The following is a 109,384-nucleotide window of genomic DNA, read 5'->3' as shown; positions in this document are numbered from 1 at the left end:
CGGTGTCGATCCGGCACTGGTGATCGGCCCGGCGACGGAAGTGCTGGCGGGCAACGGGAAAATCCTCACCGCCGGTGGCATCGACTGTCACGTGCATTTCGTCTGCCCGCAGCTGGTGGACACCGCGCTCGCGGCCGGACTGACCACTTTGGTCGGCGGAGGAACCGGGCCGAACGAGGGCACCAAGGCGACCACGGTGACTCCCGGTGCCTGGAATCTCGGACGGATGCTGTCCGCAATGGACGGACAGCCGGTGAACGTGTTGCTGCTGGGCAAGGGAAACACCGTCCGGCAGGAAGCTCTGCGCGAACAGCTGGCGGCCGGAGCGGGCGGGTTCAAGCTGCACGAGGATTGGGGTTCGACGCCGGCCGCGATCGACGCCTGTCTCACGGTCGCGGACGAATCCGGCGTGCAGGTCGCGATCCACACGGACACGCTCAACGAGGCCGGGTTTCTGGAGTCCACGGTGGAGGCGATCGGCGGCCGGTCGATCAACGCCTACCACACCGAGGGGGCAGGCGGCGGACACGCGCCGGACATCATCGAGGTGTCCGGAATGGCGAACTTCCTTCCCTCGTCGACGAATCCGACCCGGCCGCACACCGTCAACACTCTCGACGAGCACCTCGACATGCTGATGGTGTGCCATCACCTGAACCCGTCGGTGCCCGAGGATCTCGCGTTCGCGGAAAGCCGGATCCGGCCGAGCACGATCGCCGCCGAGGACGTGCTGCACGATCTGGGCGCGATCTCGATGATGAGTTCCGATTCGCAGGCGATGGGGCGGATCGGCGAGGTGATCATCCGGACCTGGCAGACCGCGCACGTGATGAAGGGTCGCCGCGGCGCGCTTCCCGGCGATGGTGCCGCGGACAACCTGCGTGCCCGTCGTTACGTCGCGAAGTACACGATCAACCCGGCGATCGCACACGGAATGGACGCGGAGATCGGCTCGGTGGAGGTCGGCAAGCTCGCCGACCTGGTGCTGTGGGAGCCGAAGTTCTTCGGCGTGCGCCCGCATGTGGTGTTGAAGGGCGGCTTCCCGGCGTGGGCGGCGATGGGAGACGCGAACGCTTCGATTCCCACGCCGCAACCGGTGCTCGCGCGGCCGATGTTCGGTGCCGCACCTGCGGTTGCGGCCGCGTCCAGCCTGCATTTCGTGGCTCCGGAAGCGCTGGATTCCGGTTTGGCGGAGCAATTCCGCATCGCCCGGCCGTTGGTGCCGGTCGCCAACACCCGACGCCGGACGAAGGCCGACATGGTGCTGAATGACGCGACCCCGGAGGTGCGAGTGGATCCGGACAGCTTCGCGGTCCGCGTGGACGGGGAACTGATCGAACCGCATCCGGTGGCCGAATTGCCGATGGCGCAACGGTATTTCCTGTTCTGATGGACCCGGTCGCTCTCATTCTCGCCGACTCCCGGTTCCCGGGCGGTGGGCACGTGCATTCCGGCGGCCTCGAAGAGGTGGCCGCGCGCGGTCTCGTCCGGTCCGAACGCGACCTGCCCGGATTCCTTTTTGGACGGTTGCGTACCGCGGGATTTCTCGCCGCCGCGTTCGCCGCTGCCTCAGCGCACGCCGCGGCGCGGGCTGTCGAGAGTGTCCATTGGCGACGGCTCGATCAGGAACTCGACGCCCGCACGCCCTCGCTCGCGCAACGGGAAGCGTCGCGAGCGCAAGGCCGCGGCACCGCGCGAGCCGGACGTGCGGCGTGGCCGTCGCCAGTGCTGTCCCAGCTGCTCGCCGAGACGCCGCGCCCGCACCATCCGATCGTCAGCGGCGCGCTCGTCGGAATCAGCGGCGGCAGTCCGTTCGACGCGGCCATGGCGATCGCTTACCTCGCTGTGAGCGGCCCGGCGAGTGCGGCGGTTCGCCTGCTCGGGCTGGATCCGTTCGCCGTGAACGCGGTGGTCGCGCGGCTGGCCGGACCGTTGCGCGAAGTCAGCGGCCAGGCCGCCGAGACCGCCGGTGCCGATCCGGCCGATTTGCCCGCGCCAGCGTCGCCGGCGCTGGATCTGTTCGCCGAGGAACACGCTCGGCATCACCAGGAAGAGGTGCGTCTCTTTGCCAGCTGAACACGGTCACGGGCATTTCCACGCGGTCAACTTCGACCCGACCGCCGCCGAACCGGACCACTACGCCGCGGCGCCGACCGCCGGCCGGGCGTACCGGATCGGCATCGGCGGCCCGGTCGGCAGCGGCAAGACCGCGCTCACCGCCGCACTGTGCCGCGCGCTCGGCGGAGAGCTGAATCTGGCCGTGGTCACCAACGACATCTACACGACCGAGGACGCCGACTTCCTGCGCCGGGCGGGCGTGCTGGACCCGGAGCGGATCGAAGCGGTGCAGACCGGCGCGTGCCCGCACACCGCGATCCGCGACGACATCACCGCGAACCTCGACGCAGTCGAACGGCTGGAGGAGAAGTTCCCGGGCCTGGAACTGGTCATCGTGGAAAGCGGCGGCGACAACCTCACCGCGGTGTTCAGCCGCGGCCTGGCCGACAGCCAGATCTTCGTGGTCGACGTCGCGGGCGGGGACAAGGTGCCGCGCAAGGGCGGCCCCGGCGTGACGACGGCCGACCTGCTGGTGATCAACAAAACCGACCTCGCCCCGCTGGTCGGCGCCGACCTGACCGTGATGACCTCCGACGCCCACCACATGCGCGGCGACCTCCCGGTGTTCACCCAGTCCCTAGTGGACACTCCGGACGCGCCCGCGGTGGCGGACTGGGTGCGCTCGCTGGTGCCGGTCCGGCAGGGGTGAAAGCCCACGCACGCCTGGTCGCCGCCTGCGACGACGGGCGGACGGTGCTGCGAGAACTGAAGTCGATGGCGCCGCTGACGCTCGTCCCGCGTCGCCAGCGCGGCCGCGGTGCGGTGGTGCACCTGGTCAACTCGGCCACCGCTCCGCTCGGCGGCGACGAACTGCGGCTCGAGATCCACGTCGGGGCGGGTGCGGAGCTGAAGCTGTCCGGCGTCGCGGCGACCCTCGCCCTGCCCGGTCTGCGCGACGTGCCCAGCTTGTCCACTGTGGAGGTCGTCGTCGAGCCCGGCGGTTCCTTCGCATACCTGCCGGAGCCGACCGTCGTCACCGCCCGCGCCGACCACGTCGCCGTGCTGCGCGCCGACCTGGCCTCCGACGCCCGGTTCCACACCCGCGAGGTCCTCGTCCTCGGCAGGGAAGGCGAACGTCCGGGCCGGTTGTCCTCCACAGTGCACGTGACCTGCGGCGGAGTTCCGGCACTCCGGCAGACGCAGACCGTCGGCGACGCCATTTTGGACGCGAGCCTCGCCGTGCTGGCCGGACATCGGGTGCTGGTGACGGAGATCGAGTTCGGCCGCGGATGCGGCCCGGCGGAGTCAGGCCCGTGGTGGTCGCGGACGCCGCTGGCCGCGGGCGGGATGCTGACCACTGCCCTGGCCCCCGACGTCGTGACGGCCACAGCTCTGGATCGATCCCGGACCAGCAGGTGAACAGCGGATGGCGGCCAGGCGTGGCAGGAGTCACCGTTCGGTGGGTTTCGCCGGGACCGGCGACCCAATACCGTCGCTGAATAGCCGTGATTCGACACCCTCACCAGGGGTAACGGAGGTTGGGCCGGATGACACCGGAGATCGACGAGGCGGTCGTGCGGCTGCCTGGCATGCGGGTGGCTTACGACAGCGCGCCGTTTGACGAGTCGGCGCTCGCGGCCACGTGGCATGACCAGCTGGAAAGCTGGCTGAGCCAGGCGGTGTCCGAAGCACTCGCGGAACCCAACGCGATGGTGCTCGCGACCGCCGACGCCGAGGGCAGGCCTTCTTCGCGCACGGTGCTGTGCAAGGGCTTCGACGAACGCGGAGTGGTTTTCTACACGAACTACACGTCGGCGAAGAGCCACGACCTCACGGCGACGCGCTACGCGTCGGCCACCTTCCCCTGGTACCCGCTGCACCGCCAGGTCACGGTCCGCGGCGAGGTCGAGAAGGTCAGCGCCGACGAGACGGCCGCCTACTGGGCCCAGCGCCCGCGCGGGTCGCAGCTGGGAGCGTGGGCGTCGCCGCAGTCGCGCGTGGTCGAGGGGCGGCGGGCGTTGGACAACGCGCTGCGCAATATCGAGCGCCGGTTCGGCGATGTCGAGCAGATCCCGGCTCCGCCGCATTGGGGTGGTTGGCGGATTCGGCCGGACTTTGTCGAGTTCTGGCAGGGGCGCGAGGATCGGATGCACGACCGGTTGCGGTTTCATCGGACTCATGACGGGTGGCATGTGGAGCGGTTGGCTCCTTGATCGTTGCGGCTCGTCGCCTGGCGGCGACATTGCGTCCGCCGGGTGAGGCGGGGCACCCCGATTTTTTAGTGTGACTACGGCGCTGGGGTGCTTGTCAAGGCGGGAAAGATGCCTTGACAAGCACCCCAGCGCCGTGTTTTTGGCTTCGTATCGGGGGCGGGGGAGGTGTGGGTGCCTCGCTTTGGGTGCATCGGCTGCGGTTGGGTGGTGGTGCCTCGTCCCGGGGAGGGTGAGGCGCTTCGGGCCGACTAGCGGGTCGCCGGTCCGTCCGGCAAGGGTCCGGTGGGCCCGCCTGATCAGCTGCGGGGAAAATCACCTGCGCCAGCTTCGTTAGCACAACTAAGCTGATAGCTCGTGACTTCAGAACCGGGGATACGCCCGCCCCGTACCGGGGCTCGCAAGCTCCTCGGCCGGATCGTCGTCGACACTCGTCCGCTCCGGATTCCGGCGTTTCGGCGGCTGTGGATGTCCACCGCGGTGACCGCGGTCGGGTCGCAGCTCACCGCGGTCGCGGTGCCGAAGCAGGTTTTCGATATCACCGGATCGTCCGGGTACGTCGGGCTGACCGGTGCGGTCGCGCTCGTTCCGTTGCTCGTGTTCGGGCTGTGGGGCGGGGCGATCGCGGACGCGGTCGACCGGCGGAAGCTGCTGCTCGTCACCAACGTCGGCGTCGCGATCACCTCCGCGCTGCTGTGGCTCCAAGCCTTCACCGGGATGCATTCGGTGTGGCTCGTGCTCGGGCTGCTCGCCGCGAACCAGGCGTTTTTCGCGATCAACATGCCCACGCGCGGCGCGGTCGTCGCGCGGCTGGTGCCCGCTCCGCTCCTGCCGTCGGCGAACGCGCTCAACACCACCATGGCCACGTTCGGCGCGGTGTTCGGGCCGCTGTTCGGCGGGGCGCTGATCCCGGTGATCGGACTGTCCACTTTGTACTTGGTGGACGTCTGCGCGCTGGCGATCACGCTGATCGCGGTGTGGCGGCTGCCCTCGATCCCGCCGCTCGGCGAGGGGACGCGCAGGGCGGGGATCGGCTCGGTCGTCGACGGATTCCGTTACCTGGCGCACCAGAAAGTGCTGCTGGCGTCGTTCGTCGTCGACATTATCGCGATGGTCGCGGGCATGCCGCGCGCGTTGATCCCGGAGATGGCCGAGCGGACGTTCGGCGACCCGCCCGGTGGCGGTCCGGCGCTCGGCATGCTCTACGCCGCGCTGCCCGCGGGCGCGATGCTGATCGGGTTGTTCTCCGGCTGGCTGCACCGGGTGCAGCGGCAGGGCGCGGCGGTCGTCATCGCGATCTGCTGCTGGGGTGCGGCGATGGCCGCGTTCGGGCTCGCGCATTCGCTGTGGCTGGCGGTGATCTTCATGGCGCTCGGCGGCGCGGCGGACATGGTCAGCTCCGTCTACCGGCAGGCGATCCTGCAGACCGCCACCACCGACGAGATGCGCGGACGGCTCCAGGGCGTCTTCACCGTGGTCGTCGCGGGCGGGCCGCGGATCGCCGACCTCACGCACGGCTGGTCCGCGGCGGCGTGGGGGACCAAGATCGCGGCGACCGGCGGCGGGCTGCTGGTGATCGTGCTGGTGGTGGCTTCGCTGGCCGTTCTGCCCGGGTTCTGGCGGTATCAGGCTCCAGTCGAAGAGGGCCACTGACAGTAGTGTTACTCCGTTCGGAATAGCATGCCCGATATGCGTGCATATCCGATCGCTCTGCTGATCTCCGCCGCCGCTGTTCTGACCGCCTGCTCTTCTGGTGAGCAGAAGGCCGCCGCACCGACGCCGCCGCCCGCGAGCAAGGCGCCGGCCTCCTCGTCCGCGCCCGCCGCCAAGGCCGCCGACACCTGCTCCTTGCTGCCGTCCGACGACGTCTCCAAGGCGATCAAGATCCCGAACATCGCCTCGAAGGCCGGGCCCGCCCACGACAATCCGAGCAACGGCGGCAAGGCCACGAGCTGCGAATACGTCGTCGAAGGCAAGACCGCGGGCGCGCTCGCGGTGACCCGCTACGAGGGCCGCAAGGCCAAGCCCGCCGACATGATCGCCGCGATCAAGAAGGCCAAGCCGGGCGCGGTCGACGTGCCGGGCTTCCCGGACGGCGCCGTTTTCTACACCGACGAGCAGAAGACCGCCACGCTCGCCGCGGCCAAGGTGTCCAACGGGGTTCCGGTGCTGGTCAACTACACCGGACCGGTCAAGATGACCAAGGAAATGATGACCCCGCTCGTGCACACGGCGGTCGCCAAGGCCTGACGGCCGACTTCCCGTAAGCGTCCGGACAAGGCACACTAATCGCCCATGACGGACGTGAGCGAGGGCACATCCAAGGTCGCCGAACCGGCTTTGCTGCGGGTCATGGGCCCGAAGCTGCTGTTGTTCTTCGTGGTCGGCGACATCATCGGCACCGGCGTGTACGCGCTGACCGGGCAGGTGGCCGGACGCGTCGGCGGCGCGTTGTGGCTGCCGTTCCTGCTGGCGTTCGTGGTCGCCTTCATGACCGCGTTCAGCTATCTCGAACTGGTCGGCAAGTATCCGCGCGCGGCGGGCGCGGCGCTGTACACGAACAAGGCGTTCGGGGTGCCGTTCCTGACCTTCATGGTCGCGTTCGCGGTGATGTGCTCCGGGATCACGTCCGCGTCGTCGGCCGCGGTGGCGTTCGGCGCGACCTATCTCGCGGCGTTCGTGAAACTGCCGACGGTGCTGGTCGGCATCGCGTTCGTGCTCCTGCTGGCGCTGATCAACTTCCGCGGCGTCGGCGAATCGGTGAAGGCCAACGTCGTCCTCACCTGCATCGAACTGTCCGGGCTGTTGATCATCATCGGCGTCGGCGTGTGGGCGGTGCTGAACGGGAACGGCGAACCGTCGCGGCTGGTCGAGATCGACACCGCGGACAAGACGTGGCTCGTCGCCATCTCCTCGGCGACGTCGCTCGCGTTCTTCGCGATGGTGGGCTTCGAGGACTCGGTGAACATGGCCGAGGAATGCCATGACCCGGTGCGGATTTTCCCGCGCGCGATGCTGTGGGGCATGGTCATCGCCGCGACGATCTACGTGCTCGTCTCGGTGACGTCCTCGCTGCTGGTCCCGGCCGCCGAACTGGCCGGCGCGAAGAGCGACGCGCTGCTGAGGGTGCTCGACATTGGTGCACCGGGCTTCCCGCGGGAGATCTTCTCCGCCATCGGCCTGTTCGCGGTGATCAATTCCGCCTTGATCAACATGCTGATGGCCAGCCGCCTGCTGTACGGCCTGGCGAACGAACGCGTCCTGCCGCCGGTGTTCGGCCGCGTGCACCCGACTCGCCGGACGCCGTGGGTGTCGATCATTTTCACCAGCGTCATCGCCATCGGTCTGGTGTCCTTTGTGGACATCAGTGCGCTCGGCGGGACGACCGCGTTGCTGTTGCTGGTGGTGTTCGCCATCGTCAACATCGCGCTTTTGGTGCTGCGCAAGGACAAGGTGGCGCACAAGCATTTCCGCGCGCCGACGGTGGTGCCGGTGCTGGCCGCGGTGTTCTGCCTGTACCTGGTCAGCCCGCTGTCCGGCCGCCCGGCGCAGGATTACCAGGTGGCCGGCATCCTGCTCGCCGTCGGCCTCGTGTTATGGGTGGTGAACCTCCTGGTGAAGCGGGCGCTCAGTGGTGCGTCATCGCGGCCTGGAGCCACCAGGCGCTGAACCCGGCGATCTTCGCGTCGACCACCAGTGGACGGTCGAGCCCGGCGGCGACCCGCGTCGCGACCTCGTCGAGGTCTTCCTTGGCGCGGACAGTGACCGCGTCGCAGCCGTAACCGCGCGCAATGGCGGCGAGGTCGGTGTCCGGGAAGGTGACGGTGTCGGCCGGATGTCCGCCGGGCTCGAAGAAATACACCTCGGCACCGTAGGCGTGGTCGTTGTAGACGACGATGAGCATCGGCAGCTTCAGCCGGACGACGGTTTCTAGTTCGGCGATGCTCATCAGGAACCCGCCGTCGCCGCACGCTGCGACCGGGAAGCGGTCCGGCTGGGCGAGTGCTGCGCCGATCGCGGTGGCGAGTCCGAGGCCGATCGACTGGAACGCCTGGGTGAAGCAGAAACCGTTCTCGTCCGGGACGTCCAGGTACATCGTGGGGTAGCCCATGAAGTTCCCGGAATCGACACCGACGACCCGGTTGGCCGGAATGAGTTCGTCCAGCGCGGCGGACAGCGTCCGCGGGTCGATGACCTCGGCGGTCCCGGCGTCGTCGTGTTCGTTGTCGCGCCAACGGATTTCCCGGGCGATCCGGTCCTTGAGCTCGCCGCTGCGGTATCCATTGTGGACTTCGACCTGTTCGGACACCGCCGCGGCGGTACCGGCGACATCGCCGACGATGCCGAGGTTGACCGGCCGGTTCCGGCCCAGCGCGGCGGACTCCAGATCGACCTGCACCAATGTAGTTTCCGGGGAGAGCAGCCGTCCGTGCGCGGTCGTCCAGTCATTGAGCGCGGATCCCCAGCCGACGACGACGTCCGCGCCCTGGATCAGCTCGGTCGTCAGCGGAGACGAAAACCCGCCGGACACCCCGATCGCCCACGGTTCGCCGGTGAACAGTCCTTTCGCGACCGCACCCTCGGCAAGCAACGCTCCGCAACGGTCTGCCAGCGCGACCAGTTCGGCCCGGGCTTTCCGGGAACCCCGTCCACAAAGGAATACTGGACGCTCGGCTCGCTGCAGGAGCGAAGCGAGCGCCTTCACGTCCTTCTCAGCGGCGCGTGGTTGCGGCAGCGCTTCGATCGCGGTCAGTCCATCGAGGAGGCTTTCATCGAACGGCTCGGCCTGCACTTCCAACGGGAGTCGCAAAAGGACAGTCCGCCGATCGCGCCGAGCTTGCGTGAACGCGCGCCGCACGTCGGCCAGCGCGGTTTTTGCTGACCGCACCAGAATGCTGCTCGCCCCCACGGATCGAGCGAGCGCGTCCTGGTCGATATGGAAGTTAGACAGCGGATCGGTCGCTTCGCCGGTGACGATGACCAGCGGTGTCCGGCTCTTCGCCGCTTCGCCGATCCCGGTGGTCGCGTTGCCCAGCCCGCAGCCCTGGTGCACCGATACCGCCGCGACCTCGCCGCTGCACCGCGCGTAGGCGTCGGCCATCGTGGTCGCGCCGCCCTCGTGCCGAGCGGCGACGAACTCGGCGCCGCCCTGGATCAGGCCGTTGGTGAAGTGGAAATTCCCGCTCCCCACCACGCCGAATGCCTTGCGGACGCCGAACCGCGCCAACGCGATCCCGACGGCTTGGGCAACGTTCACGATTCAACTCCCGGCGTTACCGCGAGCACGCGCGCCGGACTGCCGGTCCCGCCGACGATCGGCAGCGGACAGACCACGACGAGCGCGCCGGTCGGCGGCAGCGAGCCGAGATTCTGCAGGGAAGTGATGCCGTACTTGTCCGCGCCGAGCAAATGGTGGTGCGCGGGCATCGGCGGGTCGAGCGCGAAGCCGTTCCCGGAGTCGATGCCGACAGTTTCCACGCCGTACCCGGCGATCGGCGTTTCCTCGGCAAGCCATTTCGCGGCGGCGGCCGAGATGCCGGGCGTGTGGCTGGCTCCGTCGGAGAAGTTGAGGAACGCGTCGCGGTCCTGGGCGTATTGATCCCACCCGGAGTGCACGAGCAGCCAGCCGCCCTCGCGCAACGGTCCGTGCTCGGCCTCCCACGCCTGGATGTCGGCGATCTCCAGCAGGAAGTCCGGATTGCCGGCGACGCGCGCGGAGATGTCGAGGACGTGCGCGGGGCCGATCAGCCTGCTGACCGGCAGCTCCGAAACGTCCGCGCCGTCGCGGTTGGAGATCCAGTGCCGCGGCGCGTCGAGGTGGGTGCCGATGTGCTCGCCGGTGTGGATGTTGTTGTGCCGCCACAGTGGTCCGGAATCGTCGAACTCGCTGACGGACTCGAGGCTGAAGTCGATCAGGTTCGCGAACGGCTCGGGCAACTGCAGGGTCGGCGTGGCGGCGCTGAGCTTGTTGGTGAGGTCGACAATCCGCAGCCGGCCCTGCGCGAGCTGGGTCAGGAGCTGGTCGACCCCGGTTTCGGCGGGGGTGCTCATCGGTGCGTCCTCTCGGTCGCGGGGCGCGCTATTGCGGATCCTTGACGGTCGTTGACAGCGCGGAAGGCCATATCTACAGTACCGGTTTCAGCAGCACTGACGGAATAGCTGCCAGAGATCAGTCAGAGTGAACGCGGAGCCCCGACCAGGGCGTCTGGAGCCAGACGGAGCATCGACGCACGGTGCTCGCGCCGTTACGGTGGCGAACGGACCGGTCGCCCGCCAGTCAAGGAACGGAGTGTCGTGACCGACCAGCCCAGCCCAGCCGCTTTCCGGGCGCATTTCCCCGCCTTCGCCGACTCGGTGCACCTCGCGAGCTGCAGCCAGGGCGCGCTGTCGGGCGCGCTGACCGCGGAGCTTTTCGAGTTCCAGCACACGATCCGCGAGCACGGGGCGCCGTGGGACAAGTGGATGGCGAAGGTCGCCGAGGCGCGGGCCATGTTCGCACAGCTGATCGGCGCGGACCCGGACGACATCGCCGTGGTGCCGTCCGCGTCCGAAGGCGCGTACCAGGTCGCGTCCACCCAGGCGTGGTCGGAACGGCCGGGAATTGTCACGACCGACCTGGAATTCCCTTCGCTGGGCCATGTTTGGCTCGCTCAGCAGGGGCGCGGCGCGGACGTTCAGTTCGTCGCGCACCACGACGGGCTGGTCGACACCGAGGATTACGCCGCGCTCATCACCGAGCGGACGCGACTGGTGTCCGTCCCGTTGGTCAGCTACGCCAACGGTTTGCGGTTCCCGGTGCGCGAAGTCGCCGCACTGGCCCGGGAAAACGGCGCACGGAGCTTTGTCGACGCGTATCAGGGGCTCGGCGTCGAGCCGGTCGACGTGACCGAACTCGGCTGCGACTACCTCGTCAGCGGCAGTCTGAAATACCTGCTCGGCATCTCCGGGATCGCGTTCCTCTACGTCCGGCCAGGCTTGCGCGACGCGGTTTCCCCGCCGCTGACCGGCTGGTTCGGCCGCACGAACCCGTTCGAATTCGACCCGCGGCACCTCGACTACCCCGAGCACGCGCGCCGCTTCGAGACCGGGACGCCGTCGATCCCGTCCGCGTACGGCGCGGTCGCCGGGCTGAAGCTGGTGCACCAGGTGGACGCGCACCGGGTCCGTGACCACATTGGACTGTTGACCGGGCAGCTGCAGCAGCGGTTGCTCGACGCTGGGGAACAGCTCCGGTCCCCGCTGGACGACGCGCGGCGCGGTCCGCTCGTCGCCTTGGCCGACCGGGATCCCGACGCGCTGGCGGCGTTCCTCGCCGGGCGGCGGATCGTGTGCAGTGCCCGCGGCGACGTGCTGCGGATGTCCTTGCACTACTACAACGTCGAGTCCGATCTCGACGCCGTCGTCGCGGCGATCGCCGAGTACCGGGCGAGCCAGTAGGGAGCAGACATGGCCGAGTCCCCGTCCCCGAACCGGTTGCAGCGGAGGCTGCGCAGCAGGCAGTTGACGATGATCGGAATCGGCGGGGCCATCGGCACCGGCCTGTTCCTCGGATCGAGCCTGGCGATCTCGCACGCGGGACCGGCCGTGGTGCTCGCCTACGTCCTTTGTGGACTGGTCGCCCTGGCGATTTCCTGGGCGCTGGCGGAAATGGTGGTGGTGCACCCGGCCGCGGGCGCGTTCGGCAGCATCGCGCACAAGTATCTCGGCGCGGGCAGCGGGTTCGTGGTGCGCTGGGCGTATTGGGCGATGCAAGTGATCGCGATCGGCGGCGAGACGATCGCGGCAGGCGTGTACGTCCAGTTCTGGTGGCCGCAGATTCCGCTGTGGGTGCCGGTCGCGGTGTTCTCGCTGCTGGTGATCGTCGTCAACGGCGCGGCGGTGCACATTTTCGGGGAGTTCGAGTACTGGTTCGCGATGATCAAGGTGTGCGCGATCCTCGTGTTCGTCGCACTCGGTCTGATTCTCGTCTTCTTCGGCCTGCCGAAGGCACCCGCGCCCGGTCTCGCGAATCTCAGCGCGGGAGGCGGATTCCTGCCGAACGGCGTGTCCGGACTGTTGCTGGCCATGGTGTTCGTGCTGTTCAGCTACATCGGCACCGAGGTGGTTTCGGTGACCGCGGCCGAATCGGAAAACCCGACTCGCGACATTCCGCGCGCGGCCCGGGCCATGGTGGTGCGGCTGGCGATCTTCTACGTCGCCGCGATGCTCATCGTCGTGCTGGTGGTGCCGTGGACGGTAACCGGCGAAGGCGGATCCATTACGGCCAGCCCGTTTGTCCGCGTCTTCCAGGCTGCCGGCGTTCCGGCGGCGGCAACGATCATGAACTTCGTGGTCCTAACCGCCGCTTTGTCGAGCGCGAACACCAACCTTTATCTCACCACGCGCATGCTGCATTCCCTTGCCGAGCACCGATTCGCCCCGGCCTGGGCCGGACGGCTGACGCGTTCTGGAGTGCCGCGCAACGCGCTCGTGCTGTCCACCGCGGGCCTGCTGATCGCGACCATCCTGTCCAAGAATTCCGATTCCAACGCGTATCTCGTGCTGTTCGGCATTTCGATCTTCGCCGCGCTCGTCGTGTGGATGATCATTCTGGTGACGCACCTGGCGTTCCGGATCCGCCGTCGCCGCGCCGGGCTGCCGCCGTCGCCAGTGCGGTTGTGGGGCGCGCCGGTGGTGAACGTCGTGGTGATCGCTTTCCTTGCCACCGTACTGATTTCGACGTTCTGGATCGAAGGTCTCGACCCGGCGTGGAAGTTCGGGATCCCGTTCTTCGTCCTGCTCGTGGTGGCCTACCTGGTGTTGCGAATGACCGGTCGGACGAAACAGGCCGCGGAAGTGGAATTGGAAGATTCGACGCTGGTACGCGAGAAAGCCTGATCACGGGGTGAGGTGGGCGGCGAGTTCGTCGGCCGCCCTCCGCGCCTGTTCGGCAAAATCTGGGCCATCGGGCTGTTCGGTCCATCGCTCGAACGCGGTTTGAAAGATCGCGATACCGACCTGCGCGAGCATCTTCGCGCTCGATTCGGTCGCCCCGCGTTCCTGCAGTGCTTCGACGACCGCGGCGGTGACAGCCGCGAGTTTCGTGCGCTCGCGTTCCTGCAGCTCCGGGCTGGACGCGACGATCGCCCGGCGTTGTGCGGCATGCGAAACCAGGCCGGCGAACAAATCGCCAGCGTCGACCATCGCGGCCAATACCGCCTGGAACGGTGGCAGCGCGGGGTCGGCGCGTCGGACCGCGTCGGCCATCGCGTCCGGGAGACGCTCCGACCCGGCGAACAGCACGTCGCGCTTGTCGGCGAAGTAGCGCGAGAACGTCCGACGGGTCAGCCCGGCGCGCTCGGTGATCTGCGTGACCGTGGCGTTGTCGTAGCCGTGCTCGGCGAACAGCTCCAGCGCGGCCGCGCGGAGCCGCTCCTTGGCTTCGGGATCCCAGCGCGGCATGCAGCCATCTTAGCAGTGATGACACAGTGGGTCATCACTGCTACTGTTGATGTCTCACTGAGTCATCACGCTCCGGAAGGAACCCTCATGTCTTTGCTTGACCAGCGGGTTGTCGTCATCGGCGGCAGCTCGGGAATGGGATTGGCGACCGCTCAGGCCGCCGCGGAAGCGGGCGCGGCCGTCACGATCGCGGCGAGCGGCAAGGAACGGCTGGACGCGGCGCTCGCCGAATTGCCGGATACCTGCGAAGGATTCGTCACGGACGTACGCGACGAAGCGAACGTCGCGGCCCTGTTCGACCACGTCGGCTCGTTGGACCACCTCGTGTACACCGCGGGTGACACGCTGGATCAACGGCCTTGGACAGAGCTGCCTCTCGAGACCGTGCAGAGCCTGTTTTACGTCCGTTTCTGGGGCGTCGTCAGTGCGGTGAAGCACGCCGCGCCGCAGATCCGGCCGGGCGGATCGATCGTGCTGACGTCCGGGATCATCGGCGTCCGCCCGACGCCTGGCGCGGCGCTCGCGGCCGGTTCCGTCGGCGCGATCGAGGGGCTGGCGCACGGTCTCGCCGTCGACCTGGCCCCGGTGCGGGTCAACACCGTTCGCCCGGGGCCGGTCCACACGCCGATGTGGGACGGCCTTCCGCAACCGCAGCTGGACGCGATGGTCGCCGCGTTCACGGAACGAACGCTGACCAAATCGGTCGGCGAGGCCGAGCAGGTCGCGGCGACCAACGTGTACCTGATGGAGAACCGTTTCGTCACCGGTGCGGTGATCACCGTCGACGGAGGGTTCGTGCTTACTGGAAGCTGACCTGATCTCCTGGCTTGAGCAGATGCAGCCGCTCTTCGAGCCCGGCCTGCGCGAAAGCCGGTCGGAGAGTGTCCGGGCCCTGGGTGAAATGCGCCCAATGCTCGAAGTGCAGCGGGACGACCTGACGCGCGTTCAGGATCCGGGCCGCCTCAGCCGCGTCGTCGCTGGGCAGCGTGAGGTACGCGTCGCCGACCAGCGGAGTTTGCGCTCCGCCCGCGAACAGGACGGCGATGTCGATCCGCTCGAAACGCTCGGCGATCTGCCGCACCACGTCGAGGGAAGCGTTGTCCCCGCTGACGTAAACGGTCGGCTGGCCCTCGCTTTCGAGCACGAAACCGGTGACCTCGCCGACGAGATGCTCGCTGCCGTCGGGCCCGTGCTGCGCGGGCACTCCGGTGACGCGGACGCCGCCGAGGTTGTACGACTCCCAGTTCGCCAGCGCCCGCACGGGGTCGCCGATCCGCTCCCTCGCCGAGGCGGTGGACAGGACGAGCGGGGCGGCGAGGGCGTACTCCCGCCCCGCCGCGTCCAGGTTGTCCGGGTGGTGGTCGTGCGAAAGCAGCACCGCGGACACCTCGCCGACCTCCGCCGCGGTGACCGCGGGACCAGCGGTTTTCGCCAGCTTCCGGGCACCGATCGGGTAATCCCCGGGGCCGTCGAAGGTGGGATCGGTGAGCAGGCGGCTCCCGCCGTACTCGATGAGGGCGGTCGGGCCGCCGACGTACCGGATGCGCGTCATGCGGGTACTCAACTCGCGGAGGGTTGCGCGGTATTCCGGCGCAGTGCCTGGAATTCGACCGGGCTGTGCGCGCTGAACACCGAGACCTCGTCCTGGTGTTCGCGGGCGAGGGTCTGCAGCCGGGCGAGGTTGGCGCGGCGAGCGGAGCCGTCCATCTGGTTCATCACCTCGAACGCGCGCATGCCGGGCGGGCAATGCGGGCTGACCGGGGCGACTTCGCCGTGGAAGAAGTACGCGTCGCCGGCGTGCAGGAGCCAGCCGTCGCCGGTGTCGACCGCGACGCCGGAGTGTCCGTGCGTGTGGCCGGGAAGCGGGACGAGCAGGATTTCCGGCGGCAGACCGCGCAGCGGCCGCACCGCGTCGAAGCCGAACCAGTTTTCGCCGGCCTCGTCGTAGGTGCTCCACAGTGGACTGTGCGCGAATTGCTCGGCCCGGTACCGCGTTTTCTCCGGGAAGCTCTTCGGGTTGTCCGCCGCGCGACGTTCGGTGGTGCGGACATGCACGGTGGCGTCGGGGAAATCGGCGAGCCCGCCGGCGTGGTCGACGTCGAGGTGGGTCATCACGATGTGCCGGACGTCGGCGGGATCGTGGCCCAGCGCGCGGATCTGCGCCACCGCGGTTTCCTCCATGGTCGGCTTCGCCCCGACCATCGCCATGAACGGACCGCCGAGCCAGCGCCGCGATTCGGTGACTCCGCGAGTGCCGAACCCGGTGTCGACCAACACGAGCGCGTCGGCGGTCTCCACGAGCAGGCAGTGCGCCACGATCGTGCTGCGCCGCAGCATTCCGGGGCGGCCGTCGAGCGCCTTGCCGCCGAGCGGACGCATCGTGCCGCAGTTGAGGTGGTGCACCTTCATACTGTGCTCCTCTCGCTGAGCCGGACGAAATCGGTCAGGTCGTGCGAGGCGAACACGGTCACCTCGTCGGCGTGGTCCCGGCGCAGCTCGCGCAACCGGCGCTGGTTCTCGCGCCGGGGCCCGGGCAGCGTCTGGACCCGCCGTTCGAACATAGCCAATCCGGGCGGGCAATAGGGCTCGGCGTCGATCTCCCGGTGGAAGAAATAAGAATCACCCGCGTTGAGCACCCAGCCGGACCCGGTGTCGACGGCCACCCCGGCGTGTCCCACGGTGTGCCCGGCGAGCGGCACGAGCGCGACGCCCTCGACCCCGTCCAGCTCGCGGACCGCGTCGAGGTCGAACCAGCTGTCGCCGGCGTCCGAATAGGACTTCCACTGTGGACCGTGCCGGAACTGGACATCGCGGTACCGCGGGTTTCCGGCGCGGTAGGCGTCGAGTTCCTTGCCGTAGACGTGCACGCGCGCCTGCGGGAAGTCGACGAGCCCGCCGGCGTGGTCGAGGTCGAGGTGAGTGAGGACGATGTCGCGGACGTCGGCCGGGTCGAAGCCCAGTGCGCGGATGCGGCTCAGCGCGGTTTCGTTTTCGTCCGTCATCGGATTCGACGTGCGCAGGAAGCGCGGACCGAGCCAGCGCGCGGCGTCGGTGACGGTAGGCGAACCCATTCCGGTCTCGATGAGAGTCAGTCCGGTGCCGGTTTCGACCAGCATGCAGTGACACACGAGGGTGGCGCGGCGCAGCAGCCCGGGCTTTCCGTCGACCAGCTTGCCGCCGATCGGACGCATGGTGCCGCAGTTGAAGTGGTGTACGCGCATTAGGCGAACTCCCGTTCGACGGTGGTGTGCAGGTGGGCGGCGACGGCCTGCAGCGGCGCGGTATCCCGCCGAGTGCGCGCGAGCAGCAGCGCGCCTTCGATCGCGGACAGCACGATCGTCGCCAGCGAAGCGGCACGGTCCTCGGCGAGGCCGTGCGAGGTGAAGTAGGCGGAGATATCCCGCAGCCAGCCTTCGTAACCCTGGTCGCAGGCGGCGCGGATTGGCTCGCTGTCGGCGGCTTCCAACGCGACAGTCGCGATGGGACAGCCGCAGCGATAGTCCGATTCGGACAGTGAGGTGGCGAGTGCGGTGACGATGAGATCGATGGCGGTGGCCGGATCCGGTGCGCCAGCGGTGATTTCGCGGAACTGCCCGGCCAGCCGCTCCCCGGAAAGCTGCACCGCCTCGGCGGCCAGCTGTTCCTTGCCGCCGGGGAAATGGAAGTACAGCGAGCCCTTCGGGGCCCGGCTTTCGGACACGAGCTGGGTCATCCCGGTGGCGTGGTAGCCCTGGGTGCGAAACAGCTCAGCCGCCGATTCGAGCATCCGGCGGCGCGTGTCGGTGCGGTTGACCATGCGCCTACCGTAGCTCAAACTATGACGACCGGTCTAGTTAGTTTCGAGGCGTGCCCGCGTGGCGCGGCCGATCGGTAATCTCAGCGCCATGGCGAACCCCACCGGAGAACAGTTCGAGATCACCCGCGGCAACGCGCGCGCCGTCATCACCGAGATCGGTGCCGGACTGCGCGCGTTCGAGATCAGCGGAGTGCCGTATGTCGAGACGTTCGCCGAGGACGAGAAACCGCCGAAGGGACTCGGCCAGGTGCTGCTGCCGTGGCCGAACCGCACCAAGGGCGGCAAGTGGGAGTTCGAGGGTGAAGAGCAGCAGCTGGAGATCACCGAGGAAGCGCGCGGCAACGCCATCCACGGCCTGACCCGGCACCAGGAGTGGGAGCTGCTGGAGCACGCCGAAACGTCGATCACGCTCGCCATCGACGTCGAGGTCCAGCCCGGCTGGCCGGTGCCGCTGCGCGCGACGATCACCTACGACCTGCAGCCGCGCGAGCTCGTGATCACCCACGAAATCCGCAACGAAGGGGAGAAGCCGATCGGCGTCGGCGTCGGCACCCACCCGTACTTCCGGATCGGCGACGCGCCGACCGACGAGCTGACCCTCACGCTGCCCGCCACGCGCGTCCGGCCGTACGAGGGCGATCAGCAGATGCCGTACGCGGACGAGCAGGACGTCGAGGGCACCGAATACGACTTCCGGCAGGGCAAGCTGCTCGAAGGCGTCGACCTGGACACCGCGTTCGGCGGGCTGGAACTGGCCGAGGACGGCACCCACCACTACGTGCTGTCCCACGGCGACCGCCAGCTGGTGGTCTGGACCGGTCCGGACTTCCGCTGGGTGCAGGTGTTCACGCCGGATGACCTGGTCGGCCGCGGCCGCGCGGTCGCGATCGAGCCGATGACCTGCCCGGCGGACGCGCTCAACACCGGCACCGACCTGATCGAACTGGAACCGGCGACGTCGTGGACGGGCAGCTGGGGAATCCGGGTCCCGTGAAACTCGAACTGCTGACCGAGGCCGCCGCGGGCGAACTGCTGACCTTGCAGCAAACCGCGTACATCACCGAGGCGCGGGCGCACCAGAACTTCGACCTGCCGCCGTTGCTGGACACCCTCGACGACGTGCGGGCGGCCATCGCCGACCCGTCGATCACGGTCTGGGGATTCCGCGACGGCGGCAGGCTCGTGGCGAGCGTGCGGATGCGAGTGTCCGGCCCAGTCGGCGAGATCGGCAGGCTCGTGGTGGCGCCGGATCGTCAGGGCGAGGGACTCGGCACCGCGCTGCTGGCAGCCGCGGAGGAGTCGACCCCGGCGGAGGTGACGGTGTTCCGGCTGTTCACCGGCGAACGTTCGGCCGGGCCGCTCTATTTGTACCGAAAGCTCGGTTACCGCGAGACGCATCGGTCGCCGGAGGCGGACTATCAGTTGGTGCACCTGGAAAAACCCCGGATGCGCGAACCCGGGTGAGTTCGTTAGCGTGTCAAACTATGGCTTACAAGGCGATTGTCGGGGGCTATGTGGTCCCCGTCGGCGCCGCTCCGATCGAGGGCGGCACCGTGCTCATCGAAGACGGCCGGATCACCCACGTCGGGGCTGAGGCCGACGTCGAGGTGCCGGAGGACGCGGAACTGGTGGACGCGTCCGGCAGCTGGGTCTTGCCGGGATTCATCGACGCGCACGCGCACCTCGGCGTCCACGAGGACGGCGAGGGCTGGGCGGGCAACGACACCAACGAAATGACCGACCCGAACGGCGCCCGCTTCCGCGCGATCGACGGGATCGACCCGTACGAACCGGGCTTCGACGACGCGCTGGCGGGCGGCGTCACGAGCGTGGTGATCAAGCCGGGGTCGGGCAACCCGATCGGCGGGCAGACCATCGGCGTGAAGACGTGGGGCCGGTCCATTCTGGACATGGTGTTCGCCGAGCAGGTGAGCGTGAAGAGCGCGCTGGGCGAGAACCCGAAGCGGGTTTACGGGGAGAAGAAGGTCACGCCCTCGACCAGGCTCGGGGTGGCCGCGATTCTGCGCGAGGCGTTCACGAAGGCCCGCAACTACCAGGAAAAGCGCGAGCACACGCGGTCCGAGGGCAAACCGTTCGAAACGGACCTGACGAACGAAACGCTGGCGAAGGTCCTCGACGGCGAGCTGTACTGGGACCAGCACGTGCACCGCGCCGACGACATGGTGACCGCGATCCGGCTGGCCGACGAATTCGGCTACAAACTGGTGATCAACCACGGCACCGAAGGCCACCTGATCGCGGACCTGCTGGCCGAACGCGACGTCCCGGTGATCCTCGGCCCGCTCTTCACCACGAAGTCCAAGGTGGAACTGCGCAACCGCACCCTGCGCTCGGCCGGAATCCTCGCGCGCGCCGGGGTGAAGATCGCGATCACCACGGACCACCCGGTCATCCCGATCAACTTCCTGGTGTACCAAGCCGCACTGGCGGTGAAGGACGGCCTGGACCCGGAGACCGCGCTGAAGGCATTGACCCTGCACCCGGCGCAGATGCTCGGCCTGGACGACCGGATCGGCACCCTGACCCCCGGCCTGGACGCGGACGTGGTGCTGTGGTCCGGCGACCCGCTGGACGTGATGAACCGCGCGATGCGGGTGTTCGTGCGGGGCAAGGAGGTCTACCACTTCGACGAGACGACCGGCGAGGGCGTTTCGGCGGATCGGCGGTACCGGGAAGCTCGCTGAGGTTGGTTGAGGCGGCCTGACCGGCCGCCTCAATCGAGCAGCGCGGTGAGATCGATTTCGGCGGGGAACGGCTCTGTAGTGCGGAACGTCCCGGTGGCGGCAGGGGCGTCCTGGTAGCCGAGTTCTCCGGCCTGGTGACAGGCGACGAGGGAGACCGGGTCGTCGAGGTCGAGGATCCAGTAGAACGGGATTCCGGCGTCGGCGTACTCGTCGTGCTTGGTGGTGTAGTCGGTGCGTTTCGAACCAGGCGACACGATCTCGACGACGAGAAGAATCCCGGTCGCGCGGAGCATCCCGCCCTCCTGGCGACGGCGTGCGAGTTCTGCTTTGCTGACGATCAACAGGTCGGGACGGCGGGAAAAACCTGGTCCTCCGGCGGGCGCGAGCTCAAGATCGATATCGGTCTCCGCCGCCGTTTTGAACCCCTCGGGCACGAAGGGGCGAATTTGGTGGGCAAGCTCTAGCATCGCGAGGCCGTGATCAGGTCTCGGACTGGGCGACATCATCAAACGGCCCTCCACAAGCTCAGTGAAGCCGGAGTCGGTTTCACCGAGGGCCGCGTATTCCTCGATCGACAGCAGGTGATCCGGGATCTCCCAGGGGAATTCACCACGCGTCGGCTCGGGAAGTGCTGTCACAGCGTCTCCTCACGTCACCGGCATTGTCTCACGCCTGCCGTGAAACTGTCAGTGACCATATCGACACGGAGAGCCATGTTTCGCCACCGGGTGGATCATGCTCGGCGTGCGCTCAAGAGAAGAGGTGGTCCGCGAGGAACGCCCCCAACCCCCGCGGCGAACCCCCGGTCACCGCGGCGAAATCGTCGCTCAGCCAAGCCCCGTCCCCGGCCGCCAGCAGCTCGAAGACCTGCGCATTCGACCCCGCCTCCGGCACCCCGTTCGACTCCATCACCGCCTGGTGCTCCGCAGCCGAAATCCGCCGGTACTCCACCGGGCGGCCGGTAACCGCAGCCCACTCCCGGGCCACGTCGGCGAACGTGACCAACTCCGGCCCAGTCAGCAGATACGTCCGCCCGGCATGCTCCGCCGGGGCCGTCGCGATCGTGGCAGCCGCGGCGGCGACGTCTCGGGCGTCGATCATTCCGATCCGGCCATCGCCCACGGACGAAGAAAAGCCGCCCGTCGCCGCGATCTCCGGTGCGAGGGCGAGCAGATTCTGCATAAAGAAGTTCGGCGCCAGCAGCGTGTACTCCATCCCGGACGCCTTGAGGTGCGCGTCAATCCGCGCGTGCTCCCGCCGCCGGGCGACTGGCGAATCGTCAACAGCCTTGTGGTTGGTGACCCGCACGACGTGCCGCACTCCGTTCGCGGCCGCGCGGTCGAGCACCGTCAGCTGCGACGCCACCGCGGGCCCGATCAGCACGAGGGTGTCGACCCCGCGCAGTGCCGCGTCGGGGGTGTCCGGCCGGTCGAAATCGCCGACCACCTCATCGGCCCCGCCCGAAGGGGTGCGGACGAGCGTCCGGACAGGTCCGAGCAGGCGGACGACTTCGCTGCCGATTTTTCCGGTGGCACCGGTAACCAAGATCATGCGACCAAGACTGCTCGCCGCCAGTATCGTCTGTGAAGAAGGCACCTCAACGAACCATAGGTACCCAATGGATACCAAGTATGCGAAAGCGTGTCCCTCGCGCACCGTGATGGACGTGCTGGCGAACAAGTGGACGCTCTACGTCCTCGGTCTCCTCCGCCAGTACGAACGCCCGCTGCGGTTCACCGAACTGCGCCGCGGCGTCGAAGGCGTGACACAGAAATCGCTCACCCAGGTGCTGCGCAACCTCGAACGCGACGGAATGGTCACCCGCACGATCTACCCGACGATCCCGCCGCGCGTGGAGTACGCGCTGACCGATCTGGGCCGGGACGTCGGGGCCTTGACCAGTGCGATCGCCGACTGGTCGAAAGCCAACGCGGGCCGCGTGCAGGCCGCCCGCGTGGCTTATGACGACAGAAAAGACTAGGCGTTCTTCAGGGAACGCGCGATCACCATCCGCTGGATCTGGTTCGTCCCCTCGAAGATCTGCGGCACCTTCGCCTCCCGCATGTACCGCTCCACCGGGAAGTCCCGCGTGTACCCGGCACCGCCGAGGACCTGGACCGCGTCCGTCGTCACCTTCATCGCGCCGTCCGTCGCCACCAGCTTCGCGATCGACGACTGCCGCTGGAAGTCCAGGCCGCGGTCGCGGCGGCGAGCGGCGTCCAGGTAGGTCGCGCGGGCCGACTCGACCGTCGCCGCCATATCCGCCAGCAGGAACTCCAAGCCCTGGAAATCCGCGATCGGGCGGCCGAACTGCGTGCGGCCCTTCGCGTATTCCACGGCCTCGTCCAGGGCCGCCTGCGCCAGGCCCACCGCGCACGCGGCGATCCCGAGTCGTCCCGAACTGAGCGACGACAGTGCGATCTTCAGGCCGGCGCCCTCGCCGCCGATGAGCCGGTCGGCCGGGACCCGCGCGTCCTCGAACAGCATCTGCGCGGTCGGGGACCCGGTGAGGCCCATTTTCCGTTCGCGCGGAGCAGCCGACAGGCCGGGAGTCGACGAGTCGACCAGGAGACACGAGATGCCGTGCCCGCCGTCGTCGCTCGTGCGGACCATCGTGGTGTAGAAGTCCGCCACTCCGGCGTGGGTGATCCACGCTTTCGTGCCGTTGACGACGTACTCGTCCTCGGAAAGCCGCGCGCGGGTGGACAGCGCGGCCGCGTCCGAGCCGGCGTGCGTTTCCGACAGGGCGTACGCGCCGAGCAGCGAGCCGCCCAGCATGTCCGGCATCCAGCGGTCCTGCTGTTCTTCCGTGCCGTAGTGCGCGAGCGCGTAGCAGGACATCGTGTGCACCGACAGCCCGACGCCCACGCTCATCCACGCGGCGGCGATCTCCTCGAGCGCCTGCAGGTAGACCTCGTACGGCTGCTCGGCACCGCCCCAGCGCTCCGGGTACGGCAGGCCCAGCAGTCCGGACTTGCCCATCAGGGTGAACAGGTCGCGCGGGAACTTCTCGGCCTCCTCGTCGGCCGAAGCACGCGGTTTCAGCTCGTCACGGGCGATTTCCGTGACGAGTGCGAGCAGGTCTTCGGACTCCGGCGTCGGCAGCAGACGGTCGACCGGCATGGCTTCCTCCCAGGCGGCGGTACTGAAAACAGTACTGACGGATGATTGAGAGTACCGTATCCGGAGCGGGACTGTCCCTGATCGGTAGGAGATAGTGACGTGATGTCCACCCCTGAAGCCCGTCGCCGGCCCACCGCGCGGCAGCAGGCGCTGCTGCGCGAGCTCGAGGCGTTGTTCCTGGCGGAGGGCTTCGCCGGCTTCACGCTCGACGACCTGGCCGCCCGGCTCCGCTGCTCGAAATCGACGCTGTACGCGCTCGCGCCGAGCAAGGAGCAGCTCGCGGTCAAGGTCGTCGCGCACTTCTTCCGCGACGCCGCCGAACGCCTGGAAAAGCGGATCGCGGGCATCGACGACGCGCGCGAGCTGATCGGCGAGTACCTCTCCGGCGTCTCCGAGCACCTGAACCGGGCGTCGCCGGAGTTCATGGCCGACATCGCCGCCTTCGCGCCCGCCCGCGACACCTATCAGCTCAACAGCCGCGCCGCCGCGCGCCGGATCCGCGCGTTCATCGACAAGGGCGTCGCCGACGGAGTGTTCCGCGACGTGCACGCGCGGCTCGTGGCCGAAATGACCGGACTGATCATCGAGGGCATTCAGACCGGCGTGCTCGGCAGGCGCACCGACGTGTCCGACGCGGAAGCTTTCACCGCGCTCGGCGAACTTCTGCTCGGCGGGCTCGACAAGAACTGATTTGTCCGCATCGGGACAGGAATTGTCAGCGCCCGTTCCTCTACACTCGCCGCTTGTGATCGTGGTGGGTGGAGAGGCGCTGGTCGACCTCGTTCCTGGCGAACCGTTGGATTCCACTGTGGACGGTGGGCTGCGCGCGCTGCTGCCCCGGCTCGGCGGTGGTCCATACAACGTCGCGCTCGCCGCGGCCCGGCTCGGCGTTCCCGCGTCGTTCCTGTCCCGGATTTCCACCGACCGGTTCGGCGTCGCGTTGGCGAATCGCCTTACCGCTTCGAACGTCGACACTTCCTTGCTGCAGCGCGGCAACGAGCCGACGACGCTCGCCGTCGTCGCGCTCGACGAACGCGGCGCCGCGCAATACACCTTCTACGTCGAGGGAACCGCCGATCGGCTGGTTTCCGATCCCGGTGCGCTGCCGGAAGAAACCACCGCGCTGTCGCTCGGAACGCTCGGCATGGTGCTCGAACCCGGCGCGAGCGCGTACGAGCAGATTCTGCGCCGCGAATCCGCGCGTGGGACCCTGACCGTGCTCGACCCGAACATCCGGGAGGCGCTCATCGCCGACCCGGCGGCCTATCGCGCGCGTTTCGCCTCGTGGCTGCCCGACGTGCGGCTGTTGAAAATCTCTGACGACGACGCCGCGTGGCTCGCCGAGGGAGCCGACCCGGTGGCCGCCGCGAAAACGTGGGTGGAGTCCGGTGTGGACGCCGTCGTGCTCACCCGGGGCGCGGACGGCTTGTCTGTGATCACTTCGGCTGGTGAGCTGGCACACGTTCCGTCTCGCAAGGTCGAGGTCGCGGACACGATCGGCGCCGGCGACACCGTGCAGGGCGCGTTGCTCGCCTGGCTGCACCAGCGCACCGTGCGCGACCTGGCCGCACTCGACGCCGGCGCGTGGACCGAAGCGCTTGCTTATGCGGCGAAAGCGGCGTCGATCACGGTCTCCCGCAGCGGAGCGGAGCCGCCGACCGCCGCGGATATGGCGGCCACCGTGTGAACCTGGTCCCAATGGGGCCTTTTGGGGCAACGCAGCGAGTGCGGACTGACCCACCCTTCGACTAGCGTAGTGGTGAATTCATACCCAGCGGGGCGGTGTGCAGCGAGGCGCGTGTTTCCTCGCGTGAACACGTGGCTACTGCGGAACCTTGCAGGCGCCGCCGTCCCGTGCCCAACGTGAGAGGGACCTGCATGTCCGACGCGACGAATGCGGGGCAGTCCGGCGGCGAAACCGCGACGCTGCGCCTGCCGAGTGGCGAGCACGAGTTCAAGGTCGTCAACCCGGTCGAGGGCGCGCCGGGGATCGAGCTGGGAAAGCTGCTGGCGCAGACGGGGTACATCACCTACGACCCCGGGTTCGTCAACACCGGCGCCGCGTCGTCGGCCATCACCTACATCGACGGTGATGCGGGCATCCTGCGCTACCGCGGCTACCCGATCGAGCAGCTGGCTGAGAAGTCCACCTTCATCGAGGTGTCCTACCTGCTCATCTACGGCGAGCTGCCGACCGAGGCCCAGCTGGCCGACTTCACCGAGCGGATCCAGCGGCACACCCTGCTGCACGAGGACCTCAAGGCGTTCTTCTCCGGCTTCCCGCGCGACGCGCACCCGATGCCGGTGCTGTCCAGCGCCGTTTCCGCGCTGTCGACCTTCTACCAGGACTCGCTGAACCCGTTCGACGAGCCCAACGTCGAGCTGTCCACCATCCGCCTGCTGGCGAAGGTGCCGACGCTCGCGGCGTACGCGTACAAGAAGTCCGTCGGCCAGCCGCTGCTGTACCCGGACAACTCGCTGGGCCTGGTGGAGAACTTCCTGCGGATGACGTTCGGCTTCCCCGCCGAGCCGTACGAGGTCGACCCGGACGTCGCGAAGGCGCTCGACCTGCTGTTCATCCTGCACGCCGACCACGAGCAGAACTGCTCCACCTCCACGGTGCGGCTCGTCGGCTCGTCCGAGGCGAACCTGTTCGCCAGCATCTCGGCGGGCATCAACGCGCTGTTCGGCCCGCTGCACGGCGGTGCGAACGCGGCGGTGCTGGAGATGCTCGAGGGCATCCGCGACGACGGCGGCGATGTCGCGACGTTCGTCAACCGCGTGAAGAACAAGGAAAAAGGTGTCAAGCTCATGGGCTTCGGGCACCGGGTCTACAAGAACTACGACCCGCGCGCGAAGATCATCAAGAACACCGCGGACGAGATCCTCGGCAAGCTCAAGGGCGGCGACCAGCTGCTCGACATCGCCAAGAAGCTCGAGGAAACCGCCCTTTCCGACGACTACTTCGTCGAGCGCAAGCTGTACCCGAACGTGGACTTCTACACCGGTCTGATCTACCGCGCGCTCGGGTTCCCGACGAAGTTCTTCACCGTGCTGTTCGCGCTCGGCCGGCTCCCCGGCTGGATCGCGCACTGGCGCGAGATGATCAACGACCCGCAGACGAAGATCGGCCGCCCGCGCCAGATCTACACCGGCTACGCCTCCCGGGACTACACCCCGATGTCGGAGCGCTGAGCCGCTGCTTCGTGAAACGCCCCGCCGTGCCTTCGCGCGGCGGGGCGTTTATCGTTGTGCGGCATGACGATGGAAGCACCGGTCGTGCTGTGGTTCCGCCGGGATCTCCGGTTGCGGGACCACGCCGCGCTGTTCGAGGCGGCCAAGCACAGCAAGCACATTCTGGCGCTGTACGTGCTGGACGACCGGCTCCTCAAACCAGCCGGTTCGCCGCGGGTCGCGTTCCTGCTGAATTCCTTGCGGGAGTTGGACAAAGCATTGTCCGGCCGGCTGATGGTGCGCTACGGCGATCCGGTGCGGGAGGTCGTGGCCGCGGCACAGGAGATCCGGGCGGCGGCGGTGCACGTCTCCGCGGATACCGCACCATACGGACGCGAGCGTGACGATGCCGTGGCCGAAGCCTTGGCAGAGCATCGAATTCAGTGGGTGCCGACGGGGTCTCCGTATGCCGTGACACCGGGGCGGGTCACGAAACCGGACGGTACCCCGTATCGGGTGTTCACTCCGTTCTACCGCGCATGGGCGCAGCACGGCTGGCCTCGTCCGGCGGACACCGATGTGTCTATTGTGGACTGGGTCAAGCCTTCTTCTTCGGATCCTTTGCCGGAAACTCCGGAGGTGGAGTGCGAGCTTCCGCCAGCGGGGGAGGACGCCGCGTTGGCGGTGTGGCAGGAGTTCCTTTCCGACGGTCTCGCGGATTACGCGACCGAACGCGATCGTCCGGATCATGCTGGCACCACCAGGCTTTCGCCCTACCTGCGCTGGGGCGCGATCCATCCGCGGACGATGCTGGCCGACCTGGCCGGGAACCGCTCCGAGGGTGCGCAGGCGTTGCGGTCCGAACTGTGCTGGCGCGAGTTCCACGCCGACGTCCTGTGGAATCGCCCGGAAACCGCGCGGCAGAACTACGACCGGCGGTTCGACGGAATGCGTTACGACACCGGGAAAATCGCGCGCGAGATGTTCGCGCTGTGGTGCGAAGGCCGGACCGGCTATCCGATCGTCGACGCCGGAATGCGGCAGCTGCTGGCCGAGGGCTGGATGCACAACCGGGTCCGGATGATCGTGGCGAGTTTCCTGGTAAAGGACCTGCATCTGCCGTGGTGGTGGGGCGCGCGGCACTTCATGAAACATCTGGTGGACGGCGATCTGGCGTCGAATCAACTGAACTGGCAATGGGTCGCCGGTTCCGGGACGGACTCCGCGCCGTACTTCCGGATCTTCAATCCGACCACGCAGGGCCAGAAATTCGACCCGCAGGGCGATTACGTGCGCCGGTACGTGCCGGAATTGCGTGGGGTGGAAGGGAAAGCGGTGCACGTGCTGAAGGAGCGGCCGGCGGGGTATCCGGAGCCGATCGTGGACCACGCCGAGGAGCGGCAGGTCGCGTTGCAGCGGTATGGGGCGATTACGGGGTCTTAGTGTCGTGTGCCCGTTCGTGGCTTTCCGCCAGCGACAGGCCGCGTTGCCGTTCCTCGATGATCGTCCAGAACCGCGGGCACTTCAGCGGATCGCTGGCCGGACAGTGCCGCCCGTGTTCGAGCGCGGCGCGGGCGACCTCGATGCGGCGTTGCTGCTCGGCCAGTTCGGCGAGTTTGCCGTCGATCATTTCCTGGCGGCTCGGCTGTTCTCCGGTGAGGAAACGGCCGATTTCGGACAGCGTGAAGCCGATTTCCTGGAAGAACAGCAGCACGCCGACGTCCTTGACCGCGGACTCGGCGTAACGCCGCCGGCCCGCTTCCCGTTCCGCCGGGCGCACGAGACCGAGTTCGTCGTAGTAACGCAGCGCGCTCGTCGGCACGCCGGTGCGCTCGGCCAGTTCGCCGATGGACAGGGTGGCAGTCATTTGACTTCAAGCGTACTCGAAGTGGTTCGCTCGCCCCATGAACGTTTTGGAGCGCGCTCTGCGTTGGTGGGGTCCGCGTGGCGGGATCGCACAGTTTCACCGGCCGACCGGGGTTCCGGGACACGTCGCCGGATTGATCATGGGGCGGCGGTCGTCGAATGTGACGCGCAATCGGTGGGCGGTGCGGTTGCTAGACATCCAGCCGTCCGAACGGGTTCTCGAACTCGGCTGCGGTCCGGGCGTGGCCGTTGCCGCACTGGCGGACCGGGCGGCGCTGGTGGTCGGCGTCGACCACTCGTCGGTGATGATTCGGCAAGCATGGCACCGAAACCGGTCGGCGGTCCGGGCCGGACGGGTGCGTTTGGTGTGCGCTTCGGTCGAGAATCTGGCGTTCGGCGAGGGGTCGTTCGACGCCGCGTTGGCCGTCAACACGCTGGGCATGTGGCCGGAGCCGGTTGCCCGGCTGCGCGAACTGGCCCGGTTGTTGCGTCCTGGCGGGCGCATCGCACTGGTATCTCAACCACGGCAGCCTGGTGTCACGTCGGCCGCGGTGGTCGAGGAGTTGACCGGGGTACTCGCGGAGGCTGGCTTTTCCCGGCTCCGCACCGAAACGCTCGGCTTGGATCCGCCAGTCGTGTGCGTACTGGCAGTGTCTGACTGAGCACGTCCGCCGGATCGAACTCACCCGGGCCTCCTTGGCCCCGGGACTGTCCACCGGTCCTAACGGCGCAACGCGTCAACCAGCCGCACCCGGCTGCCCACGCGCAGTACCCCGTTCTGGTAGACCCGCGCCCCCGCCCAGGTGACCACCGCGATCAGCGCGACCGTCAGCATCAGCGACAGCGCGATTTCCCAAGCCTCGACCGTGCCGAGCGCGATCCGGGCAGGCATCAGAACCGGCGACAGCAACGGGATCAGCGACACGATGCGCGTCGCCGCCCCCTGCGGTGCTTGCGTCAGCAGGTTGATCCCCGCGACAAACCCGATGACCAGCGCGATATTCACCGGCCCGACGACGGCCTGCGTGTCCTCCTGGCGGGACACGAGAGCACCAGCCGCGCCGTACAGCATGGCGTAGAGGAGGAAGCCCAGCAGGTACCAGACGAGTCCCCAACCCAGCGTCCCCAACGCGACGCTGGAAATCGAGAACACTCCGGAAACGCCGCCGGCCACCAAACCCGTCACGGCGAGGATCGCGAGCTGGGTCAACCCGACCAAGCCGAGCCCGATGACCTTGCCCAGCAGCAAATGCACCGGCCGGACCGTCGCCAGCAGGATCTCCACCACGCGGCTGGATTTCTCCTCGACCACGCCCTGCGCGACGAACATTCCATACGTCATGATGCTGACGTACAACAGAATCGCGACCACGATCCCGGTCATGAGTTTCGTCTGGGCTTGCGGATCCGCCGGTTCGAGAGCCTGGACGTCGGCGTGGGTGGCGGACACGGCCTGGTGCACGGCGGCGGGGTCGAGGTTCGCGGAGTACAGCTGAGCGTCCAGGACCTGTTGCTGTGCGATGGCGTCCAGCGCCGTCCGCAGCTTTGAATCCAAAGTGGACTTGACGATCACCCGCGGCCGGGAGGCGCTGCCGGACACGAGCGCGTCGACGTCGCCGTCGCGGACCTGGTTGAGTCCGTCCGATTCGGACTGTGCGAGGACGATCTTGAGGTTCCGGTCGTTGTTCTCCAGTTGCGTGGCGATGCCCTGCGCTTGCCCAGCGAGCGCGACTTTCGTGGTCGACCGGTCGTGGGCGAGGAACACTTGCAGCGTGACGTAACCCAGCAGCAGCAACAGCATCACCGCGGTGCTGACCACAAAGGACCGGGTGCGCAGCCGCGCGTTGAGTTCCCGTTTGGCCACCAGCCGCACCGCGCGGGTGGGACGGATCCGGTTCATCGAGGTGCTCCCGGCGTGGCGACGGAATCGCGGAACAGCTCGGCCAGCGTGCGGCGGCGGTGGCTGAATTCCGTCACCGGGCCAGTGGCCAGCGCGGCGGCGAGCACGGCCTGGTCGTCGGCACTCGGCGACAGTTCCAGCACCGTCGTACTGCCGCGGTTTTCGACGACGCGGGCACCGGGAACCGTTGTCGCCCAACCAGGATTGGCACTGGGCGCGGTGACCACCAACCGCCGTGCGGCGTCGCGGGTCAGCTCGTCCACGGTGCCGACCGCGACCATCCGGCCGTCGCGGATGATGCCGACCCGGTCGCACAGCCGCTCCACGAGGTCGAGCTGATGGCTGGAAAACACCACCGGCACACCCGTCGCCGCCTTCTCGCGCAACACGCTGCTCAGCACGTCGACGGCGAGCGGGTCGAGACCGGAAAACGGCTCGTCGAGCACGAGCAGCGCCGGGTCGTGCACCAGCGCGGCGGCAAGCTGCACGCGTTGCTGATTGCCGAGGCTGAGCTTCTGGATGTCGTCCTTGCGCCGCGGCCCGAGCCCAAGCCGCGCGATCCACAACTCGGCCGCGCGGTGTGCGTCGTTGGTGCTGAGGCCGTGCAGTTCGGCGAGGTAGACGAGCTGGTCGATAACCTTCATTTTCGGGTACAGACCGCGCTCTTCGGGCATGTACCCGATCTGCGCGCGGGTGTCGTGCGTGACCGGCCGCCCGGCGAACCGCACCTCGCCGGAGTCGGCGGCCAGCACGCCGAGCGCGATCCGCATCGTGGTGGTCTTGCCCGCCCCGTTGCTGCCGACGAACCCGAACAGCTCGCCGGGAGCCGCGGTGAAACTCACGCCGTCCAGCGCGGTTTTCGTGCCGAACCGCTTGCTGATCCGGTCGATCTCCAGCGTCACGCGTCCCCCTCCAGCGGCGCACGGCTGAACACGGCCTCCACCGGCAGGTCGAACACCGCGCAGATGCGCAACGCCAGGTCGAGACTGGGATAATGGTCCCCGCGCTCCAGCGCCCCGATCGTCTGCGGATTGACCTCGACCGCCCCGGCGAGCTCCGCCCGGCTCATCCCGCGCTCCGCACGCAACCCCGCCAGCCGGTTGTGGATCGGCAGCACCTTGCCACGCCGCACCGGGCTCATGGACCGCACTGTTGCAAAAACCCAACGACCCGTCAAGCTGCCTTGCCGGTAGTTGTCCGGGGTTTTCAGGACAGTCCGGCCAGCGTTTTCTCCACCAGTTCCGCCACCCGCTCACGAGCGGCTTCAGCGTCGGCCGGGACGAGCGCCAACCGGGTGCGGCGTTCGAGGACATCCTCGACGGTCGTCGCGCCCTCATGGCGGACAGCCCACACCACCTCGGCCGCAGTGATTTCCGTCGACGCGCACAGTGGGGCCGCGAATTCCGGCTCCAATTCGCCGAGCGCTGCCACGCGGGGTGCTTCAGTGCCGTACTTGGCCACCAGCCGCGCTGGAGCGTCCACAAGCGACAGTCGCGCGCGCGGTGCGGCACCGAGCAGCGGCAGCTTCGAGGTCCGCGACGGGCCAGCGGGCAATCCGGCGTGCGTCAAGGCGGCGTCGACAGCGTCCTCGGCCATGCGTCGGTACGTCGTCAGCTTCCCGCCGACAACGGTGAGTACGCCGTCGGAACCGGTGACGACCGCGTGTTTCCGCGAGAGATCTGCGCTGCGTCCGGCGGAACCGGAGACCAGCGGCCGCAATCCGGCGTAGGAACCGATCACGTCGGAAGCGGTCAACGGGCGGTCCAGGACCGAAGACGCTGTCGACAGCAGGAAGTCCACATCGGACTCGGGAACCGTCGGCACGTCCGGGACTCCGCCGGATACCGGCTCGTCGGTGAGTCCTAAGTAGACCCGTCCGTCGAGCTGCGGCAGCAGGAACACGAACCGGTTGGTCTCGCCGGGAACCGGGATGTTGACCGACGTCGCTCCGACCCGGACGGTGTCCGGCGCGAGCACCAGGTGCGATCCGCGGGAAGGACGTAGCTGCACAGAGTCAGTCAGGGTGTCTGCCCAGACACCGGTCGCGTTGATGACCTGCCGCGCGCGCAGCGTGTACGACGAAGTGCCGTCACTTACCTGAGCCTCGTTGCCAGACAAGGAAACCGCCGACAAGCGCGGGAGAATCCGAGCGCCGAGCAACGCCGCGGTACGGGCGATGTTGACCACGAGGCGCGCGTCGTCAACCAATGCGCCGTCGTACGCCAGCAGGGCGCCGCGAAGGCCACCGGGGGCGAGGCCGGGGGACAGGGCCAGAGCCTCGGCAGCGGGGATCCGGCGCGGCCCGGGCAGCACGGACGACGGGGTACGCGCGGCCCGCCGCAGCCCGTCGCCTGCCCGGAGACCGGCGGCGATTAACGCCTGCTGCGCAGCGGAAGTGCCGGGATAGAGCGGAAAGAGCTGCGGCATCGCGCGCGTGAGGTGCGGCGCGGTGCGCGTCATGAGGATCCCGCGCTCCACGGCGCTCTCGTGGGCAAGCCCGAGTTCGCCCTTCGCGAGGTACCGCAATCCGCCGTGCACGAGTTTGCTGGACCAGCGTGACGTGCCGAACGCGAGGTCGTGCGCTTCCACCAGCGCGACGGAGAGCCCCCGCGCGGCCGCGTCGAGTGCGATGCCCGCGCCGGTGACCCCGCCGCCGACCACCAGGATGTCGACGCGTTCGCCGTCGACCAGCCGGGACAGTTCGCGTTCGCGGCGGCGCGCGTTGAGGGATCCGGTGCTCATGGTTTCAACCCCGATTCGACCAGATGCCGGAATTCGGCGAGCAGCGCGGCCTCGTCGACGTCGGCGGTGGCCGGGCGCAGCGAGAACGCGAACGACTGCACGACCAGCAGCACCGATCGCGCCTGCGCGGCGACCCCGGCGACGCGCACCGAGCCGTCTCGGTGCCCTTCTTCGAGCAGGCTTCGGAGCACGTGCTCGGCGAAGTGCTGAGTCGCTCCGAGCCGCTCGACGATGTACGGCAGCACCAGCTCGGCATCGACGTCCAGCAGTGTCCGGAACAGCGGATCGGCAGACAGCGCGCCGACGCTCGCCGCCGCCAGGTGCACGATGCGGTCGCGAGCGTGCGCGGTCTGGTCGCCGGTCTCGGTCACCCGTTGCAGCAGGCCGCTGAACTCGCGCGTCATCAGCGCGGCGAGGACACTGCGGACATCGGGGAACCGCCGGTACACCGTCATGCGGCTGACCTGTGCGGTTCGGGCGATTTCGGCCAGCGTGGTGCGCCGGACGCCGACCGCGAGCACGCACTGGCGCGCGGCGTCGAGGAGCTCGTCGTCGGCGACGCGAGCCGAGGTCGGGCGGCTGCGGGCGTCCGCGAGCGCGGAGGGGGCCGCTCCCGGGCGGGAGTGACGTTTGACGTCCATGTGTCACACTGTAGTCGTGAGCGATCTCATCAACCACCGCATCCGGCGTTCGTGGACCGAACAAGGCGCGGCCTCGGCCGGTCTGCCCGACCGCGCCGTCCGGTGGCTTGGCCAGCGTATCGGCCAGGTCGGCCCGGATCGAGGAGAGAAAACCAGCGCTCCGCGGCCAGTCGCGGACTCCGCGCTGACTGTGCCCGTCCGTACCGAGTTCGAGGAACTTCTCGGCGCGGACCACGTGCTGGTCGATCCTCAGGAGCGGCTCGGCCGCACCGGTGGTCTGTCCTATCTGGACCTGCTGCACGCGCGGGCAGGCGACGAGGTGCCGGTGCCGGACGCGGTGCTGCTGCCCGCGGACCCGGACCAGGTGCAGGCCGTGCTGGACATCTGCGTGCGGCACGACATCGGCGTGGTCCCGTTCGGCGGCGGCACGTCGGTGGTCGGCGGGGTCGCGGCGCTGCGCGGCGACAAGGCCGCGGTGGTGGTCCTGGACTTGGTGCGGCTAGACGAGCTGGTGTCGGTGGACCCGGTGTCGCGGATCGCGGTGCTGCAGGCCGGCGTGCGCGGCCCGGAGGCGGAGCGGCTGCTCGCGGCGCACGGGTACACGCTCGGCCACGTGCCGCAGTCGTTCGAGCGCGCGACCATCGGCGGCTTCGCGGCCACGCGTTCGGCCGGGCAGGCGTCGTCCGGTTTCGGCCGGTTCGAGGACATGGTCGCCGGGGTCCGGCTGGCCACGCCGAAGGGCGAGTGGCGGCTCGGCGTCGCGCCGGCGTCCGCGGCCGGACCGGATCTGCGGCAGCTCGCGGTCGGCAGCGAGGGCACGCTCGGCGTGATCACCGAGGTCGCGCTGCGGGTCCGGCCGTTGCCCGAGCAGCGGCATTACGAGGGCTGGATCGTCGACGGCTGGGAGGCCGGAGCGGCGGCGGTGCGGAAGCTCGCGCAGGACCACGCGCTGGCGGACGTCACCCGGCTGTCCGATGTGGACGAGACGAACGTGTCGTTCTCGCTCAACGCCGGGCTGAAGACCACGGCGCTGAAGACGTACCTGGCGGCGCGCGGGATCAAGAACCCGTGCCTGCTGATCGTCGGCTGGGAAGGCGACGTCGCTCGGCGTCGCCGCCGGACGTCAGCCATGCTGAAGTGTTCCGGTGCCGTGCGGATCGGCAAGGTGCTCGGCGAATCCTGGCGGCACGGCCGGTTCAACGGCCCTCGGCAGCGCGACGCGTTGCTCGATCTCGGCGTGTGCGTGGAAACCCTCGAGACCGCGGCGTATTGGTCCAATTTGGACGAACTGCACGACGCGGTGCGCGCGGCATTGGTGGCCTCGCTGGGCCGGGCGATCGTGATGTGCCACGTTTCGCACGCTTACGAAACCGGTGCGTCGCTGTACTTCACCGTGCTGACCTCGCGCGACGACACCGATCCGGTCGGACAGTGGCAGCGCGCGAAAGCAGCGGCGTGCGAGGCGATCACCGGCATCGGGACGATCAGCCACCACCACGCGGTCGGGGTCGACCACGCGCCGTACCTGGAGGCGGAGATCGGCCGGATCGGGCTGGACGTGCTGCGCGCGGCCAAGTCCGCGGTGGACCCGACCGGGATCCTGAACCCCGGAAAACTGCTCGGCTGAACGCGCCCGCGCGGGCAGACTGGCGCGGGTGAGCGATGCAGTGGGTTCCTTTCCGCAATACGAAGTGTTCGCCGACGAATTCCTCGACCACGCGCAGAACGGGTTCTACAACGCGCACTACGACCGTCCGGCCTGCCTCGAATTACTGGGCGACGTCGCCGGGCAGCACGTCCTCGACGCCGCGTGCGGTCCCGGTCTCTACGCCGAAGAACTGACCGCCCGCGGCGCACGAGTGACCGGCTTCGACCTCAGCCCGCGCATGGTCGAGCTGAGCCGCGAGCGCGTGCCGGCGGGCGAGTTCCGCGTTCAGGACCTGGCCGAACCGCTGAGCTGGCTGCCGGACGCGTCGGTGGACCAGGTGCTCTTCGCCCTCGCGCTGGAGTACGTGGACGACCGGGTCGGCGCGCTGCGCGAGTTCCGCCGGGTGCTGCGGCCGGGCGGCGCGCTGGTGCTGTCGAGGCAGCATCCGACCGGCGACTGGCTCCGGCACGGCGGCAACTACTTCGACGTCCGGGTGATCGAGGAGGTCTGGAGCCGCGGCTGGAAGGTGCGGTACTGGCTGGCTCCGCTGGAACGCACCTGCGAGGAATTGCGCGAGGCCGGGTTCCTGATCGAGCAGCTGCGCGAGGGACGTCCGTCCGACGAGGCTGCCTTGGTCGATCCGGAGCGCCACGCCCGGCTCGCCCGGGAACCGCTCGGCTTCCTCACCGTGCGCGCGATTCCGCGGGTCAGCTGAAGGTGCGCTCCGGCGGCAGGACGGTGCAGGCGAGACCGTGTCCGGCCGCCGGTTCGCCGATGAGCGAGGCCGCGTCCGCCTGGGCGACGTCGGCGACGCGAACTGGGGATCCGTTGACCAGCAACGGAAACCGGATCGGCGAGGCACCGACGTAAGCGTGCACACCGGAAAGCAGCACGCCGTCCAGCCGGATGTCTGCGTGGTCCAGCATCGCCAGGTCGTACCGATTGCCGCGGCCCTCGCAGACGTCCAGCACCGCCAGCTGCTCCGGCGTCGCGAACCAGACGAAGTGGTCCTCCGTCACGCCCGGCAGCGCGGTGAGCGTTGCCGGGCGCTGGCCGTCGCGTTGCCGCAGCCCGGCGGCCCACACCGCGGCGAGCCCGGTGCACTGCACGCGCGCCGCGACGACCGGTCCGGTCAGACCGAGCTGGCTGCGCAACCAGGTGATCTTCGACGGGCACGCGTTCGACCCGTACGCGAGCACCGGCGTGCGCGAACGCCACCCCGGCGGCGCGGTGTCCAGGGCGTGGCCGGCACCGTCGAGGTGCACGAACGAACAATCCGGCCGGGTTCCCGGGTACGGGTCGGCCGGATAGTCCGCGTCGGCGAAAAGGATCAGAACTCCACCACGCTGCGCAGCACGTCGCCGTGGTGCATACGCTCGAAAGCCTGCTCCACGCCGTCGACGCCGATCCGCTCCGTGACGAACTTGTCCAGCGGCAGCCTGCCCTGCAGGTACAGGTCGACCAGCATCGGGAAGTCCCGCGACGGCAGGCAGTCGCCGTACCACGACGACTTCAGCGAACCGCCGCGCGAGAAGAAGTCGATCAGCGGCAGGTCGTTGAGCTTCATGTCCGGCGTGGGCACGCCGACCAGCACGACGGTGCCGGCGAGGTCGCGGCCGTAGAACGCCTGCCGCCAGGTCTCCGGGCGGCCGACCGCGTCGATCACGACGTCCGGGCCGAACGAGTTCGTCGCGTCCTGCATCGCGGCGACCACGTCCTCCTCGCTCAGGCCGCGGCTGTTGACCGTGTGCGTGGCCCCGAAGTCCTTGGCCCACTGGAGTTTCCGGTCGTCGGTGTCGATCGCGACGATCGTGGTCGCGCCAGCCAGCTGCGCACCCGCGATGGCCGCGTCGCCGACGCCGCCGCAGCCGATCACCGCGACCGAATCGCCGCGCCCGACCGAGCCGGTGTTGATCGCCGCACCGAGGCCGGCCATCACGCCGCAGCCCAGCAACCCGGCGACGGCGGGTTCGGCCCGCTCGTCGACCTTGGTGCACTGTCCACTGTGGACGAGCGTCTTCCCGAGGAACGCGCCGACGCCCAGCGCGGGGGACAGCTTCGTGCCGTCGGTGAGGGTCATCGGCCGCTCGGCGTTGAAAGTCGAGAAGCAGTACCAGGGCTTGCCGCGTTTGCAGGCCCGGCAGGTGCCGCAGACCGCGCGCCAGTTGAGGATCACGTAGTCGCCGGGCGCGAGATCGGTGACGCCCGCGCCGACCTTGTCGACCCGCCCCGCGGCCTCGTGCCCGAGCAGGAACGGGAACTCGTCGTTGATCCCGCCCTCGCGATAGTGCAGGTCGGTGTGGCACACCCCGCACGCCTGCACCGAGACGACCGCCTCGCCCGGTCCGGGATCCGGCACCACCACTGTCTCGCGCGTGACCGGCTCACCTTTGGCCCGCGACACCACTCCCTGGACCTCGTACGGCATGCGCACAACCTTTCACCCGCGACGGCGTTCTCGAGCGCAGCTAATCACGGATCATGCGCATATCGCCATAGCCCGGATCGGTTCCGCTATTCGCCGGTCGCACCGTCGGCAAGCTCGCGGACCACATCCAACTGCCCCACATGCCGCGCGTACTCCTGCAGCACGTGGAAGAGGATCCAGCTCAATGCCGGGGGCCGCTCCGGCGAATCGAAGCGACCGCTGCCGCGGGCGATGTCCTGGAGCTGCGCACCGGACACGATCGCCCGGGAGTCCGCGCACGCGTCCAGGAAGAGCGTCCGGATCTGGTCCGCCGATTCCTCCGCGCCGACCGACCACTTCCCGGTCTCGGGGTCGTTCTCTCCCCAGACCGGATCGATGTGCTCGCCCAGGAATCCCCAGCGCAGCCACCGGCGCTCCACGAACGCGAGGTGCTTGAGCAGCTCGAGCGGGGTCCAGCCCGACGGCAGCCTGCTGGTGCGCAACTCGTCGTCGGACAGGCCGTCCAGCTTGCGCAGCAGCGTGTCGCGGTAGTAGTCGAGGTAAGCGAGCAGCAGCTCGCGGGGGTCCGACAGACTGTCCGGAGGCTCGGTCACGGACGGCACCTTAGCCCCGCGGCGGCCGGGCGAACCAGCCAATAATCACGGCGTGATGAGGTAAACCACGCCGCCCGGACCGCCGGCCACCGCGCCGCTTTCGGTGTGCCGCTTCGTGCGCTGCCAGATCTTCTCGAACTGGTCCCGCTTGTACACCGTGCGCACGCGGCCGTCCGAGCTGGACGCCGGGTCGTTCGCGATCACGTCGCCCGCCTGGGTGAAGCCGACGACGACCATCAGGTGGCCGGCCGTGCCGTAGCCCGCGCCGTCGAGTTCGCTGGCCAGGAACGACTGCGAGGTGATCACCGGGATGCCGCGCGCGATGTAGTCCTCGAGTTCGTTGAGGTCGTGCAGTCGCGTGATGTGCCCGCGCAGTCCGAGCGAAGCGGCGTACGCGGTGTTGAACGGCCAGTTGCCGGTGCCGTCGTACGCGTAGTCGTAGGTGCCGCGCGCGGCGTAGACGACCGAACGGTCCTGGTAGTCCGCCGGGATCCAGTCCATCTGCTGCTCGGTCGGCTTGCGGCCCCAGTACTCGGCGACCATCTCGGTCGAGGTCGGGCTGCACCAGGCTTCCCCGCCGCCGCCGTACTGCGGGAACTGTCCTTTGTGGATGTTCTGGGCGAACGGCGGCACCTTCAGCTCGATCCCGCGCGCCCGGCCGGGCTTGGTGGTCTGTACGTCGAACCGGTCCGGAACGTTCGAGGTCATCGCGCCGAGCGAGGACAGGGTCGGCGTGGTCGGCGAACCCTGCTCGCGGTAGAGCGTCACGCGCAGCTGGTACGAGCGCAGCGTGACGCCTGCCTTCGTGGCGAGCGTGTCGACGTCGACCGAGGCATTGTCGTCGCTCTGCCCGTCGACGCTGGTGCGGTGGATGTCCGCGTCCCCGCTGGCCCAGCGGCCCATCGTGTACCAAGTGGTCTCGGCCCCGGCGGAAGTCCGGCCGCGGGCCTGCACCTCGAGCCATGTCTTGGCCGGGGTGCGCGCGTTCCACGACGCGATCAGCTGCGTCGCGTCGAAGCCCTGGCGGTACTTCGGCGACGTCCAGGTGCCGTAGTCGTAGGTGCGCGTGGTGCCGAGCCCCGGTTCGGTGTGCGCGACGCTGCCGGCCGGATGCGTGATCCGCAGCCCGCCGTAGCCGAAGCCGAGCCCGTCGAGCCTGCCCGCGAAGAACGAGCCGGACGACCATTCGTGGTAGTCGATGGCCTCGTCGTTACGCGCGTGCCGCGGTTCCGCGGCGGCCTGTGCCGCACCAGCCGTGAGCATGACGATGGACAGTAACGTGACCAACCCGCGAACCCGCATTCCGGCTCCGTCCCCAGACCCCAGTGGTAGCCAAAGATTTTCGCCTTCCGGAGCGGGTAAGTAAAGAGCCGCCGCTACAACACTGCTTGCGTCTGGGTGATTTTCGCGGCGAGCTTGCCGTCGTCGTCGCGGATTTCGGTCTCGACGACCACGACGCGGCGTCCGGCGTGCAGTGGTCTGGACGACGCGGTGGCGTACCCCGAACGGACGCCGCGCAGGAAGTTCGTCTTGGACTCCAGCGTCGTCGTGCCCTGCGCGCCCTCGGGAAGATTGAGGAACGCGCAGACGGCGCCGGTCGAATCGGCCAGCGCCATCAGCGCCCCGCCGTGCAGCACGCCGCCGAGCGTGCACAGCGATTCGTCCCACGCGAGCCGGCTGCGGACCAGGTCCGGGCCGTGCTCCAGCACCTCGATGCCGAGCCGCTCGCTGAACGGCATCGTTTGGTGGAACAGCTGCGTGCCTTCGACGTCGGTCATGCCGAGCAGTCAACCGCAGCCGGGCGCGTGGCGTCGATTACCTCGAAGGTAATCAGCTGAGCGGGTTAGTCAGCAGCAGCTCGGTGTTGCGGTCCCCCGCGTCGCCGACGTGGCTGAGGTTCGCGTGGATGTCGTTGTAGGAGAACTCGCGGTACATCGAGGCGAGCGCGTCGGGGGTTCGGGCGGAGTAGTCCACGGCGTACGGGGCGTCGGCCTCGATGAGCGTGGTGAACACCGACAGCGTGCCGTCGTGGTTGTCGGCCAGTTCGATGATCCGCGCGTGCTGCGGGAAGTCGATGTGGCTGGCGGTGTTGATCTCCCAGAAGCTCTGCGCCCGAGTTTTGCCGACGTGCGGGGTGATCTTGTTGAGGTGGGTGTGCCCGTTGACCCACGCCACGACGTTCGGGAAGCGCTGCAGCATCGCGACGAACGTGTCGCCGCCCAGCCGCGGGTCGAGCAAGTGGCGGGCGTCGGGCAGGAGGTTGCCCATGGTGCCGCTGGTGTGGTGGCTGAAGAGGACGAACAGCTCGTCGGTGACGGAGTGGGTGACCTTGCGGCCGAAGAAGTCGTAGTACGTCGAGCTGTTGCGCTTGAGCGTCGCCTCGACCCAGTTGAACTGCGCGAGCCCGATCGAACCGTCGGCGAACCCGCCCTGCGTGGTGGTGTCGAGGCTGATCCCGGTGACGCCGGGCGCGATCCGGAAGGTGTAGTAGACGTTCCGCCCGTCGGAGTTGGCGTCGGTAAAGCCGTGCCCGACCGGCCCGGGTCCAGTGTTCTTCGCGGCCAGATGCGCCTTGACGAACTCCGAAGTGCTGAACGGACGCCGCCGCGCATCCGGCGTGACCTCGCGAATGGTGCCGCCGCCGAACAACTCGCCGAGCGGCACACTCTTGCCTTGTTGGATGGCGGTGCCGAGCTTGCGCGCGCTGCTCTCGTCCTTGCCGATGACCTTGTATTTGCCGGTGTACCAGCCCTCGATGCCCGGGATGCCCTCCGGCAACGTGCCGACGACGCTGTCGTCGTGATTGCCGAACGTGCAGTACCAGGGCAGGCTCAACCCAGGCGCGGTGAACGGCGCGATTCCGGCTTCGAGCAGCCCGGGGACCTGGGGAAAGCCCTTCTTGGTGTAGTCGTCGGCAAGCCGCGTGCCCGGATTCCAGAACTCCGGATTGCCCGACGCCTGAACCCCCTCGTAACGGTTCGGATCGCCAGAGTTGGGCGTGATCGCGCCGCCGTTGAGCGTGGTGAGGAACCAGTCGAGCTCAAGCAGCTCGTGGTTGTCGGTGTTGTCGCCGGTAGTCATGACGAAGTCGAACTGCCGCCCGGTGAACGGCCCCGCGCGAAGGCTGTTGACCCGCTTGACGAGCGCACTGGTCGCGACGGTCCCCAGCGTTTCCTGCGGCCGATGCGCGGACCCGATGAACGGGTGCAGATACTCGAACCGAGCAGGCGATTCGGTGTCGGTGATATGCAGGTCAGTGAACTGCACGAACGCCCCGAGCGCAGTCCGCCGATCGTCGCGCCCGGCCTTGCCCGCTACGAGATCCGCCCGGACCGCAACCGGCCACCCAGGCCCGGCGGACAACCGCGAGTACCCAGTGGACGCCCCGGAAGCAGCCTGGTCAAGCGTGGTCCCCACAGTCCGCACGGCCCGCTGCGCAGTCCGCCTCAACGCCCGATCCAGCGCGTTGGCCGTGGGAGTGCACAGCAACAACCCCACCCCAGCCGCCCCCGCGGTGGTGAACGCCCGCCTGGTCAGTTCCGCCATGTTTTGCACTCCCCGTCTCGCCGCCCCTCGACGCTCCCGGACGCCCATGACGGGCCGGTGAACTAAGCCGAAGCAGAACGCGAAGGTCTCTCACATTTGCCGTGACAATGCGGGAGACTCTGTCACATCCGAGAGGCATGCCACTACCGCCGAACGGAGGGCGAGATGACGGCGGCAGTCGTACGTGAGGGCCACCCTCACAGCCGCTGATTCCCCCAGGGTTCCCCTCACGACCCACGCCCGGCAGTCCGTGAGGGGCTCCTTGGGGGACTTAGATTCCCTGAAGGGGCCCTTCACGGCCCTCGGCTCGCCCCGCCGCCGCCCGGGATGCGCCCCAATGCGGCATTGGTTGCGTCCCACACACCGAACGTCACATTGGGTGCGTCAGATGCACCCAACGCCACATTGGGGCGCAAGCCCCACCACGAACGAAACCGCCGCCGATGCACCCAACTCGAAGTGCACCCACACCACCCCCGCACCCCGATACGAAGCCAAAATGCGGTCAGACCGTCATCACAATCAAGCTTCGGGGTGCCCCACGCAACCCCCCGTGCGCAATGTCGCCGCCAGGCGACGAGCCGCACCGACCGTCAGCAGTAAAACGCGCAAGTAGCCCCCACCGCGGACAACGACACAAAGAACCAAACCAAAAAGATCACCGCAGGAATAGCCGCCAAGATCCCGCACACCAGCCCGGCGATCCCCATCCCCTGCCCGGTCCACCCAGGCTTCCCGCCCTGCACCATCCCGGCCCACGACAACCCGATCGCCGTAATCGCCGCGACCACGTCGAAGAACGGAACCCAGAAGAAGATCAACGCGACGATCCCGACCACCATCCCGGCGATCGCGAGCCCGCTGGTCTTCAACGGCGTGACCCCGGGATACGGAGCCGCGTACGGCGTCCCGTACATCGGCGCCCCGTAGGGCACCGGCGCCTGACCGTATCCAGGCGTGGCCGGATACCCCGGCGCGGGCACCGGTCCGGAGGGATGCCCCTGCGCCGGGTCCTGGCCGGGGTAAGGCTGCTGCTGATACGGGTCCGTCATGGGTGCACTCCTGCTGCGACTGTCGCGACGGTGAGTCGTCGGCGGCTAACGGCGAAACGTTACGCGCGGTCGCGGGTCGATGTGACGGTTTTCAGCCTTTCAACCCGGATTCGGTGACCCCGCGTACCAGATATCGCTGGAGGAACGCGAAGAGCAGGACAATCGGCACGATCGACAGCACCGCGGCCAGGAACAGCAGGTTCAGCTGCGGGTTCTGCGCGGTCAGCAGCCCGGACAGGGCGACCTGCACCGTCCACGAGTCCGGCGACTGCGCGATGATCAGCGGCCACAGGAACGCGTTCCAGCTGCCGATCACGGTGATGACCGCGATCGCGGCGAAGAAGCCCCGCGAGTTCGGCACCACGATCTTGCGGAAGACGCCCCAGCGGGACAGGCCGTCGACGCGGCCGGCGTCTTCCAGTTCCTTCGGGAAGCCCAGGAAGTACTGCCGGAACAGGAAAACGCTGAACGCGCTGAACAGGCCAGGGATGACCAGGCCGCGGAAATCCGAGAGCCAGCCGAGCGTCGACACCACCACGAAACTCGGCACGAACGTCACCGACGTCGGGATCATCAGCGTCGCCAGCACCGCGTAGAAAACCGGCTTCGAGTACCGGTACGGCACCCGGGCCAGGCCGTAGCCGGCGAGCGAGCACACCACCAGCAGGCCCACGGTTTGCAGCACCGCGACGACGACCGAGTTCACGATGCTGCGCGCGAATGGCACGTCCTGCTGGTCGAACAGCTTCGTGAAGTTCTCCCAGTGGATCTCCTTCGGCCACAGTGTCCAACCCGGCGCGGTGAGCTCCGCGCGCGACGCGAGACCGTTGCGCAGCAACAGGTAGAACGGCAGCAGAAAGAGGATCGCGGACACTGTGAGCGCTGTCCAGCGAAGCATCGCGCGGATCATGTCGCGCTCCGATCGAACCGGAAGAGCTTGCCCTGGAGGAGGGTGACCACGGCGATCAGCAGCGCCAGGATGATCGCGCCCGCGCTGCCGCGGCCCAGATCCTGGCCCCCGGAGCCGAGCGAGGTGTAGTAGAGGTACACCAGCGGCGGCCGCGCGAACGGCGGATAACCCCGGGAATCGCCCATGATGTTGTAGAACTCGTCGAACGCCTGGTAGGCGTTGATCAGATTCAGCAGCAGCACGGCCACCGACGTCGCGCGCAGCTGCGGCAGCGTGATGTGCCGGAAAACCTGCCATCCCGGCTTCGCGCCGTCGAGCCACGCCGCCTCGTACAGATGCTGCGGAATCCGCTGCAGCGCGGCGAGGAAAAGGATCATGTAGAAGCCGAGCTGCAGCCACAGCCGGGCGGTCACCAGCACGACCCAGTACAGCGGCGGGTGCACGGTGCCGGTCCACGCGACCGGGTCGATGCCGAAGACGCCGAGCAAGGTGTTCGCGAGACCGTAGCGGACGCCGGAGAACAGCGACGTCTTCCAGATCAGCGACGCCACCACGTACGAACACGCGAACGGCAGGAAGAACACCGAACGGAAGAACGCCTTCGCGAACCGCAGCTGGTTCACGCCGACCGCCAAGGCCAGCGACAGCACGAACGTCAGCGGGACGATGAACAGGGCGAAGACGCTGAACGTGCCGAGGCTCGCGACGAACGGGCCGTCGGAGAGCATGTGCGCGTAGTTGTCCAGTCCGACGAAGACGCTGGGGGTGACCGTGTTGCGCGCGTCGAAGAACGACAGGTACAGGCTCCACCCGATCGGCACGTAGGCGAAGATCGCCAGGCCGAGCAGGAACGGACCCACGAACCCCCAGAACGCCAGCGTGTCCCGGGTTTTCCGGGACAGCTTCATCCGAACAGGCGTTTCAGCTCGGCCTGCGCGACGGTGACCGCGGCCTTCGTCTGCGCCACCGGGTCCGCGCCCTCCTTGGCGATCTTCGCGACCGCGTCCGACAACGCGGTGTTCGACGTCTGCGTCCACACCGGACCGCCGATGAGGTGGCTGTTCTCCTTGACGAACTTCACCACGTCCGCGGCCGGACCGCTTTGCAGCGTCTGCGCTTTGTCGATGAGGCTCTGCCGGGCGGGCACGTGGAAGCCGTAGCGGGTGGCGAACTCCAGCTGGCTGTCGGTCTGGTCGATCCACAGCCACTTCACGAACGCCTTGGCCTCGTTGACGTGCGCGCTCTTCGCGTTGACCATCGCGCCGTACGCGCCGACCGGGACCGACGGCTTGCCGCTGTCGTCCAGCTTCGGGAACGGCAGCACGCCGAAGTCGTCGTTGAGCGCGTCGCGGATCTTCGGGACGTTCCACAGCCCGGTCCACTGCATCGCGCAGAGCCCGTCGACGAACGCGCCCGGATCCGACCAGTCGGCGGGCGCGCCGAGCAGCAGGGAACCGTTGGCGTTCAACGTGTGCAGCTTGCTGAACGCGGCGGCCGCGCGCGGATCGTCGAAGCCGACCTCGCGGTTGTTGTTCTTCAGGTAGTCGAGCCCAGCCGACCACATGAGCGGCCCGGTGAGCGTGCCGACCCCGCCGTCATTGCCCGCGAAGAACCCCTTCACGCCGTCCTTCGACAGCTTGCTCGCGGCGTCGATCAGCTCGTCCACGGTCTGCGGCGGCTGCACGCCTGCGGCCTGCAGCATGCTCTTGCGGTAGAAGAGGACCTGCGTGTCGGTGGCCTGCGGAATGCCGTAGACCTTGCCCTCCACGGTCTGCGCGGCGAGCACGGCGGGGCTGAAGTCGTTCTTGACCGGTCCGATGATGTCGTCGAGCGCCACCACCTGGTTCTGCCGGACCCAGTCGATCTTCACCTGCGCCTCGAAAACGTCCGGCACCGGGCTGTTCTGCAGCGCGGTGACGATCTTCGAGTCGTAGTCGCCGGGGTTCCACACCACGTTGACCTTCGCGCCCGGATAGCTGGCCGCGTAGTTCTTGACGGCTTGCTGCACGCCGTCCTCGCCGTAGGCGTGGTACCACTGCTGCAGCGTGACCTTCGGGGCCTGCGACGGGGTCGAGGCTCCCGCCGACATCGCCGTGGACGGCGGCGGATCCCCCGGACGCCCGGTGTTCGACCCGCACGCGGCCGCGACCGCGCCCACCGCCGCCGTTCCCGCCAACGACAGGAACGACCTCCTGCTCCGCTGCTGCATCCCCAGTTCTCCTCCGACGTGCTGGGAAGGGCTCCTTGCCTGCAACAGATTCCCTCACGAAGCCCTTCCCAGGCCGACAACTCGCCGGAGATTTACCGCTCAGAGGTGTGAGATGTCGAGCTTTCCCTCGGAGTAGGACGCGCGCAGCCGCTTCTTGTCGAACTTGCCGACGCTCGTCTTGGGCACCTCCTCCACGAACGTCCAGTTCTCCGGCAGCTGCCACTTCGCGACCTTGTCCGACAGGTACTCGCGCAGTTCCTCGGCGGTGGCCTGCTGGCCCTCCTTGACCACGACGGCGACCAGCGGGCGTTCGTCCCACTTCTCGTCCGGGATGCCGACGACCGCCGCCTCGGCGACCGCCGGATGGCCCATCACCGCGTTCTCCAGGTCCACCGACGAGATCCACTCGCCGCCGGACTTGATCACGTCCTTGGCGCGGTCGGTGAGCGTGAGGAAGCCGTCCGGGCTGATCTTGCCGACGTCACCGGTGCGCAGCCAGCCGTCGTGGAACTTCTCCGGGTCGATGTCGGATCCGCCGTGGTAGGCGCCGGCGATCCACGGACCGGACACCTCCAGTTCGCCGACCGCCTCGTTGTCCCACGGCAGTTCCTCGCCGTCGTCGCCGATCAGCCGGGCCGCTACGGACGCCGGGAAACGGCCCTGGGTGTAGCGGTAGGCCCAGCGCTCCTCGCCGGTGGCGCTGGCCGGCGGACGCGCGACGCTGCCGAGCGGCGACGTCTCGGTCATGCCCCACGCGTGCAGGATCGGCACGTTGTAGCGCTCTTCGAAGGCGTGCATCAGCGACGGCGGCGCGGCCGATCCGCCGACGACCACCTCTCGCACGTGGCTGATGTCCTGCGGGTTCGCGTCCAGGTGCGCGAGCAGGCCCTGCCAGATCGTCGGCACCGCGGCGGCGAAGGTCGGCTTCTCCGCGGCCAGCAGCGCGGCGATCGGGGCGGGCTGCAGGAACCGGTCCGGCATCAGCAGCGAGGCACCGACCATCATCGCCGCGTACGGCAGGCCCCACGACATGGCGTGGAACATCGGCACGATAGCCAGCGCCAGGTCTTCCTGGGCGAGCCGCATGCTGTCGGTCATGCAGACCTGCATCGAGTGCAGCCAGATCGACCGGTGCGAGTAGACGACGCCCTTCGGGTCGCCCGTGGTGCCGGAGGTGTAGCACATCGCGGCGGCGGCCCGCTCGTCGATCTCCGGCCAGTCGAACTCGTCGGACTGCCCGGCCAGCAGCTCGTCGTAGGAGTGCACGGTGACGCCCTCGGGCGCGGTCAGCGCGGACGCGTCGCCGTTGGCCACGATCACGTGCTTGACCGTCTTCATCCCCGGCAGGTTGCTCGCCAGCAGCGGCACGAGCGTGCCGTCGACGATGATGACGTGGTCTTCCGCGTGGTTCGCCACGAAGACCAGCTGCTCCGGGAACAGCCGGATGTTCAGCGTGTGCAGCACCGCGCCCATGGCGGGCACTGCCAGGTAGGCGGCGAGGTGCTCGGCGTTGTTCCACATGAACGTGCCGACCCGCTGGTCGCCGGTGACGCCGAGACCGCGCAGCGCGTTCGCGAGCCGGGCGGCGTGCTTGCCGAGCTCCGCATAGGTCTCCCGGCGGGCTTCTGAACCGGTCCAGGTGACGACTTCGCTCTTCGCGTGCACCTTCGTGCCGTGGCGCAGCAGCTTCGCGAGCGACAGCTGTCCGTCCTGCATCGTGCTCAACATGGGTGACTCCCGTGGTGCTCGTTCGCCGGTGAACTGGGGTGCGCCCGACTCTAATGCGGATCCGCCGGATCGGGCACGAACAAGTTCGGTCACGGCTTGTCGGCCCTCTCCCGCCATCGGGTGGCGGCCCCGCGCTTCCATGATCCACTTCTGTCGCGATTCCCGTTGCGGGACAAGAAAATGCGTTGTGTTAACTGCGGTGAAATACACTCTCGTTCGGGTGAGGTAATGGGGGTGGAAATGAGCCCATCGAGGCCGTTTTCACAGGTCGCGAGGGGTCCCCTCGCGCAGGTCCGCCGCGCCCGTCGACGGGTGATAAGTGCGTGTCGGTTGCGCGTACTGCGGGCACGTGGCGTTTACTGGGGCCGTGGTAAGTGATGGCTGGCCAGCGCTTGCAGCTGCAAGCATCGGCTGAGACCGTCGGCCGCGAAAGCGGAGACCTGAGAGGAAAGGACATTACGTTGGCTCTGCCCACGTTGACTCCGGAGCAGCGCGCCGAGGCCCTCGCCAAGGCGGCAGAGGCTCGTAAGGCGCGTTCGGAGCTGCTCGCTTCGATCAAGTCCGGCAAGGAGAGCATCGAGTCGGTGCTCAAGCGGGCCAAGGAGAACAAGACCGTCGGCAAGACGAAGGTCACGCAGCTTCTCAAGGCGGTGCCCGGCCTGGGCGCGGTCAAGGTCGCCGCGCTGCTCGAGCAGGCGGGGATCGACCCCGACCGCCGGGCCGCTGGCCTGGGCGAACGGCAGCGCGAAGCGCTGATCGACGCGCTCAAGTAACGCTGATCCGGCGGCCGCGGGGAAGGTGGCGCGAGGTGTTGCACCGGCGACACTTTCCCCGCGGCGCTCCCGGATCCTGAGACGCTGGTGAAGTGACGACCAGTACCGCGCCGGCGACCCCGGCCGAGACCACCGTCCGCTACCAGCGTGGCGACTTCTTGTTCGCGACCGCCCGGCGCGCCCTGCTCGCCCGCGGTGCGCTCGGGACAGTCACCGATGCCGACCCACGCCGCCTCGCCCGCTCGGCTGCCGCTGAGCTGGACCGTTCCGGCGTGCCGCTCGCAGTCGGCGTGCTGCCGTTCGACACCGGACCCGGCGCTGCCTCGCCGGGGCACCTCGTGCTGCCCCGGACGGTGCACCGCGCCCAAGGCGAGGCCTCGGCCGCGCCGCCCGCCGCTGACCTGCCCGCCCCGGCGGCCACCCGGCGGCTTCCCTCCGCCGACGGCCACCGCGAGAACGTGCGGGCCGCCGTCGCCGCTCTGCGGGACCGCGACCTGCGCAAAGCCGTGCTGGCCCGCGCGCTCGAGCTGGAATTCGACGCGCCGATCCCGGTCGAGGCGATCGTGCGCAACCTCGCGCGCGGCAACCCGCGCCACTTCACTTACGCCGCCGAACTGCCCGGCGGCCGCACCCTCGTCGGGGCCACCCCCGAGCTGCTGCTTTCCCGGACGGGCGACTCGGTGTTCACGACCCCGCACGCCGGGTCGATGCCGCGTTCGGCCGACCCGGAGACCGACCGGGCCAACGGCGAAGCCCTCCTCGCGTCCGCGAAGGACCGGGAAGAGCACGACCTGGTGATCGACTACGTCGTCGAGTCGCTGCGGCCGTTCTGCCGCACACTCGACGTCCCAGCCGGCCCTGAGCTGGTCTCCACGCCCGCCATCTGGCACCTGCGGACGTCCATCACCGGCGAGCTGGCGGACCGCTCGGTGACCGCCCTCGACCTCGCTGCCGCGATGCACCCGACCCCGGCAGTCTGCGGCACCCCGACCGTCGCCGCGCGCGACCTGGTGCAGGAACTGGAGCCGTTCGACCGCGGGTACTACGCGGGCGCGGTCGGCTGGGTCGACGCGGCGGGAGACGGCGAGTGGGCCGTCGCGATCCGCTGCGCCGAGGTGGCCGACAAGTCGATGCGGCTCTTCGCGGGCGGCGGCATCGTGCCCGCGTCGGACCCGGACACCGAGTACCAGGAGACGATCGCGAAGTTCCGCACGCTGCTCGGCGCGATGGGGCTGGACGACAGCGCGTCCTGAGGCTTACGGCAGCCAGTGCTCCTCGGTGACGCTCAGGCTGTCCGAGGTCAACGCCGCGACCGCCGCCCGGTGTCCGTCGGCCGCCTTGAGGTCGGCTAGCCGGGTGCGCGCCGGGTCCAGCGCCTCGTCACCCGAGGCCATCAGCTCGGCGGGAGCGTCGTAGCGGGAGAACGTGATGCTCTGCAGCGGGATCTTCAGCCCCTTGCCGGTGGCCTTCATCACCGCTTCCTTGCGCGTCCAGTAGATGAAGAAGGCCGCCGAACGCTCCTCGTCCGACAGGTCCGCGACGGCTTCCCGCTCGGCCGGGCTCAGCGCGTACTCCACGAGCGACGCGTCCGCCTTGCGGCTGGCGGTTTCGACGTCGAGGCCTACCGGCACGCCGTCAGCGACCGCGAGGCCGATCAGATTGCCCGAATGCGAGATCGACAGCACGAGGTCCGAACCCGGCACGCGCGGACGGCCGTGCGGTTTGCCGCAGTCGTCGCAGGTCGCGTCGAAGCGCACGGACTCCGCCCCGCCGCCGAGCCGTTCCGCGACGAGGGTCTTCGCGAGCACCCGGCCGGTCAGAAAGCGGCGCTGGTCGATTTCGAGCCGGTACGCGTCGTAGCGGCCTCTCTCCAGGTCGTCCAGCAGCTTCAGGTAGCGGTCCTCCGCGGGCAGCGGTTCGGACCAGCGCACCACGATTTCGGTCACCGGCATACCCTCCCTCGTCCGCCTCCGATCTTGCCCGGGCGCGCCGAGGTTTGTCATGCCCCTATCCCGAACGCGGCGAAGGCCCCCTCGGAGTCCGAGAGGGCCTTCGCGGCGGAGATGACGAGTGCTAAGACTTGTTCTTGTCGCGCATCGCGATCGGGACCCCGGCTAGGTCCTCCTCGTTGCACAGCAATTTCACGTCGTAGTAGGGCGAACCCTGTCGCTCGTCGTAGTCTAGGTGGATCGCGAGGACGTCGAGCGGTTCTCCCAGCCACTCCTGCGCTTGGCGCAGCCAGACTGCGCAGCGCTCGAGCGCGCTGGGCAGGTCGTCGTCACGAAACTCGACTGGTCGATACGGCACGTCCTGGACCTGATCGCGCGGGTTTGAAGGCGCGGGCAGGCCAGGAGAGAGACCCGAGTCGTCCAGTTCGAGTTGGATCGTTTGCTCAGTCACCCTTCGAGCGTCCCCCACGTTCGCCGTCTGAGCAAGGCGTACGGCGCTAAAAGCCCTCTTGGACAGGCAAGTCCCACACCTGGGCGACCACTTCGAGGCATTGCCGGAGGTCGTGCGCACGCACCGCGACCGGATGTCCGAGGGCCCGCAATGCCAGCTCCGCGTAGTGCGTGGCCAGGTCTTCGAGCTTGAGCGGGCCCTTCGGGGAATACCACCGGGCCACGCCGCTGCACATTTCCAGCAATGCGAGCCGCGTCACGGCCGGTTGTGCGGTGTGGAACACGTTCGCCGCGGCGCCGTCTTCGATCGCCTTCGCCCAGAACTGCTCGTATTCGTCCCGCAGCGCGACGACCTGGGCACGCGCCGGAGCCGAAAGCGCGTCGACTTCGTTGTCCACCACCCGGGTTTCGCCCGGCTGGGCGGCGTGCGCGAGGACATGCAGCGCGACCAGCGTGCGCATCCGGGCCACCGGATCGTCGCTGCCCGCGGTGGCCTTCGCGACCGCGTCGATCAGGCGGTGCAGCGAGGTCGTCATGATCTCGACAAGAAGATCTTCCTTGGTGCCCATGTAGTGGTAGAGCGTCGCCGAAGAAAGTTCGGCTTCCTGGGCCAGATCCCGAATGCCTGTGCCGTGGAAACCCTTGGTGGCGAACAGTTTCACGGCGGCCGCCCGGACGCGTTCGGCGCTGCTCATCGCCACTCCCCGGTGCTGCGGTCCCAGGAACCGGCGCGCAGGTCGGCGACCTTCCGCAGTTCGCCCTTCGCGACGCGTTCGGACGGCGTGCGCGGCAGGTCGTCCGCGAAGGCCCAGAAGCGCGGCACCTTGAAGTACGCCAGTTGCTGCGCGCAGAACTCCGCCAGCTCCTCGGGTGACGGCCGGTTCTCGCCGCACACCACGTACGCCTTCACTTCCTCGCCGCGCAGCTCGTCCGGTACCGCGAGGACGGCCGCGAGTTGCACCTTCGGATGTTGCAGCAGCGCGCGCTCGACCTCGTCGGCGGAGATGTTCTCGCCGCTGCGCCGGATCATGTCCTTGGTGCGGCCGAGGTAGTAGACGCGGCCTTCGTCGTCCATCCGGGCGAGGTCGCCGGTGTGGAACCAGCCGCCGGCGAAGGCGCGCGCGGTCGCTTCGGGATCCTCGTGGTAGCCGTGCATCAGCCCGATGCCGCGGATCAGCAGCTCGCCGGTTTCCCCACGAGGCAATGGTTTCCCGTCCTCGCCGGCGATCATCGCTTCGCGGTCGCGGGTCGGCCGTCCGATGCAGCCGGTGCCCACCGCGGCGTCGTGGTCGGACTCGGAAACCCGGATGTCCCCGCCGGTCTCGGTCATCCCGAACGCCTCGTACCACGGCACGCCCCAGCGTTCTTCCAGCTGAGCGTGCAGGTCCGGCGGGATCGCCGACGCGCTGATCGCGCGGACGCGGTGGTTCCGGTCGTCCGGATGCGGCGGCTGGCGCAGCAGCAGCGTCGGCATCAGGCCGAGGCAGTAGAACCAGGTGACCTCGTACTCGCGGACCTTCGCCCAGAAGGTGGAGGGGTGGAAGCGGTCCAGTACGACGAGCGTCGCCCCGGCGGCCAGCGCGAGCGCGACGTTCCACTGTGGATCAATGTAGTGGAACGGTTGTGCGGTAAGCAGAATGTCGTCTTCGCCGACGGCGGGGAAGTCGGTGGCGAGCCCGATCGCGAGCGTGGTCCAGTACCGGTGCGGCAGCACGCAGCCCTTCGGCGCGCCGGTGGTGCCGGAGGTGTACTGGATGTTGACCGGCTGTTCGGCCACCACCAATTCAGGTTCGCAGCGTGTTTCCGACTTGAGCGCGTCCGGCGTGAGGACGCGTTCCACGGCCGTTTCCGGCGCGATTTTCTCCAGCAGTTCCACGAACTCTTCGGCGGCCACCGCCAAGCGCGCGCCGGAGTGGCGCAGGACGTGCGCGCCGTCGAATTCGCGGTAGTTGATGTTCACCGGAACCAGAACGGCGCCGAGTTTGGCGAGCGCGAGCCACATGAGCGGGAATTCCGGCTCGTTGCGGAGCATCACCGCGACGCGATCGCCTGCCTGGACGCCTTGTTCCTGGAGCGCTTTAGCCAGGCGTCCGCTGCGGTCGTCGACCTCGGCGAAGGTGAACCTGGTGCCGGTGCTGTCGAAGATCCACGCGGTGCGCTCCGGCCAGAGCTGCGCGGCGCGCGTGACCAGGGCGACCAGCGTGTCGACGTTCTGCAGCGGCGTCACGCCCGGCTCCGGAACGCTTCGGTCGACTCGCGGACGGCGGCCGAGTGCTCGGTGATCAGGGCGTGGGTGACCTCGAGTTCGAGCGCCGAGTCGAAGGCGTGGTCGATCCCGGCGTCCAGCGCACGCTTCGCCATCGTGGCGGCCTCCGGCGGGTGATGGGCGATCTTCTCCGCCCAGCCGAGCGCGAGGGGCATCAGCTCGTCCGCTGGCACGGCGGCGTTGACGAGGCCGAGATCGTGCGCGCGCCGGCCGTCGAACCGGTCGCCGAGCAGCAGCAGTTCCTTCGCCTTGATCGGCCCGACCAGCAGCGGGAGCAGCCTCGACGCGGCACCGGTGACGCTCAGCCCCAGCGACACCTCGGGGAACGCGAACACCGCGTCCTCGGCGGCCAGGATCAGGTCGCAGCCCAGCGCGAACTCCGCGCCCGCGCCGATCGCGTACCCGTGCACGGCGGCGATCACCGGCTGCCGCAGCGCGCGCAGCCGGCGCGTGACGTCCTGGAGCCGCTCCAGCCTCGCCCGGGAGTCACCCTCCGGGGTGGGTTCCTTCAGGTCGTGCCCGGCGCAGAAGGCGCGGCCGTTGCCGGTGAGGAGGACGACGCGGGCTTCGCTGTGCGCGACCTCCTCCAGCGCGGTGAGGAAGTCGTCCACCAGCACGGGCGCGACGGCGTTGAGCCGCTCGGGCCGGTTCAGCCGGATCTGCGCGATGCCGCCCTCGAGGGCCAGGTCAACGGTGCTCATGGAGGGGAGCCTAGACGTTCGATCGATCGATCGATAGTGTCCAGGGCATGCAGGTTGACGCGGTGTACGAGAACGCCAGGCTGGTCACCGGCGACACCGCGCTGGCGGTGCTGCACGGCCGGATCGTGGCGCTGGGCGACGACGCGCGCGAACTGTCCGCCCGCCGCCGGGTGGACCTCGGCGGGGGTTTCGTCGCACCCGGGTTCCACGACGCGCACAACCACATGGCCTGGTTCGGCATGGGCCTGGACGACGTGCCGCTCAGCGACTGCCGCAGCGTCGACGAGGTGTACGACGCGGTGGCGCGGCGCGCGGCCGAGCTGCCCGCCGGGAGCTGGGTCGTCGGCAGCGGCTACGACCAGAACAAACTCGCCGGCGGCGAGCACCCCGACCGGCACGGCCTCGACCGCGCCGCCCCCGGCATGCTCGTGCGGCTCAAGCACACGTCCGGCCACATGACGCTGGTCAACTCCGCGGTGCTGGACCAGCTGGACCTCGCGAACGTCCCCGTCGGCGGCGACGTAGTCCAGTCGGCCGACGGCTCGCCGACCGGTTTGCTGCGCGAGCAGGCGCAGTTGCTGTTGCGCCCGCTGACCTACCCGACGCCGCTCGAATCGGTGGTCCGAGGCCTCGACCGGGCGAGCCGGCAGTACCTGTCCGAGGGCATCACGAGCGTCCAGGAAGCCGGCATCGGCGGCGGCCTGGTCGGCGAGACGCCCGCGGAGCTGGCCGCGTACCAGCTCGCGCGCGAACGCGGCGTCCTGCGAGTCCGCAGCACGGTGATGGTCGCCGCGAGCGTCCTGCACGACCTGCCCGACGGCGCCGGCTTCGGCCTGGACCTAGGCCTGCGCACCGGCCTAGGCGACGAGTGGCTGCGGATCGGCCCGATGAAACTCTTCGCCGACGGTTCGCTGGTCGGCCGCACCTGCGCGATGCACGAACCGTTCGACGGCGAACCGGACAACCGCGGCTACTTCCAGGTGCCCGAGGACGAGCTGACAGCCACCATCCGCCAAGCCCACGACGCCGGCTGGCAAATCGCGACCCACGCCATCGGCGACCGAGCCATCACGGTCGTCCTGGACGCCTACGAAGCCGCCCTGGCCGCCAACCCGCGCCCGGACCACCGGCACCGCATCGAACACTGCGCCGTGCTCCCGCCCGCGGATCTGACCCGCCTGGCCGCGCTGGGCCTGATCGCGTCCCCACAAGGCCGCTTCGTGAACGAACTGGGCGACGGCATGCGCGCAGCCCTCGGCGAAGCGCGGGTGCCGTGGTGCTACCGCCTCCGCAGCGTCCTCGACGCCGGATGCGTCCTGCCAGCCAGCTCAGACCGCCCCGTCGTCGACGGCGCCCCACTGCTCGGCCTCGCCGACATGGTCCACCGCCGCACGTCCACCGGCGAACCGTTCGCGGTAGAGGAAGCGCTGACCCCGGCGGAGGCCCTGCGCGCTTACACCTACGGCTCCGCCTACGCGACCTTCGCGGAGAGCTACCTGGGCACCCTGGAGCCGGGCAAGCTCGCGGACTTCGTGGTGCTATCCGCGGACCCACTGTCCACTGTGGACGACGCCCGCGTGCTCGGCACCGCGGTGGGCGGAGAACTCCGGTACGAGGCCTCGTGATGGGGAGGCCTGTCGTGCGGTCGGCTGGTGGGCTGGGTTGCCTGCCGGTTGGGGTGGGCGGTCGCCGCGGCTCGGTGACGGCTTGGTGGGGTGCTCCGCGCCGCTCGGTGGTTGGCTTGGACGCTCGCCAACGATTGTCGGTTGGCTTGCGTGTTCGCCAACGATTGTCGGTTGGCTTGCGTGTTCGCCAACGATTGTCGGTTGGCTTGCGTGCTCGCCAACGTCCGTGGATCGGCTCGCGGGCTCCTTGCCGTCCGGCGCTCAGCGTGTGGGCTCCCAACCGCTCGGCGGTTTGGTCGGGCGCTCTTCGCTGCTCGCTGACTGGTTCGGGCGCTCGCCAACCTTCACTGGCTGGCTTGAGCACTCGACATCCTTCGTCGATTGGCTTGCGTGCCCGCCAACGTCCGCGGATCGGCTCGCGCACTCCTCGCTGCTCGGCGGTCAGCGAGTGTGCTCGCCACTGCTCGACGGCTCCCCCGGCCGAATCCTGCGCCTATTCACTTGTCGATTCACCGATCAACCGCCACCAACTCCTTCCGTCTCGTACTGCTCCACACCGGCTCCGCCGCGCCGGATTTCCATTGCCCTGCTCTGATACCTGCACCGTAGCCGCCACCACCGACAAAAAAGGGGTGCCCGATGCCCGTTCGCGACGCCGTCTTCGAGGATGTCGAGGAGATCTGCAGCCTCATCGAGGAACACGCGGTCTACGAGGACAAGCACGACCTCAAACTCGACCGCGCCGAGATGAGCAGCCACCTGTTCGGTCCGGAACCGAAGGCGTGGGTGCTGATGTGCACGCCGCCGGGGCGTCCGGACGTCGTTGCCGGGTTCGCCTTCTGCAGCTGGAATTTCTCCACGTGGGAGGGCCGCCCCGGTATTTGGCTCGATGATCTGTTCATCCGTCCGGAGCACCGCAGGCACGGGCTGGGCAGGGAACTGCTCGACGCACTGCGCGCCCGCACGACGGGGCGCGTCGAGTGGGACATGCAGGCTGGCAACGCCAAGGCGGAGGCGTTCTACGCGCAACTCGGAGCGGAACCGGTGCCGGGCTGGATCCGCTACCGCTGGCGGCCGTGACCTGACAGCCGGGCGGACGAGTACGCGACAGCTGTGACCGAACGGCTGCGGAGAACAGCGCGATCGCGAACGGCAGGCACACCGGTGGCGGATGGCCGGGTGCCTCCGCCGCGGAACGCGCACGCCGACCTGCCAGCTGCGAAGAATGAAGAGCGGCATCCGGACAGCCGCCTAGGACCTGACCGAGCACCAGCGAGCCGCCAGCACTCCTGCCGACCGGTGCCCGGCGAGCCGCCAACACTCCCGCCGACCGGAGCCCCGCGACAGAACAACACTCCCGCAGACCGGAGCCTCGCGAGCCAACCAACGCTCCCACCGACCGCAGCCCCGCGACAACAACCCCCGGCCGACCCCCACCGCCCCTGACCGGGCGACCCCGGCAGGGTCGGCCCCGTATCGTATGCGGCATGGGAGATGGTTCCGCCCGGAGGTCGTCGTCGGTCGAGGACTACGTGCGCGTGATCTACGGGCTGGTCGAACGGGGCGAGGCGGTCACCAACGCGTCGCTGGCCGGGCGGCTTGAGGTGAGTCCGTCGTCGGCGTCGGGGATGGTCACCAAGCTTTCCCAGCTCGGCCTGGTCGCGCACGTGCCCTACCGCGGCATCGAGCTGACCTCCGAGGGGCGGCAGCTCGCCCGGTCGGTGCTGCGCAGGCACCGGCTGATCGAGACGTACCTGGTCTCCGAACTCGGCTACACCTGGGACGAGGTCCACGCCGAGGCCGACGCGCTGGAGCACGCGGTCTCCGATCGGCTTGTCGACCGGATCGCGGCCAAGCTCGGCAACCCCGTTCGCGATCCGCACGGGGATCCGATCCCGGCTCCGGACGGCAGCGTCGAGGAGCTTCCGATGCGCATTCTGGACGACCTGCCGCCCGGTGCGGTTGGCGAGATCGTCCGCGTGTGGGACACCGATCCGGACCTGCTTCGCTACCTCACCGAGCACGCGATCGGGCTCGGCGAGCGCATCGAGGTCGTCGAGCGGCAGCCGTTCGGCGGGCCGATGGTGGTGAAGGTCGGCCAGCCGCCGGACGCCGCTACGCACGCTATCGGCAAGGAGATCGCGCAGGCGTTGTCGGTCACCCTGCGCTGAGGGGCGTACGCGCGAGTGTCGCTGCTGGGCGGATGTGTCCGGCAGCTAACCCGCCGACGATGGGTCGCATGACCACTACCAAGCCGTTCCGTTTCGGCATCGTCGCCGGGTTCGCCCCGGATCTGGAGTCCTGGACCGCGCAGGCTCGCCGGATCGAGGAGCTCGGGCTCGACACGATGTTCGCGACCGACCCGGTCGGCGGGCTCGACCCGTTGACGCTCGTTCCGGCCGCCGCCGCGGTCACGAGCAAGCTCACCGTCGGCACCTTCGTGCTGGCCGATCCGTTCCGCGACGCCCGGAACCTCGCGTGGCAGGCCGATTCACTGCATCAGGCGACTGGCGGCCGCTTCCTGCTGGGGCTGGGCGTCGGGCATCCCGGGGCGGGCAAGCACGCCGCGACGCTGGGCCGCGAGTTTCTTTCGCCGGGTGAACGCGTCGCCCGGTTGGCGGACACCATCGAGGTGCTTTCGGAGCGCCCCGAGCGGCCGCGGCTATTGCTCGCGGGGTCCGGGCCCAAAATGCTCGCGCTCGCCGCGCGCACCGCCGACGTCGTGACGTTTTCCTGGGGGCCGCGCACTACCGAGGACCAGGCTGACTCCATTGTGGACACTTTTCGCTCGTTCGCGGGAAGCCGGGACGTCGAACTGGCGGTGAACCTCACCGCGATCGGGGACAAGCCTTCCCCGCAGCTCGCCCGCTACACCGGGGTCGACGTGCCGCAGCTGGTCGAGGAGAAAGCGGTCACCGTGGTGCCGGAAAACCCTGACGCCGCCGGGGAAATGCTTCTCCGCTGGCGCGAGCGGTGGGGGATTTCCTGTGTCACGGTCAATTCCGGCTACGCCGAACCGTTCGCCGCGATTGCCCGGGCACTCTCCGCACAAGGGTGAAAGCCCTTCCGATCATGCGGTGTCCGGCCTACGCTCCGAGGTTTCCCAGCGACGTGGTTCGGAGCGTGTGCGATGACCGGTCAGCGAACACCGACGATCGACCGGGGGAGTATTGCGGGACGGGATCTCGGGCAATTGCTCGAAACCGGCCCGTTCGCCGAAGCGCTGCGCGCGGCCATCCGGGCCCGCGGGCTCGGCCTCGAACGCATCAGATATCGGCTGCGGGGAAGGGGAACCACGGTCAGTCTCGCGACCTTGAGCCACTGGCAATCCGGCCGCTGCCGTCCGGAACGCCCGGAATCGTTGCGGGCATTGCGAAATCTCGAGCAGATCCTCGGCGTCCCGGACGGGTCGTTGCGCAGGCTGCTCGGCCCGCCGCGTCCGCGCGGTCAGTTCCACCAGCCGGGCCAGCCGCTCTCCTGAGCGCGCCCGGCCGCGGCGGACGGCGCAGTGCGCAGGCGTATCCCGACGCTTACGCACCGTCGTCCGCCGCGTTCGCAAGATCCGCGCATGGATGAACCCGATGCGGTTTTCCCAGAAGGCCGACGGGACGTGCCGGTACGTCGGAAGTGGCGGCGAAGCCAGCCGCCCGCGAGGCGGCTTCTACGATCGGACCCATGCGTGCGGTCGTGATCGAAGAGTTCGGCGTGCTTCCCGAAGTGCGGGAGGTACCGGATCCGGTGGCCTCGGACGGCGGGGTCGTCATCGCGGTCGAAGCGACCGGGGTGTGCCGCAGCGATTGGCATACCTGGCAGGGGCACGACGAGGCGGTCCGGCTGCCGCACGTCGCCGGGCACGAGCTGGCGGGGCGGATCGTCGAGGTCGGTGCGGGTGTCGTGGGCTGGACGAAGGGCGACCGGGTCACTGTCCCGTTCGTGTGCGCGTGCGGCGTCTGTGCCCAGTGCGCCAAGGGCGACCAGCAGATCTGCGACGACGAGTTCCAGCCCGGTGCGACCCACTGGGGTTCCTTCGCCGAGAAGGTCGCCATCGAGCACGCGCAGACGAACCTGGTCGCGTTGCCGGACTCGATGTCGTCGGCGGAAGCTGCTGCGCTCGGTTGCCGCTTCGGGACGGCGTTTCGCGCAGTGTTGCGCCAGGGCGGCGTACGCGCGGGGCAGTGGGTCTCTGTGTACGGCTGTGGCGGCGTAGGCATCTCCGCGGTCCTCCTGGCGACCGCTGCGGGCGCGAAGGTGGTTGCGGTTGATATCTCGCCGAAGGCGCGTGCCGCGGCGGAGCGTGCTGGCGCAGTGTTGAGCGTCGACGCCAGTGCGTTCGACGGGCCCGAAGCGCTGGCCGCGTACGTCCGTGAGCGCACTGACGGCGGTACGCACGTGTCGCTGGACTGTCTCGGTTCACCGGCCACCTGTGCGGCTTCGGTGGGCACCTTGCGCAAGCGCGGCCGCCACGTGCAGGCCGGGTTGATGCCACCCAGTCAGGGGGTGCCGCCGATTCCGATGCATCGGGTGGTCGGCGGCGAGCTGGAAATCGTCGGGGTCCATGGGCTGCAGGCGTATGAGTACCCCGAGTTGCTGGGCGTGGTGGAGCGGTCCGGCATCGATCTGGCCGGGTTGATCGGCACGCGGATCGGGCTGGACGGGGTGCCAGCGGCGCTCGCTGCGATGAGTGACCCGGTGCCTGCCCGGGCCGGGGTGACTGTCGTCGAGTTCGGGTGACGAATGGTGACCGGCATACACCCTGGGTGGCGAGTCCGAGTTGTAGCTGATCGAGACCTGGCGGGACCCTCGGCGGTGTGGAATTCTCCGAAGCTTGGCGGCAAGTGGCGAGGGGAATCCGCCGCAGGAGCGCCCGTCCGGGTGGCTCCTGCGGCCGCCGGCCCCGGGGCGGCGTGATGGAGCTGCTCCCGCGTCCGCGCCGGGAAATCTCCCCGGGCGCGGTGCACGTCCCGGATTGGCTCACCGAGCAAGAACAACGCGACCTCGTCACGGCCTGTCGCGGCTGGCGCGGTTACCGGGCGACCCGGCTTCCCGGCGGCGGAGTGATGTCGGTGCGCACGGTCTGCTTGGGCTGGCAGTGGCGGCCGTACCGCTACGAACGGCTGCGCGAGGACGGTTCGCCGGTGGAGCCGTTCCCGGACTGGCTGGCCGAGCTCGGCCGCCGCGCGCTCGCCGACGCCTACGACCGGGCCGCCGACGACTACCAGCCCGACGTGGCACTCGTGAACTACTACGACGCCGCCGCGAAAATGGGCATGCACCAGGACAAAGACGAGCTCTCGACGGACCCGGTGGTCTCGCTGAGCCTCGGCGACACGTGCGTGTTCCGCTTCGGCAACACCGAGCATCGCAACCGGCCGTACACCGATGTCGAGCTGCGTTCGGGCGACCTGTTCGTGTTCGGCGGCCCGGCGCGGCTGGCGTTTCACGGGGTGCCGAAAACCCTCCCCGGCACGGCGGATCCGGATCTTGGCTTGACCGGGCGGCTCAACCTGACGTTGCGGGTGTCGGGGAAGTGAACCGGACCCGCTGCCCGGGCCGGAGCTGGGCGGCGAGGTCCAGATCGTCCTCGTCCACGACGGCGGCGACGGGATAGCCGCCGGTCACCGGATGGTCGGCCAGGAACAGGATCGGCACTCCGGAAGGCGGCACCTGGAGCGCCCCGGGCACGGCGGCTTCCGGGGCCAGTTCGCCGACGCGGGCGCGGGTCAGCGCGGGGCCGTCCAGCCGGACGCCGACGCGGTCGAGGTCGCTGGTCACGGTGTAGGCGGCAGTGAGCAAAGTGGACAGTGCGGACGGGGTGAACCAGTCCAGCCGCGGTCCGGGTTCCAGGCGCAGCACCGGTTCTTCCGCGAGCCGGCGCAGCGGGGCGAGATCGACACAAGGGTCGCGCTCGATCACCGAACCGATCGGCAGCGTCATTCCCGCCGCGAGGACGGGCGGGCCGAGTTTGCCCAGCGTGTCGGTGGCTCGCGCGCCGAGCACCGGCGGTACGTCCAGGCCGCCGCGTACCGCGACGTAGCTGCGCAGGCCGAGCGACGCGACACCGAGTTCGAGTTCTTCGCCAGGGCGCAGGACGATCGGCGCACCGGCGGCCGCGGCCCGTCCGCCAGCGCGGATCGGCAGCTGCGCGCCGGTGACCGCGACGACGGTGTGCTCCGAAACCCGCAGCCGCAGGCCGCCGAGGGTGACCTCGAGCGCCGCGTGCGTTTCCGGATTGCCGACGAGCCGGTTCGCCAGTTTCAGCGAACCCCGGTCGGCCGCGCCGGACCGGCCGACGCCGACTGCCGCGTATCCCGGGCGGCCGAGGTCTTGCACGGTCGCGAACGGACCGGGCGCGAGGATCTCGATCTTCCCGGTCACCGGATCGCCTCGAACCGCACTCGGGTGCCCGGGACCAGCAGGTTCGGCTGTTCGCGGCCAATGTCCCAGACCTGCGCGTCGCTGTGGCCGAGCAGGTTCCAGCCGCCGGGTGAGGGATGCGGGTAGATCGCGCTGTACTCGCCGGCGATCGCGACCGCACCCGCGGGCACGCGTGTGCGCGGCGTGCTGCGGCGCGGCAGGTGCAACACCGGGTCGAGGCCGGTCAGGTAGGCGAAACCGGGTGCGAAACCGCAGAACGCCGCGACGTAGGTGACTGCCGAATGCCGTTGTACGACCTCGGAAACCGACAGTCCGGCGGCCTCGGCGACGTCCGCCAGGTCAGCGCCGTCGTAACGCACCGGCAAGGTGACGGTGTCCGCCGAGCGGTCGGAAACATCCATTGTGGACAGTGAGGCAAGCGTACGAGCCAGTGCGGCCGAATCGGTGCGGGCCCGATCGAACCGGACCAGCAGAGTGCGTGCGGCGGGCACGAGCTCGACAACGCCCTCAGGCTGGGCGGCTTCGCAGGCCGCCTGGAACCCGAGTACGTCGTCGACCTCCACCAGCAACGCGGAGCGGCCGTAGCGCAAAACAGTGCTCACACGAACGACCTCAGCACCACGCCGGATTCGGTGAGCAGCTCGCGAATCCGCCGGGCCAGCTCGACCGCGCCGGGCGTATCTCCGTGTACGCACAGGGAATCCGCCCGTAGCGTGAGCTTGCCGCCGTCAGCGTCGACCACTTCGCCGGTGGTCGCCATGGTGAGCGCACGCGCGGCGACTTCGTCGGCGTCGTGCAGTACCGCGCCTGGAAGCTTGCGCGACACCAGTCGTCCTTCAGGCGTGTACGCGCGGTCGGCGAACGCTTCTGCGTACGCAGGCACGCCCGCCGCTTGAGCCGCGCGCAGCATTTCGGAGTCCGGAGGACACAGCAGTGCCAGATCGGTGTGATAGCGCCGTACGCCTTCGACAAGCGCAGCCGCCTGCTCCGGATCGACAGCTGCGGTGTTGTACAGCGCGCCGTGCGCCTTCACGTAACGCACGCAGCTGTGCGCCGCGCGCGCGAAGGCGTCGAGAGCGCCGATTTGGTACAGAACTTCGTCCGCGAGGTCTTCCGGCGCGATGTCGAGCGCGCGACGGCCGAAGCCGGCCAGGTCGCGGTAGCCGACGTGCGCGCCGATAGTGACGCCGCGTTCGGCCGCGCGTTCGCACACGCGGCGCATCACGCGCGCCTCGCCCGCGTGGAAGCCGCACGCGATGTTCGCGCTGGTCACGATGTCGAGCATGGCTTCGTCGTCGCCCATGGTCCAGGCGCCGAAGCCTTCGCCGAGGTCGCTGTTGAGGTCCATGTCATCCCACCTGGTAATCGCGATCGGGTTGGTCGGTCAAGAACATGTACCCGGGGGCGTGCGTGACGGCGAACGGCGGCCGTGACGCCATCAGCGCCGCCTGCGGGGTGACGCCGCAGGCCCAGAACACCGGCACGTCCCCGGGCTCGGCGTCGACCGGATCGCCGAAATCCGGCCGGGCGAGGTCGGCGATGCCCAGGTCGGCCGGGTCGCCGACGTGCACCGGAGCACCGTGCACCGCGGGCATCGCGGCGGTGATCCGCACCGCGTCCTCGACCTGGGCTTCCGGAATCTGCCGCATCGACACCACCATCGGGCCGCTCATCCGGCCAGCCGGTTCGCACTGCCGGTTCGTCACGTACATCGACACGTTGCGGCCCTGATCCACGTGCCGCAGCGGGACGCCCGCGGCGCGCAGCAGCGTCTCGAAGCTGAAGCTGCAGCCGATGGAGAACGCGACCATGTCGCTGCGCCACACCCCGGTGGCGTCGGCGATTTCGCTGGTCAGCGCGCCGTTGTGCCAGACGCGATAGCGCGGCAGGTCGGTGCGCAGGTCAGCGCCGGGCGCGAGCCGCGTGGTCGGGTCGCCGGGTTCGCTGACGTCGAGCACCGGGCACGGCCGCGGGTTGCGGGCGCAGAACTCGCGGACGTCGTCGGCCCAGTCCGCGGGGACGGCGATCAGGTTGGTCTGGGCGTAACCGTCGGCCCAGCCAGTGGTCGGGCGTTCGGTGCCAGCGCGGAAGAGCGCGCGGGCCTCGGCCGGAGTGAGCGTCGAAGGATCGTAGGAAGTCGTCATACCTCCACCAGCTCCTTGCCTCGCGTTTCCGGCAGCCCGAGCAGCGCTACCGCGGCGATCGCGTAGCCGACCGCGCCGAGCACGATCGCGCCGCCCGCACCCAAAAAGCCCACCACGGCGGGGAAAGCGGCGCCGACCGCGCGGCCGAAGTTGTAGGTGAAGCCCTGTCCGGTGGCGCGCAGGGCGGTCGGGTACAGCTCGGCGAGGTACGCGCCGAACCCGCTGAAGATCGCCGAAGTCGAGAAGCCGAGCGGGAAACTGATCAGCAGCATCAGGCCGTTCGCGCCGTAGGGCAGCTGCACGAACAGCACGATCAGCAGCGCGGACACGACGGAGAACAGCAGGAACGTCTTCTTCCGGCCGAGCAGGTCGGTGAGATAGCCGCCGCAGACGTACCCGATGAACGCGCCCGGGATCAGCAGCGCGAAGTAGCCGCCGGTGTTCACCACGGACAGGCCGCGGCTGCTCTGCAGGTACTTCGGCATCCAGGTGAACAGCGTGTAGTAGCCGCCCTGGACGCCGGTCGCGAGGAGCGCGGCGAACACCGTGGTGCGCAAGAGATTCGGGCGGAAAATCCCGGCGAGCGAGCCTTTGACCTTGGCCGAAACCCGCCGTGCCGCTGCCTCCGGCGCGTCCTCGACACTGCGCCGCACCCACAGCACGAGCAGCGCCGGGATCACGCCGACCCAGAACAGCACGCGCCAGGCGATGTCCTGATCGAGCACGCTGAACAGCACGGTGTAGACGATCACCAGCAGGCCCCAGCCGACCGCCCACGCGCTCTGCACGAACGCCACCGTGCGGCCGCGGTACTTGGCCGAGCAGTACTCGGCGACCAGCGCGGCGCCGACCGCCCATTCGCCGCCGAACCCGAGGCCCTGCAGACCGCGGAAGATCAGCAGCGTTTCGAAGTTCGGCGCGAAACCGCAGAGCACCGTGAAGATCGTGTACATCGCGATGGTGAGCTGCAGCGTGCGGACGCGGCCGATGCGGTCGGCGAGCACGCCGGCTCCGACGCCGCCGATCGCGGACACGACCAGCGTGACGGTGCTGAGCAGGCCCGCTTCTCCGGACGTGATGCCGAAGTAGGCGGTGATCGCGGCCAGGCCGAAGGGCAGGGTCTGGTAGTCGAACGAATCGAGGCCGTAGCCGCCGAACGCGCCGAGGAAGGCGCGGCGGCCCTTGTGGCCGAGCGAGCGATACCAGCCGAACGGGCGGGCCGCGTTCGCGGTGCCGTCGGCGACGTTGACGTTCATAGGGCACCTCACAGGGGGACGAACTCATGGTGGCACGAGTCACATGGCCACTACCGTACGGATCGTTCAACAATCCCACAAGTCCCTCATTTTATTGTTCATCGTCCGATGGCTACGCTGGGCGACGTGGTCACCGACGGAGAGCCGATGGGCCTGGAAGCGGATCGCGGGCTGCTCGGCCGGACGAGCACCGCGGAACGCGTCGCGGGCGTGCTGCGCACGCGCGTTTCCGAGGGGTACTTCCTGCCCGGAGTACGGCTTTCGGAGCAGGACATCGGCAGCGCGCTCGGGGTATCCCGCAACACGCTCCGTGAAGCTTTCCGGTTGCTGACTCACGAACGGCTGCTGGTGCACGAGCTGAACCGCGGCGTGTTCGTGCGCGTGCCGAGCGTCGACGACGTGCGCGACATCTACCGCGTCCGCAAGATCATCGAGTGCGCGGCGGTCCGCGACGTGACCGAGAAGCCGGCGGCGTACGAGAAGATCGCCAGCACGGTCGCGGACGGCGATCGCGCGGCGAAGCAGGCACAATGGCAGGACCTGGGTACCGCGAACATCCGCTTCCACGCGGAACTGGCGGCGCTCACCGGCAGCGAGCGCATTGTCGAGCTGATGCAGGCGCTCGCCGCGGAGCTGCGGCTGGTGTTCCACGTGATGGCCGACCCGCGCCGCTTCCATGAGCGGTATCTGCCGCGGAACCACGAAATCCTGGACGTGCTCGTGACCGGCGACGGGATCCGTACGGCGGAGATGCTCGCGGTCTACCTCGACGACGCCGAGGCGCAGCTGGTCGAGGCCTACGCGGAGCTGGCCGAGACCCGCTGAGCGGTTCGGCCGAAACCGGCCGGTTTGCCCGGGAAGGCAGCGAGCATGGCCGTTCGGCCCCTCCTGTCATCCGGAGGCTCCACGGCGCACGCGGTCTGGCTACCTTCGGCAGGAGGCCGCGTGAGCGTGCCGCCCCGGGCGTCGGGACCCCCAGCCGACGCGCGGAAGGCGGCCGGTGGCCGGGCGGCAGATCTTGGTTCCCGCCCGGCCCGCGCGGTGTCCGCGGCGGGCCGTGGCCACCGGGGGGTGGTTACGGCCCGCCGCTCACTCTTTGCCGAAGCTATCCACAGCGTCCACAGTGGACGGCTACTGGTTCACCGACCATTTCTGGTTGACGTTCCCGGTGCACGTCCACAGCTGCAGTTTCGTCCCGTTGGCCGAACTGACCCCGGCGGCGTCGAGGCATTTGTTCGCGTGCGGGTTGACGATGTCGTGCGCGGCGGTCACGACCCACTGCTGTGCGTTGCTGCCGTTGCAGTCGTACATCTGGACCGGGGTGCCGTCGGCGGTGCCGGAGTACTTGACGTCCATGCACTTGCCGAGCGCGCGAATGGTCCCGTCGCTGCCGACAGTCCAGTCCTGCGCCGCGTTGCCGTTGCAGTCGGTGATCTGCAGCTGAGTGAAGTTCGCCGGATTGGCCCAGGGCACGTCGACGCATTTGCCGCCGATGCCGATGATCCGGCCGCTCGACCCGCCGGTGCTGCTCGTGGTCACGTGCACGTAGTCGACGACCAGTTGCTGCGGGAATTGCGTGCTCCCGTCCGGATCGCCGGGCCAGTCGCCGCCGACCGCGAGGTTCAGGATCAGGTAGAAGGGATGGTCGAAGACCCAGCGGTTGCCGTTCAGATCGGCAGGGGTGCGGGTCTCGTAGGCGTTGCCGTCGACCGACCAGACGATCTTGTTCGGCGACCAGTCGACCGCGTAGGTGTGGAAAGCGTCGGCGAAGACCGGGCCGTTGTACGCCGCGCCGATGCCGCCGGCGCCGGAGTAGCCGGGGCCGTGGATGGTGCCGTGCACGGTGTTCGGCTCCTTGCCGATGTTCTCCATGATGTCGATTTCGCCGTCGTTAGGCCAGTTTCCGCCGCCGAGCATCCAGAACGCGGGCCACATGCCCTGGCCGCGCGGGATCTTCATCCGGGTTTCGACGTGCCCGTACGCCTGGCTGAATTTCCCGGCGGTGTTGAGCCGGGCGGAGGTGTACTGGCAGGTGCCGTACCAGCAGGTGTGGCCGGAGTTCTCGCGTTTCGCGGTGATCACCAGGTGGCCCTGGCCGTCGAGGGCGCCGTTCGCGGCTCCCGCGGTGTACCACTGGCGTTCGTGGTTGTTGCCGTTGTTGTCGCCGGTTTCGTAGGTCCATTTCGACGCGTCGGCGGCGGCTCCGGCGGGGCCGTTGAAATCGTCGGTGAAACTTTCGGCGGCCGCCGCGGTGGGCGGGGCGAGGACGGCGGGCGCGGCTTGGAGGCCGAGCGCCAGCAGTGCGGCCGCGGCGAGGGCGGTGGGGAGACGTCTCAGGAAACTGGACATGCTTGGTCACCTCGGTTTCGGGGAGGAACCTAGAGCGAGGGAGTGCTTTGTTGTGGCGGGCAACAAAGTAGGAGAAGTATGCCTGGTCTGGACCTCTGCGGCAATGGGCCGGGAAGGGCTCCTCGCGGGAAGCAGAGTCCGGCGAGGAGTCCTTCACGGACGGCCCGCGGGGTCACCTGGCCGAGGGTAAGGCTGCCCCCACCGCCGTGACGCCAGTCGGCACCATGGTTCGCCGGAAGGCCCCGTCCTACGTTCGGAAGTGCCAGCCGAGACCGAACACGGGAGAGAGGCCGACATGACGGCGGGGACGGATCTTCGACCACCGCGGGTGCAGCCCGCAGCGGAGCGAACCACACGGGTCGAGCCGGGAAAGCACTGGTGGCGGCGGCCGTGGATCGCGCCGCTGGGACTGGTGGTGGTCGCGTTCCTGGCGTATGCGCTGCCGCCGTACCTGGCGTTCGACCCGGCGCTCTCGCGGGTGCCGTCGACCTTCCCCGCGCACTACCTGTTCCTGGTGGGGCACGTGGTGTTCGGGTCCATCGCGATGGTGACCGCGTTGCTGCAGGTCTGGCCGTGGATCCGGCGCAAGCACCCGGTGCTGCACCGCTATTCCGGCCGCGCGTACGTGTTCGCCGGGGTGCTGCCGTCCGGGCTGCTGGCGCTGACGATCGGCGCGGCGACCCCGTTCGGGCCGGTGACCCGGGCCAGCGACGTGCTGCTCGCGGTCTTGTGGCTCGGTACGACGTGGGCGGGTTACCGCGCCGCTCGCGAACGCCGGTTCGGCGATCACCGGCGCTGGATGGTCCGCAGTTTCGCGTTGACGATGTCGATCATTCTCAACCGGCTCATCGGCCCGATCGCGGCGATCTTCCTCGGACCGCAGCTCGCCACCACGTTCGGCGGCAGCGAGATCGCGCTGGGCCAGTCGATCGCGGCGCTCGGGGCGTGGGTGAGCTGGACCGTCGCTCTGATCGCGGCGCAGCTGTGGCTCGACCGGAAGCCGAAACGCCGCGCGAGTGTTTAGCCCTGGCTGAATAGTGTGGTGTCCGCGCCGCCTGCTGGTCAGAAAACCAGCAGGCGGCGCGACGGCTCATCCGCGCCGCTGCAACGACCGCGCGATGATCGTCCGCTGGATCTCGGACGCGCCTTCGTAAATGCGCGGCGCCCGGACCTCTCGGTAGAGATGCTCCAGCAAATGCCCCCGCCGCAATGCTCGTGCGCCGTGCAATTGCACCGCTTGATCCACGACGTATTGCGCGGCCTCGGTCGCGAACAACTTCGCCATTGCCGCGCGACCGGCAAGGTTCTGCTCGCCCGCGTCGTAAGCGGCTGCCGCGGCGTACACCAGCAGACGGCCGGCTTCGGTCCGCGTCGCCATTTCGGCCAGCGTGTGCGCTACGGTCTGCTGTTTCACCAACGGGCCGCCGAATGCTTCGCGCGAAGCCGTGTACTCCACGGTCGCGTCGAGGGCGGCTTGTGCCATGCCGACCGCGAAAGCGCCGACGCTCGGACGGAACAAGTCCAACGTCCGCATGGCTACGGCGAAACCGCGGTTCTCCTCGCCGAGCAGTTCGTCGCGATTCACTCGGACGCCGTCGAATACCACCGTGCCGATGGGGTGCGGGCTCACCAAATCCAGGTGCTCACCGCTGAGTCCAGCGCGATCGCCGGGGACGACGAACGCGCTGACGCCGCGGGATCCGGCGTCGGGAGTGGTGCGGGCGAAGACTGTGTAGAAGTCGGCTTCCGGGGCGTTCGAGATCCACATTTTCGTGCCGGTGAGCCGCCAGCCGTCCCCGTCCGGTTCGGCGGCGAGCTGCAATGCAGCGGCGTCGGATCCCGCGTCCGGTTCGGTCAGCGCGAACGCGGCGACGGCGTCACCGGCTGCGACGGCGGGGAGCCAGCGCTGGACCTGTTCGTCCAAACCGGACTGGAGTACCGGGTAGCTGCCCAAGCCCTGCAACGCCAAAGCGGTTTCGGCTTCGGTGCTTTGGGTGGCGAGGGCTTCGCGCAGCAGGCACAGATCGGTGGCGGCGGCTTGCCGGGTCGGCTGTCCGCTTTCGACTCCGGGGAACAGCCGGGCGAGCAAACCGTGTGAGCCCATCGCCTTGAGCAGCGGACGGTTTACCGCGCCTTCGGCACCGGCGGCGGCCAGTTCGACGAGTTGCTCGGCGGCGATTTTCCGGACGGAAGCGGCGTACGCGGTCTGTTCCGGAGTGAAGGCGAAAGCGTTCATCGGGCGTCCTCCGGTCGCCAGCGGGCATGGGCGGTCTGGTGGCCGCCGGTGCGGACCAGGTCGAGGCGTGGTTCCGGACCGTCGGTGCGGCCGGTCTGCGGCGGGCGCTTGCCCGCTGCCCACTGTTTCGGCCACGCCACCGGATACTCCTGCGCGGCGGCCGCGTGCAGGGTCCATTGTGGATTGAACAGGTGGGTGCGGCCGAGTGCGCACAGATCGGCGCGGCCCGCCAGGATGAGCGAGTTCACGTCGTCGTAAGAGGAAATCGCGCCCACGGCGATCACCGCGGTGCCGTAGCGGCGTCCGACTTCGTTGCGGATCCGGTCGGCGTACGGAGTTTGGTAGCTGCGGCCGAACTTCGGCTTCTCCTCGCTGACCACCTGGCCGGTCGACACGTCGATGGCGGCCGCACCATGCTCGGCAAAAGCTTGCGCGATGGCCACGGCTTCGTCGGCGTCATTGCCGCCCTCGAACCAGTCGGTGGCGGAGATCCGGACGGTCAGCGGACGATCAGCCGGCCATACGGCGCGGACCGCGTCGAAGACTTCCAGCGGGAAGCGCAGCCGGTTTTCCGGGGAGCCGCCGTAGGAATCGGTGCGCTGGTTGGTGAGCGGGGAAAGGAAAGACGACAGCAGATAGCCGTGCGCGCAGTGCAGTTCCAGCAGATCGAACCCAGCGCGTGCGGCGGCTTCCGCGGCCGACACGAACTGGTCCTTGATCTCGCCCAGTTCGGCGACGGACAGCTCGCGCGGCGTCTGGTTGTTCGGCGAGTACGGCAGCGCGGACGGCGCGCAGACCTCCCAGTTGCCCTCCGGCAGCGGGTCGTCGATGCCTTCCCACATCAGTTTCGTGGAGCCCTTGCGGCCGGAATGCCCCAGCTGCAATCCGATCTTCGCCGGGGTTTCGCGGTGCACGAACTCGACGATCCGCTTCCACGCGGCTTCCTGCTCGGAGTTGTAGAGCCCGGGGCAACCCGGCGTGATCCGGCCTTCGGCGGACACGCAGATCATCTCGGTCATGACCATCCCGGCCCCGCCGAGTGCCTTGCTTCCCAGGTGCACCAAGTGGAATTCGCCGGGCACGCCGTCGACCGCAGAGTACATGTCCATCGGCGACACGACGATCCGGTTCGGCAATTCCAGCGCACCGATCCGCACCGGCTGGAACATCGGCGGCGCGACGGAGGTGCCGAGCGAATCGGCGAACCACTTATCCAGCGAGGCAGCGAATTCCCTGTCCCGCAGCTTCAGGTTGTCGTACGTGACACGGCGGCTGCGGGTAAGCAGGTTGAACGCGAACTGCTCCGGTTCCTGATGCGTGTACTGCGCCAGATTCTCGAACCACTCCAGGCTCGCCTGCGCCGCGCGCTGCGTGGAAGCGACGACCGGACGTCGCTCTTCTTCATACGCGGCAAGGGCTTCCGGAACACTCGGCTGTTCGTGCAGACAAGCGGCGAGCGCGAGCGCGTCCTCCATCGCGAGCTTCGTGCCCGATCCGATGGAGAAATGCGCGGTGTGCGCCGCATCGCCGAGCAGCACGACATTGTCGTGGACCCAGCTATCACAGCGAACCGTGCCGAAGGTGGCCCACTTGGAGTTGTTGGCCAGCAACTGATGTCCGTCGAAAATGTCGCCGCACAGTTCGCGGATCAGCTCGATCGACTTCTCGTCGCTTTCGCCAGGACCGAGTCCGGTGGCGGCGATCGGCCCGAATGCCCGCTGCCACACGTCCTCGTGCATCTCCAGGATGAACGTGCTGCCGTCGCGGCCGTACGGATAGCCGTGAACCTGCATGATGCCGTGCGGGGTTTCGAGCACGTAGAACTTGAACGCGTCGAACACGAGGTCGGTGCCGAGCCAGATGTAGCGGCACTGCCGGGTCTCGACGGTCGGCCGGAACGAATCGGCGAACGCCGTGCGCACCGCGGAGTTGACGCCGTCCGCCGCGACCACGAGATCCGACGAAGCAGCCAGTTCGGCGGGATCCGGCGCGACAGTGCGGAATCGGACATCGATGCCCATTTCGCGACACCGCTGCTGCAGGATCGCGAGCAGCCGCTTGCGGCTCATCGCGGCGAACCCGTGCCCGCCCGAGGTCGACACGGTGTCGCGGTAGTGCACGTCGATGTCGTCCCAGCGCGCGAACTCCCGGCTCATCGCCTCGTGCACGGCCGGGTCGGCGTGCTCGATGCCGCCGAGCGTCTCGTCGGAGAAGACGACGCCGAAGCCGAACGTGTCATCGGGCGCGTTGCGCTCCCAGACCGTGATCTCGTGGTCCGGGCCGAGTTGTTTCGCGAGCACGGCGAAGTAGAGGCCCGCTGGCCCGCCGCCGACTACTGAAATCCGCACGCAAGCCAGGGTATGTCGTCTGCCCTACGGTCGTCAAGAAGACGATAGATGGGTTACGCTCCCGGCATGGAGCGGATCAATCCCCCCGAACTGGGCAAGCCGTCGGGGTTCTCGCACGCGGTGGCGGCGCAGGGCAGGCTCGTGTTCCTCGCCGGGCAGACCGCGCTGGACGCGGACAACCGGATCGTCGGCGACGGCGTCGTGGAGCAGTTCGAGCGCGCGCTCGGCAATCTGCTCACCGCGTTGCGCGCGGCCGGCGGAGAGCCCGCGGACCTGTGCAGCCTGACCGTCTACATCGTCGACATGGACGATTACAAGGCGCACGCGCGCGAGATCGGCCGCGTGTGGAAGCGGCTGGTGGGCGCGGATTACCCGGCGATGGCTGGCATCGGCGTGAACCGGCTGTGGGACGTCGAGGCGCTGGTGGAAGTGCAGGGCTACGCGGTGGTCAACCGCTGAGCACCTGCCGCAGGTGCGTGCGCGCGGCCTCCTCGAGCCGGTCGTGCAGCGTGAAGAACACCTCGGCGGCGCGGATGCCGGACCAGCCCTCGGGCAGCAATTCGGCGGGCAGACACGGGTCGAGATACGGCATCCGCCGCCAGCCGGTGAGCACGCGCAGGTAGTCGGCGAACGCTTCGTCGCCGGGCGTCGTGCGGCGACGCTGCCACCGGCGCAGCGCCGGTTCGTGCTCTTCGAGGAACGCCGTGTACAGCTCGTCCAGTTGGTCCAGGTCCCACCACTCGCGCACCTTCTCGCGCGGGTCGCCGAAGGCGAGGTGTTCGGCGCGGAACACGTCGGCGTACTCGGCGAGCCCAAGTCGCTCCAGGGTGCCGACAGTGACCTCGTACAGGTGCGCCGGCGCGATCCAGACGCCCGAGGACGCGGTGCCGAAGCCGAGCCGCGACAACTGCGTCCGCAGCACGTGCCGCTTGTGCCGTTCGGCTTCCGGCACCGAAAACACCGCGAGCAGCCAGCCGTCGGCAAGCTTCGCGCGGTCCCGGCGGAAGATCCGCTCGTCGCCTTCGCGCAGCAAATCCAGTGCGGTACCGGACAATTCGTACCCGGCGGCTCCGTCGCGGCGCACCGCTTCGAGCACCCCGCGCCGTTTGAGCCGGGAAATCGACGACCGCACGGCGGGCTCGTCGACCCCGACCGCGGCGAGCAGATCGATCAGCGAGGCGACCGAAAGCCATTCGCCGCCCGCCTGGTGATGCACGCCGTAGACCGACACGATGAGGTGCCGGGGCTGGGCCGCGCGCCCGCCGTCGGCATCGGCTGCTTCCGGTACGGCCGTCACCCGCTCACCATACCGTGCCGCCCGTCGCGAATCCGACTACAGACGGGCGGGCAACCGGCGCGGGGTAGCATTTCCGGCGCGATGGCGTTTGTGAGCAATGCACCTTTGGTGAGCCGGCTGACCCGCCGCGGACGGCTGATGGCGAAGCGCACCTGCGACCGCCGTGGACACGCCTTCGCGCTCGGCCGGTTCCTTTTCCGCACCCCGACCGCGTGGGAGTACGCGGCGGCGGTCGCGGGCGGCAGCGATCCGGCCGCGCAGCGCTGGCTCGGCTGGCTGGCCGAGTCCGTGGTCGCCGAACCGATGCGCGGCGAGGCGCTGCGCGTCGTCCCCGGCACCGGGCCGGACTGGACCACGCCGGACCCGCATTCGGTGGACGTCGTCGCGATCGATCTCGTGGCGGGCCGCTGCGCCGGTCTCGTGAGCGTGCACGCGGGGGAGGACGGCGGCCCGGAAACCGGCGGCTATCTCGCGCCGGAGTACCGCGGACAAGGCTTCGGCCGCGATCTGTTCGCCGCGGGTCTGGTGCTGGCGCACGAGCATCTCGGGCTTTCGCGGGTGCGCGCGGGCGCGGAGGTCGGCAACGTCGCGAGCGGCCGTTCGCTGGAAGGGGCCGGACTGCGCCGGGTCCCGGGGCCACCGCAGTACATGCTGCCGGACGGACGGGCCTGCGAAGCCTGGTGGTACCAGCACGACGCGGCCTGGCCGCGGAAATGCGCGGGCCCGCAGGCGCAGTGGCTAGTCGCCTCGTGAGCCGTACTCCTCGTACGCCCGCAACGTGCTGATCACCAGCGCCCGTTCTCCCGGGCTCAACGGCGACAACGCCGCCTCCCAGGCCTTCGCCCCGCGCGCCAGCCACGCGTCCACGGCAGGCCGCTTGTCCGAGTGGATGCTCACGATGGTGCGCCGCCGGTCGTCCGGGTCCTCGGCGCGCTCCAGCACGCCTTGCCGGGACAGGTCGCCGATCATCAGACTCGCTGTGGTGGGCGCGATTTCGAGCCGTGCGGCGAGTTCGTTGACCGTCATCGGGCCGTCGAACAACAGATAGGCCAGCAGGGACAAATGCCGCGGCGCGAGCGCGACGTCGTCGAGTTCCGGCGGCGGCGGCGTCCGCTTCGCGCGCCCGACGAGACGGGGCATGAGAAGCAGCAGTTCGCGGACCCCGTCCTCGACGGTCGGGCCGGATTCGGTGGCCATGCGGCGACAGTACCTGCGCGTGCGTTGACAGCCCGATTCGCGCGATCCTAGGTTTGTTGTTACATCATCAATCAGGGAGTTTTCCGATGTCGGACTGGAACCAGCAGATCATCGACGAGTTCCGCGCCAACGCGGGCAAGGTCGGCGGCATGTTCGAGGGCAAGAACATGGTGCTGATCACGCACACCGGCGCGAAGAGCGGCAAGCAGCGGGTCAGCCCGCTGGTGTACACCACCGACGGCGAGCGGGTCGTGATCGTCGCGTCCAAGGGCGGCGCGGACACCAACCCGGACTGGTACCACAACCTCGTCGCGAACCCGGCCGTCACGGTCGAGATCGGCACCGACAAGTTCCCGGCGAAGGCGAAGCTTGTCACCGACCGCGCCGAGCGCGACCGGCTCTACGCCAAGATGGTCGAGCACGCGGAGGGCTTCGCGGAGTACGAGAAGAAGACCGAGCGCCTGATCCCGGTCTTCGTTCTCGAGCGCTGACTCAGCCCAGCGGCTGTCCGTAGACGAAGCTCCGCAACCGTCCAGTCGACATCGGGTCCAGCGGAGCGAACAGCTTGGCGTGCGCGGCCTGCACGGTCGCCGCGTCCGGCTCGACCATCGACAGCGCGCGCACGGTGTAGCGCGAATCGGCGGTGAAATCCGGTGCGGACGAGCGCTGGTACGCGCCGCCGAGCAGGTCGATGATCAGCACGGTCGGCACCGGGGCATCCGGGCCGGCGTGGTCGAGCACAGTGCTCAGCACGTCGTCCCGGAGCTCCGGCAGCACGCGGTTGTCGCCGAGGTACGAGTGCGGATTCGGCGGTTCCGCGGCGATCTTGCCGGAATCGGTGAACGGCATCGTGGTCAGCGTTTCCTGGAGCGGGCCGAGTGCGCGCAGGGGAGCGACGAGCTGATCGCCGTCGGCGCCGAGGTAAGCCACCCGGACGTGCGCGATGTGCTTGCCCCGCAACGGTTCCGGCACCATCGGCAGGTCCGGGTAGGGCACCATCGCGACCGAGGTGCCGACGGTGTCCGGCAGGTCTCGGGTCCAGTCGCGCCAGGTGCGCAGGACGTCCGGGATCTTGGCGGTGTCGAAGTACAGTCCGCCGCCGTACAGCGTGGTCACCGGGACGAGTTCGAACTCCAGCGCGGTCACGATCCCGGCGTCGAGCGGGCCGGTCGTGCGCGTGCCGTCGGGCCGGACGATCTCGGCGGAGCGGACGCGGTCCGAGGCGAGGCCGAAGTGCCGGCCGAGGAGGCCGAAACCGCCGCCGAGGGTGTAGCCGACCACGCCGACGCCCGGCGACGAACCACTCAACGGCGCGAGCCCGTGTTCCGCGGCGGCGGTGATGACGCTGCCCCAGGTGGTTCCGGCTTCGACGCGTGCCACGGCGCGGTCCGGGTCGATGGTCACGCCGGTCATCCGGCGCGTCGAGATCAGCACGCCCTCGGCCGGTGCGCGCAGCCCGTGGCCGGTCGCCTGCACGGAAACCGGCAGGTCGCGCTCGGCCGCGAGCCGGACCGCCGCGGCGACGTCGTCGGCGCTGGTGGCGGCGACGACCAGGTGCGGAGTAGAGGTGATGCCGGTCTGGAACCCGGCGATCTCTTCGCGGTAGCCGGGCTGGTCTGCGGTGAACGTCTGCATGCCTTAAGCGTGCTGGCTGTTCGACGATAAGTCCAAGAGATACTAGTTCCGGCAGCTAGAATTGCTGGTTATGGAACTGCACCAGCTGGAGTACTTCGTCGCGGTCGCTGAAGAAGCCAACTTCACGCGCGCGGCGGCCCGGATGCATGTCGCGCAGCCCGGGGTCAGCGCGCAGATCCGGCGGCTGGAACGCGAGCTGGGCCAGCCGTTGTTCGACCGGTCCGGGCGCACCGTACGGCTTACCGGCGTCGGCGAGGCCGCGTTGCCGCACGCCCGGGCCGCGCTCGCTGCGGTCGCGGCGGTACGCGAGACGGTCGCCGAGCACGAGGGGTTGGTGCGCGGCCAGGTGGCGATGGGGATGGTGACCTCCGCCGGGCCCGTGGCGTTGCCGGAGTTCCTGGCCGGGTTCGCGGAACGCTACCCGGGAGTGGAAATCACGCTCAGCGAAGCGAATTCCGACCTGATGGTCGACGCGCTGCGGGAAGGACGGCTGGACGTCGCGGTGATCGGCCTGGCCGACGGCGTGCCCGCTGGGCTGACCACTCAGATCGTGCTCGACGAGGAGCTGGTCGCGGTCAGCGCGCTGCGTGACGAGTTCGCTGACCGTGCCTCGCTCACCTTGGCGGAGCTGGCCGAACGGTCGCTGATCTGCCTGCCGAAGGGCACGGGCATGCGCGGTGTGCTGGATCGCGGGTTCGCTACGGCCGGGCTGCGTTCGCGGGTGACGATCGAGGCCAGCGACCCGAACGTGCTGGCCAAGCTCGCGATGCGCGGCCTCGGCGTGGCGCTGGTCCCGGAATCGCTGGCTCGCTACTACGCCGAGGAACTGCACGTCCTGCGGTTGCGGCCGGAGTTGCGCGGGCAGCTGGCGCTGGCTTGGCGGTCCGACGGGCCGGTGGGGCCCGCGGCGCGGGTGCTCATCGAGTTCGCCCGGTCAGTGCTTTAGCGAGCGGCGAAGGATACCGACGCCGCCTCGGATTCGCCAATGAATTCGGGCCGGAATTCCCGAACCGACGACCGGGAACTCCCGAACTCATCCAGCCGAGTGGGCCGTTCAGGTTATCTTGCCGCGTATTCCCGGAAATTCGTCGTACTGTCGGCAGCGGCCGCGAGTGCGGTCGAAGTTTAGGAGAAGACGGAGGAATTTCCGTGAAGCTTGTTCGTCTCGTGCGCAAGGCCCTTCCGAGCAAGAGCCTGAAGTCTTACGCCTGGTACGGCTGGATCTGACGGTCCCATTAAACGGTACCGGCCGGTTCCGGAATTTCCCGGAACCGGCCCGTGCCGCCGCTCACGAGGAGTTGCGCGGTGACCATTCCCGCTGAACGGAACAAAGTGCGCCAGGTGGTATTCGCGCCGCGCATTCAAGAACTGTTCGACCGTTATCGGGGGAAATCCTTCTTTCGGCTGGAATCGGACACCGTCGGCGTTGCCGGGCCCGAGCTGATGGACGCTTTGCTGCGCAGCCGGCCGGCGAACGCCGAGGAACGGCCGACGTTCAAACCGGTGCGCGGCCGGGTCGTCACTAGGCCGGAATCGTCGGCGCTGATGCGCGCGGTCGGCGCGGACGTGCGCGCCGCGCTCAAGAAGCCGCTCGGCGAGGCTGATCTCTCCGGGACGTGGCCCGCCGTGCCGCACAACTACCTGCGGGACCTGGTGTTCGGCCGCGAACAGTGGCGGTTCCGGGTCCTCGTCGACCGGCGGCTGGAGCTGACGCCGAAGATCACCTGGGCGGCGGTCGCCGCCGGAGCCGCGCTCTGGGGCCGGCCCGCGCCCGAGGTCGCGCTGTCCACTTTGGCGCGGATGGTGCTGGAAGCGGACACCTACGACCAGCGGCGCTTCGCGATGTACCTCTACCGGCGCGTGGCCGGGCCGGTCTGCTTCACCGTCGCCGCGCTGGTCACGAACGCTTTGTGGCTCAGTTCGCCGCTGGACGACGACGTGCCCACCGAGTACGTGCTCAACGAGGCACTGCGCCTGCTGCCGCCGTCGTGGAACATCCTGCGCGTGCGTTCGCCGGAGTTCGCCGAGGTGGACGCGCGGATCGGCCCGGGCGACGACGTCCTGCTGCTGCCGCTGCTCAGCCACCGCGACCCCGAACTGTGGGACGCGCCGGACGAGTTCCGGCCGGGCCGCTGGGCCTCGCTCGACCCGGACACCCACCCCGGTTACCTCCCGTTCGGGCACAGCAACGAACGCTGCTGGGGCCGGCACATGGTGCTGCCGCTGGCGGAACGCGTCCTCGACCTGGTCCGGCGCGACGGCCTGGTCGTCGATCCGGCGCAGACACGGGGCCGGGTGCACCTGGACGGGCTGCTGGAGGTTTCGGACGTGCGGGTCGTGCGCGCCTGAGGGCTCTTGACAACGTGTCAACGGAGGCGTTCCCCTGGACGGATGCTCCAGGACGGCGTGCTCGGGGTCAGCCTGCTCGCGGGCGGCGCGAACGTGATCATGCAGCTGGGCCGGCCCGAGGTCGGGTACGGCGTGATGGAAAGCCGCGTCGACTCGGGGAATCTGTTCAAGCATCCGCTGAAGCGCACGCGCACGACCGTCACCTACCTCGCGGTCGCCGTGCTGGGCACGGACGCGGACCGCGCGGCGTACCGGCGGGCGGTGAATTCGGTGCACGCGCAGGTGGTCTCGACTGAGTCGAGTCCGGTGCGGTACCGGGCTTTCGACCGGGAGCTGCAGCTGTGGGTCGCCGCCTGCCTGGCCCACGGCGTCGAGGACGTGCATCGCGCTTTTCTCGGCCGGCCCGCTCCGGAATCGTGGTACGCCGAGGCCGCGGTGCTGGGCACGACGCTGCAGGTGCGTCCGGAAGACTGGCCGGAGGACTTCGCCGCGTACTGGGCGGACGGACTGGCCCAAGTGGACATCGACGACCGGCTCCGCGAGTACCTCACCGCCATCGCGAATCTGGAATTCCTGCCGCGGCCGTTCTCGTTCCTGTTCGGACGGTTCCACCGCTTCGTCACGACCGGTTTCCTGCCGGAGGTGTTCCGCGAGCAGATGCGGCTGCCGTGGTCGGCCGCCGACCAGCTCCGGTTCGATCGGCTGATGCGCGCGATCGGCCGAATGGTGGAACCGCTTCCGGTGCGGGTGCGGCGCTTCCCCTACGACGCGTGCCTCGCGGACTTCCGGCGGCGGTTGCGGAAGGGGAAACCGCTCGTCTAAGCGGTTGACCGGAATGCTGCGGTCGGCAAGGGTTGGCGTATGGCCAAACCGGATGAGGTGCGTGAAGGGGTTTCCCTGACCAACCTCGACCAGGAGCTGTTCGCCGACGCCGGGGCGACGAAGCGCGACCTCGTCGACTACTTCGACGCCGTCTCGGACCGGTTGCTGCCGGTGCTGCGCGACCGTCCGCTGTCGGTGATGCGCGTGCTGCGCGGGCAGGACGCGTTCATGCAGAAGAACCTGCCGAAGTACACGCCGGAGTGGGTGCCGCGGGCGAAACTGTGGGCGGAGAGTTCACAACGGACAGTCACCTACGGCCTGTGCAACGACCGCCGGACGCTGCTGTGGTTCGGCAATCAGCGCGCGGTCGAACTGCATCCCGCGCTGACCCGGGTGGAGCCGGTCGGCCAGACTGACCTGATCATGGACCTGGACCCGCCGGAGGGCGCTGACTTCGGCGTCGCGGTGGCGGCGGCGCGGCTGGTGCGGCAGGCCTTGGCCGACGCCGGGCTCGCCGGTGCGTTGAAGACCAGCGGTTCCAAGGGTGTGCACGTGTTCGTGCCGCTGGTTCCCGGTCTGTCCTTTGAGGACGTCGCGGCGGCGACCCGGGCGGTCGGCGCGCGGGCGGAACGGATCGATCCGCAGCTGGCGACCACGGCGTTCATCCGGGAAGACCGGCACGGCAAGGTGTTTCTCGATTCGACCCGGGCGGGCGGGGCGACCGTGGCGGCGGTTTACAGCCCGCGGATCCGGCCGGGCACGCCGGTGTCGTTCCCGGTTCGCTGGGCGGACGCGGACGACGTCACACCGGCGGATTTCACGGTGAAGACCGCGGTGGGGCTGCTCGGCAGTGCCGACCCGTGGGCGGAGGAATTGCCGGAACCGCAGGAACTTCCGGCGGATCTCGTGGCCGAGGGGCACACGATCCCGGTCGCCCGGGTCGCGGCGATGCACGAGGGCAAACGCCGCGCCCGGGCGCGGCGGGAATCAGGGGAGAGCCAGTAAATCCTGGTGGTGCACGGTAACCTCGGTGATCTGCCGATCCTCGGGTACCGCCAGGTCAGGTTGCTCTTCCCGGGCCGCGGCAACGAATCCGCGGTACCAGGTGTCGATGAGTTCGCGGTGTTCCGGGCCGAGCTGCCACGGTGACGGTCTGGTGTGGACGGTCCAACCGTGCCGCTGGAACTCCGCTGCGGTGAAGGCGGCGGCTTCTGGGCCTAGCTTGCCGCCTCGGCGTTGGTGGTCGTTGAAGGCGGCGTTGAGTGCTTCGTCTGCCGCGTCCGCTGGCGTGAGGTGAGCCGATCCGGTCACGGACAACGTGAACAGCGCCGGGCTCTGCGCGTCCACACAGGACTTCACCAATCGTTGGATTTCTTCCTGGGTAAGGAGATCCAGCAGAGCGGAAGCCGTTGCCAAAGAAGTGCCGGTCAGGTTCAGCCGAGTCACGTCGGCCTGTTCGGTCTCGACGCTGATCCCCGGTGGAAGACTGCGTGCGGCGATCTCGAGCAGCCGCGGGTCCTGGTCGTGCAGAATCCACCGCTGCGGTTTCGGGAGGCGACCGGACAGCCAGCGTCCCATCGCCCCGGTGCCGCACCCGAGATCCCGGATGACTGCCGGGCTGGCCGGGAGCAAGGCGACCAGATCGGCCGCCCGCGCCGCCGTGTCGGCCGGTTCTCTGAGCCGCAGCCATTCCGGCGCGTAACCGGAAGAGTCCACTGTGGTCACAAGGAACGCTCGTATCCGGCCGAAGCGGCGTGGGATTCGTGCAGGGTCACCGAAATCTGGGCCAGCCCGCGCGCGTTCTCGCCGAGTTCCCCGGCGTGGATCCGGTTCGCGAGCCGGTCAGCGATCACCTTGGCGAGGTATTCCGTCGACGTGTTGATCCCGGCGAAATCGGGTTCGTCGTCCAGGTTCCGGTAGTTCAGGTCCGCGAGCACCGCGCCGAGCTGCTGGGTGGCGAGCCCGATGTCGACGACGATGTTGTCCGAGTCCAATTCGGACCGCCGGAACGTCGCGTCGACCACGAACGTCGCGCCGTGCAAGCGCTGCGCCGGGCCGAAAACCTCGCCGCGGAAACTGTGGGCGACCATGATGTGATCGCGCACGGTGACACTGAACAACGCGTTCTCCTTTACGGGTAGGTGATTCGGTGAGCCAGTCCGTGCAGAGTTCCATCGGCTAGCCGTGCCGCGACATCCGGCAGCTCGGCGAAAGTGGATTCGCTGGTGATCAGCGCGTCGAACGCCGGGTCCGCGAGCAGCCGCAGCGCCAGCGCCATCCGGTCGCCGTAATCGCGCCGCGCCGCGCGAGCCGGCGAAACGGTGCCGACCTGGCTGCCGCGCACGGTGAGCCGTCGCGAATGGAAGTTCTCGCCGAGTGGTATCGACACCCGACGGTCGCCGTACCAGCTCAGCTCGACCACCGTGCCCTCGCGGCCGAGCAGCGCCAGCGAACGCGCGAGCCCGGCGTCGGTCGCGCTGGCGTGCACCACGAGGTCGAGGTCGCCGCTCGCGGTTTCCGGAGTGGCGTACCGGATGCCGAACGCGTCCGCGACCTCGGCGCGGTCCGGGTCGGGGTCGACGAGCTGGACGTCCACGCCGGGAAAGCGGGACAGCAGTCGCGCGACACTGCACCCGACCATCCCCGCCCCGACCACCGCGATCCGGTCGCCGACCAGCGGGGCCGCGTCCCAGAGCGCGTTCACCGCGGTCTCGACGGTGCCGGCGAGCACCGCCCGCGCCGCCGGGACGTCGTCCGGCACCACCGTGACCGCCGACGCGGGCACGACGTACTCGGTCTGATGTGGATAGAGGCAGAACACCGTGCGGCCGGCCAGCTCCGGCGGTCCTGAAAGGACCTCGCCGACGTTCAGGTAGCCGTACTTGACCGGCCACGGAAAGTCGCCCTCCTGATACGGCGCGCGCATGATGGCGTGCTGGCTCTCCGGCACCCCGCCGCGCTGCACCAGACTTTCCGTGCCCCGGCTCAACGCCGAAAATCGCGTTCGGACCAGCACTTCGTCGGCTTGTGGAGCAGCCACCTCGGCCGATCGGAGCTCCCCGCCCTCGGCCGAAGTGAACCAGAAGGCCTGCGCCGCCCGTGTCAAGGTTGTCCTCCGTTGCTGCCGGATCGAGGAGAAATGGCTGTCTCCACCTGTACACGAACCCCGGCCGAGCTGGGTTCAACCGTCGTCCAGCAGGCCCCCGCGCTGCTGGCGCAACTCGCGCTGCTGACCCTGCTGACGGTGACGACCGGTCTCGGCCCGGCCGGCTGGGCAGTCGGCGTGGCGTACCTCCTCGGCTTGTTAGTGCTGCTCACCCAGGGCGCCTGGCGAATCAGGGTGTACCGGCTGGGCCCCGCCGACCAGGTGACCCTCGCCCGAGCGGCCCTGATCGGCACGGTGACCGCTTTGGTCGCCGACCGCCTGGGCGGGCATCCGCAGCTGACCTTGATCGTCCCCATCGCCGCGGTAGCCCTGGCCCTGGACGCACTCGACGGCTACGTCGCCCGCCGCACCGGAACCGTCTCCGCGCTCGGCGCCCGCTTCGACATGGAAGCGGACGCCTTCCTGATCCTGGTGCTGAGCGTCCTAGCCGCCACCACGGTCGGCCCATGGGTACTGGCAATCGGCCTGATGCGCTACGCATTCGTCGCCGCGGCTCGGCTGTGGCCGTGGCTCCGTGCCCCACTGCGCCCCAGCCGAGCCCGGAAGGCAGTAGCGGCTCTGCAGGGAATCGCCCTGACAGCCGCGGTGGCAGGGTTCGCGCCAGTGGTCCTGGCGGGGATTGCGGTGGCGACCTTGAGCTGGTCGTTCGGGCGCGACGTGTGGTGGCTGTACCGGAACCGCGCCGCCTAGAGAATTCCGCTGCGGCGATTCTTCTTCAGCCAAGGTTTCGGTGCCGGGAAACCGTCGTGGCGCTTGATCCGCAGTACGGCAAAAAAGGGCCAGCCGCTTGCCCTCGCAGCACCGCCCGAGCGGGACTACTGCAGGTAAACGGCTGGCCCACGGGATGAGGTATCGGCCCCCCTCAGGCTGATTGCCAACCTCCCAATGCCCACCATAGCGGGGTCCGAATAGCCCCGCTTAACCCGTCCGTGGGTCACCGGTCCGTATTTCTCTTCGCGGTATCTGTCACTGGGTCAATAGCGTCGGGAATTGCGCTCGAGCTGCAGATCCGCAGTGGTTAGCAATCGCAAAAAGAAACCGTACGCGTATCTTGCTGTCCAGGGCGGGGTCAAGGACAGCGGGGATCGGTGACCCGGTATCCGTCTCGCAGCGGTCCGCCTGTGCGGTCAAGCACCGCACGGGCGACCGCGCCGAGTCGTGGTGCGTCGGGCAAGGCGGTGGCCAATTGATCGGCCAGGCCGGGATCGTGGTCGTGCAGTTCACGCCACAGCCATTTGCCGCTGCCCTGCCAGTGTTGTCCGGCTAGCAGGGCCAATTGAGCGGACTTGGTCAGCACCCGAGCGGCGATGAAGGCGATCTCGGCCGGGTCGTCGGCTCCGGTCAGGTCGTCGAGCAGGTCGGTGAGTTCGTACCGTTGTGCGTCGAGTTCGCTTGCCGTCGCGGCGGTGGGTCCTGCGGACAGTCGTTGCCGCATTTCGGTCTGCAGCCGGGTGCCGACGCCGTCTTGGTCGGCCACGAGCGCGCCCTCGGCGATGAGCCGCGGGATTCCGGCCCAGCGGCGGGCCAGATTGTCGGTGCAGTGGGCACGCAAGGTTTCTTCGTCGTGCACCAGTGCTTCCACCGGCCAGTTTCCCCAGGTGAACGAATGCCGGTACGGGGCGTCGCGCGGGCCGGTGACCACCACGAGGTCGAGGTCGGACATCGACGTCCGCCGGTCGGTCAGCACGCTGCCGCCGACGATCACGACCCGGGCGTCCGCGAACAATCGACGCGCAATCTCGCCAGCTGCGGCAACCGGCTCCCCTTCGCGCGGATCAGCCACGCAATCCCCCTCTCGAATTGCTCAGCCCTTGGCGCTCAACTGCCAGGACACGCCCCACTGGTCGTTCACCCAGGCGAACGGGCCGAAGCCGTAATCGTCCAGCGGCATCAGGGTTCCGCCGCCCTCGCCGAGTGCCTCGTAGATCCGCTTCAGTTCGTCGGTCGAGTCCACAGTGACGAACAGCGATGTGGACGGCGTGAAGTCGAAGGCGTGCTGGACGAAGCTGTCGCTGCACCGCACCCGCTGTCCGGCGACGGTGAACTCGGCCATCACGATCGTTCCCTCCGGACCGGGTCCGTCGGCGCCGTAGCGCTCCTCGGACAGCACGGAGTCGCCCGGGAACAGCGAGGTGTAGAAGGCCATCGCCTCGGCGGCGTCGCGCTTCTGGAACATCAGGAACGGGACGAGGTCGGTCATCGGACTGCCCTTTCTCGGGGTGGGGGTCAGATCCGAACGTCGCATTGACAAGAAGTTTTGTCAAGCGCGCGCCACCACGCAGGCGAAGCCGAACGAGGCGCGGTAATCGCGGAGCCACTCGTCGCGGTGGGTGGTCGCGGCGGTGAGGGCTTCGGCTTGGTCCGGGTCTTCCGGGTGGTCCAGGGCCCATTCGGTGAGGCTGCCGGTCCACGACCATTCGTAGGCGTCCAGTTCGCCGCGGGTGCTCGTGTGGCCGTGGGTCGGCGTCCAGCCGGCGGAAATCACCTGGTCGAGGAGTTCCGGCAGGTCTGGCAGGTCGCCGAAGATCTCGAGTGCGGCGGGGGTCGGCTCGGTCTCCCAGTAGGCGTCGCCGATCAGGGCGCGGCCGCCGGGGCGGACGTGGGTGCGCAGAGCGGCGAGGGTGGCTGGCAAACCGCCGAAGGCGTGGGTGGAGCCGATGCACAGGACGGTGTCGAACTCGGCCGCGGCGGGGAATTCGGTGGCGGATTGGTGGTGGAGGGTCAGACGGTCAGCGACGCCTCGGTCGGTCGCGGCGGTGCGGGCGCGGGAGAGGGCGAATTCCGACGTGTCGACGCCGACGGCGCGGAGTTTCGGATACGCGGCGAGGGCGCGGATGAGCCATTCGGCACCGCCGCAGCCCAGGTCCAGGATGACCGCGTCTTCGTGCGGGATGCTGCGCTCGAGCAGGCGCTGGACCTCGTCGTCGCTGATCGGGGACGCGATGGGGTGCCGGGTGTGCGCGAGTGCGGAGAGTCGTTCACGGTTCACGCGCGCCACGCTGACACGCACGGCCCGAACCGCGCACCTGGTTTACGAGCGGGTGCGCATCGATGCCGACGGGGTGGTGCCGAGCACGCGAGCGGCGACCCAGGCCAGGCCGTCAGCGGTTTCGGCGGGCGTGCCCGACGGCTGCATGACGTGGCTGAGCACGGTGCGCACGACGAGGTCCATGACCACGGTGAGCTGGCCGTCGTCGAGTGGCGGCGCGTAGCCGCGGACCCGGCCGCGCAGAACGGCCTTCGCTTCGGTGAGCAGGGTGCCGGCGCGGGTGGTCAGCAGCGGCAGGAATTCGTTGTCGGTGCCGTGCGTCGCGGAGGCGATGGCGCGCAGGAGGATGTTGTCGTCGGCCAGTTCGAGCACCGCGCGGACGGCGTCGTAGATCGCCTCGACCAGGTCGTCCGGATGCCGGTCGAACGCGGTGCTCACGACGGCGAGGAACCGGCGCAGCTCGTGCGAGATCATCGCCTCGGCGAGCGCGGTTTTCGAGCCGATCTCGTTGTAGACGGTCTGCCTGCTCACCCCGACCAGATCGGCGAGCCGCGCCATGGTGACCGCTGACCAGCCGGATTTCGCGGTGAGTTCGATGGCGGCGGTGATGATGGGCTGCCGGTACTGGCCGCCCGCGGGCACCGGAAGCACGCTCATAGCCGTCATTCTAGGCGGCCGTTTCGAGGGCGAAGGCGACTGCCTCGGACCACGGCGCTCGGGCAGCGATCCGCTTGCGGTACTTCATGATGTCGCGCGGCCGGTCGACGGTGAACGCGCCGACGAGCCGGTCGCCGCGCCGGTACAGCGCGGTGAAGCCGTGTTCGGCCGGGACCGCGACGACGACCTCGTCCGCGCGCGGCGTCCCGACGAACTGGATGCGGTGCGAGTACCAATCGGACCAGAAATACGGCACGGCGCTGAACACCCGCGCGCTCGCGGGGTCCAGCGCGTGCCGCGCCGCGGCCGCACCCTGCTCGGCCGCGTTCGTCCAGTGTTCCAGCCGCATCAGCTCGCCGTCGAACAACGCGTTCGCCACGTGCGCGACGTCTCCGGCCGCATAAACGCCGTGTGCGGCGGCGAGGGTGCCGTCGCAGATGACGCCGCCGTCGCGTTCGTGCAGCAGGAGTCCGCTGTCGCGCAGCCAGCCGGTGGCCGGGGCCGCGCCGATTCCAGCGACCACGAGGTCGGCCGGGAGGACTTCGCCGGTCGACAGCTGGACGCCGGTCACCGCGCCGTCTTGCGACGTGAAGCCGGTGACCCTGGTGCCCAGCCGGAGATCGGTTCCTGCCGCGCGATGCAGATCCGCGCAGACCTCGCCGACCTCGGGACCGATCGCGCGCACCAAAGGCGTTTCCAGTGTTTCCACAATAGACACTGGCAGACCGCGTTTGCGGGCGGCTGAAGCGACTTCCGAGCCGATGAAACCAGCTCCGATCACGACAGTCCTAGCGCCACTGTCCAAAGCGGACCGAATGGCGATCGCGTCGTCCGCGGTGCGCAGCGAGTGAATGCCGGAGATCTCCTCGGTGCCGGGAAGAACCCGGGCGGCGGCTCCGGTGGCGATGACGGCGGCGTCGTAGCGGACGGTCGTGTCGCCGGTGCGGATTTCCCTGGCGATCGGGTCGAGCCCGGTCGCGGGAGTGCCCAGCCGGAGTTCGACGCCGAGTTCGCGCAGGTCGTCCGCGCTGAGAAACGGTTCCACCGCAACCGGTCCGTCCGCCGCGAGGAAGGATTTCGACAGCGGCGGCCGGTCGTACGGCAGGTGGTCCTCCGCACCGATCAGCACGATCCGGCCGTCGTATCCGGTCCGCCGCGCGGATTCGACCGCGCGCAGTCCGGCCAGCGACGCGCCCACCACGGCGAGCGTCATGACACCAGCTTCAGCGCGAGCACCGGGCAGGCGTCGACCGCCGCGGCGAGGTCGGTCCGGTGCTCCTCGCCGGGGTTCTCGTCGAGCACGACGACCGTGCCCTCGTCGCCCACCTCGAAGAAGTCCGGGGCCATCGCTTCGCACATGCCCAGGCCGTCGCACTTGTTCAAATCCGCTTCGATCCGCATCACACACTCATCCTTCCGGGAGCAACGAAGTCGACCTTTTCCCTTACGCCGCAGTCGGGACAGCACCAACTGTCCGGAATGGACGACCATGGCGTACCGGCCGGGAAGCCTTCTCGGGGGTCGCCGCGCTGCTCGTCGTAGACGTATCCGCAGCCGGGGCACATTCCGCCCTCGCTCGCGTCACCGCGCACGTCGTCCGGCACGACCACCGGATCAACAGTGGAAGTTCCGTACCGGGCAAGGATTTTCTCCCGCTTCGACGGCTGGATGTTCGCTCGGCTGATGTCGCCGTCGAAGTGGTTGAGCACCCGCTGGTCCATCACGCGCCGCCACAGCGGCGGGAACAGCGCGAGCACGATCATCCCGGCGTATCCGGTCGGCAGCACCGGGGATTCGGCGAAGTCGCGCAGGGTCTGGTAGCGGCGCGTCGGGTTGGCGTGGTGGTCGCTGTGCCGCTGCAGGTGGTACAGCAGGACGTTCGTCGCGATGTTGTTGGAATTCCAGCTGTGGCTGGGATCCACGCGCTCGTACCGACGGCGCTCCGGCGGCCCGACCTTCTGCCGCAGCATCCCGTAGTGCTCCATGTAGTTCACGACTTCCAGCAGCGAGAACCCGATCACCGCCTGGATCACCAGGTACGGCAGGATCCCGACGCCGAGCCACGCCACCATCGCCACCCACAGCACCGCGGACATCAGCCACGCGTTGAGCACGTCGTTGCCGATCCGGAACGGATGCTTGTCGCGGCGGGCGTAACGCTTGCGCTCCAGCCCCCACGCGGATTTCAGCGAGCCGAACACGGTACGCGGCCAGAACCGGTAGAAGCTCTCGCCGACGCGGCTCGACGCCGGGTCCTCCGGAGTCGCGACGCGCACGTGATGGCCGCGGTTGTGCTCGATGTAGAAGTGCCCGTAAAAGCTTTGCGCCAGCGCGATCTTCGACAGCCAGCGCTCGTGGCTTTCCTTCTTGTGGCCCAGTTCGTGCGCGGTGTTGATGCCGATCCCGCCGATGCAGCCGATCGAGATCGCCAGCCCGATCTTGTCCGCGACGGACAGATCGCCGCGCGCGATGAGCCAGAACGCGAAGACGAACCCGACGTACTGGATCGGCAGGAACAGGTAGGTGATCCACCGGTAGTAGCGGTCCTGTTCGAGCCGTTCGATGACGTCGTCCGGCGGATTGCTCCGGTCGAGGCCGGCGACCAGGTCGATCGCGGGCACGATCGCCAGGATCACGATCGGCCCGATCCAGAACCAGACGCCCCAGCCGGTCGCGGCGTGCAGGCCGATCGCGAGGAACGCGAGCGACGGCACGACCAGCCCGATCAGCCACAGGTACCGCTTCTTGTCGGTCCATCCTTCGGTCGACCCCAGCGGCACCGTGCCGGTCATCTCGCTCATCGCGCCCTCCTCCGTTGGCTGGCTTTACATGACGGTAAGACATGTACACCGCGATTGACAAGAGGAGTTGAAATGTAAAGCCGTCACGGCCGGGTGAACCCGCGGGTCGGGCATCGGCCGAGGTCAGTCGGGTACGCGGGCGTGCCGCAGCACCTCGACCACCGGGTCCAGCCGGGTGTCGGCGGTGCGCCGGATCAGGAATGTGGTGAGGGTGGCGACGAGATCGTCGATCGGCAGGACCGCGCATTCGTTCGGGTCCAGCGCCAGCGCGGTCGCGGATTCGACCGGGGCGAGGGTGAAGCTCTTGGTGCTGCGCAGGAAGATCAACAGCCCGCTGACGTCGGAGAACTGCGCCTCCGGATCGACCAGCACGCCCTTGGCGGCGAGTTGCTCGGCGCGCCGGGAGCCGAGATCCCAGTGCCGCGGCCCCTGCAGATACTGGAATCCGCGCAGGTCGGCGAGGGTGAGCGAGGTCCGGCCGGGGAACCGCGACGCGTCCACGACCGCGCCCAGCGGTTCGCGGTAAAGGACGATGGTGGACAGCCGGTCGTCCGAAGTGCCGAGATGCGACACGGCGAGGTCGAGCGAGTTGCTGAGCAGTGCCGATTCCATCCCGAGCGACGGCATCTGCCGCAGGGTGAACCGGTAGGAACCGTCCAGCGCGCGGATCGATTCGCTGAGCTGGCGGCGGTGCGCGGGATTGAGCACGTCGGGGATGGCGAGCCGGACGTCGGCGCGCTGGTCGCGGGTGCGCATGCGGACCGGAATGGCGTCGAAGCCCGAAACGACCGATTCGGCGAGCGGCAGCAGTGCCTCGCCCGCCTCGGACAGCCGGGTGTGGTGGGTGGAGCGGTCGAACAGCGGTTCTCCCAGCTCGCGTTCGAGATCGCGAATCCGCTGGCTGAGCGGCGGAACGGACATGTTCAGCGCCCGCGCCGCACGGGTGAAGTTCAGCTCGCGCGCGACCGCGAGGAAGTACCGCAGGTGGTGAATCTCCACGCCGAGCAGCGTACCCACGGTGTTATCACGGTGGTCATACCGATCTGATGCACTCGGTCATTCCCTTCTGGTGAGCAAGCGCTTAGCGTCAGTGGTGAAGCAAAGATCGTCAACGGGAGGACCGCGAAGATGGATGCCACCGGACCGCTTTCCGGGGTGAAGGTGCTCGACCTGTCGTCCGCGGTGATGGGCCCGTACGCCACGCAGATCCTCGGCGACTTCGGCGCCGACGTGATCCGGGTCGAACCGCTGCGCGACGTCGCCCGGCACTCGCCGGCCAACACCGGCCGCACGCCCGGGATGGCCCCGCTGTACATGCAGGTCAACCAGAACAAGCGCAGTATCGAACTCGACCTCAAGGACCCGGCCGGCCGCGAAGACCTCTTCGCCCTGCTCGCCGACGCCGACGTCCTCGTCACCAACATGCGCGCCGCCGCGCTCGACCGGCTCGGCCTCGGCTACGAGCAGCTGCGCGAACGCTTCCCCCGCCTGGTCTACGCCCACGCGCAGGGCTTCGCGCCCGGCTCGTCGCGCGCGAACCGGCCCGCCTACGACGAGGTCATCCAGGCCACGTCCGGCCTGGTCAGCCTCCAGGACCGGGCAGGCGGCACGCTGCAGTTCGTCCCGACCTTCATCGCCGACAAGACCGCCGCGCTGTACCTGCTCAACGGCGTGCTCGCCGCGCTCTTCGACCAGCAGCGCACCGGCAAGGGCCAGCAGGTCGAACTCGCGATGGCCGACGCGATGATCGCGGTCAACCTCGTCGAGCACCTGGCGGGCGACGTTTTCGTCCCGGCCGCCGGTGACGTCGGCAACCCGCTTTCGCTCAGCGACACGCACGCGGCCATGCGCACGGCCGACGGCGGCGCGATCGCCGCGGTGCCCTACACCAACGACGCCGTGCGGACGCTGCTGATCGGGGCCGGCCTCGACGACGCCGCGGCCGATCCGGCCTGGGACTCCCCGGTGATCGACCGGGAGATTTTCACCGCGGGGGTGGAGAAGGTGCTGGCCAACTCCGCCAGCCGCACCACCGCGGAGTGGGAGGAGTACCTGACCGCCCACGACGTTCCGTACGCGGTCGTCGTCGACATCGCCGACCTGCCGACCGACCCGTACGTTCAGGAAGTCGGGCTGATCACCGAGCGGGAACACCCGACCGAGGGCACTATCCGCGTCGTGGAGAGCCCGCTGCATTTCTCGCGGACCCCGGCCGGGTTCCGCAGGCACGCCGAACGCGCTGGCGCGAGCACCGCCGAAGTCGTCGGAGCCGTACGCACCACTGAAGGGGTTTGATCGATGGATCTCGAACTGTCTCAAGAGGACCTCGCGTTCCGGGACGAATTGCGGGAGGTGTTCCTCGGCGCGATTCCGGAGGAAGTCCGCAAGCGCAGCGCACTCGGCCTGATCACGCGTGACGACATCGTCACGAGCCAGCGGATCCTGAACGAGCACGGTCTGGCCGTGCCGCACTGGCCGGTCGAATGGGGCGGTCGCGATTGGACTCCGACTCAGTCCCACATCTACGCCTCCGAACTGCAGCGCAACGCGGTGCCGCAGCCGCTCGCCTTCAACGCGAGCATGGTCGGCCCGATCATCGCCGAGTTCGGCAGCGAGGAGCAGAAGCAGAAGTTCCTTCCCGCCACCGCGAATCTCGACATCTGGTGGTCGCAGGGCTTCTCCGAGCCGGAGGCCGGTTCCGACCTCGCCGGGCTGCGCACCACCGCGAAGCGCGACGGCGACCACTACGTCCTCAATGGACAGAAGACCTGGACCACGCTCGGCCAGTACGGCGACTGGATGTTCGTGCTCGCGCGGACCAACCCGGACGCGCCGCGCAAGCAGCAGGGGCTGTCCTTCCTGCTGCTCGACCTGAACACCCCGGGCATCGAGCGCCGTCCGATCAAGCTGGTCGACGGTTCCGCCGAGGTCAACGAGTTCTTCTTCGACAACGTGGTGATCCCGGCGGAGAACCTCGTCGGCGAGGAGAACAAGGGCTGGACGTACGCGAAGTTCCTGCTCGGCAACGAGCGCAACGGCATCGCCCAGGTCGGCACCGGTCAGCGGATCTTCGCCGACCTCGCCGCCGCGGCCGCGGATCTGCCCACTGAGGACGGTCCGCTCGCGCGGGACGCCGAGTTCCGCGCCGCGATGCACACCGCGAAGACCACGCTGCTCGCGCTGGAGGCGACCCAGATGCGGGTCACCGCCGCTTCCGAAAACGGACAGCCGAGCCCGGTGTCGTCGCTGCTCAAGATGGAGGGCACGCAGGCCCTGCAGGCGCTGACGAAGCTGCGCATGCGCGCGGCCGGTTCCGACGGAATGCTGCTGGACACCGAATCGCCGGTGCGCGCCGACGAGGCCGCGGTCGTGGCCGCGGCGCAGTACCTGAACCAGCGGAAGCTGTCGATTTTCGGCGGCTCCAACGAAATCCAGCGCGGCGTCATCGCGAAGACGATCCTCGGTCTGTAAGGGACGGCGACTCATGAACCTCGAATTCAACGAAGACCAGAAGCTGCTGTTCGAGACCGTCGACACGGCGGTCGGCCGCGGCTACCCGGCAGGCGGCCGCGCGGTCGCGACGAGCAGCGAACTCGGCTGGAACGACCAGGTCTGGAGCACCCTCGGCGAGCTGGGTCTCGCCGGTCTCCCGATCTCGGCGGACCACGACGGCGCGGGCGCGGGCCCGGTCGAGGTCTACGCGACGCTGGAAGCGATGGGCAAGCACGCGGCGGCCGAACCGCTGCTCGACGGCGTGTTCCTGCCGTCGTGGATCGTCGCCGAGCTGGGCACCGACGACCAGGTCAAGGAGCTGCTTCCGCTGCTCGCCAGCGGTGGCACCACGATCGCGGTCGCGCACGCCGAGCCGGGACGTCCGTGGGGCGTCGCGCCGTCGGTGTCGGCGGCCGGTTCCGCGCTGACCGGCGTGAAGTCGCCGGTGCGCAACGCCGACCAGGCCGACAAGTTCCTGGTCACCGCGGTCGACGAGAACGGCCGCACCGGGGTGTACCTGGTCGAAGCGACTGCCGAAGGCATCACTCGCGTCGACGGCCGGGCCGCGGACTGGGGACACACGTCGCAGGTCGAATTCGCTGGTACGCCGGCGGTTCTGCTCGGCACCTCGGACTCCGACGCGCCCGCCGGGTTGCGTCGCGCGTTCTCGCGGGCGCGGGTCGCGGTGACCGGCGAGGCGATCGGTCTCATGGAGACCGGGCTCGCGATGACCGTCGAGTACCTCAAGACCCGCAAGCAGTTCGGCGTTCCGCTGGCGGCGTTCCAGGCGCTCGTGCACCGTGCCGCTGACCTGTACGCGAAGGTCGAGCTGGCGCGTTCGCTGGCGCTGTGGGCCACCGCGACGGTCGAGGCGTACGACAACGGCGCGTCCACAGTGGACCTCGACGCCACGGCCGACGACGCGTTCGTGTTCGTGTGCGACGCGGCGACCGCGACCGCCGAGGAGATCGTCCAGCTGCACGGCGGTATCGGAATGACTTACGAATCAGAGGTCGCGCACCACGCGGCGCGCCTCATCGCCATCACGGAGAGTTACGGCGGAGTGAGCGCGGCCCGTCGCCGCGCGCTAGCGTCGGACGCGTTGCTGACGCCGCCGAGCGCGCTGCTCAACAACGCGGACGCGGTCACCGCCTGAGAAAGGAGCGCGCCATGCCGGTCGTCGCGATCGTCGGCGCTGGGGTCATCGGAGTGTCGTGGGCTCGGCTGTTCGCCGAGGCGGGCTGGACGGTGCGAGTCACCGATCCACGCCCGGACCTGCGGGAAATCGTCTCTCGCGACCTCGCCGGGCTGCCCGCCACGGCAGTCGCGGACCTCGCGGAAGCCGCTGCCGGAGCCGACTTCGTCCAGGAGTCGGGCCCGGAGCGGATCGAGCTGAAGCGGGAAATGTTCGCGACGCTCGCCGCCGCCACGCGCGACGACGTAGTACTGGCGTCCTCCTCGTCGTCGCTGTTGCCCTCGGTGATCGCCGAGGGCAACGCGGCGGCCTCGCGGATCGTCATCGGGCATCCGTTCAACCCGCCCGAACTGATGCCGCTGGTCGAGGTGGTGCCCGGGGTTTCGACCGCCGAGGAGACCGTGGCGAAGGCCGTCGAGGTCTACCGCGGGCTGGGCAAGAAGCCGATCACGCTGAAGAAGGAAGTGCCCGGCTTCGTCGGGAACCGGCTGCAGAAGGTCTTCAACGACCAGGCGATGTACCTCGTGCAGCAGGGCGTCGTGTCCGCGGCGGACCTGGACGAGCTGGTCAAGGCTTCGCTCGGGCCGCGGTGGGCGACCATCGGGCCGTTCGAAAGCATGCACCTCGGGGGCGGGCCGGACGGGATCCGGCACCTGGTGAGTCACGTCGGCTCGCAGATGAAGTTCGAGATCGGCCGTCCGGACCGGGAACACCTCGACGCGGTGATCGACGAGGTCGAGCAGACCTACGGGACCGCGGACACCTACGCCGAGCGGGTCGAAGCGCGCGACAGCCGTACTCGCGCGGTGGTGGACGCGCTGGAGAAGGCATGAGCCTCACCGAGCAACTCGAGGCCGCGCTCGCCAAACCGGCCGCCACCGACGAATACGATCTGCACCAGCCGCTCGCCGATCTCCTCGGCTCGGTCGGCCTGCAGGAATCCGACGCAGGCGGCCGGATCGAGTTCACCGGAGCCGACCCGGTACTGCCGGGCGCGCTGCGGCTGGCCGGGGCGACGTCGATCGCGCTGGCGGCGAAATCCGTTGCGGTGGCGAAGATCTGGCAGCTGCGCGGCGGACGCGGGCAGGACATTTCGATGGACCTGCGGACCGCGCCGCACCGGCTGTGCCCGTTCTACGACAAGAAATGGGAACTGCTCGACGGTTACCCGCAGGGCGACCCGGCGCGCGTCGATCCCGCCTTCGGCACCGATCGGTTTTACTCTACCGCGGACGGCCGCTGGGTCCACCCGATCAGCCCGTATCCCAAGCTGCGCAACGACGCTGCCGCGCTGCTGGGCGTTCCCGAGCGGGATGCCGTGGTGCAGCAAGCGATCGCGCAGTGGAACTCGTTCGAGCTGGAGGACGCCGCCGAAGCCGCGGGTGTCATCATGCCGGTGGTGCGCACGACCGAAGAGCTGATGGCGACCGAGCAGTACCAGTCGGTGCTGTCGACGATGCCGCCGGTGATTGTCGAGCGGATCGGCGACAGCGCGCCGGAACCGTTGCACCCCAACCCTTCCACGCCGCTCGAAGGAATCCGTGCTCTCGGTCGAGCGCACATCATCGCGGGCGCTGGCTGCGGCCGGGCGCTGGCGTTGCACGGCGCGGATGTGCTGAACGTCTGGGATCCAGGCGAGTACGAACTGCCGGTGCTGTACGCGACGTCCAATGTGGGCGTTCGCTCCACCCGGCTCGACTTCCGTCGCCCCGCCGACCAGGAGCGGATGCACTGGTTGCTCACCGGTGCCGACATCTTCTACGCCAACCGTCGCCCCGGATACCTTGCGCGGCACGGTCTCGACGCAGAAACCGCCGCTGAGATTCGTCCCGGAATCATTCACGCCGAAGTGACGCTCAACGGCGGCACCGGCCCGTGGTCCGGACGAGTCGGCTTCGACCAGACGGCTGGCTGCCTGTCCGGCGTCATGCTGCTGGAAGGCGAGGGCGGGGTCCCGTCACTGCCCGCAGTGCCGGTGGTGAACGACTACATCACTTCCTGGTTCCTGCAACTGGGAATCCTGCGCGCACTCATGCTCCGCGCCGAATGGGGCGGTTCCTACCGAGTGCAGGTTTCGCTCACGCGCGTCGCCTTGTGGTTGCTGAGCCTGGGAATCTTCGACAAGGGCTACGCCGCGGAGGTCGCCGATGTCGCGCCCGGGCACGAATACTTCGACCCCGAGACGTTCACCGCGGACACCCCGCTGGGCCGCTACCGCGGCGTCACCGAACAGATCCGGATGTCCGAGACTCCGGGCTACTACACGAATCCGCTGATCCCCATGGGGTCGCACCGTCCAGAGTGGAGGTGAAATGTTCAGCGAGCTAGTGGTGCTGGGCATTCGCACCGGGACGATTTACCGCGTCGGACTCCCCGACGGGCAGGTTACCCCGCTGTACAAAGACGCTGGTGTCTCGCCGGATGGCGTTGTCCTCGCCGATGGCACTGTTTACTGGACCACCATGGGCATGCCTTCGCGTGACCCGTCGGTGCCGGGCGAAGCGGGTCTCGACTATTCGGCACGCAATGGCGGCCTGCACGCGGTTTCCTTCGACGGCACCGGTGCCCGCGACGTTGTCCCGAATGGAACTCTGACTACCGGGAAACAGTTGGCGTACAACGGTTCCCTGTATTGGGGCGACCGGGAGGGCTACCGGATCACCCGGGTGCGTCCAGACGGCACGGGCCTCACGGACCTGATCGTGAACGAGCCGGACGACAGCGGCATGCAGGAATGCGTCGGCGTGACTGTGGACGCCACGCATCTCTACTGGACGCAGAAGGGTCCGGCGAAGGGCGGCGTCGGCCGGATTTTCCGTGCTGGACTGGAGATCCCTGCGGGCGAGACCGCGCGCGACCGGTCCGATGTGGAGACCCTGTGGGATCACCTGCCGGAACCGATCGACCTGGAGATCCATGGCGGGTACCTGTATTGGACCGACCGTGGTGCGGCCCCGAAAGGCAACACGCTGAACCGCGCGCCGATTCCCGGCCCAGGGGAGAAGGGTGCGGAGCCGGAGATCCTGGCGAGCGGCTTCACTGAGGCGATCGGCCTGGCGGTGGACGACGAGGTCGCCTACGTCTCCGATCTCGGCGGGCGGATCACCGAGGTGCCGTTGAACGGCGGCGAATCGCGGGTAGTGGTGGACATGGGCGAGCTGCTGTCCGGTATCGCCGGGGTCGTGCGCGGCTAGCTCGCCGCGATCCCGCGCAGGATCATCTCCACCAGGTTCAGCAAATGCTCCTGCAGATCGAACGGCGCGGCCTCGCTCTCGATCCATGAGCTGAGCGTCCCGAAATACCCGGTGGCGAGCAGCAAACCCGCCTGCGCCGGATCGACGTCCGCGCGGATCTCCCCGGTCTCCTGCGCCCGCGCGACGAACGCGGCGAACTCGCGCGCCAGTTCCGGATTGCCGAACACGTTGGTGGAGTGGATCGCCGCGCCCATGCAGGCGACGGTTTCCGCGCGGGAGTCGAGGCTGTTGCGCGCCAGTTCGATCAGGTATCGGCTGAGCACCTCGCGCAGCGGCCGGTCCTCGAGGTTCTCGGCGCACACCGCGGTCATCGCGCGTTCGCGGCGGCGCAGGCTCCACTCGTCGAGGAACGCCGTCTTGCGCTGGAAGTGGTTGAACACGGTGGCGCGCGCGGTGTCGGCGCGTTCGGCGATGTCCTCCATCGTGGTGTTCTCGTAGCCGCGTTCCACGAACAGCTCCACGGCCGCCTGGAACAGCCGGTCCCGGCGTTCGTGCCGCTGCCTGGTCCGCCGGTCGGTCGTCGCCTCTGCCGTCATGCCTCGCAGTCAACCATCATTTCTTCGCGGCGCCCGCTGAACGGCGCCCTTGACGGTGCCTCCGCCGCGGCCTAGCTTTATTGGACGCAAGTCCAAAATTGAACTCCAGTTCAAGGAGGCGGCGGTGCGTCTGGTCACCTATGAATCCGCGGGCGCGGTCCGGCTCGGGGTACTGCACGGCGACGCTGTGGTGGATCCGGCGCGGGTCTTGCGAGCGTCGAGAGCAGGGGAAACCGAAGTCCCGACGGAGATGGTCGCCTTCTTCGAAGGCGGGGCCGAGGCGCGGGCTAGGGCGGAGCAGGCGCTTCAGCTGGCGGACGCCGCGGCCGAAAAGGGCGACGTCCTGGTCGACGAAGGCCGTCCGGCAGTGCTTCCGCAAGCAGACGTTCGCCTGCTCGCGCCGGTGCCGAGGCCGCGCCGGATTCGCGACTATCTGACCTACACCCAGCACGCCAAGGGCTCTGGACTCGCCGTTCCGCCCGCCTTCGCTGCGATGCCGATCTGCTACCAGTGCAACGTCGAAACAGTGATCGGGCCGGACGAACCGTTGCTGTGGCCGTCCTACACCGCGCAGCTCGACTTCGAGCTTGAACTGGGCTTCTTCACGTCCGGCGGCGGAAAGAACCTCACGCCAGCCGAAGCGGCCGGACGCATCGCCGCCGTCACGATCTTCAACGACGTCAGTGCCCGCGACATCCAGATGTTCGAGATGAGCATGACCATCGGTCCGTCCAAAGGGAAACACTTCTGCACCGCGATGGGTCCGTGTGTGCTGACCATGGACGAGGTCGACGAATGGGCGGTGCAGATGACGGCCACGGTGAACGGTGAAGTCTGGGCGTCAGGGTCTACAAAGGACCGACAGTTCTCGTTCGCGGAGGTGCTCGCGTGGGCATCGCTAGACGAAGACGTTTATCCAGGCGAGTTCTTCGGACTCGGCACCGTCGGCGGCGGGTGCGGGCTGGAGCTGGACCGTTGGATCCAGCCGGGCGACGTGGTGGAACTCGCCGCGGCCGGCGTCGGGGTGCTGCGAAACCCGGTGGGGCAACGGCAGACCGCGCCGGACGGTGCGGGGCTGGCTTCGTATCAAGGCGCACCTGAAGTGCACGTCCACTAGGAGGCAGGCAATGCGCAAAGACATTCCCTACACCAAAGGACATCACCGGCTCACCGAACACTGCTCGGCCTGGCTGGTCCCGGACGGCACCTGGGGCTGGAGCAACGCCGGGCTGATCGCCGGGAAAGAAGAATCTCTCCTCGTCGACACGCTCTTCGACGTGCCGATGACCCGGGAAATGCTCGACGGGCTTCAAGACACCACAGTAGACAGTCCAATCAAGACAGTCGTGAACACGCACGCGAACGGAGACCACTGGTTCGGCAACGAGCTGGTCGCCGACGCGTCCATCATCGCGTCCGAAGCCACCGCGGAAGAGATGCGCACCAACGGCCCCGACCTCATGCGTGGCCTGGTGAATCAGGAGGGCCCGCTGGGTCGCTTCGCCCAGCACATCCTCCATCCGTTCGACTTCGACTCCATCACCGCGACCCCGGCGACCCGGACGTTCGCCGGGCAGTTGAAGCTCGACATCGGCGGCGTCACCGTGGAAATCCGCTGTCTTGGACCGGCGCACACCGAGGGCGACAGCGTCGTGCTGGTCCCCGACGAGGGTGTGCTGTACGCGGGTGACCTGTTGTTCATCGGCGGCACCCCGATCACCTGGGCGGGACCGGTGACGAACTGGATCGCCGCCTGCGACGCGATGCTCGCGATGGACGCCGAGTTCGTCGTCCCCGGCCACGGCCCGGTCACCGACGCCGACGGCATCCGTTCGGTCCGCGACTACCTGGAGTGGGTGCGAGCCGAGGCCGCCGACCGTCACCGCCGGGGGATGACGGCGGAGGAGGCGATGCGGGACATCTCGCTCGGCCGGTTCGCCGACCTCGACGAACACGGCCGCCTCGCGCAGAACGTGCTCGCGGTGTACTACGAACTCGACCCGGAGATGGAGCGCGTGGACACCCGCGAGGTGTTCCGCCGCATCGCGGAACTGGAAGGGTTCGCGTGAGCCGCTAGCCCGCCACGGTCAGGATCCCGAGCGCCAGCAGCACGAGCACTTTCACGGTTTCCGTGGCGATGTAAACGAAATGCGCCCGGGAGCGCGGCAGCTCCACGCCTTCCGGAGCGGCGAGGACGCGGTCCGTCCGCCGGTTCAACGCCGGACGGACCGCCCCCAGCTGCCCGATCAGCACCACGACCGCCACCGCCGCCAGCACCGTCACCGCGGTGCCCGGCTGCCCCACCGCGACCGTGACTACGATCCCCGCCGCGAGCAGCATCTCGGCGATGTTCAAGGCCCGGAACACGATCCGGCCGATGCCGAGGCCGATCGGGATGGTGACCCCTGGTGCGCGAAACTTCAGCGGGGCTTCCAGGAACGAGATGGCGAGCACCATCCCGAACCAGACGAACGTGAAGGCGCCAATCAGAGCAATCGCGTGCACAGCGCGGAAAACCTCGATTCCGGTGTTCGATCCGCCGCTGCCAGGCTACTCCCGCCGCCAGGCCACCGGCAGCCGCACCGGACCGTAGATCGACGCGTCGTGCGGCAGGTCCACCTCGGCGAACGGCACCGCGAGCCGCAGGTCCGGGAACCGCGCGAACAGCCGGAACAACGCGATCCGCATCTCCACCCGCGCCAGCTGCTGCCCGAGGCATTGGTGCACGCCGTGCCCGAAGCCGAGCTGCCCGGCCGCCTTGCGCGTGACGTCGAGGCGGTCCGGGTCCGGGAACTTCTCCGGATCCCGGTTGGCGACCGGAAGCGACATGACGACCGGATCGCCCGCCTTGATCCGCACGCCGCCGAGTTCGACGTCCTCGAGCGCGGTGCGGATCGGGCCGATGTGGATCACGCTGAGGTAGCGCATCAGTTCCTCGACCGTGCCCGCGGTGAGCTCCGGGTCGGCCTTGAACTTCGCCAGCTGCTCCGGGTTTTCGAGCAGTGCCAGCGTGCCGAGCGCGATCATGTTGCGGGTCGTCTCGAATCCGGCGACCAGCAGCATCATGCCGATGTTGGCGAGTTCCTCGTCGGTCAGCTCGTCGCCGCGGACGAGATCGGACAGCAGGTCGTCGCCCGGATTCGCCCGTTTCTCCTTGATCTGCCCGGCGATGAACGCGACGACGCCCTGTGTCGCGTCGATCCGCTCGGCGACGGGGATGTCCTTGGAGAACATGGTCCTGGCGTAGCCGTCGAACTCGGCGCGGCGTTCGTAGGGCGCGCCGAGCAGTTCGCAGATCACCAGCGACGGCACCGGCCGCGCAAACGCTTCCACCAGGTCGACCGCGCCGTCCGCGGCGGCCATCGCGTCGAGGTGGGCGTCGACGATCTCGGCGACGCGGTCCTCCAGCGTGCGCATCCGGTGCACGGTGAACGCCCCGGTCAGCAGCTTGCGGTAGCGGTGGTGGTCCGGGTCGTCCATCCCGGTGAACACCCCCGGGTCGGCCGGCTTCGGCGGCGGCAGCGGACCGAAGTCGAGCGGAACCTTCGCGAGTTCGGCGCGCGCGGACATCCGCTTGTCCGCGAGGACTGCCCGCACCTCCTGGTATCCCGTGACGAGCCAGCCCTGGGAGCCGTCGGGATACGTCATCGGCTCGACCGGAGCCTGCGTGCGCTGGGCCGGCACCGGATCGAACGGACACGCGCCCCTTTCGAGCGGGAGTCCTGCCTGACGGGTCATCGTCGCTCCTTCCCCTCTGAATAGTTCAGAAGGTACACAGCTTTCACAAAGTTGTGAAGTGAATGTCGGAGCTGAACGCCGGGCGGGCGGAGAATCACCGGCCCGGCCTAGTGCTAGCGCTGCTAGACAACCGAGCGACAGCAGTGCTAGCGTCGAACCAGTAGCTAGCGATGCTAGATTCAGTCGACAGCAAGGGAAGTTCCGAAATGGCCCAGTTGCAGAGCCTCGACCCGCACACGCCGATGTTCGCTCAGTTCAAGGAGAAAACCGGGCAGATCGTCCTCGCCAACACCTTCGTCGTCCCGAAGGAGCGGACCGACGCGTTCCTGGCTCTCTTCCGGAAGCAGGCCGAGTTTATGAAGGCTCAGCCTGGATTCGTCTCACTGCGCATGCACCAGGGAACGGCGGGCAGCCAGCTGCTGCTGAACGTCGCGGTCTGGGAGTCGACCGAGGCGCTCGCCGCGGCTTTGAGCAATCCGGAGTTCCAGCGCGTGGCGGCGGAGTTCCCCGACGACGTCGTGTCCTACCCGCACATCTTCGAGGAGATCGCGGCCTAGTCCGCTTCCGCCGCGTCGAGCGCCGGAACGAGTGGTTCCAGCGTTCGCCGCAACAGATCCGGCAGTGAACCGGACACCACAACCAGTCCGTTGCCCGCCGGTTGCGTCCACTGCTCCAGTGCGACCCGGACCGCCGCGGCGATCGACGCGGCCAGCACGCGCGCGGTTTGCGGATTGCCGACCCGGGCCGCGATCACCTCCTGCAGCGGGGCCGCGAGGGCGGCCGGAGCGTCGAGAAAAGCCGTGCGCAGCCCGGGATTCGTGGTGATCAGCAGGAGGGCGTCGCGGCTCTGTTCGCCGGGATCGGTGTACTGCTCCGCGATCGCGTCGAGGATCGCCTCGGCCAGCCGGGTATCCGGCGAGCGCTCGGCGACAGCGGCGGCGATCCGGTTCTCGCGGTCCGCGGTGACCGCCGCGACGATCGCTTCCTCGCGGCTGGAGAAGTAGTTGTTGTAAGTCCGCGGGGACACTCCGGCCGCTTCGGCGATGTCGTCGACGCGCACGTTCGCCGGCCCGTGCTCGATCGCCAGCCGCAGGGCCGCTTCACGCAAGGCGACGCGAGTGGCCTGCTTCTTCCGTTCGCGCAATCCGGTCACCCGGCCAGTCTCGCAGGGTTCCTGCGCCTACGCAAACTTGCGTGTACGCAAGTTTCGTGCGTAAGGTGGGCGGCGTCCCCGAGCGAGAGGAAACCGCCATGCGCGGCAAGGGAATGACGTACGACACCGGATTCGTCCGCAATGGACGGTCGTCGCGGGAGAGCTTCGAACCGGAGGTGGTGAAGCGCGAACTGGCGATCATCCGCGACGACCTGCACTGCACCGCGGTGCACGTCGTGGGCGGCGATCCGGATCGGCTGGAGCAGGCCTCGCGGTGGGCGGCCGAACTGGGGCTGGAGGTCTGGTTCTCGCCGTATCCGCTGGAGCAGACCCACGACGAGATCCTCGCCCTCTTCGCCGACTGCGCCACCCGTGCGGAACGGCTGCGCGCCACCGGGGCGAACGTCGTGTTCGTGACCGGCGTCGAGTTGAGCGTGATGAACGAAGGCTTCCTGCCCGGCGAGGACACCGCCGAACGAGTCAGCCTGCTGCTCGCCGAACCCGAGGGCCGCGCCGAGCGACTGGCCGAGGTGGGCAAGCGGCTCGACCCGTTCCTCGACACCGCGGTGAAGATCGTGCGCGAACGGTTCCACGGCCCGGTCACCTACGCGTGCATCCAGTTCGAGCAGGTGGACTGGAGCCGGTTCGACTTCGTCACGGTGGAGCTCATCCGCTCCGCCGAGGTCGCCGACCTCTTCCAAGCCGGCGTGCGAACCCTGGTGGCGCAAGGGAAACCGGTCGCGATCACCGGCTTCGGCACGGCGACCTGGCGCGGGTCCGGCGACGTCGCGCCGCGGAGCATGGAGATCGTCGAGTACGACAAGGAAACCGGCGATCCGCTCCGCATCGACGGCGAGTACGAGCGGGACGAGGCCGGACAGGCCGCGTATCTGCGCGAGCTGCTGGAAATCTTCGACGCGGAGGGCGTGGACAGCGCGTTCGTGTTCCTTTTCGCGCTCTACAACTACCCGGACGATCTTGACCTGGCCAGCTTCGGCCTGGTGAAAGTCCTGGAAGGACGGTCGGGCACGGCGTACCCGGGGCTGAACTGGGAACCGAAGGAGGCGTTCGCCGCGGTCGCCGAGCATTACGCGAAACCTTGACTCAGCGGGGTCCGGGCGGGTGAGATCCGGACATGCCGACGAAGACGAGCGCGCTGGGCAACCGGGTCATGGCCAAGGCGGCGGTGCGGATCATGCCGCTGCTGATGCTGCTGTACTTCGTCAATTACCTGGACCGGGTCAACATCGGGTTCGCCGGTCCGAACGGGATGAACAAAGAACTCGGCCTCACCGCGACCGCGTTCGGGCTCGCGTCCGGGATCTTCTTCATCGGCTACCTGATCCTCGAGGTGCCGAGCAATCTCGCGCTGCACCGGTTCGGCGCGCGCCGCTGGATCGCGCGGATCATGATCACCTGGGGCGCGGTGGCCGTCGCGATGGCGTTCGTGCCGAACACGACGACGCTGGTGGTGCTGCGGTTCGTGCTCGGCGTCGCCGAGGCGGGGTTCTTCCCCGGCATCATTTTGTATCTGACGTACTGGTTCCCGGCGGCGCAGCGGGCGAAGGCGGTCGCGCTGTTCATGTGCGCGGTGCCGGTGTCGAGCGCGATCGGCTCGACCGTTTCGAGTCTGCTGATCAGCGGCGGGCACGGCGTGTTCGGCCTGTCCGGCTGGCGGTTCATGTTCCTCGTGGAAGGCGTTCCGGCGATCCTGCTGGCGGTCGTCACATGGTTCTGCCTGAGCGACCGGCCGGAATCCGCGAAGTGGCTGACCGCCGAGGAACGCGACTGGCTCACCAGCGAACTCGACGCCGAACGCCGCGCCACCGAAGCCGAACACCACTGGCCGCTGCGGAAAGCGCTCACGCACCCGCGGATCCTCGGGCTGGCGTTCGTGTACTTCGCGGTGGTCTACGGCCTGTACGCGCTGGGCTTCTTCCTGCCGACGATCATCGCCGGGTTCGGCGAGGAGTTCGGCACCAAACTCACCGTGCTGCAAGCGGGTCTGGTGAACGCGATCCCGTACGTCGCGGGTGCGCTGGTGATGGTCCCGTGGGCGCGCCACGGCGACCGGACCGGGGAACGGACGTGGCACGTCGCGCTGCCGATGCTCGTCGGCGGCGCGGCGATCCCGGTCGCGCTGTACCTCGGAAACCCTTACGCCACCATGACCGCGGTGACCATCTGCGCGATGGGCGTGTGTGCGGCGCTGCCGACGTTCTGGGCGCTGCCCTCGAACTTCCTGTCCGGCGCGGCGGCCGCCGGCGGGATCGCGTTGATCAACGCGCTGGGCAACCTGAGCGGGTTCGTCGCGCCGTACCTGACGGGCTGGCTGCGCGACCTGACCGGTACGCAGCGGACCGGATTGTGGGTGGTCGGCGCGTGCATGGTCGCCGGAGCGGTGCTGGCAGTGGCGTTGGGGGCGAAGCCGCGCGCGTCTCGCCGGTGATTAGCCGGCGCGGCGCACCCGGTCCGTCAGCACCTGTACTTCGGTCTCGAACAACGCGTCGGCGTCGAGGCCCATCGCGGTGAAACCGCCGCCGATTTCGAGGCTGACAAAGCCATGCAGCCGCGACCACAACGCGACCGCCAGCTGGTGGTTCTCGGTGTTCGCGCGCCGGGCGTCGAGGACTTCCTCGTTGTCGTACGGCTTTCCCGCGGTTTCGGGGTCGTGCAACACCCCCAGCACCACGCCCATCAGCGCGCGGGCCGCGTCGGCGAGCGGTTTGGCGTGCGCGTCGTAGCCGGGAAACGGCGCCTTGAACAGCAATTCGTACCGGTGCGGCTCTTCCCGCGCCCAGCCCCGGTAGGCGGCGGCCAGCAGCCGGATGCGCGCTTCCGCGTCGGGTGCGTCGGCGTCGAGCGCTCGCGCCATGGCGTCGCGGAGGTCGTGGTACGCGTCGATGACCAGGACGTTCAGCAGTTCGTCGCGGCTGGAGAAGTAGCGGTACAACGCCGGTCCGCTGACCCCGAGCTGCTTGGCGATGGCGTTGATGGAGATCGCCTGCGCGCCCCCGGCCGCGAGCTGGTCGAGCGCGGCGGATTTGACCTCCTCGCGCACCTGCTCGCGGAACCGTTCGCGCATCGGTTTGCGGGTGCCTGCTGCGGGCATCCCCACCTCCTTGACGACGCCCGACGGTAACACGGCCGATCGTTCGGAAGACCTTCTAACTGTTCGTCCGGTCTTCGAAGGCTCGCTCGACGTCGTCGCGCTCGACAGCGGGACCAGGCACTTCGATCGGGCCCCCGGCCGCGAGGCCGTTGAGGAAATGCGCGATCTGCCGCCTCGCCAGGTGGGTCCAGTCCAGGACGGACGCCTTCGGCTGCGTGAGCAGGGTGCTGAACGCGAGCAGATCGGTGGCGTTGACCGGGCCGCGGATGCTGCCGTCCTCGCGGCCGGTCGCGAGGAAGAACTCGAGCCGCCCGTAGATCGACTTCCGGGCCGCGACCGCTTCCGGGGTGACGAGCGGGGGCGCGCCGTGCAGCGGAAGGACGAGCTGGTCGGCGATGTCGACGGTGCCTTCGAGATAGCGGCGGACCTGGTCGAGACCGGTGCTGTTGTCGTCGATCTGGTCGAGCAGGCTGTTGAGCAGGCCGTACGCACGGTGCTCCAGGGCTTGGAGCAACGCGTCGCGGTCGGCGTAGCTGCGATAGAGCGTGCCGATCCCGAGACCGGCCTCGGCGGCGATGGCGGCCAGCGGCACATGCCGTCCTTCGCGAAGCATCGCCGAGGCAGCCGCGGAGAGCAGCCGTTCACGGTTGGCCGCCGCGTCCTTGCGGACCTTGCGCGGGCGGGACATCGGTTCTCCTTACCCCGATCTCGGGCGACTGGCGCGAGCCCGTACGTTCGCGAGCAATTCCGCTACTGTGTCCACCCGGCCAGCGTATACGCGCGGACCTCGAGGCGAGCTTGTCAACCGTGGCCCGGAAAGCCGGTTGACCACGCTGGCAAAGTGGAGTCACGTGAGTGATGACGCGACCCACCTTCTCCGTGCTGCCAGCCTGGCGACCCCCATGGCATTGCGCGTCGCGGTGACGCTCGGCTTGCCCGACCGGCTGCGCGACCCTGGCACGGTCGACGACGTCGCCGCAGAACTGGATCTCTCGCCGATCGCGCTCGACGTCCTGCTCGGCCACCTGGTCACGCTCGGCGTGGTCGAACGCACCGACGAGGGTTACCTGACCACTGCGTACGGCGCGAATCTCTGCCAGGACAAGGAAAACGGCATAGCCAATCTGCTGCACCTGGACCGCGCCGCCGGCCGCGCCGAACTCGCGTTCGTCGAACTGGCACACAGCATCCGGACCGGCGAGGCAGCTTACTCCCGGCGTTACGGCAAGGATTTCTGGGCTGATCTCGCGAAACAGCCGCACCTGCGGAAGTCTTTCGACCAGCAGATGATCAACCGGTTCCGCGCGGAGATCCCGCAAGTGGTCGCCGGAATCGACTGGGCTTCTTTCACTACGGTAGTCGACGTCGGCGGCGGCCGAGGAGATTTGCTCGCCGCGATTCTCGAAGCCAATCCAAAATTGCGCGCCCACCTGGTCGACCTCGAACCGACCGCGAGCGAGGCCCGCGCCGCCTTCGCCGCACGCAGCCTCGCCGACCGGGTCGAGGTGCGCGGCGGGAGCTTCTTCGATCCGCTCCCGGCCGGCGCGGATGCCTATGTCCTGGTGGACATCCTGCACAACTGGGACGACGAAAACGCCCGCCGCATCCTGGAGCGGAGCGCCGAAGCGGCGGGCCGGTCCGGTCGGATTCTCGCCATCGAAGCGGTCAGCGGAATTCACGCGCGCACCGAAATGGACTTGGTCATGCTGGTCCATTTCGGCGGCCGTGAACGACGGGTGGAAGAATTCCGCGCACTCGCCGATTCCGCGGGTTTGGTCTTGGAATCGGCGGCCCCGTTGACCGACCAGCGAGGCCTCCTGGAATTCCGTGTCGCTTAACTCGGTGACCGTCCGAGCAACGCGACCAGCCGATCCAGCGGTGGCGCGTCCTCGGCAACCGGCACCGGTGGCGCGAAGGGGCTCCGTTCCGGCGGCAGGTCGGCGAGTTTCGCCGCGCTGAACGCGATTTCTCGCTCCACCAAGGCGTCCTCGAACTTCGCCTCCTGCCCGGTGGCGCGGGCGAGGTCCCAGCCGTGGACGAGTTCCTCGACGATCCGCAGATGCACTGCGACGATCCCCGGAACCGTCCCGGCCGGGACCTCGACAAACTGCTCCAGCGCCCCCGGCTGCCGGAACGCCGCGAGCAGACCGGCAACCGCGTCCCGGTAGGCCGCTACCGGGTCGTCGCCGAGCGCGTCGGCGGCATGAGGGTCCAACGACGCGCCCTTCGCACCGCTCAGGGCGGCGGTGAACAGCCGGTGCCCGAGGACCAGATGGTTCACCAGTTCGCGGACCGTCCACTCCGGGCACGGCGTCGGCGCGTCCCAGCGAGACACGCCGGCGACCAGCGCGCCGGTGGAATCGAGGACCGCGGACAGATCGTCGACAGGGTTCATCGTTTCGCCTTTCTCAGGGGTCACCAGTACAGACACCGCCCGCCCCGGAAACGGAACGATGGCAGGATGCGAAAGGTGGGCCAGGACATCCTCGATCGCGCACGCGCCGGAGACGCGCGCGCCTTCCGCGAGCTGGTCGAGCCCTACCGGCACGAGCTGCAAGTGCACTGTTACCGCATCCTCGGCTCCCTCACGGACGCCGAAGACCTCCTGCAAGAGACCCTCCTCGCTGCCTGGCGCGGGCTCGACGGCTACGCCGGTCGCGCCTCGGTGCGCTCCTGGCTGTACCGGATCGCCACCAACCGCTGCCTCAACGCCCTGCGCGACGCCGGCCGTCGCGTCCCGGCCGAGCCTTCGCCGCCGTTCACCCCGACCGAGCCCACGCGCCGCACCGAGGTGACCTGGCTGCAGCCCGCGCCCGACGACCCCGCCGCGCAGTACAGCGCCAAGGAAACGTTCGAGCTGGCGTTCGTCGCGGCCCTGCAGAAACTCCCGCCGCGCCAGGCCGCCGTCCTCCTGCTCCGCGATGTGCTCGACTATTCGACCGCCGAGGTCGCGGACATGCTGGAGACCAGCTCCACCGCGGTCAAAGGCGCTCTGCAACGCGCGCGAGCCCAGCTGCGGCAGACCGTCGAACCCGCCCCGCCAGCACCGCGGGAACGGGAGATCGCGCAACGGTTCGCGGACGCGTTCAGCGAGGGAGACGTCGACGGCGTGGTCGCCCTCCTGACCGACGACGGCTGGCTCGCCATGCCGCCCGCGCCGCACGAATACGTCGGCCGCGAAGCTGTCACGGCGTTCCTCGCGATGTTCGGGCAGTGGCGTGGCACCCGACGGTTCCGTCTTCTTCCAACGCGCGCCAACACCCACCCCGCCTTCGCCTGCTACCTCACGGAACCCGACGGAACAGTCGGGCATCCCGCCGGAATCCTCGTCCTCGCGCTGTGGGGCGACCGAATCCGCACCGTCACCTGGTTCCTCGAACCCGAGTTGTTCCCGCGCTTCGGCCTGCCCGCGGAGGTGAAGGTGTGCTGACCACCCTGGCGATCCAGAACTACCGCTCGCTGCGAGACCTGGTGCTGCCGTTGTCACAGCTGACCGTGATCGTCGGCGCGAACGGCACCGGCAAGTCCAGCCTGTACCGCGCGCTGCGGCTGCTGGCCGACGCGGGACGCAACGGCGCGGTCGCCGCTCTCGCCGGAGAAGGCGGTCTGCCGTCGACGCTGTGGGCAGGTCCGGAGAAGATCGGCCGGGCTGTCCGCGAGGGCCGGTCGCCGGTGCAGCCCTTGCAGCGCACCACCGCGGTCGGTTTGCGGCTCGGCTTCTCCGGCGACGAATTCGGCTACGCATTGGA

General features: G+C 68.8%; 117 protein-coding genes (2 of these 117 running past the window's edge). 56 read left to right on the top strand and 61 right to left on the bottom strand.

Going from position 1 to position 109,384, the window contains the following annotated elements; genetic code table 11:
- The 8 genes from EIZ44_RS16245 to EIZ44_RS16210 form a co-directional block, all read left to right on the top strand.
- Nucleotides 1–1,390: the 3' portion of an urease subunit alpha gene (locus EIZ44_RS16245; RefSeq protein ID WP_134729445.1), read on the top strand. It extends 332 nt beyond the left edge of the window; only the last 1,390 of its 1,722 coding nucleotides appear in the window; the start codon falls outside the window, past its left edge; it ends in the stop codon at nt 1,388–1,390.
- On the top strand, nt 1,390–2,076 hold the full coding sequence (locus EIZ44_RS16240; RefSeq protein ID WP_134729443.1) for an urease accessory protein UreF: 687 nt from the start codon (nt 1,390–1,392) through the stop codon (nt 2,074–2,076). The genes EIZ44_RS16245 and EIZ44_RS16240 overlap by 1 nt, the downstream gene beginning before the upstream one ends.
- Nucleotides 2,066–2,767: an urease accessory protein UreG gene (gene ureG, locus EIZ44_RS16235; RefSeq protein ID WP_037819931.1), complete on the top strand. Its 702-nt coding sequence runs from the start codon at nt 2,066–2,068 to the stop codon at nt 2,765–2,767. The genes EIZ44_RS16240 and ureG overlap by 11 nt, the downstream gene beginning before the upstream one ends.
- Nucleotides 2,764–3,477: an urease accessory protein UreD gene (locus EIZ44_RS16230; RefSeq protein WP_134729441.1), complete on the top strand. Its 714-nt coding sequence runs from the start codon at nt 2,764–2,766 to the stop codon at nt 3,475–3,477. The genes ureG and EIZ44_RS16230 overlap by 4 nt, the downstream gene beginning before the upstream one ends.
- Before the next feature lie 128 nt (nt 3,478–3,605).
- Entirely contained in the window at nt 3,606–4,271 is a 666-nt protein-coding gene (gene pdxH, locus EIZ44_RS16225; protein WP_037819929.1) for a pyridoxamine 5'-phosphate oxidase, read from the top strand.
- Between the two features lie 354 nt (nt 4,272–4,625).
- Nucleotides 4,626–5,921, top strand: coding sequence for an MFS transporter (locus EIZ44_RS16220; protein ID WP_276323729.1), 1,296 nt, complete (start codon nt 4,626–4,628; stop codon nt 5,919–5,921).
- 36 nt (nt 5,922–5,957) lie between these two features.
- Nucleotides 5,958–6,518, top strand: coding sequence for a DUF3558 family protein (locus tag EIZ44_RS16215; RefSeq protein WP_167754149.1), 561 nt, complete (start codon nt 5,958–5,960; stop codon nt 6,516–6,518).
- A 45-nt stretch (nt 6,519–6,563) separates the two neighbouring features.
- Nucleotides 6,564–7,937, top strand: a complete 1,374-nt coding sequence (locus tag EIZ44_RS16210; RefSeq protein ID WP_134665377.1) for an APC family permease — start codon at nt 6,564–6,566, stop codon at nt 7,935–7,937.
- Here EIZ44_RS16210 and EIZ44_RS16205 read toward each other — a convergent pair.
- Nucleotides 7,897–9,525 carry a thiamine pyrophosphate-binding protein gene (locus EIZ44_RS16205; RefSeq protein WP_134729437.1) on the bottom strand — a complete coding sequence of 543 codons (1,629 nt, stop codon included), beginning with the start codon at nt 9,523–9,525 and terminating at the stop codon, nt 7,897–7,899. The genes EIZ44_RS16210 and EIZ44_RS16205 overlap by 41 nt on opposite strands.
- Nucleotides 9,522–10,319, bottom strand: a complete 798-nt coding sequence (locus tag EIZ44_RS16200) for a cyclase family protein (protein ID WP_051171947.1) — start codon at nt 10,317–10,319, stop codon at nt 9,522–9,524. The genes EIZ44_RS16205 and EIZ44_RS16200 overlap by 4 nt, the downstream gene beginning before the upstream one ends.
- Nucleotides 10,320–10,562: 243 nt before the next feature.
- On the opposite strand from EIZ44_RS16200, the gene EIZ44_RS16195 reads away from it, so the two are divergent.
- Together EIZ44_RS16195 and EIZ44_RS16190 are read left to right on the top strand one after the other, a co-directional pair.
- Nucleotides 10,563–11,705: an aminotransferase class V-fold PLP-dependent enzyme gene (locus EIZ44_RS16195; RefSeq protein WP_134729435.1), complete on the top strand. Its 1,143-nt coding sequence runs from the start codon at nt 10,563–10,565 to the stop codon at nt 11,703–11,705.
- A 9-nt stretch (nt 11,706–11,714) separates the two neighbouring features.
- Nucleotides 11,715–13,145 (top strand): amino acid permease, encoded by a 1,431-nt coding sequence (locus EIZ44_RS16190; RefSeq protein ID WP_134729433.1) that lies wholly within the window; start codon nt 11,715–11,717, stop codon nt 13,143–13,145.
- Here EIZ44_RS16190 and EIZ44_RS16185 read toward each other — a convergent pair whose 3' ends face one another.
- Nucleotides 13,146–13,709, bottom strand: coding sequence for a TetR family transcriptional regulator (locus EIZ44_RS16185; protein WP_134729432.1), 564 nt, complete (start codon nt 13,707–13,709; stop codon nt 13,146–13,148).
- Between the two features lie 87 nt (nt 13,710–13,796).
- Here EIZ44_RS16185 and EIZ44_RS16180 point away from each other — a divergent pair, with 87 nt between their 5' ends.
- Complete coding sequence (locus EIZ44_RS16180) at nt 13,797–14,522, top strand: SDR family oxidoreductase (protein ID WP_134729429.1); 726 nt, start codon at nt 13,797–13,799, stop codon at nt 14,520–14,522.
- Here EIZ44_RS16180 and EIZ44_RS16175 read toward each other — a convergent pair.
- From EIZ44_RS16175 to EIZ44_RS16160, 4 genes are read right to left on the bottom strand one after another with little or no spacing between them, the layout of a single operon-like run.
- Nucleotides 14,509–15,261 carry an MBL fold metallo-hydrolase gene (locus EIZ44_RS16175; RefSeq protein WP_134729427.1) on the bottom strand — a complete coding sequence of 251 codons (753 nt, stop codon included), beginning with the start codon at nt 15,259–15,261 and terminating at the stop codon, nt 14,509–14,511. The genes EIZ44_RS16180 and EIZ44_RS16175 overlap by 14 nt on opposite strands.
- A gap of 8 nt (nt 15,262–15,269) precedes the next feature.
- Nucleotides 15,270–16,118, bottom strand: a complete 849-nt coding sequence (locus EIZ44_RS16170; protein WP_134729425.1) for an MBL fold metallo-hydrolase — start codon at nt 16,116–16,118, stop codon at nt 15,270–15,272.
- Nucleotides 16,115–16,930, bottom strand: coding sequence for an MBL fold metallo-hydrolase (locus EIZ44_RS16165; protein WP_134729423.1), 816 nt, complete (start codon nt 16,928–16,930; stop codon nt 16,115–16,117). The genes EIZ44_RS16170 and EIZ44_RS16165 overlap by 4 nt, the downstream gene beginning before the upstream one ends.
- Nucleotides 16,930–17,505, bottom strand: a complete 576-nt coding sequence (locus tag EIZ44_RS16160; protein ID WP_037819906.1) for a TetR/AcrR family transcriptional regulator — start codon at nt 17,503–17,505, stop codon at nt 16,930–16,932. Before EIZ44_RS16160 ends, EIZ44_RS16165 begins: the two co-directional genes overlap by 1 nt.
- 88 nt (nt 17,506–17,593) lie before the next feature.
- Between EIZ44_RS16160 and EIZ44_RS16155 the strand changes: the two genes are divergently transcribed.
- Genes EIZ44_RS16155 through EIZ44_RS16145 form a run of 3 tightly spaced genes read left to right on the top strand, consistent with a single transcriptional unit; the run spans nt 17,594 to nt 20,210 of the window.
- Nucleotides 17,594–18,499, top strand: a complete 906-nt coding sequence (locus tag EIZ44_RS16155; protein ID WP_134729421.1) for an aldose 1-epimerase family protein — start codon at nt 17,594–17,596, stop codon at nt 18,497–18,499.
- Nucleotides 18,466–18,969 carry a GNAT family N-acetyltransferase gene (locus EIZ44_RS16150; RefSeq protein WP_134729419.1) on the top strand — a complete coding sequence of 168 codons (504 nt, stop codon included), beginning with the start codon at nt 18,466–18,468 and terminating at the stop codon, nt 18,967–18,969. Before EIZ44_RS16155 ends, EIZ44_RS16150 begins: the two co-directional genes overlap by 34 nt.
- 20 nt (nt 18,970–18,989) lie before the next feature.
- Nucleotides 18,990–20,210, top strand: coding sequence for an amidohydrolase (locus EIZ44_RS16145; protein ID WP_037819900.1), 1,221 nt, complete (start codon nt 18,990–18,992; stop codon nt 20,208–20,210).
- A gap of 29 nt (nt 20,211–20,239) precedes the next feature.
- Here EIZ44_RS16145 and EIZ44_RS16140 read toward each other — a convergent pair whose 3' ends face one another.
- On the bottom strand, nt 20,240–20,848 hold the full coding sequence (locus tag EIZ44_RS16140) for a Uma2 family endonuclease (protein ID WP_134729417.1): 609 nt from the start codon (nt 20,846–20,848) through the stop codon (nt 20,240–20,242).
- A 112-nt stretch (nt 20,849–20,960) separates the two neighbouring features.
- Nucleotides 20,961–21,761, bottom strand: a complete 801-nt coding sequence (locus EIZ44_RS16135; RefSeq protein WP_134729415.1) for an NmrA family NAD(P)-binding protein — start codon at nt 21,759–21,761, stop codon at nt 20,961–20,963.
- A gap of 67 nt (nt 21,762–21,828) precedes the next feature.
- Here EIZ44_RS16135 and EIZ44_RS16130 point away from each other — a divergent pair, with 67 nt between their 5' ends.
- Nucleotides 21,829–22,191 carry a winged helix-turn-helix transcriptional regulator gene (locus EIZ44_RS16130; protein WP_134729413.1) on the top strand — a complete coding sequence of 121 codons (363 nt, stop codon included), beginning with the start codon at nt 21,829–21,831 and terminating at the stop codon, nt 22,189–22,191.
- Here EIZ44_RS16130 and EIZ44_RS16125 read toward each other — a convergent pair.
- A complete protein-coding gene (locus tag EIZ44_RS16125; RefSeq protein WP_134729411.1) occupies nt 22,188–23,333 on the bottom strand; it encodes an acyl-CoA dehydrogenase family protein in 1,146 nt (381 codons plus the stop codon). The two genes, EIZ44_RS16130 and EIZ44_RS16125, sit on opposite strands and share 4 nt — an antisense overlap.
- 102 nt (nt 23,334–23,435) lie before the next feature.
- On the opposite strand from EIZ44_RS16125, the gene EIZ44_RS16120 reads away from it, so the two are divergent.
- The 4 genes from EIZ44_RS16120 (at nt 23,436) to EIZ44_RS16105 (ending at nt 27,950) form a co-directional block, all read left to right on the top strand.
- The gene (locus EIZ44_RS16120) at nt 23,436–24,023 is read left to right on the top strand and encodes a TetR/AcrR family transcriptional regulator (RefSeq protein ID WP_037369544.1); all 588 of its coding nucleotides are present in this window, start codon (nt 23,436–23,438) and stop codon (nt 24,021–24,023) included.
- 55 nt (nt 24,024–24,078) lie between these two features.
- The gene (locus EIZ44_RS16115) at nt 24,079–25,020 is read left to right on the top strand and encodes a carbohydrate kinase family protein (protein WP_134729409.1); all 942 of its coding nucleotides are present in this window, start codon (nt 24,079–24,081) and stop codon (nt 25,018–25,020) included.
- Nucleotides 25,021–25,211: 191 nt separating this feature from the next.
- The gene (locus EIZ44_RS16110) at nt 25,212–26,528 is read left to right on the top strand and encodes a citrate synthase (protein ID WP_009083788.1); all 1,317 of its coding nucleotides are present in this window, start codon (nt 25,212–25,214) and stop codon (nt 26,526–26,528) included.
- A 63-nt stretch (nt 26,529–26,591) separates the two neighbouring features.
- A complete protein-coding gene (locus EIZ44_RS16105) occupies nt 26,592–27,950 on the top strand; it encodes a cryptochrome/photolyase family protein (protein WP_134729407.1) in 1,359 nt (452 codons plus the stop codon).
- On the opposite strand, the gene EIZ44_RS16100 is transcribed toward EIZ44_RS16105, so the two are convergent.
- Entirely contained in the window at nt 27,937–28,374 is a 438-nt protein-coding gene (locus EIZ44_RS16100) for a MerR family transcriptional regulator (RefSeq protein WP_037819884.1), read from the bottom strand. The two genes, EIZ44_RS16105 and EIZ44_RS16100, sit on opposite strands and share 14 nt — an antisense overlap.
- 37 nt (nt 28,375–28,411) lie before the next feature.
- Between EIZ44_RS16100 and EIZ44_RS16095 the strand changes: the two genes are divergently transcribed.
- Nucleotides 28,412–29,035 (top strand): class I SAM-dependent methyltransferase, encoded by a 624-nt coding sequence (locus tag EIZ44_RS16095; RefSeq protein WP_134729405.1) that lies wholly within the window; start codon nt 28,412–28,414, stop codon nt 29,033–29,035.
- Between the two features lie 59 nt (nt 29,036–29,094).
- Here the strand turns inward: EIZ44_RS16095 and EIZ44_RS16090 are convergent, their stop codons facing one another.
- From EIZ44_RS16090 to EIZ44_RS16070, 5 genes are all read right to left on the bottom strand, one after another.
- Complete coding sequence (locus EIZ44_RS16090) at nt 29,095–30,273, bottom strand: ABC transporter permease (protein WP_134729403.1); 1,179 nt, start codon at nt 30,271–30,273, stop codon at nt 29,095–29,097.
- Nucleotides 30,270–31,169, bottom strand: a complete 900-nt coding sequence (locus tag EIZ44_RS16085; RefSeq protein WP_205673169.1) for an ATP-binding cassette domain-containing protein — start codon at nt 31,167–31,169, stop codon at nt 30,270–30,272. Before EIZ44_RS16085 ends, EIZ44_RS16090 begins: the two co-directional genes overlap by 4 nt.
- 2 nt (nt 31,170–31,171) lie before the next feature.
- A complete protein-coding gene (locus tag EIZ44_RS16080; protein ID WP_037819875.1) occupies nt 31,172–31,414 on the bottom strand; it encodes a helix-turn-helix transcriptional regulator in 243 nt (80 codons plus the stop codon).
- Nucleotides 31,415–31,479: 65 nt separating this feature from the next.
- Complete coding sequence (locus EIZ44_RS16075; RefSeq protein WP_134729399.1) at nt 31,480–33,015, bottom strand: glycerol-3-phosphate dehydrogenase/oxidase; 1,536 nt, start codon at nt 33,013–33,015, stop codon at nt 31,480–31,482.
- Entirely contained in the window at nt 33,012–33,656 is a 645-nt protein-coding gene (locus EIZ44_RS16070; protein WP_037810967.1) for a TetR/AcrR family transcriptional regulator, read from the bottom strand. The genes EIZ44_RS16075 and EIZ44_RS16070 overlap by 4 nt, the downstream gene beginning before the upstream one ends.
- Before the next feature lie 16 nt (nt 33,657–33,672).
- Between EIZ44_RS16070 and EIZ44_RS16065 the strand changes: the two genes are divergently transcribed.
- Both EIZ44_RS16065 and EIZ44_RS16060 read left to right on the top strand, forming a co-directional pair.
- Entirely contained in the window at nt 33,673–35,283 is a 1,611-nt protein-coding gene (locus EIZ44_RS16065; RefSeq protein ID WP_205673163.1) for an FAD-binding oxidoreductase, read from the top strand.
- Nucleotides 35,284–35,311: 28 nt separating this feature from the next.
- Nucleotides 35,312–36,019, top strand: a complete 708-nt coding sequence (locus EIZ44_RS16060; protein ID WP_134665328.1) for a class I SAM-dependent methyltransferase — start codon at nt 35,312–35,314, stop codon at nt 36,017–36,019.
- Here EIZ44_RS16060 and EIZ44_RS16055 read toward each other — a convergent pair.
- The 11 genes from EIZ44_RS16055 to EIZ44_RS16000 all read right to left on the bottom strand — a co-directional run bounded on the left by EIZ44_RS16055 (nt 36,012) and on the right by EIZ44_RS16000 (nt 47,770).
- Nucleotides 36,012–36,569 (bottom strand): hypothetical protein, encoded by a 558-nt coding sequence (locus tag EIZ44_RS16055; protein WP_037810969.1) that lies wholly within the window; start codon nt 36,567–36,569, stop codon nt 36,012–36,014. The two genes, EIZ44_RS16060 and EIZ44_RS16055, sit on opposite strands and share 8 nt — an antisense overlap.
- Nucleotides 36,570–36,634: 65 nt before the next feature.
- Nucleotides 36,635–37,732: an S-(hydroxymethyl)mycothiol dehydrogenase gene (locus tag EIZ44_RS16050; RefSeq protein WP_134729397.1), complete on the bottom strand. Its 1,098-nt coding sequence runs from the start codon at nt 37,730–37,732 to the stop codon at nt 36,635–36,637.
- An 86-nt stretch (nt 37,733–37,818) separates the two neighbouring features.
- Nucleotides 37,819–38,325 carry a DinB family protein gene (locus EIZ44_RS16045; protein WP_240691317.1) on the bottom strand — a complete coding sequence of 169 codons (507 nt, stop codon included), beginning with the start codon at nt 38,323–38,325 and terminating at the stop codon, nt 37,819–37,821.
- A 45-nt stretch (nt 38,326–38,370) separates the two neighbouring features.
- The gene (locus tag EIZ44_RS16040; protein ID WP_199817516.1) at nt 38,371–39,627 is read right to left on the bottom strand and encodes a C39 family peptidase; all 1,257 of its coding nucleotides are present in this window, start codon (nt 39,625–39,627) and stop codon (nt 38,371–38,373) included.
- A gap of 74 nt (nt 39,628–39,701) precedes the next feature.
- Nucleotides 39,702–40,103 carry a PaaI family thioesterase gene (locus EIZ44_RS16035; protein WP_037810973.1) on the bottom strand — a complete coding sequence of 134 codons (402 nt, stop codon included), beginning with the start codon at nt 40,101–40,103 and terminating at the stop codon, nt 39,702–39,704.
- A 52-nt stretch (nt 40,104–40,155) separates the two neighbouring features.
- Nucleotides 40,156–41,871 (bottom strand): TIGR03767 family metallophosphoesterase, encoded by a 1,716-nt coding sequence (locus EIZ44_RS16030; protein WP_134729395.1) that lies wholly within the window; start codon nt 41,869–41,871, stop codon nt 40,156–40,158.
- Nucleotides 41,872–42,464: 593 nt separating this feature from the next.
- The gene (locus EIZ44_RS16020) at nt 42,465–42,923 is read right to left on the bottom strand and encodes a DUF4190 domain-containing protein (RefSeq protein ID WP_134729392.1); all 459 of its coding nucleotides are present in this window, start codon (nt 42,921–42,923) and stop codon (nt 42,465–42,467) included.
- Between the two features lie 91 nt (nt 42,924–43,014).
- Nucleotides 43,015–43,833: a carbohydrate ABC transporter permease gene (locus EIZ44_RS16015; RefSeq protein WP_167754148.1), complete on the bottom strand. Its 819-nt coding sequence runs from the start codon at nt 43,831–43,833 to the stop codon at nt 43,015–43,017.
- Nucleotides 43,830–44,741, bottom strand: a complete 912-nt coding sequence (locus tag EIZ44_RS16010) for a carbohydrate ABC transporter permease (protein ID WP_134729390.1) — start codon at nt 44,739–44,741, stop codon at nt 43,830–43,832. Before EIZ44_RS16010 ends, EIZ44_RS16015 begins: the two co-directional genes overlap by 4 nt.
- Nucleotides 44,738–46,042 carry an ABC transporter substrate-binding protein gene (locus EIZ44_RS16005; protein WP_134665318.1) on the bottom strand — a complete coding sequence of 435 codons (1,305 nt, stop codon included), beginning with the start codon at nt 46,040–46,042 and terminating at the stop codon, nt 44,738–44,740. The genes EIZ44_RS16010 and EIZ44_RS16005 overlap by 4 nt, the downstream gene beginning before the upstream one ends.
- A 99-nt stretch (nt 46,043–46,141) precedes the next feature.
- A complete protein-coding gene (locus EIZ44_RS16000; protein WP_134665316.1) occupies nt 46,142–47,770 on the bottom strand; it encodes a long-chain fatty acid--CoA ligase in 1,629 nt (542 codons plus the stop codon).
- A 461-nt stretch (nt 47,771–48,231) separates the two neighbouring features.
- Between EIZ44_RS16000 and mihF the strand changes: the two genes are divergently transcribed.
- Entirely contained in the window at nt 48,232–48,543 is a 312-nt protein-coding gene (gene mihF / locus EIZ44_RS15995; RefSeq protein WP_020664542.1) for an integration host factor, actinobacterial type, read from the top strand.
- A 92-nt stretch (nt 48,544–48,635) separates the two neighbouring features.
- Nucleotides 48,636–49,796 (top strand): isochorismate synthase, encoded by a 1,161-nt coding sequence (locus EIZ44_RS15990; RefSeq protein ID WP_134729388.1) that lies wholly within the window; start codon nt 48,636–48,638, stop codon nt 49,794–49,796.
- Between the two features lie 3 nt (nt 49,797–49,799).
- On the opposite strand, the gene EIZ44_RS15985 is transcribed toward EIZ44_RS15990, so the two are convergent.
- From EIZ44_RS15985 to EIZ44_RS15965, 5 genes are all read right to left on the bottom strand, one after another.
- Nucleotides 49,800–50,489: a 4'-phosphopantetheinyl transferase family protein gene (locus EIZ44_RS15985; protein ID WP_167754147.1), complete on the bottom strand. Its 690-nt coding sequence runs from the start codon at nt 50,487–50,489 to the stop codon at nt 49,800–49,802.
- Nucleotides 50,490–50,616: 127 nt separating this feature from the next.
- Nucleotides 50,617–50,943, bottom strand: a complete 327-nt coding sequence (locus EIZ44_RS15980; RefSeq protein ID WP_037810987.1) for a hypothetical protein — start codon at nt 50,941–50,943, stop codon at nt 50,617–50,619.
- A gap of 46 nt (nt 50,944–50,989) precedes the next feature.
- A complete protein-coding gene (locus tag EIZ44_RS15975) occupies nt 50,990–51,637 on the bottom strand; it encodes a TetR/AcrR family transcriptional regulator (RefSeq protein WP_037810989.1) in 648 nt (215 codons plus the stop codon).
- The gene (locus EIZ44_RS15970) at nt 51,634–53,169 is read right to left on the bottom strand and encodes an ATP-dependent acyl-CoA ligase (RefSeq protein ID WP_134729384.1); all 1,536 of its coding nucleotides are present in this window, start codon (nt 53,167–53,169) and stop codon (nt 51,634–51,636) included. The genes EIZ44_RS15975 and EIZ44_RS15970 overlap by 4 nt, the downstream gene beginning before the upstream one ends.
- Nucleotides 53,166–53,909 (bottom strand): enoyl-CoA hydratase/isomerase family protein, encoded by a 744-nt coding sequence (locus EIZ44_RS15965; protein ID WP_134665308.1) that lies wholly within the window; start codon nt 53,907–53,909, stop codon nt 53,166–53,168. The genes EIZ44_RS15970 and EIZ44_RS15965 overlap by 4 nt, the downstream gene beginning before the upstream one ends.
- Nucleotides 53,910–53,956: 47 nt before the next feature.
- On the opposite strand from EIZ44_RS15965, the gene EIZ44_RS15960 reads away from it, so the two are divergent.
- From EIZ44_RS15960 to EIZ44_RS15930, 7 genes are all read left to right on the top strand, one after another.
- Complete coding sequence (locus EIZ44_RS15960; RefSeq protein ID WP_134729382.1) at nt 53,957–55,534, top strand: amidohydrolase; 1,578 nt, start codon at nt 53,957–53,959, stop codon at nt 55,532–55,534.
- A 639-nt stretch (nt 55,535–56,173) separates the two neighbouring features.
- Entirely contained in the window at nt 56,174–56,614 is a 441-nt protein-coding gene (locus EIZ44_RS15955; protein WP_043830620.1) for a GNAT family N-acetyltransferase, read from the top strand.
- 407 nt (nt 56,615–57,021) lie between these two features.
- A complete protein-coding gene (locus tag EIZ44_RS15950) occupies nt 57,022–57,705 on the top strand; it encodes a metal-dependent transcriptional regulator (RefSeq protein ID WP_134729380.1) in 684 nt (227 codons plus the stop codon).
- 68 nt (nt 57,706–57,773) lie between these two features.
- On the top strand, nt 57,774–58,592 hold the full coding sequence (locus tag EIZ44_RS15945) for an LLM class flavin-dependent oxidoreductase (protein ID WP_167754146.1): 819 nt from the start codon (nt 57,774–57,776) through the stop codon (nt 58,590–58,592).
- A 72-nt stretch (nt 58,593–58,664) separates the two neighbouring features.
- The gene (locus EIZ44_RS15940) at nt 58,665–59,015 is read left to right on the top strand and encodes a hypothetical protein (RefSeq protein WP_037811001.1); all 351 of its coding nucleotides are present in this window, start codon (nt 58,665–58,667) and stop codon (nt 59,013–59,015) included.
- A 194-nt stretch (nt 59,016–59,209) separates the two neighbouring features.
- Nucleotides 59,210–60,265, top strand: a complete 1,056-nt coding sequence (locus EIZ44_RS15935; protein WP_134729376.1) for an alcohol dehydrogenase catalytic domain-containing protein — start codon at nt 59,210–59,212, stop codon at nt 60,263–60,265.
- A 176-nt stretch (nt 60,266–60,441) separates the two neighbouring features.
- Complete coding sequence (locus EIZ44_RS15930; RefSeq protein ID WP_134729374.1) at nt 60,442–61,065, top strand: alpha-ketoglutarate-dependent dioxygenase AlkB family protein; 624 nt, start codon at nt 60,442–60,444, stop codon at nt 61,063–61,065.
- Here EIZ44_RS15930 and EIZ44_RS15925 read toward each other — a convergent pair.
- From EIZ44_RS15925 to EIZ44_RS15905, 5 genes are read right to left on the bottom strand one after another with little or no spacing between them, the layout of a single operon-like run.
- Nucleotides 61,034–61,909, bottom strand: coding sequence for a 5-oxoprolinase subunit C family protein (locus EIZ44_RS15925; protein ID WP_134729372.1), 876 nt, complete (start codon nt 61,907–61,909; stop codon nt 61,034–61,036). The two genes, EIZ44_RS15930 and EIZ44_RS15925, sit on opposite strands and share 32 nt — an antisense overlap.
- A complete protein-coding gene (locus tag EIZ44_RS15920) occupies nt 61,906–62,511 on the bottom strand; it encodes a 5-oxoprolinase subunit B family protein (protein WP_134729370.1) in 606 nt (201 codons plus the stop codon). The genes EIZ44_RS15925 and EIZ44_RS15920 overlap by 4 nt, the downstream gene beginning before the upstream one ends.
- On the bottom strand, nt 62,508–63,257 hold the full coding sequence (locus tag EIZ44_RS15915; protein WP_037811012.1) for a LamB/YcsF family protein: 750 nt from the start codon (nt 63,255–63,257) through the stop codon (nt 62,508–62,510). Before EIZ44_RS15915 ends, EIZ44_RS15920 begins: the two co-directional genes overlap by 4 nt.
- A gap of 1 nt (nt 63,258) precedes the next feature.
- Entirely contained in the window at nt 63,259–64,053 is a 795-nt protein-coding gene (locus EIZ44_RS15910) for a putative hydro-lyase (protein WP_037811014.1), read from the bottom strand.
- The gene (locus tag EIZ44_RS15905) at nt 64,050–65,309 is read right to left on the bottom strand and encodes an MFS transporter (RefSeq protein WP_037811016.1); all 1,260 of its coding nucleotides are present in this window, start codon (nt 65,307–65,309) and stop codon (nt 64,050–64,052) included. The genes EIZ44_RS15910 and EIZ44_RS15905 overlap by 4 nt, the downstream gene beginning before the upstream one ends.
- Nucleotides 65,310–65,417: 108 nt before the next feature.
- Between EIZ44_RS15905 and EIZ44_RS15900 the strand changes: the two genes are divergently transcribed.
- Entirely contained in the window at nt 65,418–66,134 is a 717-nt protein-coding gene (locus EIZ44_RS15900; RefSeq protein WP_199817519.1) for a GntR family transcriptional regulator, read from the top strand.
- A 306-nt stretch (nt 66,135–66,440) separates the two neighbouring features.
- Here EIZ44_RS15900 and EIZ44_RS15895 read toward each other — a convergent pair whose 3' ends face one another.
- Nucleotides 66,441–67,658, bottom strand: a complete 1,218-nt coding sequence (locus tag EIZ44_RS15895) for a glycoside hydrolase family 16 protein (RefSeq protein ID WP_134729368.1) — start codon at nt 67,656–67,658, stop codon at nt 66,441–66,443.
- A gap of 295 nt (nt 67,659–67,953) precedes the next feature.
- Between EIZ44_RS15895 and EIZ44_RS15890 the strand changes: the two genes are divergently transcribed.
- Complete coding sequence (locus EIZ44_RS15890; RefSeq protein WP_051728817.1) at nt 67,954–68,682, top strand: DUF2306 domain-containing protein; 729 nt, start codon at nt 67,954–67,956, stop codon at nt 68,680–68,682.
- Between the two features lie 66 nt (nt 68,683–68,748).
- Here the strand turns inward: EIZ44_RS15890 and EIZ44_RS15885 are convergent, their stop codons facing one another.
- Together EIZ44_RS15885 and EIZ44_RS15880 are read right to left on the bottom strand one after the other, a co-directional pair.
- Nucleotides 68,749–69,894 (bottom strand): acyl-CoA dehydrogenase family protein, encoded by a 1,146-nt coding sequence (locus EIZ44_RS15885; protein WP_134665287.1) that lies wholly within the window; start codon nt 69,892–69,894, stop codon nt 68,749–68,751.
- Nucleotides 69,891–72,242, bottom strand: a complete 2,352-nt coding sequence (locus EIZ44_RS15880; protein WP_134729366.1) for a bifunctional salicylyl-CoA 5-hydroxylase/oxidoreductase — start codon at nt 72,240–72,242, stop codon at nt 69,891–69,893. The genes EIZ44_RS15885 and EIZ44_RS15880 overlap by 4 nt, the downstream gene beginning before the upstream one ends.
- Before the next feature lie 66 nt (nt 72,243–72,308).
- Between EIZ44_RS15880 and EIZ44_RS15875 the strand changes: the two genes are divergently transcribed.
- Nucleotides 72,309–72,701 carry a RidA family protein gene (locus EIZ44_RS15875; RefSeq protein ID WP_037811023.1) on the top strand — a complete coding sequence of 131 codons (393 nt, stop codon included), beginning with the start codon at nt 72,309–72,311 and terminating at the stop codon, nt 72,699–72,701.
- On the opposite strand, the gene EIZ44_RS15870 is transcribed toward EIZ44_RS15875, so the two are convergent.
- Entirely contained in the window at nt 72,691–73,539 is an 849-nt protein-coding gene (locus EIZ44_RS15870; protein ID WP_037811024.1) for a PaaX family transcriptional regulator, read from the bottom strand. The genes EIZ44_RS15875 and EIZ44_RS15870 overlap by 11 nt on opposite strands.
- A gap of 81 nt (nt 73,540–73,620) precedes the next feature.
- Between EIZ44_RS15870 and EIZ44_RS15865 the strand changes: the two genes are divergently transcribed.
- Nucleotides 73,621–74,292 carry a GNAT family N-acetyltransferase gene (locus tag EIZ44_RS15865; RefSeq protein WP_134729364.1) on the top strand — a complete coding sequence of 224 codons (672 nt, stop codon included), beginning with the start codon at nt 73,621–73,623 and terminating at the stop codon, nt 74,290–74,292.
- On the opposite strand, the gene EIZ44_RS15860 is transcribed toward EIZ44_RS15865, so the two are convergent.
- Nucleotides 74,278–74,736 carry a MarR family winged helix-turn-helix transcriptional regulator gene (locus EIZ44_RS15860; protein WP_134729363.1) on the bottom strand — a complete coding sequence of 153 codons (459 nt, stop codon included), beginning with the start codon at nt 74,734–74,736 and terminating at the stop codon, nt 74,278–74,280. The two genes, EIZ44_RS15865 and EIZ44_RS15860, sit on opposite strands and share 15 nt — an antisense overlap.
- Before the next feature lie 86 nt (nt 74,737–74,822).
- On the opposite strand from EIZ44_RS15860, the gene EIZ44_RS15855 reads away from it, so the two are divergent.
- Nucleotides 74,823–75,227, top strand: a complete 405-nt coding sequence (locus EIZ44_RS15855; protein WP_134729361.1) for a nitroreductase family deazaflavin-dependent oxidoreductase — start codon at nt 74,823–74,825, stop codon at nt 75,225–75,227.
- 1 nt (nt 75,228) lies between these two features.
- On the opposite strand, the gene EIZ44_RS15850 is transcribed toward EIZ44_RS15855, so the two are convergent.
- The gene (locus EIZ44_RS15850) at nt 75,229–76,371 is read right to left on the bottom strand and encodes an FAD-binding oxidoreductase (protein WP_134729359.1); all 1,143 of its coding nucleotides are present in this window, start codon (nt 76,369–76,371) and stop codon (nt 75,229–75,231) included.
- Nucleotides 76,372–76,441: 70 nt separating this feature from the next.
- Between EIZ44_RS15850 and EIZ44_RS15845 the strand changes: the two genes are divergently transcribed.
- From EIZ44_RS15845 to EIZ44_RS15830, 5 genes are all read left to right on the top strand, one after another.
- Nucleotides 76,442–77,317, top strand: a complete 876-nt coding sequence (locus EIZ44_RS15845) for a LysR family transcriptional regulator (protein ID WP_134729357.1) — start codon at nt 76,442–76,444, stop codon at nt 77,315–77,317.
- 203 nt (nt 77,318–77,520) lie between these two features.
- Nucleotides 77,521–77,598 carry a tryptorubin family RiPP precursor gene (locus EIZ44_RS46160; protein ID WP_350539724.1) on the top strand — a complete coding sequence of 26 codons (78 nt, stop codon included), beginning with the start codon at nt 77,521–77,523 and terminating at the stop codon, nt 77,596–77,598.
- A gap of 78 nt (nt 77,599–77,676) precedes the next feature.
- Complete coding sequence (locus tag EIZ44_RS15840) at nt 77,677–78,720, top strand: cytochrome P450 (protein ID WP_240691316.1); 1,044 nt, start codon at nt 77,677–77,679, stop codon at nt 78,718–78,720.
- 42 nt (nt 78,721–78,762) lie between these two features.
- A complete protein-coding gene (locus EIZ44_RS15835; RefSeq protein ID WP_134729355.1) occupies nt 78,763–79,542 on the top strand; it encodes an oxygenase MpaB family protein in 780 nt (259 codons plus the stop codon).
- A gap of 39 nt (nt 79,543–79,581) precedes the next feature.
- Nucleotides 79,582–80,547: a DNA polymerase domain-containing protein gene (locus tag EIZ44_RS15830; RefSeq protein WP_134729353.1), complete on the top strand. Its 966-nt coding sequence runs from the start codon at nt 79,582–79,584 to the stop codon at nt 80,545–80,547.
- Here EIZ44_RS15830 and EIZ44_RS15825 read toward each other — a convergent pair.
- The 3 genes from EIZ44_RS15825 to EIZ44_RS15815 are packed head-to-tail and all read right to left on the bottom strand — an operon-like array spanning nt 80,530 to nt 82,648.
- Nucleotides 80,530–81,267, bottom strand: a complete 738-nt coding sequence (locus EIZ44_RS15825; protein ID WP_134665274.1) for a class I SAM-dependent methyltransferase — start codon at nt 81,265–81,267, stop codon at nt 80,530–80,532. The genes EIZ44_RS15830 and EIZ44_RS15825 overlap by 18 nt on opposite strands.
- On the bottom strand, nt 81,264–81,662 hold the full coding sequence (locus tag EIZ44_RS15820) for a 6-pyruvoyl trahydropterin synthase family protein (RefSeq protein WP_134729351.1): 399 nt from the start codon (nt 81,660–81,662) through the stop codon (nt 81,264–81,266). Before EIZ44_RS15820 ends, EIZ44_RS15825 begins: the two co-directional genes overlap by 4 nt.
- A gap of 11 nt (nt 81,663–81,673) precedes the next feature.
- The gene (locus tag EIZ44_RS15815; RefSeq protein ID WP_134665272.1) at nt 81,674–82,648 is read right to left on the bottom strand and encodes a zinc-dependent alcohol dehydrogenase; all 975 of its coding nucleotides are present in this window, start codon (nt 82,646–82,648) and stop codon (nt 81,674–81,676) included.
- Between the two features lie 33 nt (nt 82,649–82,681).
- Between EIZ44_RS15815 and EIZ44_RS15810 the strand changes: the two genes are divergently transcribed.
- Nucleotides 82,682–83,398, top strand: coding sequence for a CDP-alcohol phosphatidyltransferase family protein (locus EIZ44_RS15810; RefSeq protein ID WP_134729349.1), 717 nt, complete (start codon nt 82,682–82,684; stop codon nt 83,396–83,398).
- Between the two features lie 379 nt (nt 83,399–83,777).
- Here EIZ44_RS15810 and EIZ44_RS15805 read toward each other — a convergent pair whose 3' ends face one another.
- The 8 genes from EIZ44_RS15805 to EIZ44_RS15770 form a co-directional block, all read right to left on the bottom strand.
- Entirely contained in the window at nt 83,778–84,491 is a 714-nt protein-coding gene (locus tag EIZ44_RS15805; RefSeq protein WP_134729347.1) for a nucleotidyltransferase domain-containing protein, read from the bottom strand.
- A 21-nt stretch (nt 84,492–84,512) separates the two neighbouring features.
- Complete coding sequence (locus EIZ44_RS15800; protein ID WP_134729345.1) at nt 84,513–84,908, bottom strand: VOC family protein; 396 nt, start codon at nt 84,906–84,908, stop codon at nt 84,513–84,515.
- Nucleotides 84,909–84,968: 60 nt separating this feature from the next.
- Nucleotides 84,969–85,697: an SAM-dependent methyltransferase gene (locus tag EIZ44_RS15795; RefSeq protein ID WP_167754144.1), complete on the bottom strand. Its 729-nt coding sequence runs from the start codon at nt 85,695–85,697 to the stop codon at nt 84,969–84,971.
- 42 nt (nt 85,698–85,739) lie between these two features.
- On the bottom strand, nt 85,740–86,363 hold the full coding sequence (locus EIZ44_RS15790; protein WP_134729343.1) for a TetR/AcrR family transcriptional regulator: 624 nt from the start codon (nt 86,361–86,363) through the stop codon (nt 85,740–85,742).
- Between the two features lies 1 nt (nt 86,364).
- Nucleotides 86,365–87,567: an NAD(P)/FAD-dependent oxidoreductase gene (locus EIZ44_RS15785; protein ID WP_134729341.1), complete on the bottom strand. Its 1,203-nt coding sequence runs from the start codon at nt 87,565–87,567 to the stop codon at nt 86,365–86,367.
- Nucleotides 87,564–87,755, bottom strand: coding sequence for a ferredoxin (locus EIZ44_RS15780; protein ID WP_037811043.1), 192 nt, complete (start codon nt 87,753–87,755; stop codon nt 87,564–87,566). The genes EIZ44_RS15785 and EIZ44_RS15780 overlap by 4 nt, the downstream gene beginning before the upstream one ends.
- Nucleotides 87,755–89,155, bottom strand: a complete 1,401-nt coding sequence (locus tag EIZ44_RS15775; RefSeq protein WP_134729339.1) for a fatty acid desaturase — start codon at nt 89,153–89,155, stop codon at nt 87,755–87,757. Before EIZ44_RS15775 ends, EIZ44_RS15780 begins: the two co-directional genes overlap by 1 nt.
- 123 nt (nt 89,156–89,278) lie before the next feature.
- On the bottom strand, nt 89,279–90,154 hold the full coding sequence (locus tag EIZ44_RS15770; RefSeq protein WP_134729337.1) for a LysR family transcriptional regulator: 876 nt from the start codon (nt 90,152–90,154) through the stop codon (nt 89,279–89,281).
- 129 nt (nt 90,155–90,283) lie between these two features.
- On the opposite strand from EIZ44_RS15770, the gene EIZ44_RS15765 reads away from it, so the two are divergent.
- From EIZ44_RS15765 to EIZ44_RS15740, 6 genes are read left to right on the top strand one after another with little or no spacing between them, the layout of a single operon-like run.
- Nucleotides 90,284–91,450, top strand: coding sequence for a CaiB/BaiF CoA transferase family protein (locus EIZ44_RS15765; RefSeq protein WP_134729335.1), 1,167 nt, complete (start codon nt 90,284–90,286; stop codon nt 91,448–91,450).
- Nucleotides 91,451–91,453: 3 nt separating this feature from the next.
- On the top strand, nt 91,454–92,626 hold the full coding sequence (locus EIZ44_RS15760; protein WP_134729333.1) for an acyl-CoA dehydrogenase family protein: 1,173 nt from the start codon (nt 91,454–91,456) through the stop codon (nt 92,624–92,626).
- Between the two features lie 13 nt (nt 92,627–92,639).
- Entirely contained in the window at nt 92,640–93,803 is a 1,164-nt protein-coding gene (locus EIZ44_RS15755; RefSeq protein WP_134729331.1) for an acyl-CoA dehydrogenase family protein, read from the top strand.
- A gap of 14 nt (nt 93,804–93,817) precedes the next feature.
- On the top strand, nt 93,818–94,675 hold the full coding sequence (locus EIZ44_RS15750) for a 3-hydroxyacyl-CoA dehydrogenase NAD-binding domain-containing protein (RefSeq protein ID WP_037811049.1): 858 nt from the start codon (nt 93,818–93,820) through the stop codon (nt 94,673–94,675).
- A complete protein-coding gene (locus tag EIZ44_RS15745; RefSeq protein WP_134729329.1) occupies nt 94,672–96,153 on the top strand; it encodes a CoA transferase in 1,482 nt (493 codons plus the stop codon). The genes EIZ44_RS15750 and EIZ44_RS15745 overlap by 4 nt, the downstream gene beginning before the upstream one ends.
- Before the next feature lies 1 nt (nt 96,154).
- Complete coding sequence (locus EIZ44_RS15740) at nt 96,155–97,036, top strand: SMP-30/gluconolactonase/LRE family protein (RefSeq protein WP_134729326.1); 882 nt, start codon at nt 96,155–96,157, stop codon at nt 97,034–97,036.
- Here EIZ44_RS15740 and EIZ44_RS15735 read toward each other — a convergent pair.
- Nucleotides 97,033–97,632, bottom strand: a complete 600-nt coding sequence (locus EIZ44_RS15735) for a TetR/AcrR family transcriptional regulator (protein WP_134729324.1) — start codon at nt 97,630–97,632, stop codon at nt 97,033–97,035. The two genes, EIZ44_RS15740 and EIZ44_RS15735, sit on opposite strands and share 4 nt — an antisense overlap.
- Before the next feature lie 124 nt (nt 97,633–97,756).
- Here EIZ44_RS15735 and EIZ44_RS15730 point away from each other — a divergent pair, with 124 nt between their 5' ends.
- Both EIZ44_RS15730 and EIZ44_RS15725 read left to right on the top strand, forming a co-directional pair.
- The gene (locus tag EIZ44_RS15730) at nt 97,757–98,749 is read left to right on the top strand and encodes a fumarylacetoacetate hydrolase family protein (protein WP_134729322.1); all 993 of its coding nucleotides are present in this window, start codon (nt 97,757–97,759) and stop codon (nt 98,747–98,749) included.
- A 10-nt stretch (nt 98,750–98,759) separates the two neighbouring features.
- Entirely contained in the window at nt 98,760–99,701 is a 942-nt protein-coding gene (locus tag EIZ44_RS15725) for an MBL fold metallo-hydrolase (protein ID WP_134729320.1), read from the top strand.
- A 4-nt stretch (nt 99,702–99,705) separates the two neighbouring features.
- On the opposite strand, the gene EIZ44_RS15720 is transcribed toward EIZ44_RS15725, so the two are convergent.
- Together EIZ44_RS15720 and EIZ44_RS15715 are read right to left on the bottom strand one after the other, a co-directional pair.
- The gene (locus tag EIZ44_RS15720) at nt 99,706–100,089 is read right to left on the bottom strand and encodes a hypothetical protein (RefSeq protein WP_205670062.1); all 384 of its coding nucleotides are present in this window, start codon (nt 100,087–100,089) and stop codon (nt 99,706–99,708) included.
- Nucleotides 100,090–100,182: 93 nt separating this feature from the next.
- Nucleotides 100,183–101,370 (bottom strand): cytochrome P450, encoded by a 1,188-nt coding sequence (locus tag EIZ44_RS15715; protein ID WP_134729318.1) that lies wholly within the window; start codon nt 101,368–101,370, stop codon nt 100,183–100,185.
- Between the two features lie 206 nt (nt 101,371–101,576).
- Between EIZ44_RS15715 and EIZ44_RS15710 the strand changes: the two genes are divergently transcribed.
- Nucleotides 101,577–101,927 carry an antibiotic biosynthesis monooxygenase family protein gene (locus EIZ44_RS15710; protein ID WP_134665233.1) on the top strand — a complete coding sequence of 117 codons (351 nt, stop codon included), beginning with the start codon at nt 101,577–101,579 and terminating at the stop codon, nt 101,925–101,927.
- On the opposite strand, the gene EIZ44_RS15705 is transcribed toward EIZ44_RS15710, so the two are convergent.
- On the bottom strand, nt 101,924–102,523 hold the full coding sequence (locus tag EIZ44_RS15705; protein WP_134729316.1) for a TetR/AcrR family transcriptional regulator: 600 nt from the start codon (nt 102,521–102,523) through the stop codon (nt 101,924–101,926). The genes EIZ44_RS15710 and EIZ44_RS15705 overlap by 4 nt on opposite strands.
- 98 nt (nt 102,524–102,621) lie before the next feature.
- On the opposite strand from EIZ44_RS15705, the gene EIZ44_RS15700 reads away from it, so the two are divergent.
- Both EIZ44_RS15700 and EIZ44_RS15695 read left to right on the top strand, forming a co-directional pair.
- Complete coding sequence (locus tag EIZ44_RS15700) at nt 102,622–103,626, top strand: glycoside hydrolase family 113 protein (protein WP_134665229.1); 1,005 nt, start codon at nt 102,622–102,624, stop codon at nt 103,624–103,626.
- A 32-nt stretch (nt 103,627–103,658) separates the two neighbouring features.
- The gene (locus tag EIZ44_RS15695; protein WP_037811062.1) at nt 103,659–104,972 is read left to right on the top strand and encodes an MFS transporter; all 1,314 of its coding nucleotides are present in this window, start codon (nt 103,659–103,661) and stop codon (nt 104,970–104,972) included.
- Here EIZ44_RS15695 and EIZ44_RS44705 read toward each other — a convergent pair whose 3' ends face one another.
- Together EIZ44_RS44705 and EIZ44_RS44700 are read right to left on the bottom strand one after the other, a co-directional pair.
- Entirely contained in the window at nt 104,973–105,635 is a 663-nt protein-coding gene (locus tag EIZ44_RS44705) for a TetR/AcrR family transcriptional regulator (RefSeq protein ID WP_167754143.1), read from the bottom strand. It abuts the gene before it with no gap.
- Nucleotides 105,636–105,690: 55 nt separating this feature from the next.
- On the bottom strand, nt 105,691–106,323 hold the full coding sequence (locus EIZ44_RS44700; protein WP_167754142.1) for a TetR/AcrR family transcriptional regulator: 633 nt from the start codon (nt 106,321–106,323) through the stop codon (nt 105,691–105,693).
- A 163-nt stretch (nt 106,324–106,486) separates the two neighbouring features.
- Here EIZ44_RS44700 and EIZ44_RS15685 point away from each other — a divergent pair, with 163 nt between their 5' ends.
- Nucleotides 106,487–107,473, top strand: a complete 987-nt coding sequence (locus EIZ44_RS15685) for a methyltransferase (protein ID WP_439098599.1) — start codon at nt 106,487–106,489, stop codon at nt 107,471–107,473.
- Here EIZ44_RS15685 and EIZ44_RS15680 read toward each other — a convergent pair.
- A complete protein-coding gene (locus EIZ44_RS15680) occupies nt 107,470–108,030 on the bottom strand; it encodes a TIGR03086 family metal-binding protein (protein WP_205673161.1) in 561 nt (186 codons plus the stop codon). The genes EIZ44_RS15685 and EIZ44_RS15680 overlap by 4 nt on opposite strands.
- Before the next feature lie 66 nt (nt 108,031–108,096).
- On the opposite strand from EIZ44_RS15680, the gene EIZ44_RS15675 reads away from it, so the two are divergent.
- Both EIZ44_RS15675 and EIZ44_RS15670 read left to right on the top strand, forming a co-directional pair.
- Nucleotides 108,097–109,065: an RNA polymerase subunit sigma-70 gene (locus tag EIZ44_RS15675; RefSeq protein ID WP_240691315.1), complete on the top strand. Its 969-nt coding sequence runs from the start codon at nt 108,097–108,099 to the stop codon at nt 109,063–109,065.
- Nucleotides 109,059–109,384 carry the beginning of an AAA family ATPase gene (locus tag EIZ44_RS15670; RefSeq protein ID WP_134729310.1) on the top strand. Its footprint extends 841 nt past the window's final position, so only the first 326 of its 1,167 coding nucleotides appear in the window; the start codon lies at nt 109,059–109,061; its stop codon lies beyond the right edge, outside the window. Before EIZ44_RS15675 ends, EIZ44_RS15670 begins: the two co-directional genes overlap by 7 nt.

The organism is Amycolatopsis nivea (genome assembly GCF_004522235.1).
GTDB classification, from domain to species: Bacteria; Actinomycetota; Actinomycetes; order Mycobacteriales; family Pseudonocardiaceae; genus Amycolatopsis; species Amycolatopsis nivea.
The sequence above is the reverse complement of the archived record's forward strand: the minus strand, read 5'-3'. Positions and strand labels throughout refer to the sequence as shown.

What these genes read in the sequence shown, in the direction of transcription:
- EIZ44_RS16240 (WP_134729443.1), top strand. Translation starts at nt 1,390, where the DNA reads ATGGACCCGGTCGCTCTCATTCTCGCCGACTCCCGGTTCCCGGGCGGT.
- pdxH (WP_037819929.1), top strand. Translation starts at nt 3,606, where the DNA reads ATGACACCGGAGATCGACGAGGCGGTCGTGCGGCTGCCTGGCATGCGG.
- EIZ44_RS16215 (WP_167754149.1), top strand. Translation starts at nt 5,958, where the DNA reads ATGCGTGCATATCCGATCGCTCTGCTGATCTCCGCCGCCGCTGTTCTG.
- EIZ44_RS16210 (WP_134665377.1), top strand. Translation starts at nt 6,564, where the DNA reads ATGACGGACGTGAGCGAGGGCACATCCAAGGTCGCCGAACCGGCTTTG.
- EIZ44_RS16200 (WP_051171947.1), bottom strand. Translation starts at nt 10,319, where the DNA reads ATGAGCACCCCCGCCGAAACCGGGGTCGACCAGCTCCTGACCCAGCTC.
- EIZ44_RS16190 (WP_134729433.1), top strand. Translation starts at nt 11,715, where the DNA reads ATGGCCGAGTCCCCGTCCCCGAACCGGTTGCAGCGGAGGCTGCGCAGC.
- EIZ44_RS16185 (WP_134729432.1), bottom strand. Translation starts at nt 13,709, where the DNA reads ATGCCGCGCTGGGATCCCGAAGCCAAGGAGCGGCTCCGCGCGGCCGCG.
- EIZ44_RS16180 (WP_134729429.1), top strand. Translation starts at nt 13,797, where the DNA reads ATGTCTTTGCTTGACCAGCGGGTTGTCGTCATCGGCGGCAGCTCGGGA.
- EIZ44_RS16175 (WP_134729427.1), bottom strand. Translation starts at nt 15,261, where the DNA reads ATGACGCGCATCCGGTACGTCGGCGGCCCGACCGCCCTCATCGAGTAC.
- EIZ44_RS16170 (WP_134729425.1), bottom strand. Translation starts at nt 16,118, where the DNA reads ATGAAGGTGCACCACCTCAACTGCGGCACGATGCGTCCGCTCGGCGGC.
- EIZ44_RS16165 (WP_134729423.1), bottom strand. Translation starts at nt 16,930, where the DNA reads ATGCGCGTACACCACTTCAACTGCGGCACCATGCGTCCGATCGGCGGC.
- EIZ44_RS16160 (WP_037819906.1), bottom strand. Translation starts at nt 17,505, where the DNA reads ATGGTCAACCGCACCGACACGCGCCGCCGGATGCTCGAATCGGCGGCT.
- EIZ44_RS16155 (WP_134729421.1), top strand. Translation starts at nt 17,594, where the DNA reads ATGGCGAACCCCACCGGAGAACAGTTCGAGATCACCCGCGGCAACGCG.
- EIZ44_RS16145 (WP_037819900.1), top strand. Translation starts at nt 18,990, where the DNA reads ATGGCTTACAAGGCGATTGTCGGGGGCTATGTGGTCCCCGTCGGCGCC.
- EIZ44_RS16135 (WP_134729415.1), bottom strand. Translation starts at nt 21,761, where the DNA reads ATGATCTTGGTTACCGGTGCCACCGGAAAAATCGGCAGCGAAGTCGTC.
- EIZ44_RS16130 (WP_134729413.1), top strand. Translation starts at nt 21,829, where the DNA reads ATGGATACCAAGTATGCGAAAGCGTGTCCCTCGCGCACCGTGATGGAC.
- EIZ44_RS16125 (WP_134729411.1), bottom strand. Translation starts at nt 23,333, where the DNA reads ATGCCGGTCGACCGTCTGCTGCCGACGCCGGAGTCCGAAGACCTGCTC.
- EIZ44_RS16120 (WP_037369544.1), top strand. Translation starts at nt 23,436, where the DNA reads ATGTCCACCCCTGAAGCCCGTCGCCGGCCCACCGCGCGGCAGCAGGCG.
- EIZ44_RS16110 (WP_009083788.1), top strand. Translation starts at nt 25,212, where the DNA reads ATGTCCGACGCGACGAATGCGGGGCAGTCCGGCGGCGAAACCGCGACG.
- EIZ44_RS16105 (WP_134729407.1), top strand. Translation starts at nt 26,592, where the DNA reads ATGACGATGGAAGCACCGGTCGTGCTGTGGTTCCGCCGGGATCTCCGG.
- EIZ44_RS16100 (WP_037819884.1), bottom strand. Translation starts at nt 28,374, where the DNA reads ATGACTGCCACCCTGTCCATCGGCGAACTGGCCGAGCGCACCGGCGTG.
- EIZ44_RS16095 (WP_134729405.1), top strand. Translation starts at nt 28,412, where the DNA reads ATGAACGTTTTGGAGCGCGCTCTGCGTTGGTGGGGTCCGCGTGGCGGG.
- EIZ44_RS16090 (WP_134729403.1), bottom strand. Translation starts at nt 30,273, where the DNA reads ATGAACCGGATCCGTCCCACCCGCGCGGTGCGGCTGGTGGCCAAACGG.
- EIZ44_RS16080 (WP_037819875.1), bottom strand. Translation starts at nt 31,414, where the DNA reads ATGAGCCCGGTGCGGCGTGGCAAGGTGCTGCCGATCCACAACCGGCTG.
- EIZ44_RS16075 (WP_134729399.1), bottom strand. Translation starts at nt 33,015, where the DNA reads ATGAGCACCGGATCCCTCAACGCGCGCCGCCGCGAACGCGAACTGTCC.
- EIZ44_RS16070 (WP_037810967.1), bottom strand. Translation starts at nt 33,656, where the DNA reads ATGGACGTCAAACGTCACTCCCGCCCGGGAGCGGCCCCCTCCGCGCTC.
- EIZ44_RS16050 (WP_134729397.1), bottom strand. Translation starts at nt 37,732, where the DNA reads ATGCCGTACGAGGTCCAGGGAGTGGTGTCGCGGGCCAAAGGTGAGCCG.
- EIZ44_RS16040 (WP_199817516.1), bottom strand. Translation starts at nt 39,627, where the DNA reads ATGCGGGTTCGCGGGTTGGTCACGTTACTGTCCATCGTCATGCTCACG.
- EIZ44_RS16035 (WP_037810973.1), bottom strand. Translation starts at nt 40,103, where the DNA reads ATGACCGACGTCGAAGGCACGCAGCTGTTCCACCAAACGATGCCGTTC.
- EIZ44_RS16030 (WP_134729395.1), bottom strand. Translation starts at nt 41,871, where the DNA reads ATGGCGGAACTGACCAGGCGGGCGTTCACCACCGCGGGGGCGGCTGGG.
- EIZ44_RS16020 (WP_134729392.1), bottom strand. Translation starts at nt 42,923, where the DNA reads ATGACGGACCCGTATCAGCAGCAGCCTTACCCCGGCCAGGACCCGGCG.
- EIZ44_RS16015 (WP_167754148.1), bottom strand. Translation starts at nt 43,833, where the DNA reads ATGATCCGCGCGATGCTTCGCTGGACAGCGCTCACAGTGTCCGCGATC.
- EIZ44_RS16010 (WP_134729390.1), bottom strand. Translation starts at nt 44,741, where the DNA reads ATGAAGCTGTCCCGGAAAACCCGGGACACGCTGGCGTTCTGGGGGTTC.
- EIZ44_RS16005 (WP_134665318.1), bottom strand. Translation starts at nt 46,042, where the DNA reads ATGCAGCAGCGGAGCAGGAGGTCGTTCCTGTCGTTGGCGGGAACGGCG.
- EIZ44_RS16000 (WP_134665316.1), bottom strand. Translation starts at nt 47,770, where the DNA reads ATGTTGAGCACGATGCAGGACGGACAGCTGTCGCTCGCGAAGCTGCTG.
- EIZ44_RS15975 (WP_037810989.1), bottom strand. Translation starts at nt 51,637, where the DNA reads ATGAGCAGCGCCGAACGCGTCCGGGCGGCCGCCGTGAAACTGTTCGCC.
- EIZ44_RS15965 (WP_134665308.1), bottom strand. Translation starts at nt 53,909, where the DNA reads ATGAGCACCGTTGACCTGGCCCTCGAGGGCGGCATCGCGCAGATCCGG.
- EIZ44_RS15960 (WP_134729382.1), top strand. Translation starts at nt 53,957, where the DNA reads ATGCAGGTTGACGCGGTGTACGAGAACGCCAGGCTGGTCACCGGCGAC.
- EIZ44_RS15955 (WP_043830620.1), top strand. Translation starts at nt 56,174, where the DNA reads ATGCCCGTTCGCGACGCCGTCTTCGAGGATGTCGAGGAGATCTGCAGC.
- EIZ44_RS15950 (WP_134729380.1), top strand. Translation starts at nt 57,022, where the DNA reads ATGGGAGATGGTTCCGCCCGGAGGTCGTCGTCGGTCGAGGACTACGTG.
- EIZ44_RS15945 (WP_167754146.1), top strand. Translation starts at nt 57,774, where the DNA reads ATGACCACTACCAAGCCGTTCCGTTTCGGCATCGTCGCCGGGTTCGCC.
- EIZ44_RS15940 (WP_037811001.1), top strand. Translation starts at nt 58,665, where the DNA reads ATGACCGGTCAGCGAACACCGACGATCGACCGGGGGAGTATTGCGGGA.
- EIZ44_RS15935 (WP_134729376.1), top strand. Translation starts at nt 59,210, where the DNA reads ATGCGTGCGGTCGTGATCGAAGAGTTCGGCGTGCTTCCCGAAGTGCGG.
- EIZ44_RS15930 (WP_134729374.1), top strand. Translation starts at nt 60,442, where the DNA reads ATGGAGCTGCTCCCGCGTCCGCGCCGGGAAATCTCCCCGGGCGCGGTG.
- EIZ44_RS15915 (WP_037811012.1), bottom strand. Translation starts at nt 63,257, where the DNA reads ATGGACCTCAACAGCGACCTCGGCGAAGGCTTCGGCGCCTGGACCATG.
- EIZ44_RS15910 (WP_037811014.1), bottom strand. Translation starts at nt 64,053, where the DNA reads ATGACGACTTCCTACGATCCTTCGACGCTCACTCCGGCCGAGGCCCGC.
- EIZ44_RS15905 (WP_037811016.1), bottom strand. Translation starts at nt 65,309, where the DNA reads ATGAACGTCAACGTCGCCGACGGCACCGCGAACGCGGCCCGCCCGTTC.
- EIZ44_RS15900 (WP_199817519.1), top strand. Translation starts at nt 65,418, where the DNA reads ATGGCTACGCTGGGCGACGTGGTCACCGACGGAGAGCCGATGGGCCTG.
- EIZ44_RS15895 (WP_134729368.1), bottom strand. Translation starts at nt 67,658, where the DNA reads ATGTCCAGTTTCCTGAGACGTCTCCCCACCGCCCTCGCCGCGGCCGCA.
- EIZ44_RS15890 (WP_051728817.1), top strand. Translation starts at nt 67,954, where the DNA reads ATGACGGCGGGGACGGATCTTCGACCACCGCGGGTGCAGCCCGCAGCG.
- EIZ44_RS15885 (WP_134665287.1), bottom strand. Translation starts at nt 69,894, where the DNA reads ATGAACGCTTTCGCCTTCACTCCGGAACAGACCGCGTACGCCGCTTCC.
- EIZ44_RS15875 (WP_037811023.1), top strand. Translation starts at nt 72,309, where the DNA reads ATGGAGCGGATCAATCCCCCCGAACTGGGCAAGCCGTCGGGGTTCTCG.
- EIZ44_RS15865 (WP_134729364.1), top strand. Translation starts at nt 73,621, where the DNA reads ATGGCGTTTGTGAGCAATGCACCTTTGGTGAGCCGGCTGACCCGCCGC.
- EIZ44_RS15860 (WP_134729363.1), bottom strand. Translation starts at nt 74,736, where the DNA reads ATGGCCACCGAATCCGGCCCGACCGTCGAGGACGGGGTCCGCGAACTG.
- EIZ44_RS15855 (WP_134729361.1), top strand. Translation starts at nt 74,823, where the DNA reads ATGTCGGACTGGAACCAGCAGATCATCGACGAGTTCCGCGCCAACGCG.
- EIZ44_RS15850 (WP_134729359.1), bottom strand. Translation starts at nt 76,371, where the DNA reads ATGCAGACGTTCACCGCAGACCAGCCCGGCTACCGCGAAGAGATCGCC.
- EIZ44_RS15845 (WP_134729357.1), top strand. Translation starts at nt 76,442, where the DNA reads ATGGAACTGCACCAGCTGGAGTACTTCGTCGCGGTCGCTGAAGAAGCC.
- EIZ44_RS15835 (WP_134729355.1), top strand. Translation starts at nt 78,763, where the DNA reads ATGCTCCAGGACGGCGTGCTCGGGGTCAGCCTGCTCGCGGGCGGCGCG.
- EIZ44_RS15830 (WP_134729353.1), top strand. Translation starts at nt 79,582, where the DNA reads ATGGCCAAACCGGATGAGGTGCGTGAAGGGGTTTCCCTGACCAACCTC.
- EIZ44_RS15810 (WP_134729349.1), top strand. Translation starts at nt 82,682, where the DNA reads ATGGCTGTCTCCACCTGTACACGAACCCCGGCCGAGCTGGGTTCAACC.
- EIZ44_RS15800 (WP_134729345.1), bottom strand. Translation starts at nt 84,908, where the DNA reads ATGACCGACCTCGTCCCGTTCCTGATGTTCCAGAAGCGCGACGCCGCC.
- EIZ44_RS15790 (WP_134729343.1), bottom strand. Translation starts at nt 86,363, where the DNA reads ATGACGGCTATGAGCGTGCTTCCGGTGCCCGCGGGCGGCCAGTACCGG.
- EIZ44_RS15785 (WP_134729341.1), bottom strand. Translation starts at nt 87,567, where the DNA reads ATGACGCTCGCCGTGGTGGGCGCGTCGCTGGCCGGACTGCGCGCGGTC.
- EIZ44_RS15780 (WP_037811043.1), bottom strand. Translation starts at nt 87,755, where the DNA reads ATGCGGATCGAAGCGGATTTGAACAAGTGCGACGGCCTGGGCATGTGC.
- EIZ44_RS15775 (WP_134729339.1), bottom strand. Translation starts at nt 89,155, where the DNA reads ATGAGCGAGATGACCGGCACGGTGCCGCTGGGGTCGACCGAAGGATGG.
- EIZ44_RS15765 (WP_134729335.1), top strand. Translation starts at nt 90,284, where the DNA reads ATGGATGCCACCGGACCGCTTTCCGGGGTGAAGGTGCTCGACCTGTCG.
- EIZ44_RS15760 (WP_134729333.1), top strand. Translation starts at nt 91,454, where the DNA reads ATGGATCTCGAACTGTCTCAAGAGGACCTCGCGTTCCGGGACGAATTG.
- EIZ44_RS15755 (WP_134729331.1), top strand. Translation starts at nt 92,640, where the DNA reads ATGAACCTCGAATTCAACGAAGACCAGAAGCTGCTGTTCGAGACCGTC.
- EIZ44_RS15750 (WP_037811049.1), top strand. Translation starts at nt 93,818, where the DNA reads ATGCCGGTCGTCGCGATCGTCGGCGCTGGGGTCATCGGAGTGTCGTGG.
- EIZ44_RS15745 (WP_134729329.1), top strand. Translation starts at nt 94,672, where the DNA reads ATGAGCCTCACCGAGCAACTCGAGGCCGCGCTCGCCAAACCGGCCGCC.
- EIZ44_RS15740 (WP_134729326.1), top strand. Translation starts at nt 96,155, where the DNA reads ATGTTCAGCGAGCTAGTGGTGCTGGGCATTCGCACCGGGACGATTTAC.
- EIZ44_RS15735 (WP_134729324.1), bottom strand. Translation starts at nt 97,632, where the DNA reads ATGACGGCAGAGGCGACGACCGACCGGCGGACCAGGCAGCGGCACGAA.
- EIZ44_RS15725 (WP_134729320.1), top strand. Translation starts at nt 98,760, where the DNA reads ATGCGCAAAGACATTCCCTACACCAAAGGACATCACCGGCTCACCGAA.
- EIZ44_RS15720 (WP_205670062.1), bottom strand. Translation starts at nt 100,089, where the DNA reads ATGGTGCTCGCCATCTCGTTCCTGGAAGCCCCGCTGAAGTTTCGCGCA.
- EIZ44_RS15715 (WP_134729318.1), bottom strand. Translation starts at nt 101,370, where the DNA reads ATGACCCGTCAGGCAGGACTCCCGCTCGAAAGGGGCGCGTGTCCGTTC.
- EIZ44_RS15710 (WP_134665233.1), top strand. Translation starts at nt 101,577, where the DNA reads ATGGCCCAGTTGCAGAGCCTCGACCCGCACACGCCGATGTTCGCTCAG.
- EIZ44_RS15700 (WP_134665229.1), top strand. Translation starts at nt 102,622, where the DNA reads ATGCGCGGCAAGGGAATGACGTACGACACCGGATTCGTCCGCAATGGA.
- EIZ44_RS15695 (WP_037811062.1), top strand. Translation starts at nt 103,659, where the DNA reads ATGCCGACGAAGACGAGCGCGCTGGGCAACCGGGTCATGGCCAAGGCG.
- EIZ44_RS44705 (WP_167754143.1), bottom strand. Translation starts at nt 105,635, where the DNA reads ATGCCCGCAGCAGGCACCCGCAAACCGATGCGCGAACGGTTCCGCGAG.
- EIZ44_RS44700 (WP_167754142.1), bottom strand. Translation starts at nt 106,323, where the DNA reads ATGTCCCGCCCGCGCAAGGTCCGCAAGGACGCGGCGGCCAACCGTGAA.
- EIZ44_RS15680 (WP_205673161.1), bottom strand. Translation starts at nt 108,030, where the DNA reads ATGAACCCTGTCGACGATCTGTCCGCGGTCCTCGATTCCACCGGCGCG.
- EIZ44_RS15675 (WP_240691315.1), top strand. Translation starts at nt 108,097, where the DNA reads ATGCGAAAGGTGGGCCAGGACATCCTCGATCGCGCACGCGCCGGAGAC.